Here is a 109,285-nt window from a genome sequence, read left to right on the forward strand (position 1 = left end):
AGGAGCTACATAAGCCGGGCGCCTTCGAGTTCGCGGCTCACGCGTTCGCCGTGGCTCTCCAAGGCTTCGCCGTCGCCATGGCCGCCGTTCCCAGGACCAGGATCGCGGCGATTGCCAAGGCCGACAGGCGGTAGCCGTCCAGCGGGGTAGAGGCCAGACTCCACATGAGGGCGGCGATGACCGGCCCCAGCGAGGTGCCGACCGTCCGGGTCGTCGCCATGAACGCCCCCGCCGTCCCGGCCTGCTCCGGCGGAGCGGAGGCCAGCAGGTGGGCGTTCATCGGGGTGTTGAAGATGCCGAACGCCAAGCCCAGCAGACCGATCCGCACGGCCAGGTCGACCAGGCCCGTGTTCTCCCCGACCAGCAGCAGCGGGACGAGCGCGGCCAGCACCAGCCCCGCGCCGACCATCGAGATCCGGCCCGCCCCGAAACGGTCGGCCAGCACGCCCCCGATCGGCGTCGTCACCGCGACGCCGCCGATGAATGCCAGCAGCGCCAGACTGATCAGCTCGGGCCGCACCTCGTACACGTCGTTCAGCAGGTAAGGGAAACCGAAGTTGAGCAGCCCCGCCACCGCCGACATCAGCGTCAGGCTCACCAGCGCCGCGGCCATGACGGGGCGGCGCAGCAGTGCCACCGTCGGCGCCGACGTCCGCTGCCGCGTCCACAGCCAGCCCAGCGCGACGCTCGTGGCCAAGGCCCCCAATGAGATCCATGGGTCCGTGTCCAGGTATTCGAAGGACATCAGGAACGCGACGATCGCCCCGCCCGAGGTGGCGATGTCGACGGCGAACTCCCGGCCGAAGCGCGGCAGGCCGGTCCCATTGCTGGGCACCGTCGCCGCCAGGGCGAGTGCCGCCACCGCTGCCAGGCCGAAGAAGACCCACAGCAGGCCGCGCCAGCTCGTGGCGGCGATGATGAGGCCGCCCGCCGCGCCGATCCCCATGGCGCCGATGGTCATCAATAGTGTGATCGCCGAAAGGGCCCGGCCCCGTTGGGCCTGGGTCGCGGCGGTGACGACGATCTTCCCGGTCATGCCGAACAGGAGCCCGCCGATCAGGCCCTGCGCGGCCCGGGCGGCGATGAGCAGGCCGAAGGTCGGCGCCAGGGCGGAGGCCGCCGAGAAGATCGCCAGTCCGCCCATGGCGAGGACGGCGACGGCCCGCAGGTCGGCCTTGTCGGCCAGGCGTCCGGCGGCGATGGCGACCGCGCCCATCGGCAGGGCGTAGGCGAGCAGGACCCACGCGGTCGCGGCCTCGGTGACGGCGAAGCCGCTGCGGATCGACGGGAGCGCCACGGCGAGCGTGGACATGCCGCCGGCAACGATGAGCTGGGCGAACCCGAGGGTGAGGATCGCTCCCCATTGGGTCCGTTCGGGTGTTCCGGCCGCTGCGGCCGGTGCGGTTGATTCAGCGGTGGTGGTCATGCCGGGAACGCTATTCACGCACCGACCGGCCGGGCATCTGTAGGGCGACTGGCTGTGTGACCGGCCGTGTGGCCGGTCGGGCGGTCCCTCTGCCGTCCAAGCGGTATGGCCCGGCGTCCGCCCACTCGCGCCCGGCCGCTGAGGGACGGGCCCCGCCTCGAACAGTTTCTATCGCTCGATAGAAATGCAGGTCAGGGGGTATCAGTCGACGGTATTGGTCAAGGCTCAGTCGACTGACAGATGCCGCTCCAGTCACCTCGTCCGTAGCTTCGTCCTCATCACCAGCTACGAGAGGAACCGAAACATCATGGGCGACAAACTGAACCTGGGCGTCATCATCGGCACCACCCGCGAGGGCCGCTGGAGCCCGGTACCCGCCAAGTGGATCGCCGACCTGGCCGCGCAGCACGGCGGCTTCGAGGTCGACCTGATCGACCTGCTCGACGCCGAACTGCCGCAGCACCTGGCCGAACGCGACATGTGGTCGACCGAGGAGGACCCGAGCGAAAGCGTCACCAAGCTCTCCGAGCGCCTCCACCGCGCCGACGCGTTCATCGTCGTCACCGGCGAGTACAACCTGTCGATTCCGGCCTCCCTCAAGCACGCCATCGACTACTACATGAACGAGTGGGCAGCCAAGCCCGTCAGCATGATCACTTACGGCGGCAAGGTCTCCGGCGGCCAGAACGCCGCCCAGCACCTGCGCCAGGTCTTCCCCGAGCTGCGCACCATGACCATCCGGAACTCGATTGCCTTCCCGCGCTTCTTCCAGAAGTTCGACGCACAGGGCAACTTCACCGGATTCGACGAGGTCGAGCCGGAGGCCAAGAAACTGCTCGACGAGCTCCAGTGGTGGGCGAAGGCCCTCGCCGACGCCCGCGCCACCACCGCGCTGCCCAAGCCGTACTAGAGGTGACCGCACCCGTCGAGCGCAAGGAGACAGCGATGGTCTCCTTGCGCTCCAGGGCATCACCTCGCTTCAGCTGGGCTTCAGGTGAGCGGCGTTAGGGTTGGAGGCGTGTTGTACGGACGCGAAACCGAGACCGCCGCCCTCCGATCCCTGCTGGAAGCCGCCCGCGCCTCCACCGGCCGGGCCCTGGTCGTGCGAGGCGAAGCCGGCATCGGCAAGTCGGCACTCTTGACGGCCACGGCCGAGACCGCCGACGCCGATTCTGGCCAGCACTGGACCGTGCTGCGCTGCACCGGGGTCGAATCCGAGCACACCTGGTCCTTCGCCGGTCTTCAGGCGCTACTGCTGCCGCTCACCGGCCACCTGGAATCGATCCCCGAACACCACGCCTGCCTCCTGAGCCGCGTCCTGGGCCTGGCGGCGGCCCCCGACAAGCCGGCCCCGCCGGAGAACTTCCGCTTCATCGTCGGCATGGCCGCCCTCAGCCTGCTCTCCCAGGCCGCCGCCGAACGGCCCGTCCTGTGCGTCGTCGACGACGCCCACTGGCTCGACCCCGATTCCGCCGATGTCCTGCTGTTCGCCGCGAAACGCCTCGGGGCCGAACCGATCGCCATGGTCTTCGGTGTCCGCGAGGGGTATGCGCCCGACTTCCCCACCCCCGGCCTGGAGGACCTCGTCGTCGGTCCCCTGGACGAGGAAGCCGCCACTCGGCTGCTCGCCGAGCGCGCCAGCGCCTTGACCTACGCCTCCCGGGGCCGGATCCTCCAAGCCGCCGAGGGCAATCCGCTCGCGCTGCTCGAGCTCCCGTCGGTCGAGGCCGAGACCCGCCTGGCCGCCGACTGGACCGGCCAGCGTCGCTCGACCACCACCCGCCTCAAGCAGGTCTTCGGCGACCGCATCGACCGGCTCCCCCAAAACACCCGCAACCTGCTGCTGCTCATCGCCGCCGACGAGACCGCCGACACCGCCCTCATCCTCAAGGCCGCCGCCGGGCTCGGGGCCGACCTGTCCGACCTCGCTCCCGCCGAGACAGACGACCTGGTCCGCTACCGGGGCGGGGCCTTCGAGTTCGGCCACCCGCTCATCCGCACCGCCTCCTACCAGGGCGCGCCGAGCTTCCGCCGCGTCGAAGCTCACCAGGCCTTCGCCGCCGCACTCGACCCCGAGGACCACCGGCGGCCCTTCCACCTCGCCGCCGCCACGACCGGCCCCGATGAATCGGTCGTCGCCGCACTCGAAACAGCCGGGACCTGCCTGGCCGACTGCGGCGGTCACTCGGTCGAGTACGCCGTCTTCGAACGAGCCGCCTCCTTCACTCCGGACGGGCCCGACAAAGGCCGCCGACTCCTGCTCGCCGCCCAGGCCGCGCTCTCGGCCGGGAACGCCCCCAAGGCCCACGACCTGGCCGGACAGGTCGCCCGCTATTCCGATGACCGGTTGACCTTGGCATACGCGACCATCGTGTCCGCCTCAGTCGCCTCCTGGGGTGGGGACATGCGCGCGGCCTACCGACTCTGGCTCGACGCCGCCGACCACTTCACCGCCGCCAAGCCTGAGGCCGCCGGGTACCCGCTGTTCCGCGCCGTCGAACTGTCCTGGCACTCAGGCGATTTCGCGCGCGCCGAGACCGCCGCCGAACACGCCGAACGGCTCGGCATCGAGCACGCCTCCTGGGTTCGCGATCTGGCCGCCGCCACCGCCGGGCTCAACCGGTCGTGCGCCGTCACGCCGGCCGACGCGATCGCGGCCCTGCGGCGGCTCATCGACATCCACCAGGGGTTCGGCGATGGCGTCTCGCTGCACGACCGGACGATGGTCGCCTGGTGGCGGGTCCTGATCGGCGACATCGCCGGCGCCGAGCGGGACCTGATCGAGATCGTGCGCACCATCCGATCGGTCGGTGCGGTCGAGTCGCTGCCGCGCGCCCTGACCATCAACGGCACCGCTGAATTCCATAAGGGGCGATGGGCGGACGCGGAGGCGCTGGCCGAGAACGCCCTGGACGTCTCGGTCGAGGTCGGACAGAGGATCGGGCTGGTGAAGACCCGCGTGCACGTGCTCGCGCCGATCGCGGCGCTGCGCGGCGATGAGGTCGGCACCCGTGAGCTGATCGACCAGGCCGTCGCCGCCGCCCCCGCCGATACCAATGTCGCGATCGGGGCCCCGCTGGCGCTGCTCGACCTCACCTTGGGCCGCAATGAGGAAGCACTCGACCGGTACCTGACCGTGCTCGACTCCGAAGCGCCCGGCGACGCCCTCATCGCGGTGCCCGACGCCGTCGAGGCCGCCGTACGGACCGAGTCGACCGGGCGCGTCGCGGACATCTTCGACTGGTTCGCGACCTGGGCCGAGGCGACGGAGCTGCCGCACTGGCGAGCCCTGGTCGAGCGGTGCCGGGGCCTGCTCGCCGCCGACGCCGAGGCCGGGGCCCACTACGAGCGTGCGGCCGACCTGCACCGCGAATCCGGCGACTTCCCGTTCGAGACCGCGCGCACGGACCTCATCCTGGGCGAATGGCTTCGGCGCGCCAGGAGGGTCAACGAGGCCAAGTCCCGTTTGCGCTCGGCCGCATCGACCTTCGAGCGGTTGGGCGCCGCGCCGTGGGCAGAGCGGGTCAAACGGGAGCTTCGCGCCGCCGGAGACGCGGGGCCGGTCGAGGCCGCCCCGGCCCTGGCCGAGAAGCTCACTCCCCAAGAGCTGCAAGTTGTCCGGCTCGCCGCCGCGGGGTTGAGCAACCGCGAGATCGGCGAGCAGCTCTACCTCAGCCCCCGCACCGCCGGATACCACCTGTACAAGGCCTACCCGAAACTCGGCGTCGCCGCTCGGGGAGAACTGGTCAAGCTCGGACTCTGACCGACCGCGCCCGGTCCCGGAAATCGATGTGCGCCAGGGCCTTTGCGCCGGTCGCGGTACGGGGCGAGCGGCCGATACCGGGCGCCGGGTCAGCCCTTGAAGTTAGTGGTATACCAAATTACACTCGCCTGTGACCCACCGGTTCTTCATCGGTTCCGCAGTGAGAGGGAGTGGCCGTGTTCCAGTCTGAGAGTTTCCGCGCGCGTTCGATGGAGCTGCCGAACGAGCCGCTGACCGGGGCGATCGACACCCACGTCCACGCCGGCCCGGTGCTCGGCTCCAACTCCGGCCACGCCGACCCGATCGAGATCGCGCTGGAGGCCCGCGCGATGGGCATGCGCGGCGTCGTCTACTACGACGTGTTCGGCGGCTCCTCCGGCATTTCGTGGCTGGTCAATCGCCACGTCCCCGGCATCGAGACCTTCGGCGCCTACCTCATGAACTCCGGTCACGGCGGTCTCAACCCCCGGGCCGTCCGGACCGCCCTGAACATCGAGGGCGGGTGCCGCATGATCAGCTTCGGCTCGCACTGCACTTATTTCCAGGCCTCCCACGAGTCGACCATGATCGACGGCAAGGCCGTCCCGCTTCACCAGGCCTACCCCAAGTTCGCCGAGCAGGAACTCTCGCGCGCCGTCCGGATCCCGCTCTCAGGCCCCGTCCCCGACGACATCGCCGAGATCATGGAGATGATCGCCGAGCGGCCCGAGGTCTACCTCAATACCGGGCACGTCTCCCACGACGAGGTCTTCCGGGTGGTCGAACTCGCCGAGCGCTTCGGCGTCGCGAAGGTCCTGGTCTCCCACCCCGCCCGCGGACAGCTCAGCGTGGCCGAGCAGAAGCAGCTGGCGGCGAAAGGCGTCTTCATGGAGGGCTGCCTGGTCGACATCTTCGCCACCGGCGCGCCCCTGACGCATTACTACGCGGAGGCGGAGTACATCGACCGCGGCTGGGCCGAGCAGCCGCACACCGTCGCGCCGGTCTCCGACTACATGAACACGCTGCGCGAGATCGGCACCGAGAACGTCGTCCTGGGCACCGACTACGGCGTGCGCGCGCTTCCCTCTGCGGTGCAGGGCATGCGCACCTGGGCGACCCTGTTGCTGGACTTCGAGTTCAGCATCGAGCAGATCCGCCAGATGATCGCCCACAACCCCGCCCGGCTCCTGGGACTCCCGGAACTGGACGACGCCGCGCTTGTCCCGAAGGCCTCCCGCAAACCGCTCTACCCCGAGACCGACTGAGCCGCAACGGGACCTAGGAGCCCTTGACCCAGCAGAGGCAGAAGGGATGGCCCGCCGGATCCGCGTAGACCTGGAAGTCATCGGACCCCTCGCCCCCGGCGGCCTCCTTGAGCACCTTGGCGCCCAACGACATGACCTTCTCGTGAGCGGAGTCGAAGTCGTCCACCCACAGGTCGAGGTGGACCTGCTGGGGCGTCCCGTCGGGCCACTCGGGCGGGCGGTGATCGGGCGCGAGCTGCACCCCGATGCGCGGCCGGCCGTTCACCAACACCATGTGCCAGTCGTCCTCGATGTCGACGGTGCCGTCGAGTACCCCGGCCCAGAAAAGGCTCTCGGCGCCCAGGTCAACGGCGTCGAAGACGACAACCTGATGATTGATCCTCATTACGCCATCGTGGCACAGGTCAGTCCACGCCTCCCCGAAACGCCATGCCGCCGACCACTGCGTCTTCATCGGACTGGTGAAGAATGTTCAATATGACGAGCGAATCATCATCCGACGCGGTGAACGAGCCCACGGCGAACGACCGAACAGCGAGAGCGCACCTGCTGAAGGAGGACGCGGAGTACGACCACGGGCTGAGCGACCGCGAGTTGATCAAGCAGGAGAACCTGATCTACACCGGGCTGATCGGCTTCGGCATCCTCATGGTGCAGCCCTTCCTGACCGAGACCGATATCGGCACCGCCGGCATGGTCTGCATCGTCTCCTTCGCGATCGGCATCCCGCTGCTCACCGGGCTGGTGGTCCTGAACTGGCATGAGTCCTTCCGCAGCAGCACCTCCAAGGCGCGAATCGTGCTCGGCGTCAAGAGCATCGGACAGGGCGCCTCGATCGTCGGGGCGGTGGCGGCCTTCTGGAACATGTCGTGGATCGCCGGAGTCGCCTTCCTCAGCGCGGCGGTGCTCGCCCTGTTCGCGCACTCGGCCGGCTACTTCCACGTGGAGAAGCAGACCGGGAACGCCCCCGAGTCCTGGTCGGGGTCAGCATCCCCGGACAGCTCCGACTAGCGCCCCCGGACCCGGTCGATCCGCCTCAGCCGTCCAGCCACTGCCGCACGGCCGCAACGTGACCCAGCTCGGACTCGACCCGCGCCCGCTCGGACGCAGTCAACTCGATCGCGCCGAGCTCGGCCGACCGCGACGCCGCCTCATCGGGCTCGGCCGGTTCGTCGCGCTGGATGAAGATGAGCGAGTTGCCGGAAGGATCGACGAGGGTGAAGCGGCTGGCCCCGGGCCGGTAGCGGGTGATGCGCGGCCGCCCTTTCGCCAGGATCTTCCCGTAGGCCTCGCGCATGGCCCGGACGAAAGCCGCGTGGTACGGCGCGACCGCGTCGACCATGATCAGGCAGCCGCCCGCGTCCTCCCGGTCGGGGTCGATGCCCCGGGGCGGCTTGCCGAAATGCAGCCCGAAGCCGCTCCATTCCACCGCCAGGTAGAGGTACGGCCTGGTCTGCTCGTAGGTGACCTCGAACTCCAGGGCCCGGTAGAAGTGCAGCGTCTCCTCCACGGAGATGCACGGCAGCAGTGGCACAGTGGACTCGTTCGCTCGGATCGCCGGTTCGGACATGGGCTTCCGTCTCTCGCTGGTGGCGCGCTCGGTGCAACTGACAAGGATGCCCCGTTCAGATGGAATCGGCCCATGGAAAATCCGAGAACTTGAATCAGCCGCGCCGGGCCCAGGCCCTCGCCGCCGCCTGTTTCGCGTCGTTGATCGTCTCCACCTCGATGACTTCGATGCCCTTGTGCCGCTCCGAAGCCGAGCCCTTCGGGATGATCGCCGTCTTGAAGCCCAGACGGGCCGCCTCGGTCAGGCGGCGGTCGGCGTTCACCGTGCGGCGCACCTGCCCGGTCAGGCTCACCTCGCCTATCGCCACCAGGTCCGCGCTCACCGCGATCTCCTGTTCCGCGCTGACCAGGGCGAGCGCCAGGGCCAGGTCGGAGGCGGGTTCTCGGACCTTGATGCCTCCGATCGTCGTCGCGTAGACCTCCCGGTCGAGCAGGCGCATGCCGCCGCGTCGCGTCAGGACCGCCAGCACCATATTGAGCCGGGCCTGGTCCAGCCCCGACACCGTGTGCCGCGGGACCGCCCCGTCCTTCACCGACTTTCCAAGCAGCGCCTGGATTTCCACCGGCACCGCCCGGCGGCCCTCCATCGTCACCGTCACGCAGGTGCCCGGGGTCGGCTCGCTCGGGGCATCGTCCAGGAACAGGCCGGACGGGTCGGCGAGCGAGACGATGCCGTCCTCGGTCATCTCGAAGCAGCCCACCTCATCCGCGGGCCCGAAGCGGTTCTTCACCCCGCGCAACAGCCGCAGCATCGAGTGCCGGTCGCCCTCGAAGTGCACCACCGTGTCGACCAGGTGCTCCAGCGCGCGCGGCCCGGCGATGCCGCCGTCCTTCGTCACGTGGCCGACCAGGATCACGGCCATATTGCGGCTCTTGGCCTCCGCGGTGATCGCGGTGGCGACCGACTTGACCTGCGTGACCCCGCCGGGGACTCCTTCGGCGTCGGCGGCGATGACCGTCTGCACCGAGTCCAGGATCAGGAGGGACGGCTTGACGTCCTCGACGTGGCCGAGCACGGCCGACAGCTCCGTCTCGGCGGCCAGGTACAGCTCCTCGGAGAGGCATCCGGTCCGGTCGGCGCGCCGCCGCACCTGCGCGGCCGATTCCTCACCGGTCGCCACGAGCGCCTTGCCGTAGCCCGCCTCCCCGAAGCGATGCGCCACTTCGAGCAGCAGTGTCGACTTCCCGACGCCGGGCTCGCCCGAGATGAGCGTCACGCCGCCGGGCACGATGCCGCCGCCCATGACCCGGTCGAATTCGCCGATCCCGGTGGGCAGGCTCGCGGCCTGCGCCGCCGAGACCGTCCCGATCTTCATTGCCGGAGTGGCCGGACGGCGCACCGTCACGCCGCCGCCCTTGAATCCGGAACCGGAGGTGACCTGGCGCGGTGGGGCCGCGGACTCCTCCATCGATCCCCATTCGTCGCACTCGGGGCACTGCCCGACCCACTTGGGTACGCGGGCACCGCAGGCGGCGCAGGCATAGGAGATCCGCTGGCTTTTCGGCATGGGCGCAAGCCTACGGGCCGGGACCGACACCAACAGATAAGAAGGGGCCTGCGTCGGCGGGTGTGCCTAGACTGGGCGGCATGGACTCAAGCGGGCCGATCAATGGCTCACCGGCGAACCCGCGGGGCGCCGTGTTCTTCGACCTCGACAAGACGGTCATCGCCAAGGCCAGCACCCTCGCGTTCAGCCGGCCGCTCTACCAGGGCGGCCTGCTGGCGCGCCGCGACCTGTTGAAGGTCGCATACTCCCACTTGCTGTTCCGGCTCGGCGGCTCCTCCGACGAGGCGCAGATGGCGCGCACCCGCGACTACATCGCCCAGTTGTCTCAGGGGTGGTCGGCCGAGCAGGTCAGCGCCATCGTCGAGGAGACCCTGCACGAACTCATCGATCCGTTCGTCTACGCCGAGGCCGCCGCCCTCATCGAGGCGCACCGCGCCGCGGGACGCTCCGTCGTCCTCGTCAGCGCCTCCGGGGAGGAGATGGTCGCCCCCATCGGGCGCATGCTCGGCGTCACCGACGTCATCGCCACCCGCATGGTCATCGGCGAGGACGGCCGCTACACCGGCGAGGTCGAGTTCTATGCGGCCGGACCGGCCAAGGCCGAGGCCATCAAGGACTTCGCCGCCGCACACGGCATCGATCTCGAGGCCTCCTTCGCCTATTCCGACTCGATCACCGACGAGCCGATGCTCCGCACCGTCGGCTACCCCCGCGCCGTCAATCCCGACCGGGGACTGCGGCGCCTCGCCCTCGAAGAGCACTGGCCGCAGTTGACGTTCCGCCGCCCCGTCGCTCTGCGCCAACCCATGTCCGGGCCCACCCAGATCAAATATGCCGCCGCCGGAATCGGCGTTGCGGTCGTGGCGTATGTGGTTTGGCGAGTATGGAGAGAACGACGGTTCAGGACCGATTGAGCAGCGCTTTCCTGAAGTGAGTAGCCTCAGCGAAATGGAACGCAAACAACCGGCCAGACTGGCCGACGTCGCACGAGCCGCCGGTGTCTCGGTGGCCACCGCCTCCCGCGTGCTCAACGGCTCCCCGCACCGGGTGAGCGACCAGCTCTCCGAGCGGGTCCGCGAAGCGGCGCGCCGGTTGCGCTACGCCCCCAACGTGGGCGCCCAGGTCCTCGCCCGCGCCACCTCCCAGACCGTCGCGCTCCTCCTCCACGACGTCACCGACCCCTACTTCGGGCAGATCGCCGGCGGCGTGCTCGCCGAGGCCTCCCGACGCGGCGTCCGCGTCCTCATCGCCGACACCGGCATCGACCCCGACTCCGAGATCCAGCACCTGGACTCCCTGCGCGGCTACCGTCCCCGCGCGGTCATCGTCGCCGGCTCCCGGACCACCGACGAGGCCGCCGAGGAACGCCTCGCCGACCACCTCGCCGATCTCCTCGAACTCGGCGCGAACGTGGTCAGCGTCGGCCAGCCGGGCCTGCCCGGCCGCGTCGTCAGGCCGGGCAACCGCGAGGGCGCGGCGGCGTTGGCGCGCCACCTGGTAGAGCTCGGCCACCACGACTTCGCGCTGGTGTCGGGCCCCGAGCAGCTGCAGGTGGTGCGCGAGCGGCGTGACGGGTTCATCTCGGCGCTCCCGACCGACGCGAACGTGGTCCACGTGGCCTCCGAGTTCACCCGGGACGGCGGCTATCGGGCCGGGCGGATGCTGCTGGACCGCCCCGACCTGCCGACCGCGGTGTTCGTCACCGGCGACGTGCAGGCGACGGGCCTGTGCACGGCGCTGCGCGAGGGCGGCGTGCGGATTCCCGACGAGGTCTCGGTGGCCGGTTTCGACGACATCCCCGTCGTGCGCGACCTGACCCCGTCCCTGACGACCGTCGCGCTGCCCCTGCACGACATGGGCGTCAAGGCACTCGAAGCGGCCCTGGAAGAGGGCGCCGACTACCCCGATGAGCTGTCGATCGAAGCCGAGCTCATCGAGCGCGACTCGACGGCCGCTCCGCGCAAGTGAGATGTCTCCAGACCCAGGCTCACCAGGGCTATCACGCAGTGCTAGGCATTGATCACTTACTCTGAGTGATCTTCGTCTCATTGGAAAATTGGAAAACGCTTAAATATTTGCGAACCTGGATGTAACACCTGGTAGTTTCGGATTCACTGAATTTCTCGAGGTGTGGCGTACGAATTGATCCGGCGTTGACGCTGGATCGACTTGCAGCTACGGCGTAGTCTCGGCATTGGATGCGATAGAAGCTTTGGTGCGGCTTCTTCTCACCCAAGGAACCGAAGCCTTTGCGTGCCGGAATCGTCGTCGTTACCGTACGGCTACACAGCGAGGGCATATTCAGGGTTGGAACTGGATTAATGGCAGCGCGGCCGAATCCAGCCCCGCCTGGAAACAATCCGGAAGGAACACGATCATGGTGCGAGTCACCGTCGAGGCCGAGACTCCCGTCTCGCCGGTCAGCGGCGAAACGCTGAGCAAGGCCGACGCCGAGCGCATCGCAGGTGTCCTCAAAGCACTTGCCGATCCGAATCGGCTGCAATTGATCAGCCTCATTCAGGCCTCTCCTGACCAGGAGGCCTGCGTGGCCGAACTGACCGAACCACTCGGTCTTTCGCAGCCGACCGTCAGCCACCACCTGCGCATCCTGGCCGAGGCCGGGGTCGTCCAGCGCGACAAGCGCGGTGTGTGGGCCTACTTCCGCCTCGTGCCCGACACGATGCGGATCGTGGCCGATCTGCTGACGCCGCCGAAGCGCCGCCGTCGGCGCTAGAGAACAGGTGACCGACGGCCGCCTCCCCGGAGGCGGCCGCCGAATCACACTCAGTCCACTGTAAGTAACTGAAAAACGGGCGCTCGACTCAATTTGCGTCGGGTCATACACTCGTAACATGACCGGCAGGCATCGAAAACCGCGCAGGCTCTCGAAGGAGGGCCGTCGTCTGCTGGGCGGCGCCGCGCTGTTGGCGATCTTCGCGCCGGTCACGGTCTATACGTTGAACGCCGCCATCGCCCACGTCCAGTCCTGCGGGACCGAGACGTCGTTGACGGTGGCGGCGGCTCCCGAGCTGGCCCCGGTGCTCGAGCGCTTTATCGCCGAGGGCGGTGGGGCGCCGTCGCGCGGGTCCGACGTGTGCGCCGACTTCACCGTGACCGCCGTCGACAGCGCCGCGATCGGTGAAGCCGAGGCGGACGTGTGGATTCCCGAGACCGAGCTGTGGCTGGGCCTGCCCGAGGCGGGTCTGGCCGATCAGTGGGAGGTCCTCGAGCCCTCCACCGCCTCGTCCGCCGTGGGGCTCGCGCTGCCCGTCGGCGAGGATCCGAACGCGATCACCCCCGAGGACTCCGATGTCGCCCTGGACGATCCGCGCCAGGACGCGGGAAGCCTGATGTGGATCGTCATGTTCGGAGTCGACCAGGACACCGTCGACGGCGCCGAGGCCGACGGCGCCTACCCGGTCATGTCCGCCCCCGAGGTCGCGATGCACAACACCGAGGAGGGCGACGACCTCCAGGTGCCCAGCGGCGCGGCCCAAGTGGGCCAGTTCGAGTACCCGATGCTGGTGTCCGCCGGTCTGGGCGACGACAAGCGCGAGGCCGCCGCGAATCTGGTGCGCTCCTACGGCAGCCCCGAATACGACGATCTGCTGACGCAGAACGGGTTCGGCATGGCCCTGCCCGAGCCGCCCCGGCGCGGCGACACGGCCGTCGAGACGGCCCTGGCGAGCTGGGACTCTTACGCCTGAATCGGCGCCCACCCATTTAAAGCGACTGAGCCTGGTTGAAGACGTCGTTGATGATCTTCTGGGCGTCGGCGGTGCGTTCGGTGAGGACGTCGGCCGTCGCCGACACGTGCACGACCCTCTCATCGGTCTCGGCGAAGACACTCAGCGAGGCCCGCCAGTACCCGTAGACCTGGGTGCGCTCGGCGAAGCCCGAGTTGCCGCCGAACTCGGCCAGCGGCTGGTACGGCAGCGCCTCGCGCAGCATCGCGCGGTCGGCGTCGGTGCACTTGCCCTGACACGGCTCCCAGCCGACGGTGACCGTCGACTCGCCGTCCGGTCCGGCGCACACCGCCGAGGATTCCATTGCGTCGCAGGTGAAGCCGCCGGGCACTCGGAAGGCCACCGGCCAGCCCTCGTACGCCTGGACCTCGCCTTCCCGGCTATCGGCGAACTTGGCGCCCGACACGGACTCGGAGGCGGCGTTCTCGTTCCATTCGGGCGACTCCTCGTCCTCGGGGGCGTCTTCCGCCACGCCCTCGGGAGCCTGCTCGTTCCCGCCGGCCGCCGCCGTCTCGGAGGTCTCGGACGCCGGGAGCGAGCCGCTCGAGTCGTCGGAGGCCAGACTCGTCCAGATCAGCCAGCCGCCGACGGCGATCGCGATTGCCACGACGACGCTGGTGACGCCGATGAGGATCGGCTTGAGCTGCGAGGGCTTCTTGGGCGCGGCAATGACGACCTGCGGGGACATCGGCGGCGGGGTCGGCGGGGCCGACGCCGGGCCGGTCGGGGAGAGCGGCGGTGCGGACTGCTGCGCCTGGGCGGCGGCGCGCTGCGCGGCCGCGGCAGGGCCCACCGGCAGCGGACCGGTCGCCGGGCCCATCGACAGGAGTCGGTCCAGGATGCGGTCGGCGCCGCGAAGATTCGTATCGCGAAGGACCACGACGTAGGGCTGCTCGGCATCGAGGTCGGCCACCAGGATCGGGGCGTCGTCGGGACCGGCGGTCGCGTAGGCCCAGGCCACCGTGTCGGACAGCAGTCCGCGGCGGGCCGGGTCCTTCGAAGAGGTGGAGCCGAGGGTGAGGATCTGGACCGGATGGCCCGAGTCATCGACGCCCTCGCACAGCTCGTAGGCCCCTTCGACGCGAGCGGTCGCGACATCGCGGTATGGACCGACCGTGCGACTCATCGAGACCCTCCTCCCTATGCGTGCTAGCGCGCACCAACCATTTGCCCACGCACCACTGCCCGGCCGAGCCGGTCGTGCGATGCGTAAGAAGCGCGAATTACCACTAAGTATGGCCCGGCCTTGCACATTCCGCGACACCCGGTGGCGGCCTGAGAGGCAGGGGCGGGGCGGATATGGATCGACCGGAAGAAACGGGCCCCGCCCATCGATCGGCCGATAGAAATCCGGCGGCGGGTTTCGATCGAGCGACAGAAACTTTCCGGCCCTTGCCGATCGGCCGACAGAGACCGGGACGGGCCCGTCGGCCGTCCGACGGATGCGCGCCGCGCTGATTCAGCCGGGCGACCGAGGCGCGGCCCGGACCGCTCCCCTTACTCTCTTCCCATGACATTCCTCAGCGCGACATCGGTGCTGGCGGCCTCCGCCGAGAGCCCCACCGACACCCAGCAGTACAGCGGATTCATCGGTTGGGTCCTCGACCTGATCGACAAGTTCGGCGAGATCGGCGTCGGACTGGCCCTGGCCATCGAGTCGCTGCTCCCGCCGGTCCCCTCCGAGCTGATCCTGCCCGTCGCCGGCTACCTGGCCTACGAGGGGAAGATGAACTTCTGGCTGATCATGCTGTGCGCGGCGGTCGGCTCGATGATCAGCTCCTACGTCTACTACTTCGCCGGCTACTACTTCGGGCGCGAGCGCACCAGGTGGCTGTTCGAGAAGATTCCGCTGCTGGAGACCAAGGACTTCGACCTGGGCGAGCGGGTGTTCTCCCGCTGGGGCGGCGTGGCCGTCTTCGTCGGCCGGTGCGTTCCGCTGGTGCGCAGCGCCATCTCGATCCCGGCCGGGATCGAGAAGATGTCGCTGTGGAAGTTCTCCCTGTACACCCTCACCGGCTCGGTGCTGTGGAACGGGATCTGGGTGGGCCTGGGCTTCGGTTTCGGACCCCGGATCGACCCGATCCTGACCGAGTACAGCGGGCTGCTCAGCAATTTCGTCCTCGGCGTCATTGCGGCGCTGCTGCTGTGGTTCGTCATCGCCCGCGTGATCAAGCGCATCCGCAAGGGCCCGAGCGACGACGCCGGCACCCCGACCGACACCGTCATCCTGCAACGCGTCAAGTAGCGGATCCCTCCGGAAGCGGCCCGGGCCGATCGGTCGAGTGGCCGATCGGCCCCGAGGCCGGGTCGATCGGATGAGCGCAGCTGCCTCTCAACTTCGCGCACTATGCTCGCGACGTGACGATCTACCGCTCCACCTCCGACGGCCCGGTCCCGATCGATCCGGCCTCGGGCGCCGGATCGCCGAGACCCAGAACCCCTTGGCGCAAGGCGCCGTTCAACGCGCTGCGTGGCGGCATGGTCGGTGCCGCCGAGTCGGTGCCCGGCATCTCCGGCGGCACGATCGCCCTGGTCGTCGGCCTCTACGACGACCTCATCGATGCCGCGGGCGAACTGCTGCACGCGGTGCGCACCTTGGTCTCCGGCATCGTGCGGCGCACCGGCACCGCCGCGGGCCTGAGCGCGCTCAAGGGCATCGACTGGCCGCTGCTGGTGCCGGTGGGCGTCGGCATGGTCGTGGTGCTGCTGGCGTCGCTCAACACCATCGCGCCGCTGCTGGAGTCGAATCCGGTGCCGATGCGTGCCTTGTTCTTCGGCATGATCCTGGTGTCGATCGCGGTGCCGCTGCGCATGATGCCGAACCGTTTCGGCGTGCTCGACGGGGTGCTGGTGGCCGTCGCCGCGGTCGCCGCGTTCTTCCTGACCGGACTGCCCCCGTCCGAGATCGCCGACCCGCCGCTGTGGCTGGTGTTCCTCGGCGCGGCCGTCGCCATCAACGCACTGGTGCTGCCGGGCGTGTCGGGTTCGTTCGTCCTGTTGGCGATGGGCCTGTACGTGCCGGTCCAGGCCGCCCTCCACGACCGCAATTTCGCCTTCATCGCAGTCTTCGGTCTCGGCGCGATCGTCGGCCTGAGCTCCTTCGTCAAGCTGCTCCAGTGGCTGCTGCACCACCGCCGACAGGCGACCATGGCGGTCCTGGCCGGCCTCATGATCGGCTCGCTGCGGTCCCTGTGGCCCTGGCAGAGCGAGGAGGGCGCGCTCCAGGCCGCGTCGGGCTCGATCGTCCTCCCGCTGCTGCTCACGCTCGTGGGCGCCGCGCTGGTGCTGTCCGCGATGATCTGGGAATCGAAGCAGCACAAGAACGTCGCCAAGTAGGACATTTGCGACAGTGGGTGCCCGCCGGGCGCCAAGAAGACGATTTTTTCGAATTTCTTCGCGTCCGGGCGTAACCGCACCCGCGCCTCTCCAGTTAGTCAGGGTGGCTGCGTCAGGAACCCGTCGCAGCCGGGAACCGGAAGTGTCACCGGTTCACCAGACAGCGCAAGCGGTTCTCGACCGGCCGACGATCCAGTCGGTGCGGTCGCGGCTGAGAGCCGCAGAGACGGGCATTCAAGTCGCCTCGTCCCGCTCCTGGGCCACTGACAATCAGAGATCTTGAACCGCACGGCGGTTTGTGCTGCGCTGCTTCCCCAGCGCGCACAACTGGAGCCGGGCGGTCCGAAGGAAGGCATCAAGCAGATGGATATGCGCACTGTGCGTACGGCGGGCCTCATCGGAGGCATCGCCACGGGGGCTCTGCTGCTCGCGGGGACGGCCGCTCAGGCCGCCGACTCCGGAGTCGAGGCGGCCGGGTCCGACCTGGTCCAGACGACTCCCGAGGCGCTTGGGGGGCTTCCGGTTCCCGGAGCCGACACCGTTACCGGCGCGGTTCCCGGTCTGGACGCGATCCCGACCGGCGCCGTTCCGGGCCTCGACTCGGTCCTGCCTGACCAGGGCGCTCCGGCGTCCGGCGTCAAGGCCGACAACAAGACCGACGTCAAGACTGACAACAAGACCGACGTCAAGGCCAACAACAAGACAGACGTCAAGGCGGACGTCAAGCCCGACAAGGGTCAGGGCCAGGCGGAAGCGCCTGCTTCGAGCCCGGTCGGCGACCTGCTCGGCGACCTCGGCGGCGGACTCCCGGTCCCGCTCCCGTTCTAAACGGCGCCCCGCCTCTTCGGAGGCGGACCGCGCTGCTCGCCGCAGCGGAGTCCGCTCCGCTCGGTGAGAACCTCCGGCCCCGCCCGGCGAAGTAGTCGAGGGCGTGACCGACGCGGCGAAAGCCGCACTGCCAGAAAACCTCCGGACGCGGGCGGCGCAATGTCGCCGGGCCGCGGCCGACACTACGGATGATGGGAACGCCCGGCGCCAAGGGCCCGGTCCCGGGCGTCCCGTCGACCGACACACATAACTCTCCCGGTTTCAATCGCACCCCGTTCAGGCGAGCCCCCAGCTCGCCATCCCTGAACGCACAAAAGCCATTGGATCCATGGAGCTTCACGGGGGATACGTGATGAAAGAGCAAGATCGATTTCCCTGAAAGGTAAAGATCCTTGAGCAACTCATGGGCACGTAAGACCGCACAGACCGGTTTCGCAGCGGCGGGGGTCGTCCTCGTCGCCGGGGCCGGCACCGCGCAGGCTTGGGGACCGGACGTCACGACGTCCGACCAGGTCGGTGCCGTGTCGGGTAACCAGGTGGTCTCGCCCGTCCAGGCGCCCATCAACATCTGTGGCGTTTCCGCCGCGGTCCTGGGCACCTCGGGTGCGGGCTGCGAGGGCGGCGCCGACGCCGACTTCTCCGGCCCCGGCGGCGACCTGACCACGCAGAACAACACCGGTCTGGGCAACGGCAACCAGGCCTACGCGCCGGTGCAGGTTCCCACCGAGGTCAGCGGCATCGCCGCTGCCGTCGGCGGCGCCTCCGACGCTTGGTCGACCGGTGGCTCGAACGCCACGATCGAGGAGTCGGGCTCGGCGAACGACGTCACCACGCAAGGCAACCTCGGCGCGCTGTCGGGCAACCAGCTGCTCGCCCCGATCCAGGCCCCGATCGACGTGTGCGGCAATGCCGCGGCCGTCGGCGGTGCCTCGGGCGCGGACTGCGAAGGCGGCGCCGACGCCGACTACGACGGTGCCGGCTCGGGCGACCTGACCACGCAGGGCAACACCGGTCTGGGCAACGGCAACCAGCTGTTCACTCCGGTCCAGGCCCCGATCAACGTGTGCGGCAACTCGGTCGCCGTCCTCGGCTCGGCCTACGCCTCGTGCGAGGGCGGCTCGGACGCGAACGCCGGTGACGACCACGGTCACCACCACGGCAGCCACAAGGAGGCCTCGACCACCGAGTCCGCGAACGCCGACGTGAACGAGGAGCAGCTGCCCACCGGTGGCGTTCCCGGCCTCGACGCCGTGACCGGCGCCGCGGGTTCCGCGACCGGCGTTCTCCCCGTGGACAGCCTCCCGGTCGCCGCCGGCCTCGCCGGCGGTCTCCTGGACAGCAACGTCACCTCCGAAGACGTTGCTGGTCAGGCCACCGCGACCGTCGCGGACACCGCCGCCCTGGCCGGGGTCCTCTAGACCAAAACCCGTTTCGATGGATAGCGGCTCGCGCCGCGGCTTCTGCCGCGGCGCGAGCCGTCTGTGTCGCTGAGGATCGAACTATCGTCGTCATCGGACCGACTTGACGCGCTCCTCCAGGGCCTCGTTCATCGAGGTGAAGCCCTTCGCGGTGTCGGCCAGGAGGCCCTTCATGGCGGGGACGAGCAGTCCGGTGAAGCGCTCGCCGTGGACCAGGTCGGTCCCGCCGTCCTCGGCGGGCTTCAGCACGAAGTAGTGCTCGCCGTCGAACAGCCCGCCGGGGCCGAGCTTGCCGAGCCACCGCAGCTGCCTGGCCGGGGAGACCCGCAGGACGATCGGCTTGAACTGGCTCTCCTTGCCGTTCGCCTGTAGGAACGTCGCTTCGAGCCGCTCTCCTTCGGCCGGGGTCCCGCTGAGCGAGATGATGAACGGGTTCCAGTCCCCATAGGACGAAAAGTCGGTGAGGACCGCCCATACCTCATGCGCGGCGCCGGAAAGGTGCGCGGTCGTCTCAATGCGGTGCTCGAACATGCTCATCCCAAACTCCAGAATTGAATATCGCCTTCGGACGTGCCGGTGACGGCGAGAACGGTTCCATCTTCCTTGGTCACACTGTTCAGTCCGGTGATATCGCCGTTGCCGAACAAGATGCTGTCCTCGGGCTCGACGCTTCCGATCAACTGGGCCCCGGCATAGCTTTCGGAAGTGAGCCACAGCAGGCCCGGTTCCCCTTGGTAGGAGATCACCTCGCGGACATAGCGGTTCGAGATGTCGTCGTAGGACGTCGGGGCGTGCCCCGAGGGCTGGCCGACCGAGAGGTCCCAGAGGTGGAGGGTGCCCATGCCGCTGTAGAGCATCCCGTAAGGCACCCCGTCGTCGTATACGACGCCGAACCCCTTCACGGTGTCGGTCTCGGTCCAGTACTCGTCGTCGGGGCCGAGTCCGCTCTCGGAGTCGGCCTCCCCCTCGTAGGTGTGCACGATCCGGCCCTCTCCGTCGATGACGGCGATGGTGGCCCAGTCATCGATAAAGGCGATGTTCGGGCGGCCGTAGCCCTCCGGGAAGGAACCCGATTCCCAGGTCTCCTCGAATTCGATGTCGTAAATCTCGTAGCCGGAGTCGTTCACGGTGACGACTGCGGGTGCGCCGCCGTTGAGACCGACGGACACCCGGTCGATGCCCTCCTCCGACTGCGCCATCGCCGGTTGGCCGTATTCGGTGAAGACCTGGCTCTCGGCATCCCACATCGACACCTCGTAGGACTCATTGACGGCGACGATGGCCGGCACGCCTTCATTGTCGGTGGTCGCCCACAGGCCGCTGACGTTCACGTCGAATGAGAATTCGTCGACCTGCTCCTCGCTCTCCAGCGACCACTGATTGACCATGCCGTCGGAGCCGGCCGAGAACAGCATCGTGCCGGCGTCGGTCTCGATGCTCGCGAAGGCGCCGATCGCGGCGTCGTGCGCGGCAGGGATATCGGAGACCATGTCGCCCGCGATGTAGCCGTCCGAGTCGCCGGTGTCGTCTTCGGTGCCGTCGCCGGGCTCGTTGTCCGGGCCGAAGATGAAGACGAGGACGGCGATGAGCAGGATGTCGACGATGATGACCGTTAGGACGACGCGTCGGCTGATCTTCTTTCGGCGCCCCCGTTCGGCTTCGGTGCGGGGCGGTGTCTCCGGGGGCGGCGGTGCCGGGTCGGCCACCGGGGGGAGGTTCCGCCCGGGGGACGTGGTGGGTGGCCGAGTGGTGGTGGCGGTCGAGGCCGAACCGACCCCCTCGGATCGGGCGGTCTGGAAGGTCGGCTCAGTCTCGTGAGCGGGAACCGGACGCTGTTGCGGGACTTGGGCAGTCGGAGGCGCTTGGACCGGCGGGGCCGGGCGGTACTGCGCGGTCTCGGTCGGCGCCGGGTTCTGCCGCGGCGTCCCGACCGAGGTGGGGGAATAGACCACCGGCGTACCGAGCGGCGACTCGCCGCGGTGCGCGGATTCGGCCGCGGGCACCGGATTCGCCGACCGGCCCAGCTCGAGGGTGGCGCTCGGGGCGGCCGCCGTCCATAGGACGCTGCCCTCGGCCACGACGACCTCGGGCTGGTCGAGCACGGTCGCCGGGACGCCGAGGGCGCGGTGCAGCATCGTCGCGACCAGCGGCATCCGGCTGGCGCCGCCGACCAGGAACAGGCCCGCGCTCTGGGCGAGATCCAGTCCGGCCGAACGGATCACGCCCTGCGTGACCTGGATCGTGCGTTCCAGGTGCGGCTCGGCGATCTTCTCCAGCTCGGTGCGGGTCAGGTGCGCCTCGACGTCGAGGATCGGGATCGCGATGTCGGCCTGCTGGTGGCGGGACAGGCGTTCCTTGGCGCTGCGGATCTCGTCCTGGAACTCGCGGAAGTGGCGGCGCTCGGTGATGGTCATGGGGCCCACGAGGCGGCTCCAGCCCTCGTGGGCGCCGTAGGTCTCGCCGAGGTGGTTGATGAGGGCGGCATCGATGTCGAGACCGCCCAGATCATTGCGGCCGTCGAGGGCGACCGTGTCGAAACCGCTCGGGCTGCGGCGTACCACGCTCGCGTCGAACGTGCCCGCGCCCAGGTCGTATACCACAATGGAGGAACCGATGGACATGCGGTGCTTGAGGATCTCGGCGTAGTAGGTGGCGGCGGCGACCGGCTCGGGGACCAGGCGGACCTGGCCGAGCCCGGCGATGTCCGAGGCGTCGATGATCGCCTGGCGCCTAGCCGGCCCCCAATCGGCGGGGACGGTGACGGTGACCTCGCCCGGCGGCCCGACGACCCGGCGGCATTCGACCGCGACCGCCCGCAGCACGGCGCCGACCAGGTTGACGACCGGGAACTCGGTCTCCCCCAACAGGATCGATCTGCGGTCGAGGTGGCGCTTGGGGTTGGGCTCGTAGCGCTCGGGGTGGCGGCGGCCCGCGTGCACGGCATCGCTCCCGACGAGCAGCCCGCCGCCGGAGTCGACGCAGACGGCGGACGGCATGAGCGGGGAACCGTCGAAGAGCAGGGGCCGGACGCTCCCGTCGGCGCGGCGGACCACCGCAATGGTGTGCGAGGTCCCGAAGTCGATACCGAGGGCGCTCCCGTTGGCACTGTCGATGGCACTGTCGAGGGGACGGTTCATGGAGGAAAGCGTAACGAACGTCCGATGACCGAACACCCGTGAGCACCGTGTGCACGTGGCTCGAATACGGATTGGATTTGTTGGGTCATACGTCGTAAGGTCTTGGAGGACTGTCACCGACCGATCGGATGCCGATGAGCTCACCCGTGTACCTCGACCCGTCCCGGCCCGTGGCCGAGCGAGTAGAGGCCATCCTCGCCCTCATGACCGACGAGCAGAAGCTCGCCTGCCTCAACGGCATCCCCGAGACCACCCTGGCCGACGGCTACACCCTCCCGGCCCACTCCAACAGGTTCGCCGAGGTCCTCCACGGTTCCGGCCACTTTCCCAACGCCACCCTCTTCCCGCAGGCCATCGGCCTCGGCGCCACCTGGGACACCGACCTGCTCGAGCGCATCGGCGAGGTCGTCTCCACCGAGATGCGCCAGCGCGACCCCGAGGCCCTGGCCGGTTTCGGCCCCGTCGCCGACATTCGCTCCAACCCCCTCGCCGGCCGCTTCGAGGAGGGCTTCGGCGAGGACCCGCTCCACGTCAGCGCGCTCGTCACCGCCTACGCCTGGGGCCTGCGCGGCCGCGACCCCGAGTACGTCCGCGTCCTGCCGCAGATGAAGCACTACCTCGCCTACAACCACGAGCTGCGCCGCAACTCCACCTCCGCGTCGATGGGCGTCCGCGCGCTCCACGAGTTCCAGGCCGTCCCCTACCGCAAGCCGGTCGAGGCCGGCGCCGTGCTCGGCGCGATGACGTCCTACAACCTCGTCAACGGCGTCCCCTCCATCATCTCGCCGCTGCTGGATCTGCTCCGGAATGAATGGGCCCCAGGCGGATTCATGTTCCTGCCCGACGGCTTCGACGGGGTCAACCTCAACACCACCAAGGGCGCCGTCTGGGACACGTGGGAGTCCCCCGAGGGCGGCGACGTCCCCTATCCCAAGGCGCTGGCCGCCGAGGAGGGGCGCGAGGTCGACAAGGACGAGATCCTCGTCTACGCCTGCGGTCTCATGCTCAAGGCCGGCCAGACCCACTTCCACGACGGCTCCGAGCTGCCGTTCGTCTCCGCCGCCGCCGAAGCGGTCCGCCGCGGCCTGTTCGGCCTGACGATGGCGGACGCCGAGCAGTCCACCCGCGACTGGCTCACTTTCCTCGTCGGCACCGGTCGGCTCGACGGAGACGCGTGCCCTTACAACCGGATCGAGCTCACCGAGCGGGCGCACGAGCTTCCCGAGTCGCGCGAACTGGCCCTCCAGGCCGCCCGCGAACAGTTGGTCCTGCTCAAGAACGAGGACCTGCTCCCGCTGGACGCCGGGACTCCCAGCGCCGCCGCGAAGGTCGCCGTCCTCGGCCCGCTCTCCGACCTCAACCTCCGCGACTACTACAGCCCGCTGGTCGAGGACCGGATCACCCCGCTCCAGGCGATCCGCGAGCGTCTCGGCGACGCGAACGTCGTCCACCACAATGGAAATGATCTCGTCGCCTGGTCGGTCGACCACGACGGCGATGACAGGTTCGTCAAGGTCGGCGAAAAAGCCGCCCTGGTGGCCCGCGCGAAGACCGTCGGCGACACCGAGACCTTCGAGGTCTGGGACTGGGCCCACGACCAGTACATGTTCCGCAACGTCGCCTCGGGCGAGTACGTCAGCGCGAACCTCCTCGCCGAACACGACGGCCCGGCGTCCTTCCTCAACCAGGCCGGCGCCACCGGCGAAGGCGGCCCGGTTCTGGTCGCCAAGGACACCGAGATGGAAGACGCCAACGCCTGGTTCACCTTCCAGAACTTCCACTACCACCCGGTCGACTCCGCCGCGGCGCGTACGACCGAGCGCCAGGTCGAGCTGTTCGGCATGAACCACACCAACACCCCGCCCGACGGCCCCTTCCACGTCCGCCTCGCCGAGGACGGCTCCCTCCCGCTCTCCAAGGGCGAGGTGGACACCGTCCTCAGCGAGACCCTCGTCTCCGACGGCCCGGCTGCCGCCGCTTCGATTGCGGCCGAAGCGGACTACGCCGTCGTCATGGTCGGCAACCACCCGCTCATCAACGCCCGCGAATGCTACGACCGCCCCGGCCTGGACCTCGCCGCGCGCCAGCGCGACCTGGTGCGCGAGGTCGCCGCCGCCAAGCCCGGCAAGACGGTCGTCGTGGTCGTCTCCTCGTACCCGCTCGCGATCGGCGACATCGCCTCGGACGCGAATGTCGGCGCGATCGTCTACACCTCGCACGCCGGTCAGGCGGCCGGGACCGCGCTGGCCGAGGCCCTGTTCGGGGACTACTCCCCGGCCGGGCGGCTCACCTCGACCTGGCTGGCGGACCTCGATTCGCTTCCCAAGCCCGGACCGGAGACCGAGGAGTACCGGGTCAACGAGGTCGACATGCTGGAGTACGACGTCATTTCGGCAGGGCTCACCTACCGCTACTCCGACACCACGTCGGTCTATGGCTTCGGCCACGGGCTCAGCTACACCACCATCGAGTACAGCGGTCTCGAAGCGCCCGCCTCGGTCCGCGCGGACGAGCCGTTCACCTTGGCATTCAACGTCCACAACGACGGCGAGCGCACCTCGGACGAGGTCGTCCTGGTCTACTCCCACCACAATGGCTCCACTTACGGCAGGGACGTGCCGCGGCCGCAGCTCGCTGCGTTCACCCGCGTCAAGGACCTCGTCCCCGGCGAGACCCGCCGGGTTGAGATCACTGTGGACCCGGCCGACCTGTTCGTGTGGGACGTGGTGAGCGGTAAGCGGGTCGTCGAGTCGGGCGACTACGTGTTCTTCGTGGGTCCCGAGCGCGGCGCCACGGCGGCCGAGATCGCCATCGAGGGCGAGACCATTGGCTCGCTCGATCTGTCCGCGACCCAGAACGTCTGGGAGAAGGCGACCATCGCCCAGGGCGTGACCTATTGGGAGGTCTCCAAACTCAATACCCTTGCGAGGCAGGGCGGCTACCACTCGGTGGCGTCGCGCCGTGCGGGCGACCACGTCGGCTTCACGAAGGTCGAGCTCGACGGGGCGACGGCGATCGAGTTGCGCACGGCCACCACGTCGGCGGCCTGGGCCAACCTGGCGGATCCGGTGATCGAGGTCCGTGCGGGTGGGGCCGACGGCCGACTGCTCGCCGAGGTCACGGTCCCGATCACGGGCGACCTCCAGAAGTTCGTGGACGTCGAGGCCCCGCTGGTGGGCGCGGAAGGCGTCGAGAACGTCTATCTGCGCTTCCGCGCCGGCGGCATCTATGTGGACACGATCCGCTTGCGCCGCTGATCGTCTGAGAGTCCGCGAGGGCGTCTGACCCCGATCGATCGGGGTCAGACGCCCTCCTTCTCTCGGTCATGATCCTCGATGGCGCCGAGGCGGGTCGCCACTTCGAGAGCCAGGTTGAGTTCATCGCCGAATACGTTCGGCAGGTCCGCGTCGAGCTCTTTGAGGTGTCGCAACGCCTCGGCGGCCGCAACGCGGGCCGCGACCTCGTCTCCGGCGGCGGCCAGGCGTGGCGCGTGTTCGCGCAGTGCCTTGGCCAGGTACTCCAGATGCACAGACCGATTGAGCTCGGTCAGGTCCCTGAGCATCGCGATCGCCTCCACGCCGAACCGGGCCGCTTCGGAGTCCTGTCCAGCGTCGTCCAGCCGCTTGGCATGGTCGATCAGGCACTGCGCCAGTTCGTCTTCGTACCAGTCGTCATCGGCTGCGGCCGACCACAGCAGCTCCACGGCCCTGGTCGAGAGCGGAAGGTATTCGGCGGCGTCCTCGCCGAACTCGGCGGACCAGCGGGCCACGTGGCGAAGACACCAGCCCAGGTCGACGCGACGTTCGGCAAGGTCGCAGAGCGCGAGGCGGCTCTCCCACATGGGAACGGCTCTCCGGGCCAACTCCAAGGCCTCGTCGAGACGGGCCAGTTTCCCGAGCTCGAACGAGTGGGCGTCGAGGCTGAGCGCCAGGCCGTAGCGATCGTCGGGGGTGGCGAGCTTCTCCGCAAGGCGCAGCGACTCATCGGTGATCCGGAGGCATTCGGCGCGCCTGCCGACCAGCGGCAGGATCCAGGCCAGATCGCAGAGGACTTCCCGCAGGAGCTCGCGCCATTTCTTGGGATCGCGTTCGGCCGCCGACCGGGCGAGCACCACGGCACGCTCAATGGCCTCGGCTGCCTCCAGCCGTTTGCCGGCCGTTTGCAGTTTGGAGCCGCCCTTGGAGAGTGCCTCGGCGAGCTTCGCCTCCAGATGGGCGGCCACTTCGGGGCTGTCGAGTTCGTTGCGCATCTCGAGCAGACGTTCGCAATCGGCGACGGCTTCGGCGCCTCTGGAGAGAAAGAAGAGTTGCTCGATGCCCATTGTCAGTGCGCCAACCCGGTCGGTTTGGGCGTCGACCTCCTGGTTGGCGACGCGCTCCTCATGGAGCGTTGCGGCGCGGTGCGACAGTTCCAGGGCCTCCTCGTACCGTTCGAGTTGGCTCAGATACGCGATTTGATCGGTCATCGACTTCGCCTGCACGCCCAGGTGCATTTCGCGGTCCTCGGCGCACAGTTCCTCGCCGAGCGCGGTGGCCCTGAGCGAGGCTTCCAGCGCGGCCTCGTAGTTTTCCAGGCCCCAATGGCGGCGGGCCAGGTTGGCCAGTGCCTTCGTCAGCTCCTGACGGTGCATCCCCGGTTCTGCCGCGTCCATTTCCTCATCAATCTGGACGCAGCGCCGGGTGACCTCGTAGGCCTCCTGGTGCTGCCCGCAGCTGGTCAGGTAGTTGCCCAGATTGAGTAGGCACCCCGCGAGATTTCGACGGAAATTCGCGGGGCCGAATTCGACCATCTCCTCAGCGAGTCCGGTGGCGCGCAGCGACACCTCGAGCGCTTCCTCGTGCAGCCCGGCGTCGGCCAGCGCCCTCGCTTGCGAGTCGAGGGTGAGTTGGACGGTCTTCAGGTGGAGGGAGCGGTCGGAGATCAGTAGTTGCTCGGCGAGTTCGGTGGCGCGGCGACTGTGCTCGAGCGCTTCGTCGTTCTTGCCGGCGGCGGCGAGCGCGTCGGCCAGATTCTGATGCGCTGACGCCAGGTCATCCAAACACCCGTGGACTGAGCGTTCATGGTGCTCGGTCCACAGTTCCAGAGCTCGGCGTGCGTCTGCCACGCTCTGGTCGAATTGCATGATGCGCTTGCGGAATGAGGCGAGATTGCCGTATGTCTCGGCCAGGGTGGAGCGAATGCCCTCGGGGTCCTCGGGGTCCTCGGCTCCTTCGGCGTACAGCCGCTCGTATTCGGCGGCGACGGACTCGGCGGTCGCCACGCCTTGGCGGATGCGGCCGCTATTGAGCTGGTTGGCGGCGAGGTTCCCGCGTACCCGTGCGGCATCTATGGCGTTGTCGGCCCGCTCGTAGATCGCCACGGCTCTGCGCCGGCTTTCGATGGCCGAGTCGAAGTCACGCAGATCGCCTTGGACACTGCCGAGGAGGTCGAGCGCCCGGGCCAACTTCGGGTTCGGGCGGTCCGGTTCTGCGCCGGCACGCTCCTCCTCCAGCGCGACCGCCCGCCGCACGTTCGCTTCGGCCGCTTGGTAGTCGTACAGCCGAATGAACGACCCTGCCAGGTTGTAATGGACGTCGGAAATTTCCGCGGCGTACGGGTCGGACTCCTCGCCCAGGGCCGCTTCCCGCAGCGGCTCATAGAGATTGAGCGACCGCTTATACTCGGCCAGGGCTTCGGAGGCCCGGTTGAGGTCGCGCAGGAACAGGCCGCGATTGTTCAGTGCGTTCGCGAGGTCGTCGTCGTTGGTGTGTCCGGCTGCGGAGAGTTCCTCGCGCAGCATGATTTCCATGTCGCAGTATCTGAGCCCGTCTCGGGGATTCTCGATCCAGTCAAAGTCCGCTGTGGCGTCGCTGAGCGCCTTGGCCGATTGCAGTCCGAGCGCGGAGGACACAGTGGCCGTGCGCAGGGCCGCGAGCGCCCTTCGCCTGACGCATTGTGCGGCTTCGGATTTGCGCCCGACCGCTTCGAGGCACTCCTGTACCAGCCGCAGCGCATTCTGCTCGCCTTGGAGCGGGATTTCGGCCGGCGGGAGCGCCGCCCAGGCCCGCACTGCCCGCTCGGCCCAGTCGACGGCTTCGTCGGTTCGGCCGACTTCCTTCATCCAACTGGCGACCTGGTGGATGGTGCTGGCCGGAAGGGTGCTGTTGCGTTGGTGCACGGCGGCCAGCTGGTGCGCGATTTCAACTTCACGCTCGCATTCGGCGACCGCTTCGGTGTGGAACCCGTGCTTCTCGAGGCCGATCCGGTACTGCTTCACCCGGTGCACCGAGGAGCGGAACACACGGTTGACATTGCGTGCTTCGTCCTGGGCGTCCTCCAGGCCGATGTTCACCGCGCGTTGCAGCACCGGGAGCGCGGCCAGCTCGTTTCCGTTGCGCGCGGCGGTGAGCACGCGGGCGTATTGATCGAGGGCGGCGGCGTGCTTGTAGGCGTCGTAGTGGATCCCGCCGGGCCGTTCGTGGAGGTTCAGCCGCAGCTGCGACTGGTAGAGCGCGGCGTCGTGCTCCCCCGTCCCGAGCAGGAGATCGGCGTGCGTCCGGTAGGCCTCATCGAGGCAGTCGAGTCGATCCTTCGGAGTCCAGCTCCGCGAGCGGCGCTCGTCCACCCGCATCGCCTGCTCCGAGTGCGCGATTCCGGCGGCGGGACCGGAGGCCCACTCCGCGGAATTGGCGGCCCTCCGGAAGGCGCTGGAGAGACGGGGGATCCACAGGTCCGCGTCGTCGGCGGCCATGCGCTCGGCAAGGGCCGCTTCGCGTTCCGCGGTCCGGGTCGCCTCCTCATCCCGCCCGAAGTTGGTCTGAAGGTAGTACAGCTCCTCCAGCGAATCGGCTTGGCCCGACGGGTCGCCTTCGGCTACGGCCCCCGTGGCCGATGCCGCGAGGATCGCGGCCGCCAGGTCGACCATGCCGGTCGGCCAGTCCACGTCCTCGTCGTAGGCCTCGTCCTCGTCGGTCTGGGGCCATTGCAGCGCCCGGGCGGCGCGGGCGACGTCCAGATCGTCTTTGCGAAGGTCGACGAGTGCGGCCAGTTCCCCCGCGACGGTGTCGTCCTGCCTGGACTCGACGGCCCACAACGCATCGGAGACCAACAGGTCGAGCTCGGAGGACAACTGCTCGAGGAGCAGGGGATCGACAGGGTGGGGAGCATCGGGGACTTCGGGGGGCGCCATGGCGCCCAATCATATGGGCGACGGTCCAGTCGGCCGCGTCTCCGCGATCCTAGGCGGCCGCCGTTGGCAGGCGTGCCGTGTCGATGACCTCGTCGAGGATCTCCCGGGTACGGATCAGGACCGCGAGGGCGTCTGATCCCAATCGATCGGGATCAGACCCCCTCCGTCTCGCGGTCGGGATTCTCGATGGCGTCCAGGCGGATCGCCGTTTCGAGGGACAGGTCGAGGTCATCGCCGAAGGCGTCTTGCAGTCCGGCGTGGAGCTCCCGTAGGTGTCGCAACGATTCGGCGGCCGCATCGCGGGCCGCGGCCTCGTGCCCGGCGGCGGCCAGGCGCGGCGCGTGTTCGCGCAGCGCCTTGGCCAGGTATTCCAGATGCAAGGGCCGATTGGTCTCGGTCAGGTCCCTGAGCATCGCGATCGACTCCGCACCGAACCGGGTCGCCTCGGAATCCTGTCCGGCATCGTCCAGGCGCTTGGCATGGTCGATCAGGCACTCTGCCAGTTGGCCTCTGTACCAGTCGTCGTCATCGGCGGCCGACCGCAGCAGTTCCACGGCTCTGGTCGACTGCGGGAGATACTCGGGCGCGGCGTTGTCACGCTCGGCGGACCAGCGGGCGACGTGGCGAAGGCACCAGCCCAGGTCGAAGCGCCGCGTGGCCGAGTCTTGGAGCGCGAGGCGGTTCTCCCACATGGGAACGGCCCTCCGGGACAACTCCAGGGCCTCTTCGAGACGGGCGGCCTCCCCGAGCTCGAAGGCGTACGAGTCGAGGCTGGACGCCAATCCGAAGTGATTGTCCGGGGTGTGGATCTCCTCCGCCAGGCGTAGCGACTCCTCGGAGATCTGGAGGCATTCGGCGCGTCTGCCGACCTGCCACAGAATCCAGGACAGATCGGAGAGGGTTCCCCGAAGCTGCTCCCGCCAATGCTCCGGATCGCGCTCGGCCGCCGACCGGGCGAGCGCCACGGCACGTTCGATGGCCTCGGCCGCCTCCAGCCGTTGGCCGTCCTCTTGCAGCTTGTAGCCGCGCTTGCAGAGTGCCCGGGAGAGCAGGCCCTCCGGATAGGCGATCAGTTCGGGCCTGCCGAGTTCGCCCCGTTCCTTGAGCAGACGCTCGCAATCGGGGACGGCCTCATCGCCCCTGGCGAGGTTGAAGAGCTGCTCGATGCGTCGCGCCAGCGCATCACCCTGGTCGCCCAGGGCGCCGACCTCCTGGTTCGCGACGCGCTCCTCCTGGAGCGCCACGGCGCGGTGCGACAGCTCCAGGGCCTCCTCGTACCGTTCGAGCTGGTCCAAGTACGTGACTTGCGCGGTTGTCGACTTCGCCAGCACGTCCAGGTGCATTTCGCGGTCCTCGGCGCACAGCTCCTCGGCGAGCGCGGTGGCCCTGAGCGAGGTCTCCAACGCGGCCTCGTAGCCCTCCACGTACCAATGACGGCGGGCCAGATTGGACAGTGACGTCGCCAGGTCCCGGCGGTGCAGACCCGGTTCCGCCGCTTCCATTTCCTCGCGAATCCGGACGCAGCGTCGGGTGACCTCGAAAGCCTCCCGGTGCTGCTCGCATTCGGCCAGGAAGTTCCCGAGATTGTTCAGGCAGATCTCGAGATTGTCGCGGAAGGTCGCGGGGTGGAGTGCGGTCAATTCCTCGGCGAGGCTGGTGGCGCGGCGTGACACCGCGAGTGCTTCCTCGGGCAGTCCGGCGTCGGCCAGCGCCCTCGCGTGCGAGTCGAGGGCGAGTTGGGCGTTCTCCAGGTGGAGGGAGCGGTCGGAGGCCAGCAGTTGCTCGCCGAGTTCGACGCAGCGCCGAGTGTGGTCGAGTGCTTCGGTCTTCTTGCCCGCTGCGGCGAGCGCGTCGGACAGTTTCCGGTGCGCCGACGCCACCTTGTCCAGGCATCCGTGGGCGGAGTGCTCGTGCTCCTCGGTCCACAGTTCCAGGGCTCGGCGCGCGTCCTGCACCCCCTGCTCGAACTGGTTGAGATGCCTGCGGAACGGGGCGAGATTGCCGTACGTCCTCGCCAGCGAGGAGCGGATCCCATCGGGGTCTTCGGCATAGAGGCGCTCGTATTCGGCGGCGACCGATGCGGCGGTCGCCACGCCTTGCCGGAGCCGGCCGCCATTGAGCTGGACGGCGGCGAGGTTCCCGCGTACCTTCGCGGCATCCACGGTCTTGCCGGCCTGCTCGTAGATCGCGATGGACCTGCGCCGGCTCTCGATGGCCGCGTCGAAGTCGTGCAGGTCGTCTTGGGCTGCGCCGAGGAGGTCGAGCGCCCGGGCCAGCTTCGGGTTCGGGTCGTCCGGGGCGGCGGCGGCCCGCTCCTCCTCCAGCGCCACCGTCCGCCGCGTGTGCGCTTCGGCCGCCTGGGGGTCGTAGAGCTTGATGAGCGCATGTCCCAGGTTGTAATGGACGTCGGACAGGTTCGCGGTGTGCGGGACGGGCTCGTCGCCTGAAGTCGCTTCCCGCAGCGACTCGTAGAGATCGATCGCCCGCTCGAAGTCGGCCGGGGACTCGGAGGTGCGGTCGAGGTCGTTCAGGAACAGGCCGCGGTTGTTCAGCGCGTTCGCGAGGCCGTCGTCATCGGGGTGACCTGCTGCGGAGAGTTCCTCGCGCAGCAGGATTTCCATGTCGCAGTACTTGAGCGCGTCCCGCTGGTTCTCGAGCCGGTCGAGGTCCACTGTGGCAGTGCAGAGCGCCTTGGCCGATTGCAGTCCGAGTTCGGAGGACGCGGTGGCGGTGCGCAGTGCCGCCAGCGCCCTCCGCTTGACGCAGTGGGCGGCTTCCGATTTCCGCCCGACCGCGTCGAGGCACTGCTGCACCAGCCGGAGCGCGTTCTGTTCGCCCTTGAGCGGCGACTCGGCCGGCGGGAGACTCGCCCAGGCCTGCACGGCCCGCTCGGCCCATGCGACGGCGTCGTCGTATCGGCCGATATCCCGCATCCAGCTGGCGATCTTGTGGATGGTGCTGGCCGGAAGGGTGCTGTTGCGTTGGTGCACGGCGGACAACCGGTGCGCGATTTCGACTTCGCGCTCGCATTCGGCGACCGCTTCCACGTGGTATCCGTGCTTCTCGAGGCTGGTCCGGTACTTCTTCACTCGGCGCATCGAGCTGCGGAACACATGGTTGACATTGCGTTCCTTGTCGTTGGCGGCCTTCAAACCGATGTCCACCGCGCGTTGCTGCACCGGGAGCGCGGCCCGTTCGTTTCCGCCGCGCGCGTCGGTGAGTACGCGGGCGTACTGGTCGAGCGCGGCGGCGTGCGTCAAGGCGTTGTAGTGGACCCCGCCGGGCCATTCGTAGAGGTTCAGCCGCAGCTGTGACTGATAGAGCGCGGCGTCGAAATCCTCCGCGCGGGCCAGGAGATCGGTGTGTCGTCGGTAGGCCTCATCGAGGCAGCCGAGTCGCTGTTTCGGTGCCCACTCCCGCGAGCGGTGCTCGTCCACCCGCATCGCCTGTTCGGAGTGCGCGATCGCGGCGGCGGGCTCGGATGACGACTCCGTGGACTTGGCGGCCCTCCAGAAGGCATCGGAGAGACGGGGGATCCACACGCCCGAGTCCTCGGCGGCCATGCGCCCCGCAAGGGCTGCTTCGCGTTCCGCGATGCAGGTCGCAGCTTCATGCCGACCGAAGTTGGCCTGTAGGAAGTACAGCCGCTCCAGGGAATCGGCCTGACCCAGTGGGTCGCCTTCGGCGCCGGCCGCAGCGGCCGACGCCGTGAAGACCGCGGCCGCCAGGTCGACCATGCCGGTCGGCCAGTTGGCCTCCTCCTCGTCGAAGGAATCGTACTCGTCAGGGTGAGGCCACAGCAGTGCCCGAGCGGCACGGGCCACGTCCAGATCGTCTTTATGGAGGTCGAGAAGTGCGGCAAGTTCCCCCGCGACGGTGTCGTCCTGCCGGGATGTGAAGGCCCACACCGCATCGGCAATCAATAGGTCGAGTTCGGACGCCAGCTGCTCGGGGCCTACTGGTTCGGCAGGGCGAGGAGCATCCGGGATTTCGGGGGGTGCCATGGCGCCCAATCATATGGGCGACCGTCCAGTCGGTTGTGTCGCAGCGACCCTACGCATCTGCCGTTGGGAGGCGGGCCGGGGTTGGGCCGCATGCGGTTTAGGGTGAGCCGATGGCGCCCTCTACCTCGCTCCGCATCGCGATCGCCCAAGTATCGATCAGCGACGATCCCTGCCAGAACGGCCCGACGGCCCGACGGTCCGGCGGCTGATGCGCCGGGCCGGCGAGGCCGGGGCACGCCTCATTCAGTTCCCCGAAGGCTGCCTATCGGGGTACGCCACCGACCAGGTCCGCCATGACCGGCTGGACTGGGCCGCGGTCGACGAAGAACACCGCCAGGTGGCCGCGCTCGCTGCCGAGCTCGGACTGTGGGTCGTCCTCGGAAGCGCCCACCGGCTGAACGCGCCGCACCGCCCGCACAACAGCCTGTACGTCATCGCCGACGACGGTAAGCTGGTCGGTCGCTACGACAAGCGGTACTGCTCCAACAACGAAACCCTCAACTACTACACCCCCGGGTTCGAACCGACCGTCTTCGAAGTCGACGGCTTCACCTTCGGCTGCGCCATCTGCGTCGAGATCAACTTCCCCGACCTGTTCGCCGAGTACGAGCGGCTGGGCGTGGACTGCCTGCTGCTGTCGGCCTACCCGGTCGATGCCATCTTCGAGATCAAGGCCCGCGCGCACGCGGCGATCAACAACTACTGGCTCGCCATGTCCACCCCGATGCAGACCTCGCATCTGCTGAGCTCCGAACTGATCGGACCGGAAGGGACGGTGCTGGCCCGAGCAGACGATCAGACTGAGTTGATCATCGGCGAGCTCGACCGGGAAGCACCCGAGTTCGACATCGCCCTCAACAAGGCCCGCCCTTGGCGGGCGATTGCCAGGGAAGGCGAGATCTATCGCAGCCGCCGGGTAGCAGACCCGCGGAGCACCGACCGGACGAGCTTCTGAGGCTCGACATCAATGCCATTGCGGCGCATGGGGCCGGGCATGAATGCCCGGCACCCCGTTTCACGCTGTTCGTCTACGTGGGAAAGACCTCGGCGGCTGAGCCCGATGCGACGAACTTCGCGATCCAAGCGTCGAGCTGCTCGCGGTCGGTGCAGGCTTCGATGCGCTGACGCTGTTCGGCGGTGATGCCGCTTTGGGTGCCTTCGAGTAGGGCCACCAGGAGACTGCGGGCATGGAGTACTGCACCCTCTTCCCGACCTTCCTCGAGTCCAGCCTCTCGACCTTCTGAACGCAGGCGGTCACTGTATTCGGAGTGGTACGGGCGTGTCTTGGTGCGCATGAGGTCCTCCAGCAGTTGGGCGGGCTCGTCTTCCAGGATCGTGAGCATCATGATGTAGTCGGCCGCTCGCCCTGGTTCGATGGTACCGAGGCGACGGTCGAGTGTCGAGACGAACAGTTCGGCCTTGCGTCCTCTCGGGGATTTGCCGATGATGGCGGCCACCACCGCCGAGGCCGCCGTGGGCAGCAGCGAAGTGTTGACCAGTTCCGGGAAGTTCGATGGCCCGAGCGTTCTCATCGAGATGGTGTTCTCCGGGCCGAGGTAGATGCCTTCCGAGTATTGGTGGGCCACCGAGTCCGTGGGACAGATGAGCACCAGTTCCACCGGAAGCCGGTGGTCTTCGAAGGCGCGGGCCATATAGCCCGGCAGCCGGTAGTATTTCTCATTCTTGAACTCGTTTTGGACTTCGACGATGATGATTCGGTCTTCCTGGCGGGGGAACGACAGCTTGACTACGACATCGGCCCGCCGCTCAGTTCTTCCGGGGGAGCCGACCGAGGTAGTTCGTGTCTCGGCTGCTGTGCACACCTCGACTCGCCGGTCCATGTCGACGAGGTCCATCAACCAAGCCGCAGTGAGCGGCTCGTCCTGGATGGCCTGGACGATGAGTTCGTGTGGATCTCCTGGCATCGGGGGGATTCCCTTCGTTTCACGGTTCCCCTGTGAAACGAGTGGGTGACACCCGAAGACGTGCGCTTGTCGTAAAACCGACAGTTTGAGCGATCGGGTCGGCCATGGTTTTCGCTGGCGCCCAGTTCGTCTGCGGCGATCTCGGCGGCGCAGCCCGCGCTCCTCTTCTCTACGCGCTGGGGTCTCGCAGCCCCACCGAGTCGTGGTCCCAGAAGTCCTGCGAGTAGACGAGCGTTCCATTCATCCAATCCTGGTACGCCGCCAGTGGGTACACCTGGAACGCGGCATCGGGGATGCGCAGCGACGGCTTGCGAAATCCGAGTTCGCCGCCCGCTTTGAAGCCGACCTTCGAGTAGAACCCGGGGTGGCCTTCGAGGAACACCAGCGGCGCACCGCGCGAGTCCAGGATCTCCAGTCCTCGGCGGACGAGCGCCGATCCGATGCCCTGGCCGTGGCGCTCGGGCAGCACCCCGATGGGACTGAGCACCGGCACCTTTACAAGTTCGCGCGGTGCGTCGAGCAGGCTGGTTGTGAACATGACGTGACCGACGATCTGTCCGTCGCCAACAGCGACAAGCGAAAGCGCGTCGCTTGTCTCCCGCAACGCGTCGTTCAAGTCCGCGACCCTCGGTCCGCTGTCCCCGAACGCCAACTCATGCACTCTCCGGACGGCCTCGTGATCGCCCGCAGCCTCTGCACGTATCTCCATGCTGCGACCCTAATGACGGGACTGGGCCCGAGCAAGCGGGTTTCTGCCCCATAGGCTTGCCGGGTGAACGATCACTCCCCGGCTCAGTCCAGTGTCGAGCTGCAGCCCCGTGCAGCCGAGCCGCGGGTCAGCGCCCGCGCCGTCGTCGTGGACAAGGAGGGCCGGGTCCTTCTCGTCCGGCACAGCGACAATGGGCGAGCGTTCCATGTGCTGCCCGGCGGACGCGTCGAGCCCGGCGAGACGGCAGCCGAGGCGGCCCGCCGCGAGGTGCGCGAAGAGACCGGAATGCAGGTCGACATCGGTGAGCTGCTTTGGGTCCGCGAGTACCTACCGGAAAGGCATCCCGGGCACCCGCACCACCGCACCCAACTGCAGCAGCTCCAGTTGTACTTCAAAGCACAAACGACTTCCGGTGCCGTGTCCCCGCCGATGGCGCCGGACCGCACGCAAGCCGCGGTCGTCTGGCATCCTCTGGCCTCGGTCGGCGAACTGGTCCTGCTGCCGCTCGGGCTGGCGCCACCACTCATCGCATTGGGCGCCGAACCGAACGCAAACGGTGCCGTGTACCTCGGCGACCTGCCCTAGACCCGACGCTCATCCGGTTGCTCGAGTTCTACGGCCTGGCCCTGGTGGACGGGGCCGGGTTGCAGTACTTCGGCATAGAAGCCGAAGCGGGCGGCCTTGCCGTAATCCCCGATTTCGGTCCGGTAATGGTGGGCGAGGGTGGCGGACAATTGCTTGTCGAGGGGCGCTCCGCCGCCGGGGATGCTGGGAACGATGCAGCGGGGCGTCGGAACCTGGACGCTGAGTACGGTCTCGCCCCACGTGATCCGAGTGCCCGGCGCCGGGTCCGAGTCGAGTTCGAGCAGCAGGTTGGGCCGGAAGCGACTCGGTGGGACCGACGCGCGGTCGAGCCGTTCGGCGAGGCGCGAGAGTTCACCTGTGGTGACTATGTGGACGGCGCCGAAGTCATGGAACCGGGCACCGGCTTCGGTTCGGGAGGCGGCGAAGCCGGTGGTCAGTTCTTCGCCGGGCGCCGTATTGGCCATCCACGAGGGGACCAGCCCGGATTGCGCGGGCATGAGGCGCCGAAGTTTGGCATCGGCCGGGACTTCGTTGATGAGCCGCACCGGCCGACCGAGATGGGAGCTGAGCGCCTTATCGGCAGCGGGACTGCCGACGATCGCCGACAGGTCGCCAATGCTGATGTGGACGCCGTCTTCGTCAGTGCGTGTGTCGACATCGAGCATCCCGCCCCACATACGAGGCTGCTTGGCACTGCCCACGAGTGCGGGGTCGCTGGCGGGTCCATTGTCCACACAGGCCCATGCTCGATCCCCGATGAGACCATTGGGACTGACCTCTGCCACGTCGAGTGCCTCGCCCCGGGCGCTCTTGACCGGGTACCGCCAAACTCCTGCAACGCTTGCCATGCAACTCAGTGGAACACGGCTTTAGCGGGAGAGGCGAAGACCGGATGGGGATGTGACGCGCGCATCTAGACACTTTTGCACGCGAATGGGTGTCGTGCTTGGCTCCGGTAGATCGGCTGTGCCAAACTCGCAATACGTGCTAGGAGCACGTTCTCGCACAAGTGAATATCAAGCGGCGGCCCGCCGCGCCATCGCTAAATGTTTGGCGGGCCGCCTCCCTACACCAGAGAGGCGAGCCTCCCATGGCATACATCAGCGTACGCCAAAACCACCTCAACTCCCTAGACGGAAACACCTCGGGAGTCGCATGGCAGGCGGTGGTCCCGGCGTGGACCATGCCGCCGCAGGACAAGGCGGCATTCCGCGCCAAGCTCGGCGCGCACCGATCCCGGCCCAACCCGAAACCTCACCCGCACGTGTCCGCCCCGGACCCGCAGCGTTCGTACGCGTGGCGAGTCGCGTTCGAACCCGACCCCGAACCGCGCCTGCCGCACCTGAAGTTCGACAAGGCGGTCCGTGTTCACGCGGCCGCAGCGGCGGCGCCCGAGCGCCCGACACTGATCCCGCTTCCGCCCCGCTGGTGCGGGCCGCTCCCGCGACGGGCCTTCACCACACCACCGGCCGCAACCACGAACTCGACTTCGGCTGTGGCCGAACCCGAACGGCGACTGCGCAAACGGGTCGCGATTCTGTTCGGCTTGGCCTACCTGTTGCTCATGGCACTGACCACCGGCCTCGCCCTCCACGGCTACTACCTCAACGCCCCCACCAGAAACGACGACGACGAAGCGGACGACGACGCCGAGACGCCGCCGAAGGGGAACCTGCGAGGCAGCGGCAACTTCCTCAGCGGCCCAGGCGATGAGTTCACCCCCCGCCTGGCTCAAAGACTTCCTACCCCAACCTCCCGACCCTGACCCGGACGACAGTGACGGCGAGCCCGAACCGAACTCATCTGTGCCGAAGCCATCCGGCTCTGGCACAACACCTTCCGCCACTGTGAAGGCTGAGGAGGCCGGGTTCACCTCGTCAGGATGAGGAAGCGTCCGGGCTTGGGGGACAGCGTGATAGACGTCGAATTCGTCCACCCCTAGTCGACGGGGAGTCGGTACACCGACACGTGGTACGGGGAGTCGGCGGTGAACTCGCCGCCCTGCCAGTCGGCGTGGCGGGATTCGAGTTCGAAGCCGGCGAGCCGGGCCATGAGGTCCAGTTCGGACGGCCAGATGTACCGGTGCGGGGTGCGATCGAGGCGGGACCGGCGGCTCTCGTTGAAGGTGAAGTGGTGGGAGACCACGTGCTGGTTGAGGGTGTCGTAGGTGTCGAGCAGGATGTACCCGTCATCTACGACACCGACCGTCGCCTTGCGGCCCGGAGGGAGCGCGCGCAGTTCGGGCACCCACAGCTCGATCACGAACCGCCCGCCCGAGACGAGGTGCCGGGCCGCGTTCTGGAAGCACTCGACCTGCTGGTCCTGGGTGAGCAGATTCGAGATGGTGTTGAACACCAGATAGGCCAGGTGGAACTCACCGGGGGCCCGGACGGTGGTCATGTCGCCCTCGAACACCGGGAGCGCCGAATCGTCTACTTTGGCGCGGAGCTGCGCAATCATGTCGGGGGACAGCTCGATACCGGTCACCGGCACGCCGCGCTCGGCGAGCGGCACGCCCACACGGCCGGTGCCGACCGCGAATTCGAGGGCGCGGCCGCCTTCGGCGAGCTCGGCGAGCCGGTCGATGGTCGGGTCGAGGACCTCCGGCGCGAACATGCCCTCGCCGGGGGTGTCGTAGCTGCGGGCCGTTTCGGCGTCCCAGATGTCGTTCGATTCCATCGCCTCAGGATTCCTTAGGCCCGCAGCCATGTCGAGCGGTTTGCGTGGCCGCAGGTTCGTTCCCCGTCCCGCACCGACACGTCGCTACGATGGGAAGCGAGGGGCCGACCCGTAGGAGCGCACATGGAATCAGCCGAACTCGTGGCGATCGCCATGCTTCTGCGGCAGCGCAACGACATCGACGCCCGCATTACCGATATCGTCGGCCGTCCCCTGGTGCACGGGCACCTCTCCGACTGGATCGCCGCGCAGATCTTCGACATCGAACTCGAACCCGGGGCCAATCGGGCCGTGGACGGCTGGTTCCGCAGCGGCCCCCTCGCCGGGCGGACCGTCAATGTCAAGCACTACACCCGCAATGAGGGCCTGCTCGACATGACCGACTCCGAGGAACTCGACTACTACCTGGTCATGTCCGGGTCGCGCAACGGCACTACCAGGGCGCACCGGCCCTGGGGCATCGACCGGGTCCACCTCTTCGACGCCCCGGAGCTGATCGATGCCCTGCACACGTACATGCGCCGGATCGGCGTCGCCACCAGCGTCCGCGCCGAGTTCTGGCGGGCCGCGGAGATCTATCCGAACCGCGTGAACCGGACCTTGCTGCTCAGCCCCGACCAGGTCGCGGCCCTCGAGGGCTTCAGATCCGATCCGCCGCCCGGCCAATGAAACCGCGGCCCCGATAGCCGCTCGGCTCAGTCGCCGATGCTCAGCCAGTAGCCGTCGAGGTCCGTCAGGCTCGGCGGGGTCTCCAGCAGCGGCGCGAGCCGTCGCGCCATCAGATGGATGTCGTCGCGGCGGTCGTCCTGCGCGTAGAACGCGGTGCCCGCCAGTCCCGACGTGATCATGTAGAAGCGCAGCCGGTCTCGGTGGTCGGCCGTGTCATCGAGGGCCGCGACGGCGGATCGTGCCTGCGGCGCCATCTGCGGCCAGGCGCCGCCCCAGAACAGCTGGTACGCCACGTCCCAGAGCGGGTCGCCGATCATCGCGTATTCGAGGTCGAGGACGCCGACCGTGCCGTCCTCGCCGAGGACGAGATTGTCGGCGCTGTAATCGCCGTGGACGAGCGCCCGGATCGGCGGCAGGGGCGCGGATTCGGCGTGCACCACGTCCGAAAGGGTCTCCAGGACTTTACGATCCTCAGTGGACTCAATGTTCCCCCAAGCCTTGAGGACGCCCCTGAGCAGCCACTCGGCCCACGCGTCGTGGAATCCGTTTCCGGTGTCGGGGTCGATGCCGCCGTCGCCGGTCGTGGCGGAGAGGTCCACGGCATGGAGCTGTTCGAGCGTGTCGGCCTGTCTTGCTTCGGCTCCACCGGTTTTCGGGCGTGCGGGGTCGGAAATGGAGCTTGAGTCAGTTCACAAGAAGATCGCTACAAGCGACGCGATGACGCCCCCCAGGACGCAGAACGTCGGCACGGAGAAGATCCCCGTTATGAGCAGGACCTTCTGTGCGCGGCTGAACTGCGCCCAGATGACGGTCTTCCACCCCCACCAGGACACGCGCAGACGGCTCTCCCAGATGGAAGGCTTCCCGGTCCGGGTGAAGATCAGGTTCGGCACCGGATGTAGTTGCAGGCCATGATGAATCGGGTGCCGAGGGTCGCGCAGGAGCGCCTGATCCCGCTCGCTGAGGTGGTGCGATCCCGGCGGCAATGGCGGCGGATGCGGCGTATAGGTCATGCGAATGCCTGGACGATCAGGATGAATCCTGTCAACATGAGGAACAGCAGGACGGGCACCCACACGACCGCGATCAGGAGCCAGGCCTGCCGCCGGTAGAACCTTCTGGCCTCTTCGGGATGCACTACCACGCCGTAGAGCTTCGCGACCTCTTCCAACGGAACGTCGTTCCGATCCATCTCAATGCTCCGTTCGGGCGTCACACTGCGAATGTCAACGTACGCAATGGTCGCAACCCGATTCCCGGCCGGTACCGGGCTTCTCCTGCGGCACCGCGGATTCGACTGCGCCGGAGTTCCATCGCGTTCTCGTGGACGAACTCGCATGAGCCCTGGAGTCGCAAGCATGTGCGCGGCCCGATCCAGGCGCTTGACTGGGTCCATGAGCGAAAATCACGGAAAGACGATCCTCGTCATCGGCGCCACCGGCAAGGTCGGGAGGCGCCTCACTGAACAGCTTCGGGCTGCCGGGCACGACGTGCGCGGGGTCTCCCGCCGCACGGCGATCCCATTCGACTGGCACGACGCCTCGACCTGGGGCGCGGCACTGGAAGGCGTCTCCGCCGCCTACATCATTCCGCCGGATGAGCCGATCCCGGCGCGGGAATTCGTCACGGCCGCAGCGAATGCGGGAGTGCAGCGCCTGGTCTCGCAGTCGGGCCGCCGCATCCACGTGCTCGTGGAGGCGGCCGGAGCCGGCCCCGACGATGTCGCCATGTACGCGATGCAGGAGGCCCTGAAGCACTCCGGCGTCGAGTGGACGGTGTTGCAGGCCAACAACTTCAACCAGAACTTCAGCGAAGGGGACAACCTTCCGGCGCTGCTCGCCGGGGAACTGGCGCTGCCGCTGCGGGGCACGACCGAACCGTTCATCGACGTCGAAGACATTGCGGCGGTGGCGGTCGCGGTCCTGACCGAGGACGGCCACAGCGGCCAGATCTACGAACTGTCCGGGCCCGAATCCATCTCCTTCGAGGACGCGGTCCAGATCATCGCGAAGGCCGCCGGGAAGGAGATCACCTTCCGGGCCGAGGACCCCGAGGACTACGTCGAGGCGCTGAAGGCGGCGGGCGTGCCCGAGCCGCTGATCGAGTTCCTGGACGTGATGTACGGAGTCATGCGCGAAGGCAAGATCGCCGACGTCGCGGACGGCGTCCAAGCGGTCCTCGGCCGCGAACCGGTCGCCTTTGCAGATTGGGCGGCTCGCGCCGCGAAGGAGGGTTCCTGGGTGTCATAACAGCGAGTTCAGCGGTGTCACAGGCGGACCGGTCTCACCGGTCCGCCTAGACCGCGTTGTGCCTCCATACGCCCTGCGCGACCTGGCCGGTCGCGACGACCACCTCGACGCCCGCCGGCCCGGCAGGGTTTCCCCGCAATCCGGTTTTTTGCGCCTAGTTGTTAATCTGCCTTTGACCACCTCACCATGCATTCCACCCGACCTGGACGTTGGACCCAAATGGCGGAGAACGATCAGACCTGGACCGACCCCGACGGATTTGTCACGCTCCGACGCATCGGCGACGAGGTGACCATCAGCGTCTCCACCAGTGGATTCGCCAGGCCGTCCCACGAGCTCGCCCGGCTCGTCCGCGAGCTCGGCACCGAACTCCCCGAGCCGGACGCCGAAACTAACCAGGCGATGAACGACGGCATCGCCGCCCTCGGAGCGATACAACAAGCCGCCTCCACGGGCGGCTACGACGCGGTCGCCGCGATGATGCGCCAGCGCCTCGGCGTCGAAACCCCCGGTCCCGTCCCCGTCCTCGACTCCGACCCCGCGATCGACGGCGGCCTCGGGGTCTGGCTCGGCGGGTTCGGGAACGCGATGACCGAGGCGGCCGCCGCCCGGCAGGACCCGGAGCGCGAGCCGCTGTTCGCCGAGTCCCGCACCTCCGAAGGGGACGTCGGCGTCACCACCAGCAGCCGGGAGATCATTGCCGGAGTCCATATCGGACCGAATGCGCGCTATCTCGGAGTGGAAGGTCTGGGCCGGGCCCTGACCGAGCAGCTGGCGGCCGCGCGGGCCGAGCTGGCCAAGGCCGCGCTCGAACAGGCCCGCAAGAACCGGCCCGAGGAGGTCTCCGGCGTGCTGGACGGCGCCGAAGCCGGCACGCAGCGCGAAGCGGACCGGACCAACCAGATGATCGACGAGTACCAGCAGGCGGTCGCATCCGCCAAACGAAAGATGGGACTGCAGTGAGCAGGGTTTTCGACCTCGATTTCGTTCAGGGGATCGCCGACAATATCGACAGCAAGGTCGTGCCGATCCTGGAAGAGGCCAACGATGAGAGCGTCCTTCCGGCGCTGAACGGCCTCGATCGCGCCCTCTACACGGCCGTCACCCTGCCGCTGGCGCTGTCCTACTCGCTCGCCACCGCGACAGTTACCGAGTCGATGGCCGGTGCCGCCGAAGGCTTCCGCGAAATGTGCGAGGCCCTGGACGCCTGCATCGCCGACATGGAGGAGATCGACGGCGTCGTCGCCTCCGCGTTCGGCGGCGGGGCGGGGGCGGGCATGGGCCCGGGAGGCGGGGCAGCGCGCCGGGGTGGAGCCGGAGCGGCGCGCGGCGGCGCGGCGGGCGGGGCCGCACCCGACATGGGGGACCTGTTCGCGACCGGTGACATGTTCTACCAGGCCGGCAGCGCGGCCTCGCCGGTCTACAACGCGATCATCAAGACCTGCGGGACGGTGATCGTCGCCCCGGCCATCGCGTTCGGACCGGCGGTCGGGATCATCGCGTCCTCCATCTATATGAACCAGTGCAATCCCGGCGACATGATCAAGACCGGCGGATCGTGGTTCAAACTGGCCGGGGTCAACTGGGCCGCGGCCGACGCGCCGATGGCCGAGGTCGAGACCATTACCGACGACAACTGGTCGGGCGCGGACGCCGAGGCGTTCAAGCAGAAGGCCGCCGAGTTCTCCTACCAGCTCAAGGAGCTGGCCATCAATGCGGTGACGCTCGCGATGGAGCTGCTGCTGATGGCCGGAATCCTCACCATGTACTGGGGATTCCTGCTGACCTGCACCATCACCATGCTCTCCTTCTTCATCCAGCTGTGCGCGGTGGGCTGGACCGGGGTCGGTGCCGCCGCGGTCGTGACCGCCGCGAACGCGTCCGCCGCCATCATGAACCTCAATGTCAAGGCCATAGAATCCCAGATCACGATGATCGCGGGCATATGCGCGGGGATCGCGGCGGCGTTCAGCGTCGTCACCATAAGTCTGCAGAAGAGTCACGGCAACGACGTCGGAGTGGGTGACATCCTGGGCGGCTTTGCCGGCAATGCGCTGGAAGGCCTGGCCACGTTCGGGGTGCGTGCCCTCCTCATGACCCCCATGGGCAGGCACTCCATGACCGCGCTCCAGGGAGTCGGCGGTTCGGCGGTCTCGCTCGGCAGCGGCTGGGTGCTGGCGGGCCACCTGGGGCAGGCGGCCTCCACCTGGATTCCCACCTACCAGGGGGACGGCGACTGGAAGTGGGGCGCCGAGGGCGGCGGCGGTGTCGGGGGCGGCGTGCCGGACGGCCTGGCGAACTGGTGGCAGGACGACCCGTCCGAGACGTGGTCCAATCCCGACGAGGTCAAATGGTCGTGACCGCATGGGCTTTATCGCCTGGCAGGCCGACCCGAACTTCAAGGCCCGGCCAGGCTGGGAACTGCGCGAGAACCCGGCCGCTTTCACCGAAGCGGCCGGATGCGGCTACCTCGACCTGCGCCTCGGGCACGGACGCGTAGGCAATGTGCCGCAGTCGGGCGACCTGCTCGAGAACGCCCGGCGCCGAGAGGCGGCCGTCCAGGCGGGGAACGCCTTTCCCGAAGCCCGATACGAGGCGAGCCTCGTCCCGGAGGCGCTGGTCGACGGCCGATCGGTGGCGAGCGGGTGGGGCCGGATCACGGTGCCGCTGTCGCCCGGTCGGCACCTGGTCGAGGTGCAGAGCCGGCATTCGCGGGCCTGGCGGGCGGTGGACATCGAGGCGGGCCGGACCGCCGCGTTCGACTACGTCGGCATGAAGGGCAACGCGCACCGGTCCTTCGCCGAGGACGGGCCGCCGTTCAACATGCGACACCTGACCGGGTACACGATCGGGCCGCGCGGGCGGCTGAACTACTGGCAGTACCTGCCTTCCAACGCCAAGGAGCATCCGTGGGCGTGGATGGTGATGGTGGGCCTGTTCATCGGTGCGATGATCCCCGTGATCCTGCTCGCCGGAGCCGGGATCGACATCCGCTACGGGTGGGGTCCCGCGATCATCCTGACGGGTTGGGTGGTCATCCCTGCCATCACCGTTTCTTGGTGGGGGGTGAGCGTGCTGTGGAAGTTCTTGCGTTACAACCGCTGTCCGCCCGCGCCGCCACTGGATACCCGGCCCCTCAGCGGGCCGGACCGACTGGCGCCGCTGGTGCTCGACGAGGAGGGCGCGGTGCCCGCCCCGGCGGCGGGTGCGGCCGCTCTGGTGATCGATGCGCGATTCCTCAAGGCCGACATCGGATCCGAGGATCTGGCGCGGCAGTTGGAGCCCGGGCAGCGCCAGTTCACTCCCCGGCAGGAACGGGTGCTGAACCAGATCGGGGAGGTAACTCCTGTCACGCATCGGCCCGTGGTGCCGCCGCCGCAGATTTGGATCGACGGGGTCGAAGTGGCCGCCTCGTGGACCCGTATGTGGTTCGAGCTGGCTCCCGGCGAGCACCACGTCAAGGTGCAGACCCCGGGCTCGCCGCTGCCGGTTCCGGGCGGGGAGGCCCCGCCGCAGACGTTGGAAGCGCCGCTATCGATCGCCCATGGACAGACCGAGCTCGCGGAGCTCCAGGTGAACGTCTGGGCCGTGCCCGACCCGACGGAGCCGATCCTGCACCGCTGGGCCTGCGGCATCGACTACTTCGGCCCGGAACGGCGACGTCCGAAGCCCGCGCGGCCCCGGCAGCGCATTCGCTGGAGCGAGCTGTTCTCCAGACTCCCTTATAAACAGCAGGATCGCGAGGAGCGCGAGCACGCGGCCTACCAGGACGAACGCGGCCGCCCGCGCTGAGTCGCCTCGCCCGATACACCCCGAACCGAGGAGGCATTCGCCTTGCAGCAGAACCTTGTCGAGCTGGCCGCCCTGCTCTCGATGTCGCCCGTCGACGCGCCCGCCATCGACTGGACCGAAGTCACCCGGGAACTCGGGTCGGAGCTTCCCGCCGACTATCGCGCCCTCATCGACATGTTCGGTCCGGGCCTCATCCGCGGCTCCGACATCATCATCTACGGCCCGGGCTGCCCCAATGTCTACTACGACCTGGTGCCGGAGAGCAAGCAGCGGATCGAGGACCTCGAAGGCCTGTGGAGCGACGTTCCGCCCGAGGACAGGCCTCCGCACCTCTTCGTTCCCGGTACGCACCTGGTCAACTGGGCCACCTCCGGGTGCGGCGAATACTTCTACTGGATCGCCGACGCGACGAAGCCGCCCGAGACGTGGACCGTGTCCCTGGAGCAGGGACGCGACGGCGCCTGGGAGCACTTCGACCTCGGCTGCGTGGACTTCCTGCTCGCGGCCTTCACCGGCCGGATCGACACGTTCTACCTCCGGAGCCTCCCCGAACGCACGTACACCTACGAGCCGTTGAAGGAGCTTCCCGGTCCCTGAGGAGTCACCGGCTTCCGTTCGGCCCCAACCGCTCCCGGGCAAGTGCGGCCTGAAGGTCAGTCGTGGTGTTCGGTCGCCACCAGCTTGTCGCCCGCGGTGTGGAAGACCCAGAACGAGCCCTTCTCCAGGGCCGGATCGTCCGGGGCCTGCGCGCCGAAACGGTGGCAGAAGTGATTGATGAGCTCGTCCATCGTCTCGCCGTGGCCGCAGATGACGGCCGGCTCGCCCACCGCGATGAGCTGGTCGACCCGGTCGGTCGCCAGGCGCGGTTTCTCTGTGCCCGAAGTGAACTCGGGCAGTCCGGTGAGCGCGATGCCCTCGGCGGCGCAATACGGCAGCAGCGTCTCCAGGCAGCGGGCGCTGGTGGCGCTGTAGGCGGTGCCGGTCGGGTAGCTCGCGAGCAATACCTCGAGCAGCGCGGCGCGTTCGCGTCCCCGCTGATTCAAGGGGCGCAGCACATCCTGGTCGAACCAGTCCGCTTTGGACATTGCGATGCCGTGACGGATGAACACGAACGGCACCGTCTCGCGGGCCCCGTTCGCGATGAAGTCGGCCAGGACCGGCTGGTCCCGCTCGTGCGTGAGCCGCTCGGCGGCCTGGTCCAGCGGCACCCATTCGAGCCCGTCGACCTCGCGCGGATCGACCGCCGCGTCGACCGCCTCGGCCGCCGCCGTCGCGCACCAGTAGTCGACCCGCTTGAGCCGGCCTTCCTTGTCGTAGAGGGAGGGCGCGAGCGGACGCCCGAGGACCGGTTGAATGCCGGTCTCCTCGAACACCTCGCGCTGTGCGGCCGCCAGGATGTGCTCGTTCTTCTTCAACTTGCCCTTGGGAAACGACCAGTCGCCGTACTTCGGGCGGTGAATGAGGGCGAGCTCGGGCCCGGCCGGGCCCGGCCGCCACAGCACGGCGCCGGCGGCGAAGATCTCGGGTTCGTTCAACGGTGCTCCTGCATCAGTTCTTCCTGGAGGTCGATGCCGCCGCGCGGGCGGGACCACAGGCCGAGCGGGCTGAGCCGCCACGTCCGTGTGTCGGCGTCCATGCCCCGGTCGAGCAGTGACGTGAGCTGCGCGCGATGGGCATCGCCGGTCACCCGCACCAGCACTTCGACGCGGCGGTCCAGGTTGCGATGCATCAGGTCCGCCGAGCCCAACCATACTTCCGGGTCTCCGCCGTTCTCGAACACGTACACCCGAGAGTGTTCGAGGAAGCGGCCGAGCGCGCTGCGGACCCGGATGTTCTCGGACAAGCCGGGCACGCCCGGGCGCAGGGCGCAGATGCCGCGGATGAACAGGTCGACCTGCACACCGGCCCGGCTGGCGCGGTAGAGCGCGTCGATCATCTTCTCGTCGGTCAGGGAATTGCACTTGAAGCGGACGCGGGCAGGCAGGCCGGCCTGGTGGTTCTCGATCTCGCGCTCGATCCGGTCGATCAGGCCCGGACGCAGGGAGTGGGGGGCGACCAGGAGGCGCTGGTAGTCCTCGGAGCGGGAGTAGCCGGTGAGGTGGTTGAACACGGCGTTGACGTCCTCGCCGACGGCCTGGTCGGTCGTCAGCAGGCCGAAGTCCTCGTAGAGGCGGGCCGTCGCCGGGTGGTAGTTGCCGGTGCCGATGTGGCTGTAGCGCAACAGGCTTCCATCGTTCTCCTGGCGGACGACCAGCGCCAGCTTGCAGTGGGTCTTGAGGCCGACGATCCCGTACATGACGTGACAGCCGGCCTGCTCCAGCTTCTGCGCCCAGTCGATGTTCGCCTGCTCGTCGAAGCGCGCCTTGATCTCGACCACGACGACGACCTGCTTGCCCGCGTCGGCCGCCTTGATGAGGGCGTCCACGATCGGGGACTTGCCGCTGGTGCGGTACAGGGTCTGCTTGATGGCCAGGACCTGGGGATCGACGGCGGCCTCCTCTATGAGGCGCTCGACCGAGGCGGTGAAGGAGTCGTAGGGGTGGTGGACCAGCAGGTCCTGGTCGCGCATGACGGCGAACAGGTCGGCATCGGGCGGCAGTACCGCCTCGGAGGGGCGAAAGCGCGGGTAGGTCATCTCGGAGCGGTCGAGATCGGCGATGGCGTCGAGCCCGGACAGGTCGAGGGGACCGGGGAGGCGGTAGACGATCTCCTCGTCCACGCCCAGCTCGGCGGTGAGCCGGTCGAGGACGCGCGGATCGATCGTGTCCTCCACTTCGAGGCGCACGACCGGCCCGAAGCGGCGGCGCAGCAGCTCGCGCTCCAGGGTCTGGAGCAGGTTCTCGGTGATGTCCTCGTCGATCTCCAGGTCCTGGTTGCGGGTGACGCGGAACGTGTGGTGCGCGAGGACGTCCATGCCGGGGAAGAGCTGGTCGAGGTGGGCGGCGATGACGTCTTCGAGGGGGACGAAGCGGCCGGGCGCGACGGCCATGAAGCGCGAGAGCAGCGCCGGGACCTTGACGCGGGCGAAGCGGGTGACGCCGAGGCGGGGATCGCGGACCTGGACGGCGAGGTTGAGGGACTGGCCGGAGATGTAGGGGAAGGGGTGCGCGGGGTCGACGACGAGCGGGGTGAGGACCGGGTAGATGCGGGCGGAGAAGAGCTCCCGCATGAGCTGGCGCTCGCCGGTCTCCAGCTCGTCCCAGCGCAGGATCTCGATGTGCTCCTTGGCGAGCAGCGGGGCGATCTCGTCGCGGAAGTACTCGGCGTGCTGGAGGCTGAACTGGTGGGCGAGGCCGGCGATGTGCTTGAGAACGCTCTGCGGCGGACGCCCCGACGAGGTCCGGACCGGCAGGCCGGTCGCGATGCGGCGCATGAGTCCGGCGACGCGGACCATGAAGAACTCGTCCAGGTTCGTCGAGAAGATGGACAGAAAGCGAACCCGCTCCAGCAGCGGCAACTCGGGCGACTGCGCGAGCCGGAGCACGCGCGCGTTGAACCGCAGCCAGCTCTCCTCGCGGTCGAGGAACCGGTCGGGTGGCAAATCATCACCAACGAGGGGAACAGACTCACTATTCGTCATACATCACAATGTTAACGAAGAACATGAACGATCGGTGAACGAGCTTTGAAATCCCCCTGCGTTCACAGAATCACACGCCGAATAGACATTGGATCACCTGTCATAAGCTCGCGATCTCCGAGCGAGAGAAGGAGGCCGGATGGGGTTCTGCCAGATCGAAGGCTGTGAACCGCAATGGATGACAGGGCTCACCGAAATCCGGCGGACCCACGGGCCGATGCTGCGGTCGCTGGTCGGCCACACCTTGCGTGCCGTGTGGCTGCTCGAGGGGCCGCCGGGTGAGTGGTGGGCGGATACGCCGGTCGTGCTCGATTTCGACGGCGTCCGTCTCGAGGTCTGCCACCAGAAGTTCGATGAGCTCTCGCTGGCCTGCGGCACGATCGATCTGGACCGCTCCGTCCCGTGGTTCGAGGCCGATGGAGGCCGCCTTCCGCTTCGCTGGAGGACCGACCTGGAACCGGTCGCCGCGGGGTTTGCCGGTGAGCGCCTGACCGCGGTGGAACTGGTCGAATGGACCGGCGCCGACCTGGCGGCGGGCATGATCAGCCCGCGCTTCACCTTCAAGACGGGCCACCTGAAAATCTACAATGTCCTCGACGAGAACGCCTTCGCCACCGGCCCGCTCCTGCCATACGAGCGATCCCATCGCCTCCAATGACCAACACGAGATCACATCACGGATCTAGTTAGGACGCAACCGCATCCCGAACCGGGCCGCCCCGGCCCCGCCCGTGCCCGGGGCCGGCGGGATGATTCTCGGATGACTTCCCCTCAGTTCAAGGTCAACTACCCCGAACCGGGTGCGACCCAGGGCGATTCGATGCCCGCCGGGTACCGGCATCTGCATCGCGAGACGGAACTGGCGGCACCGCTCGCGCGGGCCGCCGAAGTGTTGATGACCTGGGGCCTGCACGAGCAGTGCGGGCTGCGGCCCGAACCCTCCGCGCCCAGGGTCGCGGCCGGAGTCGAGGTTCGGTTGCGGTTCGCCGGGCTGCGGATTCCCTGCCAGGTCGTGTGGGTCGAGGAGACGGCCGAGCGCGTCGGCTTCGGCTACGGCTCCCTGCCCGGCCACCCCGATCAGGGCGAGGCCGCGTTTCTGCTCGAAGCGCTGGGGGAGGAGACGACCCGTTTCACGATCCGGTCGTTCTCCAAACCGGGCACCTGGCTGAGTCGGCTCGGCGCACCGGTCGCCCGCCATTTCCAGACCCGCGCCACCGACCAGTTCGTGACGCGGATGCGGGACGCCGTGTCCGCATAGGTCTGATTGGAAAGGGCACAGAAAAACCCGCTGGCGAACCAGCGGGTTTTGTTTGCGGTCCCGACGGGATTTGAACCCGCGACCTCCACCTTGACAGGGTGGCGAGCACTCCTAGCTGCTCTACGGGACCTTGAGATCGGCCGGAGCCGTTCAAGGTCGTAAGACCTCATTTAGTTATACCAGGCGGTTCCGGGTGACCGAACTCGCGCCTAGTTGTACCCCCAACGGGATTCGAACCCGTGTTACCGCCTTGAAAGGGCGGCGTCCTAGGCCTCTAGACGATGGGGGCGCTTTGTGAGCCTGACACTTGGCGCGCTGCGCCGCATCTCAGTTTCACTGGGCTTACCACCGCGGAATTCCGCTTGGGCTCGACAAGCATACGTGACCTACGGGGGCCCGTCCACGCCGGGGCGTTGTTGAGACCGTCGTCTCAAATCGGGGCGGATTCTCGATCGCTCCGGATGGCGCCGAATGCGCATCGCCGGAAACGTTTGCGGTGCTTGCTAGGTTGGGGGCATGGAGTTCGCCTACCTGGGACCGCGCGGCACCTTCACCGAGGCCGCGCTCCGCCGACTGCCCGCCGCCAAGGGCGCCACGACCACCCCGATGTCCTCGGTCGCCGAGGTCCTCGATGCGGTCCGCCGGGGCGAGGTCGATGCCGGGTTCGTTCCGCTGGAGAACTCCCAGGAGGGCACCGTCACCGTCACCGTCGATGAGCTCGTCGGCGGTGAACCATTGGTGATCGCCGGGGAGGCCGTCCTCCCCGTCACCATGGTGCTCGCCTCCGAGAAGACGGCGGACGGGATCACCACCGTCGCCTCCCATCCGCACGCGCTCGCCCAGGTGCGCGGCTACCTGCGGCGCGAGCTGCCGAACGCCACGGCCGTCAATGCGCTCTCCACCGCCGAGGCCGCCCAGCGCGTGCTCGTCGGCGAGTTCGACGCCTGCATCTGCGCCCCGTTCACCGCCGAGGCCGCGGGGCTTCCCGTGCAGGCCTTCAACATCGGCGACAACCCCAATGCCGAGACCCGCTTCGTCCACGTCGTGCGGCCCTGCCCGCCGCCCGAGCCCAGCGGCAATGACATCACCTCCCTGGCCGTCTATATCGACCACGACCAGGTCGGGGCGCTGCTCGCGGTGCTCACCGAGTTCGCCGTCCGCGGGATCAACCTCACCCGCATCGAGTCCCGACCCACCGGCGAGGCCCTGGGCCGCTACGCGTTCTTCCTCGACTGCACCGGCCACCTCGCCGACGCCCGCATGGGGGAGGCGCTCATGGGCCTGCGCCGCATCTGCGCCGACGTCCGCTACCTCGGCTCCTACCGCCGCGACCGCTCCGACGATCCCGTCCCGGCCCCGAAGGGGCTGTCCGACACCGATTTCACCGCCGCCGCCGATTGGCTGCGGCACCTGCGCGACGGCGGTCGTCCTTAGGAGGTCCGCCTCCGGGAGGAGCGGGCCGGTGCGGATTCGTTCTCATCGGGGACGACGACCGTGGCGACCGGGCCATACGCTTGGCGCATGGCTTCCCTGCTTGATGAACTGCTGCTGCTGGCGTACGACGACACGACCGGCAAGTGCCGGACCTCGTACCTCAACCTCGGGTTGGGCGGAGCGATCGTGCTGGAGCTGACGCTCGCGCAGCGGATCGACGTGGTCGACAAGAAGGTCGTCGTCATCGACGCCACCCCGACCGGGGACGCCCTGCTGGACGAGCGCCTGGCCGCGATCGCCAACGACAAACCGCGCGCGCCGAGGACCGTGGTGGAGCGCGCCGGCAAGGGGGTGCGGCAGCGGGTGCTGGACGACCTGGTCGCGCGCGGCGTGCTCCGCCACGAGCAGTCGATGGTGCTGGGGCTGTTCCCCTCGCACCGCTACCTCCCGGCCGATGCCGGTATCGAGGCCGACGTCCGCTTCCGTTTGAGCAATGCGGTCACGGTAGGCGAGGCGGGAAACGCGCGCACCGCCGCGATCGCGTCGCTGGTGTACGCGCTGCAGCTCACCAAGGTCGCCTTCCCGGGACGCGACCAGCGCGCGACCCGCAAGGCGCTCAAGCGGATCACCGAGGGCTCGTGGGCGAGCGACGCCACCCGCAAGGCGGTCGAGGCCGCGCAGGCGGCGGTCATGGCCGCGATGGTCGCGGCCACCTCCGCGGCGGCGGGCTCCTCCGGGGGAAGCTAGCGCAACGCAGACGGGGACGGAGAAGTTCACCCGGTGAGCTTCCAGGTTCCCGCCCGGCCACGGGAGCGACCCGAGGCGTCGAAGTCCACCGGGTGAACCAACCGGCCGCGACCACGTGCTTCCCTCGGATCTTGGCACCACCGGCCCGCGGCGTGGTTAGCTTGGGGCATGTCTGAAATTCATGCTTCGAATTCGGACCCGGCCATACCCGGGCCGCCGGTGCCGCCCGCTCCCCCGTCGCCGCCCGAGCCTCCGTCGTTCCTCGACCGGCCCGAATCGCGGTCGTTCGAGAAGGACCCCCGGAGGGTCAAGATCACCGACCCGGAGCGGATGAAAGCGCTGGCCCACCCGGCGCGCATGGCGGTCTTCGACTTTCTCGGCAAGCGGCGCGTCGAGGGCTTCGACGGCGCCACGGCGACCGAGATCGCGGAAGTCGCCGACATGACCCCGAGCGCCATGAGCTACCACCTCCGCACCCTCGCGAAGGCCGGCTTCATCGAGGAGGCGCCCAGCCGGGGCGACGCGCGGGAACGCCTGTGGCGCTTGGCCATTCACTCGTTTTCCATCCAGGCCGAGACCGGTGCCCCCGAGAGCCACAAGGTGGTCGAGCGGGAGATGGTGCGGGCCTTCAGCGCACAGCAGGAGCGCGATTTCCAGCGGTGGCTGGCCACGCGGGACGAGACCGATCCCGAGATCCACGAATCCGCGGTGTCAACGCAGGGACGGCTGCGGCTGAGCCCGGCCGAGGCGCAGGAGTTCCAGGATCGGTTCCTGGAGCTGGAGGAGGAGTACGCGGAGCTGACCCGGAAGCGGATCGAGGCGGGCGCCGGCGAGGACGACGGCACCTACGTTTACAACGCCCTCTTCCGTCTCTTCCCGCACCTGTAGCGGACTGCGAAGCCAAGAAATTCTGAAAAACCTCTTTCGTATTCAGATGTGAAAGAGTAATTTCGAAATATGTCTTTCACATCATTCCTCGACGGCACCCGGTGGTCCGACATCCACACCACCGCGGTCTGCGCCTTCCTCGCAGGCACCGCCATGTTCACCGCCGACTTCGCCCTCCTGCTCAGGCTTCAGACCGCCGGCCACGGCGGCATCGCCGTCGCCTCCCTGATCATCTGCGCCACCCTCCCCCTGGTCGTCCTCGCCCCGATCACCGGGCGCCTCGCCGACCGCTTCGACAGCCGCACCCTCATGGTCCTCAGCGGCGTCCTCCAGGCCGGGGCCATCGCCGCCATGGCCTTCACCGACGACCTGTTCGCGCTCCTCGGCCTGGTCGTCCTCAACGCCTGCGGCACCGCGCTGCTCCAACCGACCGTCGGAGCGCTCACCCCGCTCATGGCGACCGAGGCCGACCTGCCGCGCGCCGTCGCCTTCGTCTCCAGCGGAAACCTGCTCGGCATGGCCGCCGGGCCCGCCGCCGCCGGCTTCATCATCGGCGCCCACGGCGTCGGCGCCGCGCTGGCCATCTCGGCCGGGTGCGCCGCGCTGCGGGCCCTGCTGTGCTGCGACATCCGCACCAGACGCGGCGGGACCCGTCGCGAGAGAGTGGACAGGCACCGGTCGCCCACGGCCGCATGGCGACTGCGCGACGACCGGATGCTGCTCACGATGGTCCTCGGACTGAGCTCCGTCCTCGCGGCGCTCTGCGCGGTCAATGTCCTCAGCGTCTTCCTGGTCCGCGAGGTCTATGACGCGTCCGAGAGCACCTTCGGCCTCGTCCGTGCATGCTGGACGGTAGGCATGGCCGGCGGGGCCTGGATCGCCGCCGCCGTCATCGCCCGCCTGAAGCGCGACTCCCAACTGGCGGGGATGCAGATGATCTGCCTGGCCGGGATCGGCGTGGTCGCCTTCATGCAGGGCATCCCGCTGTTCACGGTGTTCCTGCTGGTGCCGCTCAACCTGTTCGGCGGCCTGTTCAACGCGGGGGAGAACGCGGCCCTGGCGAACGCGGAGGCGCGCCGCGTCCCCGAAGCCCTTCGGGGACAGGCGAACGCCGGTGTGAGCGCCCCGTTGAACGCGGCGCAGCTCATCGGGTTCTTCCTGGGCGGCGCGATGTCGACGGTCCTGGACGTGCAGCTCTCGTTCGTGCTCGTCGGCCTCATCTCGATCGCGATCGCGGCCGCCTGCGTCCCCGCCATTCGCCGGGCCGCCCGCGCCGAGCCCCGGGACGGTGTCCCGGCCGATGCGCAGCCGGAACTCGCGCCGGTCGCCTGAGATCGGGTGTTGTCCAGCACGGAAACGGCGCCCCGATCACCCCCCGGCTCAGGTCGGGTAGGCGCGGATCTCCGAGGCCTTCACGGCCGCCCACACCTGCTGTCCCGGCTCCAGCCGCAGCTGCGCCACCGCGGCCGGAGTCACGTCGGCGGCGGCGCGGAGCGGGCCCTCGAGCTGGACGCGCAGATTGTCGCCGTGGCGGTGGATGCCCGATACCGTTGCCCGCCAAGTGTTCCGAGGGCTGCCGTCGGGACGCTTCAGGAACAGCGCGACCGCGCTGGGGGCGAAGGCCGCGAATGCCGGGCCGTCGAGCGGATCGGCGACGGTCAACGTCAAGTCGCCGTCGAGCGCGACCCGGTGCCCTTCGGCGCGGCCTCGGTAGAGATTGAGACCGACCAGCCGGGCGACGTAGTCGGTGCGGGGCCGGGCGGTGATCGACTCGGCGTCGCCCTCCTGAACGGCCCGTCCGTCCTCGATGACGACGAGGCGGTCCGCGAGCATCAGAGCGTCCACCGGATCATGAGTGACCACAATGGCCGCTCCAGTGTGGCCGGTGAGGTGCCGGTGGAGTTCGGCGCGGGTGTCGAGCCGGGTGCGGGCGTCGAGGGCCGCGAGCGGTTCGTCCAGCAGCAGCAGCGCCGGATTGGTGGCGAGGGCCCTGGCGAGGGCCACCCGCTGGGCCTGACCGCCCGAGAGCTGCTTCGGGCGCCGGTCCCCCATGTCCCCCAGGCCGACCCGGTCGAGCCACCCGGCGGCGCGGGCGCGGGCGGCGGCGCGCCTCAGGCCCTGCCGACGGGGGCCGAAGGCCACATTGTCGAGCGCGTTCAGGTGGGGGAACAGCAGATAGTCCTGGAAGACGACGCCGATGCGGCGGCGCTCGGGCGGGACCCACTGGGCCCGGCCCGGCTCGCCTCCGCGTCGGCTCGCGACCCGGTCGAGCTCGCGTCCGTCAAGGGCCACAAAGCCATCCGAGAGCGATTCGAGCCCGGCGAGGGCACGCAGCGCGGTGGACTTGCCGGCGCCATTGGGCCCCAGGAGGGCGACGGTCTCGCCCGCGGCCACGCGCAGACGCAGATCGAGGCGGAACTCGCCGCGTTCGACCACCAGGTGGGTATCGAGTCCGGGCGGGGTCCCCGAATCCGTTTCCCGCACCTCGCTCCCGGGTCGGCGGTCCGGCTCAGACTGCTGCCCGGCGTTCACGGCGCGGCCGTCCAGCGCTCGCGCAGGGAGGCCAGGACGACCACCGAGACGGTCAACAGGATCAGGCTCAGCACGATCGCCGCCTCCAGGTCGCTTTGCAGCGCAAGGTAGACCGCCAGCGGCATGGTCTGGGTGCGGCCGGGGAAGTTGCCCGCGAAGGTGATCGTGGCACCGAACTCCCCGAGCGCCCGGGCCCAGCACAGGACCGCGCCGGCGGCGACGCCGGGAGCGATCATCGGCAGCGTCACCCGCCAGAACACGGTCCAGCGGTCCGCGCCGAGGGTCGCCGCGGCCTCCTCGTAGCCCTCGTTCGCGCCGCGCAGCGCCCCCTCGACCGAGACGATGAGGAACGGCATCGACACGAACGTCATGGCGAGAACGACCGCGGCGCTGGTGAACGGGATGGTGATCCCGAAGGTCTCATCGAGCCATGACCCGACGATCCCATTGCGGCCGAACACGAGCAGCAGCGCGACGCCGCCGACCACGGGCGGGAGCACCAGCGGGACGGTGATGAGCGCGCGGACGACGCGGCGTCCGGGGAAGTCGCTGCGCGCCAGCAGCCAGGCGATCGGGACGCCCAGGACCAGACTCAGCGCGGTCGCGGCCGTCGCGGTCACCAGGGACAGACGCAGCGCCGCGAGTACTTCGGGCTCGGCCAGGCGCGCGGGCATGTCGGTCCAGGGCGCGCGGATCAGCAGGCCCACCAAGGGAAGCGTGAGGAATGCCAGACCGATCAGGGCGGGCAGCAGCAGGGCGGCCGGGACGCGACGGCGCGCCCTGGCCCGGGGCCGAGTACGGATCCCGACTGTGCTCATGGCGATCTAGGGCTGCTCGAAGCCGGCGCCCGAGAGGACCGACTGTGCGGCGTCGGAGTGCACGTATTCGGTGAACTCGCGGGCGAGGTCGGCGTTGGGGGCGTTCGTAAGAGCGGCGATCGGATAGGCGTTGACGGCCTTGCTCGCCTCGTCGAACTCGATGCCGTCGACCTCGTCCGCCGCGGCGAGGGTGTCGGTGCGGTAGACCAGCGCGGCGTCGACCTCGCCGAGGGTGAGCTTGGCGAGCGTGGCCCTGACATCGGCCTCGTAGGTGGCCGGGGTGACCTGACCTCCGGCGGCGTCGATGACGGCCTGAGCGGTGGTGCCGCAAGGAACCTCCGGGGCGCACGCGGCGACCTTGAGGCCCTGGAGGTCACCGAGTCCGGTCACGCCGCCCGGATTGCCCTCGGGGACGGCGATGACGAGTTGGTTGAGCGCGAAGGTCTCGGCGTTCTCGGCGCTGCCGGACTCGACCACGGTGTCCATATTGGCCTCGTCGGCGGAGGCGAACACGTCGGCGGGCGCGCCTTGGTTGATCTGGGAGGCGAGCGTGGAGCTGCCGGCGAAGTTGAACTCGACGGTGACGCCCTCGTGCTCGGTCTCGAAATCCGCGCCGATTTCCTCGAAGGACTCGGTGAGGGAGGCGGCGGCGAAGACGCTGAGCGTGGTCTGGGAGGCCCCGTCGTCCGCATCGGCACCGGCGGTGCAGGCGCTCAAGGCGAGTGCGGCGCAGCCGAGAGCGGCGAGGGAGGTGCGGGCGGTGGCGGTGCGCATGAGGGCTCTCCGGTTCAGGTCCGGTCGGGGCGTTCGACGACGACGGCCGTGGACTTGACGACGGCGGTGGCGAGCGAGCCGACCTCGAGGCCGAGCTCGTCCACGGCCTCGGCGCTCATCAGCGAGACCACCCGGAACGGGCCCACCTGGAGATCGACCTGCGCCATCACCTTGTCCCTGACGATGGCGGTAACGATGCCGCGCAAGCGGTTCCGGGCCGAGGAGGAGCCGGAGCCCGCGTCGGGCTCGGCGGCGCGGGAGCGGGCGAAGGCGGCCAGGTCGGCGCCGTCGATGAGGCGCTGGCCGTGGTCGTCGCGCGCGGCGGTGAGGCGGCCGGCATCGATCCAGCGCCGCAGCGTGTCGGCACTGACCCCGAGCAACTCGGCGGCCTCGCCGATGCGGAACATGGTCACACCATCGATCGTAGTCTCGCAGATGCGACTCTGTAAACGAATATCGCTTGGATTTACAAGACCGTTGCCCCGCTCGATTCGCGAATGCGGCGGGATCCATCGGCCGCCGGACGATGTCGTACCTCGGCGCCATAGTTGATAGTGGGGGACCCCAGGGGTCCGATTTGAAGGCTGATGCCTCGGATGTCCGCCCTATCCCCAGCCGAGTTCGTGGAGGCGGTGCTCCTCGATGCCGAAGTGATGGGCGATCTCGTGGACCACCGTCACCGCGACCTCCTTCACGACCTCCTCGGTCGAAGCGCACATGCGCAGGGTCGGCCCCCGGTAGATCGTGATGGTGTCCGGCAGGACCCCGCCGTACTCCCAGCCCCGGTCCGTCAGGGCCGTCCCCTCGTAGAGGCCCAGCAGCTCCTTCTCGGGACCGTCCGGTTCGTCCTCGACCAGGATCACCACGTTGTCCAGCATCGCCAGCAGCTGCTGGGGTACCGCGTCCAGCGCGTCCCCCACCGCCGCCTCGAAGTCCGCATGCTCCATCTCTACCGCCACAGTCCCACGATATGGCTTTGAGAAGCCGATGTGCAGGCCGGTAACCTGGTGGGCGTGATTGATCTGCGAGCACTGCGAGAAGACCCGGACGCCTATCGCGCCAGCCAGCGCAAACGCGGCGCCTCCCCGGACTCCGTCGACGCCCTGCTGTCCGCCGACGCCGACCACCGCAGCGCCCTCCAGTCCTTCGAGACCCTCCGCGCCGAGCAGAAGGGTCTGGGTAAGCAGATCGCGAAGGCGAGCCCCGACGAGAAGCAGGGACTGCTGGCGCGCACCAAGACCCTCGCCGAGGAGGTCAAGACCGCCGAGTCGCGCGTGACCGCCACGGCCGCCGCGTTCGAGGCGGCCGGGCGCGCCCTGCCGAACCTGGTCGCGGGCGAGGCCCCGGCCGGCGGCGAGGACGACTTCATCGTGCTGCGCGAGGTCGGCGAGACCACCGTCCCCGAGAACGTCCGCGACCACCTCGAGATCGGCACGGCCCTGGGCCTGATCGACACCGAGCGCGGCGCGAAGACCTCGGGCGCGCGCTTCTACTACCTCACCGGCGACGGGGCGATGCTCCAGCTGGCGATGCTGAACCTGGCGATCCAGCAGGCCGTGGCGACCGGATTCACGCCGATGATCCCGCCGGTCCTGGTGCGCCCGGATGCGATGGAGGGCACCGGTTTCCTCGGCGAGCACTCCGACGAGATCTACTACCTCGAACGCGACGAGCTGTACCTGGTCGGCACCTCCGAGGTCCCGCTGGCCTCGTACCACTCGGGCGAGAACCTGGGTGATCTTTCGGAGCCGCGGCGCTATGCGGCCTGGTCGTCGTGCTTCCGGCGCGAGGCCGGCTCGTACGGCAAGGACACGAAGGGGATCCTGCGGGTCCACCAGTTCGACAAGATCGAGATGTTCTCGTTCTGCCGCCCCGAGGACGCCGAGGCCGAGCACCGCAAGCTTCTGTCCTATGAGGAGCAGATGCTGAAGAAGATGGAGCTGCCCTACCGGGTCATCGACGTCGCCGCCGGCGACCTGGGGACCTCGGCCGCCCGCAAGTTCGACACCGAGGCGTGGGTGCCCAGCCAGGGCCGCTACCGCGAGCTGACCTCGACCTCGAACTGCACGACGTTCCAGGCCCGGCGCCTGAACATCAAGTACCGCGACGAGCAGGGCCGGAACGCGGTCGCCGCGACCCTCAACGGCACGCTCGCGACCACGCGTTGGCTGGTGTCGATCCTGGAGAACCACCAGCAGCCGGACGGCTCGGTGGCGGTCCCGAAGGCCCTCCAGCCCTTCCTGGGCAAGGAAGTCATCGAACCTAAGTAGGGCACCGAAGTAGGACGTAGCGAAGCGGCCCGCCGACCGGAAGGTCGGCGGGCCGTGCGTTTTCGGGCGTTTCCGGTTCTTTTGGCGACCCGACCAACCTGTGGGCCCCCGGCTTCAAAAACCGTGACATGGGGCTGCGACAGAAACCCTCAGTGCCGAGAAACCCTCTGGTTCTCAGGATGTGAGGTTTTCTTCGCACCAGTTCTTGAGGACCAGTGCGTGGTTGATCCGCGGGTCCTTCGCCGCGTACAGCAGCGTCACCGGTCCGGCGGCGGCCGCGGTCAGGATCGGTTCGGTCCGTTCGGGGTGTCCGTCGAGCTCGGAGCGGTAGCGCTGCGCGAACTCCTCGAACCGTTCGGGCCGGTGCCCGAACCAGATCCGCAGGTTGGGCGACGGCGCCGCGTCCGGTAGCCATTCGGCTCCGGCCACGTCCTCCTTGCTGACGCCCCGGGGCCACAGCCGGTCGACCATGAACACCGCCCCGGCCGGGGGCGCTTCCTGGCGGTAGTCGTAGACGCGTTCGATCGTGAAGTCAGCCATATGGGCACCGTATGCCCCGACGGCCCGGTTCGGCCCATTTTCACGGGCTTTCACGTCGACGTGAGTTCAGCCTCCCGGGCCCCCGCCGTTCACCTTCGCGAGGCTACGGTTGGAGCGTGTCTGATATCTCCCCGTCACAGCCCCGGACCACTCCGCCCAAACTGGTCGCCGTCGACTTCGACGGCACCGTGGCCGACTACCACTACGAGCAGGCGACCCGGCCCAGCGCCGCGGTGGTCGAGGCGATCCGTGCGGTCCGCGACGCGGGGGTCCCGGTCGCCGTCGTCACCGGCCGCCCGATCTGGGGCGCGCTCTACGGGGCCCGCGCGCTGGAGCTGTCCGACGGCTTCGTCTCCGCCTCCCACGGCGCCGGCGAGTACGACCTGATCGCGCAGGAGATCTCCCACCAGGAGACCGTCGACCCGCGCCCCGCCATCGAGGCCTTCCTCGCCGACGGCGTCGACGTCGAGTTCGCGGTGGAATGGGACCTGGACGGCTGGCGCCACACCAAGGGCTTCAAGCGCGACTTCCACGCCGAGTGGGCCGGCGTCATCGGCATCGACGAAATCCTCGAACGACCCGCCCCCAGGCTGGTCGCCCGGGTCGACTCCGACAATCCTTACGGCGCAGGGAAACGCTGCCCGAACGCGATGCGCCTCGCTGAGGCCGCCGCCCTGAACCCGGCCGAATACCATGTCGAGGTCGGCTACAACGGCTGGATCGACGTCGGTCCCCCGGGAGTGAACAAAGCGACCGGAGTCGCCCGCATCGCGGACTACTACGGCGTATCATCGGCCGACACCGTCGTCTTCGGCGACGCTCACAACGACCTGACCATGTTCGCCTGGGCCGGACACGCCGTGGCGATGGGACAGGCCGAACCCGAAGTGCGCGCCGCCGCAGACGAAGTCGCCCCCTCCATTTGGGAGGACGGCGTCGCGAAGGTCCTGGCGCGCTGGTTCTCCTGAGCCTTTGAGGAACAGATTCTCTGAGGCACAGCCCGACCCGGCAAGCCATTCGCAGTGGCGGAACGAACGAGAAACCAAGGAGGAAGCATGATCGGACTTTCCAAGGCTCCCCGGCTCGTCGCCACGGATCTCGATGGCACCCTCGTGCGCTCGGACGAGTCAGTCTCGCCGCGCAGCATGTCCGCGCTCAAGCGGCTCGCCGCCTCGGGAGTCATCCTGGTCGGCGCCACCGGCCGCGGCCCCCGACTACTTGAACTGTGCCGCAACGACATCCCCTCGGCCGACTTCCTCGTCCTCGGCCAAGGCGCCTTCGTCTACGAGTGCCGCTACGACGACTCCATCGTGGAGATGGCGAACCGCTCCGTGGACGGCGAGATCCTCCACGACACGCTCAAACTGATCGAGGCCGAGGTGGGGCCGCTGCGGGCCCTGGCAGAGCCCGCCGACAACCTGCGCCACATCGCCGGCGATCCCTGGCCCGACTGGCCCTGGCCCTCCGTCGTCCCCCAGGCCGCCCCGCGCGAGGTCGCCTTCACCGGACCGATGGTCAAGGGCTTCTTCAAGTCCGATGCCATCGACGGGCCCGAGCTGTTGCAGATCGCCATGGAGCTGGTCGACCTCGATTCGGTCGTCCTCACCGAATCAGGCGTCGGGATGCTCGAAGTCTGCCCCGTCGGCGTGGACAAGGCGAACGGCATCCAGGTCGTGCTCGACAAGTTCGACATCGGCTGGGAGGACGTGCTCGTCTTCGGCGACGCCACCAACGACCTGTCGATGATCCACCGCGCCGGACACGCCGTCGCGATGGCCAACGCCCACCCGTGGGTCAAGTCCGCCGCCGACGAGACCACCGTCGACGGCAATGACGACGACGGCCTGGCCCAGTACATCGAGGAAGTGCTCGAACTGCTCTCCTGACGGCTCCAGTCGGAGCTGAGTCGTAAATCCGACAATACCGCCCGGACCTCGACGTCTTCGGTGGTCGACGCCCCATCGGCCTCTCAGCCTGCGGATACGCAGGCGGCATCGGAACCTTGTGCACTGAATCCGTCTCAGGGTTCCGCTACCTTGAAATAGCCGATTCGGACGGCCCCGCGACGTGGCCCGACTCGGATGCGCATGCCCCCGAGAGCGTTGGAGCCCCGATGAACGACGACAGTCTCCAGTCTGGAATCCCATTGCCCGCAACGCGGACGCCGATCAGCAGAGTGGTTCGGGAAGTGATCGAGGAGGTCGCCCCCGACGAGACTCCGATCGTCGACCGAATGGAGGGATCGAGCAACTCCCGGGCGGTGCGGCGATTGGAGCGCAGCGCAAAGCGGTCCGAGCCGTTGGCGTTCGGGGTCGAGGATCTGATTCCGCTGGTGGCACCGGTGGTGTGGATCGTGCTCACGAAGTTCCTGGAGACGATCGGGGAGAACACCGCGCAGTCGCTATGGGACCGACTGCTGCGATGGCTGAGACTCAGACGCCTTGAGACTGTCCCGCCGCTGACCGCCGAGGAAATCGAGAGCGCGTGCGGCGCCGTCCGGGAGGCGCTGCTGGGCAAGGGCTTTGAGGCGGACAATGCCGACAGGATCACCGGCGCACTGAAGGAGAGCCTGCGGCGGCACTCCGGGCCCGATGAACTTGGCAGCGGCCCGAACCCGGATTAGCACGAGATGACCGCCACCCCTTCGCGCTCGCGACTGGACGAGCGGACCCTGGTCGCCGGAACCACCGTGCGATTCGTGCAGTTGATCGTGCTCATCCTCGCCGCAAGTGTCGGCATGGCCTCGACCATGGTCCAGGACGCGGACAGCCCCGACAGCCTCGGCTGCTTCCTGGCGGCCGGGGGGAACCCGGAGAACTTCTCATCCGCGTCCGCTTCGCAGGCATTGCTGCCGCAATTTGAGTCCTACACAGCATGCGAGGAAGGCGGGTCGCTGCAACTGCCGTGGTGGCTCGGCGCCGTGTGGCCGGCCGTCACCGTGATCGCGGCGCTGGCGCTGTTCTTTCTCATTCCAAAATGGATAACCTGGCGGCGGCACCTGAGACCGCTGGCGGAGTTCGAGGACGCGGACGCCGTCCGGAAGGAGTTGGACGAACTCGCGGGGCTCGAAAAGCTTCCCGAGATCATGGTCGATCCCGATCCGTTGCGGAAGAACCCCCTGGTCTTCGGCCGCAACGGCCGACCGGTGGTCCTGGTGCCCGAACTCCTGCTGCGCCGGCGCCGGACGGACCGAACTCCCAGCGAGATGCACCGGGCGGTCGACCCGCAGGCATTCAAGGCGGTGATGCTCCACGAGTTCGCCCATATCCGGAACCGGGACACCACCATCACCTACATCACGGTGGCGCTCTGGTGGGCGTTCGCGGCCACCGTCCTCGTCCCCTTCGCCGCTTGGAGATTGTACGGACTCCGCTTCATCGGCGATTCGGTGTCCGCTCAGACGGATGCGATGCTGCTGGCGCGCGACATGTCGTTCGCGATCGTGCTGTCGTGCGTGATCTACCTGGTGCGCGTGGAGGTGCTGCGCAACCGCGAGCACTATGCCGATCTGGCCGCCCGCCGCTCCGGCGCGGACCTGACCCTCCTCGGCCGCGACGGTGCGCGGCCCCAAGGCGATCGCCGTCGGGTACGTGCCGCCCTGCGGCGACTCTGGGACACTCACCCGCGCCCGCGGGAACGCTGGGAGGTGCTCGGCGACAACCGGAAGCTGTTCGCGATCCGACCGCTTCCCATCCTGCTCACCGGCATTGCCGCGATTCTGATCGGCGACCAGGTCCAAGCCGCCCTGGCCCCGGTGCCGTGGCCGCAGAACCTCAAGGAGGCGTTGGTCGCCCTAGTCCAAGCCGGACTGATCACCGGCGTGGTCGGCATCGCCCTGTGGCGCCAGGTCGTATACGCGGCCGCGACGAAGTCCGTGCAGCCGTCGGGGATCTCGGCGGGCCTGTGGTTGGGCGGCGGCATGGTCATCGCGGAACTGCTGCGCGAGCGCATCTACGATTTTCACTGGCTGCCGTCTCACCCGGAGGCGTTGGGGCTGCTCGTGGCCGCCGCGGTCGTCGGCTGCTGGTGGATCGCGCGGTGCGCGGCCATGTGGATCTCGGTCTGGCGAGCCGGGTCCATCACCGCGCCGGCGTTGCTGGTCCTGATCGGCGGGGCGCTCGCACTGGCCGCCTGGATCGAGTGGTGGCAGTCCATCGGAGCCGGTTACGCGAACGGCGGCCTGTTCAACTCCCAGCGGGCCTTCGAGTACGTACTGCAGGGCCTGGGCATCGAGGCGGGGCGATCTTCGGCGGTGCTCAGCGTGTACGCGGCACTCATCATCCCGTTCATCTCCCTGCAACTCTCGCCATTGACATGGGCAGCGGTGGTCGCGCTGCTGGTCATTCCCCTGCTGGCATGGCTCTCCAAGCCGAACTCACCCGATCCGCTGTGGATCGAGCGCAAGAGCGACGTCGTTGTGAACGCTCCTCTCCCGCGGTTGCGGAGCATGCTCAGCGCCGCGATGATCGGAGGAGCGGCCTGCACGGCGGTGATCATCGCGGCCTCCGTGTCCATGCACCGACAATCCGGTTCCCAGGAAACCAATGCGACGATCCTGATCTACATTGCGTGGTCGGCCGCGGCGCTCATCGCGGGCGCGGCGGTGTCGGCGGTCCTCGTGACGGCGCGGACCGGCAGGCACCGCTTCCCCTTGGCGCTCGTCGCGGCCTTGCTCGCCCTGCCGGTCGGAGTGGCGGGCATCCTCGGGTCGGCGGCAGCGGACGGCTGCGTCACATCGACGAGCGTCTTCGTCAGCGACTGCGGATCGATGCCGCTCAATGCCATTTGGGTTCCCCTGTCTTGGCTGTTCCCGAGCGTGGCGGTGGCGGCTGCGGCGGCCGCGACAGTCGTCGTGGCGGTCGGCTCGGTCATGACACGGGCCGAACCGGTGCCGACGGCCCGACCCTCCGCCACGCGCGGCAGGTGGCTATTGGCTCGACGCCTATCCGTTTCGACCTTGTGCATCGTGGTGGTCGGAATCGCCGTGACCGCCGAAACACTCAGTGGTTCGGAGTATTCGACATCGGACCCGGAAGTCCCCACTTCCGGGATCTTCCGTACCGAGGAGATACCTGCGACGCCACGGGTGAAAGCCCTCCAGCTGCTCGCCTGGGATCAGTACGGCGGAAGCGACCTGCTGGACAGGTTCCTCACCTCGTTCGAAGGGATAGGCGAGGTCGTGACCGCGGGCTTGGACGCGGAACCGCTCGAAAACGGGCGGGTGGTGGTTGACGAGGACCGTTTGCGCCCGCTGTGCGAGGAGATAGCCCAGCTTGGGGCCGACGCCCGCGACTACTTCGACATCCCGGACGAGTCCGTCCAGGAGGCCTGGGCACCGGCACTCGACCGGGTCGAGACCGCCGGTTCGATCTGCGTGACGGCGATCGACACCGGCAACAGCGCGTTGGGCGACAGGGCGCTGGCCGAACTTGCCGAGGCCGCCGAACTCATTTCAGCAGCGTTGGTCGAATTCGAGGAACGACTACAGGAAGGAACGAGCGGATGAATCCCCCGAAGCCCCCTGAACCGCCGCTGCCCGACATGCGGGCCGGTATCCGTGCCTTCGTCATTCGCCGCAGCCTGTCCTTCCGGGACGCGGACGGCGCCACCGTGCTCGCCCTGCTGTGCGCCGGCGCCTGCGCTCCGGTCTTGGCAGACCGGCCGTGGCAGGAAGCGGTCAGCGAGATCAGGACCGTCGGCGGATATGCCTTGGGGAAGATCGCGGAGGGAGCCTTCTGGCAGTTCCGGAACCAGCACGGAGACGACGCCGATCCCTCTGCGGCCCAAATAGAACCGATCTTCGCCGAAGAGTTCGCAGCGGCCTTGGGCGGCGACGGGGGAGAACGTGTCGCGGACGCCGCTGTCGATCTGCTGTTGAAGCTCGGCGGGCTGGGGGCCGCGCTCGACGCCGCCGTATCGAGAGGCAACGGCGCCACGGCGACGGCGATCATCGATCGGCTCATCCTGCTCGGCTCGGATTTCGGGGCGGCGCGGCGCCTGATCAGCCAGACGATGCTGTTCGAGAGTATGGGATTCGAAGCGGCGGTCGGGCCGGGGCCTTCGAGCGGGGAACCACCCGCTACAGCGACCGATGCAGACGGCCCGACGCCGGATTCCGGTGGAAGCGCCCAAGATTCGGAATCCGACGGGGAAGGGCCCGAACCGGAACGAGACGAACCGTCCTCCTCCGGCGAGGAGTCCGACACCGATGCCGCGACCTCGGATCCCAAGGCGCCGACGGCCCCCGGACGGCTGCGGCGCTGGATCCGCAGGCGCGGCGTCGTGCTCGGCGTATTCATCGGCCTCGCCGCGTGCCTGCTGCTGACCTCGGCTCTGACTATCGCCGGTCAATTGAGATACAACGACTACCGCGATGCGACCATGTCTGAGCGTCTGATCGAGGCCAGCAACGACGTGTCCCTGACCGATGGCCCGCTGGCACAGCTGCTCGCCGCGGCCGCGTGGCGCATCGATCCGACCGACGCTGCCTGGGCCGCCATGTCCCGGGCCGTCAACCGGCTGGCGACCGGCCTGTTCTCCGCGGGGGACCAGGCCTCCCCGACGACCATCGCCTACAACCCGGACGGGACCTCGCTCGCCACCGCTGGGTCCGACGGCTCGGTCGCCTTGTGGGACACCGAGACCTGGGAATCCGTGCTCCTGGATGTCCGAATGGATTGGGGGGTGGAATCGCTGGAGTTCAGCCCGGACGGTCTGCTGCTGGCGGTCGGCGGTTACGACGAAGCGGTGATGTTGTGGGACCTGCGAACCGGTGAGTCCATCGAGCTTCCATTTCCGGACGATGCCTCCTATCTGGCCTTCGATCCCCTCGGGACGAAACTCGCCGCCGCCGGGTACTTCGGTCCGGCGACGGTCTGGGACACCGGGACCTTCGAGGAGGTCAGCACCTTCGATGCCGTCCGCACCACCACCGGGATCAAGTTCGATCCGGACGGTGAGAACGTGATCATGTCCTCCTCTGACGATGGGCGCCTGCTGGAGTTCGACGCCGAGACCGGGGCGGGACCCGAGGTCATCGACCTGGACCCGGAGTTGGTCGAGGTCACAGGCGTCTACACCTTCGATATCGCCGGCAATGAGCCGCACAATTTCCTGATCTGCGACTTGGATTGCCTCGTCTGGGGCGAATCGGGCGGCCAGGAGTTGGAACCGGTCACCTCGTTCAATTCCATCTATGAACCGGTGGCATTCACCGCGAAGGGCAACCAGGTAGTCGGCACGTTCTTGGATGGAGGCCTCGGCGTCTGGAACGCCGCCTCCGGCGCGACAGTCGGCATTCTGCCCTACACCGGTTCCATCCACGACCTCGCGGTGAGCCCGGACGGCCGCACGGTGGTAGCCGCCGTCGCGGACGGGGTGCAGCGCTGGGACCTGACCCGGCTCGGCGAGCGCACCGAGACCCGGCTGACACAGAGCATGAACAGCATCTGGGTCAACGGCGACTGGGAAACCGCAGTGGGAGTGGGAGAGTCCGGCTCCGATCTTTGGGAATTCCAATATGGAGGCGATCCCATCGAGAGCTACCCCGAACACGTGGGGATGTCGACCGCGATGACCCCGGACGGGAAGGTCGTCGCCACAGCTCTCGAATCCACCGAGGCGACCGTCGAACTCTGGGATACGGAATCAGGAGAGTCGATCCGCACCCTGACCGGGGAGGGCGGGCTGGTCTCGCAGGTGGTGTTCAGCGAGGACGGTGCAATGTTGGCCGGCGTCATGGAGGTTCCCGCCGAGGGGGAGGCAGAAGCCGGCCAGGAACTCGTCTTCTGGGATTGGGAGCAGGGCGAGGTCAGGACCAGGATCAGTTTCGATGCGGGGCAATCGGTGTCATTCTTCCGCTTCAATTCCGAGGGGACCGAGATCCTGACGCTGGCAGGAGATGGGCGGGCCCAGCTGTGGGACACCGGGGACGGCAGTCTCCTCGGCGAGCTGGCCCCCAGCGGCTCCCAACCGTATGACTTGCAATTCAGCCCGGACGGCAGCCTGATCGCCGCCGCCACGAGCGACGGCATCGCCTTCTGGGACCGTGCGGAACCGGAGAGCGATCCGGCGATCTTCGACACCGGATTCTCCTCCTCCTCGATCGCATTCGATGCGGACCGGCCGTACGTGGCGGTGGTCGAGGACTATCCCGTGCGGTACGAGGACGACCGCCCTCCCCGGATCACGATCTTGGACTACGAGATCGGCGCCGGGCTGGCGGCGCTGCCGATCGGCTCCTTCTTTGGTGGATTCGGCGTATCGCCGGACGGGAACACGGTCGCGCTCGTGGAGTCGGACCTGGTCACCAAGTTCGACATCTCCTATCTCCGGGGAGACATTCACGCGCTGGCGTGCGAGCAGGCCGGGCGGGAGCTGACGGAAGGCGAGTGGGAGACCTACCTCCCCGAGCTCGAATACGGATCGATCGACCCCTGCGGTTAGCGAACCCGTTGCGCGAGAGGCGGTTGTGGCCCTGGGGCCGAGACCGCAGCGGGAAGCCTCGGGCTTGCGCACTCGCCGATATACGTATAAGGTAAATATACGTAGATGGGCGCCGCGGCGCCGAACACCACATCACCGAGGAGACTCCGATGACCGATACCGATATCCCCCACGGCATCCCGCTCGACCGCGAGACCCCCTTCGACCCGCCCGCCGCCGTCATGGCCCTCCACCGCGGGGCCGAGATGCGCCGCATGACCTACTACCCGAGCGGCCACCTGGGCTGGCTCGTCACCAGCCACCGCCTGGCCCGCAAGGTCCTGGCCGACACCCGTTTCAGCTCGCGGATGGGCGGCCCGGCCCAGGCGCCGGTCCCCATGGCGGGCCTGGAGGCCTACGCAGACTTCGAGGGCGACTTCCCGGTGACGCCGGGCATGTTCATCGAGATGGACCCGCCGGACCACACCCGCCTGCGCCGCAAGCTCACCGGCGTCTTCACCGTCAGGCGCATGAAGCAGCTCGAACCGCGCATCGAGCAGTTCGTGGAGGAACGACTCGACGCGCTCGCCGCAGGACCCAATCCCGTCGATCTGGTCCGGGAGTTCGCCCTGCCGGTGCCCTCGCTCATGATCTGCGAGCTGCTCGGCGTGCCGTACGACCAGCGCGACCGCTTCGAGGCGGACACGGCCACGATCTTCACCATGGACGGGGGCGCCGAGGCGAAGGAGGCCGCGTTCGGGCGGCTCTACGCCTTCATTACGGAACTGTCCGTGGCCAAACGGGCGGAACCGGCCGACGACCTGCTCAGCGATCTGGCCGCCGACACCGAGCTGGACGACGCGGAGGTCGCCGGGATGGCGATGCTGCTGCTGATCGCCGGGCACGAGACGACCGCGAAGATGATCGCCCTGGGAACCATGGCGCTCTTGGAGAACCGCGACCAATGGGACCTGCTGCGGGAGCGGCCCGAGCTCATGGCCGGGGGCGTGGAGGAGCTGCTGCGGTACCTCACGATCATCCACACCGGCATCATCCGCCAGGTCAAGACCGATTTCGAGTTCGAGGGGCACCAGATCAAGGCCGGCGAGTGCGTCACGGTGTCCGTGCAGACGGCCAACCGCGACGAGGCGCACTTCATCGAGCCCGACCAGCTCGACGTGACCGGGGACGCCAAGGGACACTTGACCTTCGGACACGGGGTGCACCAGTGTCTGGGCCAGCAGCTGGCGCGCATCGAGATGCGGATCGCGTTCTCGCGGCTCATCGCGCGCTTCCCGGACCTGCGCCTTGCAGTCCCCGCCGACGAGGTCCCGCTGCGCACCGACCAGAACTTCTACGGGGTCGGCGAGCTGCCAGTGACGTGGTAGAACCGGAGACGACCGAATCCATAAGGGAGGAATGATGAGGCTCATCGCCGATCGGGAGGTGTGCATCGGCGCGGGCATGTGCGCGCTGACCGCCCCGGATGTCTTCGACCAGGACGAGAGAGAGGGCCGCGTGGTGCTGCTGACCGAAGTGCCGGGGCCCGAGTCGATCGAGGCGGCCGAAGAGGCCGTTCAGCTGTGTCCCTCGGGGGCGCTGAGCGTGGAACGGGACTAGCGCCGCTCGAAACGGACGAACTACTGGGCGGTCGGGAGTTCCCGACCGCCCGGCGGTTCCGGTGTCGAGGCGTCAGCCCGCATTGCGGCCGTGGACCACCAGGGCCCAGGCCAGCGCGATGAGAGAGCCGAGCGCGGCCACGCCGCGGACCGTGTTCCAGGCGATCCACTTGGATTCGACGGCGGCGCGCAGCGAGGCGGGGTCGGTGATCCGGCTCGGGTCGCCCGCGGCCATCAGTTGGTCGTTGAGCGGGACGTTCACGGCGATGGTGCCGATGAACATCACCAGTGCCAGGACCAGGCCGACAATGATCCACGGCAGTGCCTGGCGCGGGCCCGAGATCCAGTACAGGACCACCGCGATGCCAGTGAAGCCGACGGCGCCCAGGAATGCGGTCATGAACCAGCCGTTGAGGATCACCTTGTTGATGTGCTGCATCGCCGCGATCCACGGCCGGTCGTCGAGGATCTTCAGGCCGGGCATGACGGCGTAGGAGAAGGCGGTGAACAGCCCGGCCATGAGGCCGACGCTGATGGTCGCGGCGAGGAGCGCGAGGAGTTGCAGGAGTTTCATAGGGGTCGGTTCCTTCCCGTGTGGGTCGGGCCAGCCTGAAGAAGGCCGCCCTGTGTGGACGTTAGCGTGCGTTCCCAGGGTCAGGTCAGGGACAGGAACTTCTCCACGTATCCGACCGCCTCCCGGTCCAGCGCGGCGTAGTGGGATTCGCGCTCGGCTCCGGCCAGCGCCTCGCCCTTGGTGAAGTTGCCGTGCTCGTCGACGCGCTGCGGTTCGCCCTCGGTGTCGTACAGCAGCTCGACGGCGGCCTCGGCGATCCCGGTGTAGTAGGAGATGCCGTCGCGCAGGTTCATCTCCAGGGTCTGCTTCATGAGCGGCGCGGTGGTGTCGTCCTTTTCGGCGCCGGCCAGGCCCAGCCACAGCATGCGCTTCCCGGCGAGTTTGGGTTTGCTTCGCCCGTAGGCGAATCCGTAGTTCCACACCCGGTCGATCCAGCCTTTGAGGATGGCGGGGACGCTCATCCAGTAGACGGGGAAGACGGGGATGATGACGTCGGCTTCGATGATGCGGCGCATGTGCGCCTCGGTCTGGTCGGAGTAGACCTTGTCGCGGTCGCCCCAGTCGGGTTGGTCGGCGGCGGTCATGCGCGGGTCGTAGTCCTCGGCGCGCAGGTCGAGCCGGTCGACGCGGTATCCGGCCGATTCGAGCCGGGTCGCGGTCCGGGCCGCGATGTGGGCGGTGAGCGAGTCGGCCCGGTGGTGGGCGATGACGACGAGTGCGGTGGGGCGGGCGTTCATGGTGTTCTCCTTGCGGTTTCGGTATGTCCAGTACAGCGCCGAAACCGTGGACGGTCTATGGGCGAGGGTCTTGATTCCATGCGTGATCGTCTACGCTTGTGGTATGGACCCGTTGAGTTCCCTCTTGAGCGGCATTCGCGCCGAAGGCTCCGAACTGTGCAATGAGGAGATGGAGCCGCCCTGGCTCATCCGCTGCGACGATGCCGCGCCGCTGACCATGCTCACGGTGGTGCACGGCGGCGTCAAGATCCTGTTCGGTGACGGCGGGGAGGCCGACATCGCCGGCAAACAGACCGCGATCTTCCCCGACCGCGGTCCGATCCGCTTCGTGGACAACGCCCCCGGGCCGACCCTGGCGTATTTCGGTTCCTACCGGACCACCGGTCGGCGCCACGAGGCGCTGCTGCGAGTCCTGCCGAACCTGGTCGTCATCGACGAGAACGAGGAGGTCTGCACCCTGCTCCAGTCCGCGACCCGCGATGCGGCCTCGCGGATACCGGGGACGCAGGCCCTGGTGGACCGGCTCTTCGACTGGGGCCTGGTGTGCACGCTGCGCACCTGGTTCGACCGCGAGGGCGCCTCCGCCCCCGGCTGGTACCGCGGCTTCACCGACCCGGTGGTCGGCCCGGCGCTCGAGGCGATCCACGGCCGGCCCGCCGAGCCGTGGACGGTGAACGCGCTGGCCGCCGAGGCCGGGGTGTCGAGGGCATTGATCGCCAAGCGCTTCAACGAGGTCATGGGCGAACCGCCGCTGTCCTATTTGACCAATTGGCGGATGGAGATGGCGGAGGAGTTGCTGGCCGATCCCGAACGCACTGTGGCGCAGGTGGCCCGCTCGGTCGGCTACGCCGACGCGTTCGGCTTCAGCAATGCGTTCAAGCGCCGCAAGGGCATGAGCCCCACCGAGTTCCGCAGGGATGAGACGACCGAGGCACTTGTCGGATAAGCGACAAACGACACGCGAATCGCTTGCGCTGAAACGGGAGACGTTGTTCCTACGCTGAAGGTATGGCGAAGACTCCCCATGAAGCGCTGCACCGCATCTTCCGCGAAGACCCGGGCCTGTTCACCCGCACGTTGCGACGAGTACTCGACACCGACTTCCCGGTGATCGAGGAGGTCAGCGTGCTCGATACCGACCTGACGACGACCGAGGCGATCGAGCGGCGTGTCGACACCATCCTCCTGGCCGAGACCGCGGCGGGAAGCCGCCTGCTGGTCATCGAGCCGCAGACCGAGGCGAAGGAGGTGAAGGTCCGCGGCTGGGCCTACTACCTCAGCTTCCTGGAGAACAAGTACGAGATTCCGGCCACGCTGCTGGTCCTGACGCCGAAGGAGGGCACCGCCCGGTGGGCGCGGGGACCGCTGACGCTCGGCCCGCCTGAACGGCCGTCCATGCGAGTCTTCCCGTATGTGTGCGGGCCGGACAACATGCCGTTCGTCACCGACCCCGAACAAGCAGCCGAGGACGTGGTGTTCACCGTCCTCGCGCTCATTTCGCATCGACTCGATCCCGACGTCGAAAAGGCGATGCGGCCGCTCGCCGACGCGCTTGACTCCCTTGAACCCGAGACCGCGACCTACTGGTACGAGTTCACCGAAGGTGGTCTCGGCAAAGGTTGTGTGCAAGACACCTGGAGGAAGATAATGAAGACCATGAAGTACGGATACGTCTCAGAAGCCCGGCGCGAGGGCCGAGAAGAGGGCCGAGAAGAGGGTCGTGAAGAAGGCCGTGTCGAGGGAGTGGCCGAAGCGGTCCTGGCATTCCTCGACGATCGAGGGGTTCCGATCGGCCGTGCCGATCGGGATCGGATCATGAACTGCACCGACCGGGAACTGCTGAGGCGATGGCTGTTGCGCGCGCCGACCGCGAGCAACGCCGCCGACCTCTTCAGTGAATAGCCGAGACCATCCACCAGTGGGCTCCCTGCCCTGACGGGTCGAATGATCGCGATGCGACAGCGGCACGTCCGGTATTGCCGCGGCATTGCCGTTTCCGTTTACACCCGCGCAACGCGCCGTTCGGTGTGATGGCCGGGTCGGGTCCCGCCCGGCCGCACCGAAAGGACGAATACGACGACTTCTACGAGATCGAAGTAGACGACGTCCGGCTGATCGACTGGCTCGAGGATCTGGCCGCCGGCGAACCGGTCGACGACGTCCACTGCGATCAATGCGCCTGACCAGGCCCGGCTCCGTGGCCCGGGCCGCCGTCTCGCGCCGAAGCGGGACTGGAGCCGAGCCGGAAACGCCCTATGGACGAGAGGACAGCATCCACCAGTGGGCGCCCAGGCCCCCCGGATCGGTGAGGCGGGTCGCCGCCGTCGCCTTCGCCAAGGCCATCGCGTAACCGGTCGGGTCCCGGTAGGCCTGGCTCAGCGGCGGCCGCTCCGTCTTCAGTCCCAAGGCCCGCAAGGCCTTCCGCTGCGTCTGAAGTTGGTCGCAGCCGAGCGCGTCCACCGCGACATGCGCGGTGATATCGCAGTTGCCATCCGGAACCGGCCGGACCGGCCGGCCGTCGCGGAACGCCGCCAGCGTCCCGGCCGGGGGCCGGGTCTCCCCGGTGTGCCCGTAGTCGATCGCCAGCGCCGAACCGGCCGTCACGGCGTCATTCAGCCTGCGCCACATGGCCTCCCGGGGCGCACCCAGCTCGGCGCGCCGTCCCGGCTCGCGCAGCGGCCACCATTCGGCGAGCCACTTCGCGTCCGCGTCGTCGATCTCCTCGCCCAAGCGCGTCTCGCCGAGCTCGTCGGCCTCCTCGTAGCGGACCCGGCCCTCCGGATCGACCACCGCCACGTCGCACGGCACATTGTCGAGCAGTTCGCACGCGACCAAGAGCCCCCGCACGCCGCTGGGGATCTCCGCCCGCCACTCGATCCGCTCCGGAAGGCCCGCCGGGCGCGGCCGCAGCTCGACCGCGACCAGGCGCGCCCGCTCGTCCAATAGGCCCGCCAGATGCGTCAGCAGCTCGCCGTCGCCCGCGCCGACGTCGACCACGTCGAAGATTTCGGGACTGCCCAGCGCCTCATCGACCTCCCCGGCCAACCGCGCGATCGCATCGGCGAACGTCGAGGTCTGCGCACTGGTCGAAAAGTGATGGGCGGGGACTTCGCGGCGATAGAAGCCGCCGGGCCCGTAAAGGGACCGCGTCATCGCACGCCTCCAGCGCTCGAACCCGGGCATGTCACCGACCCTAGACCTTGAGTGAGACTTGCCACTTGGAGCCTCCCGGGCTGGCGTTGGCAGACTGGCGAAGCACAATTAACCCGTAAGCAATGACCGGTACCTCCCACAGGACTGGATCAAACAGATGGAACAGCAGTACCGCGCCGCCTCTCCCAGGCCCGCCTCCCGACTCGCCGTCGGCGTGGTCTCGGCCGGACGTGTCGGCTCCGTCGTCGGAGCGGCCCTCGAACGCGCGGGCCACCGCGTCGTCGCCGCCAGCGCCGTATCCGACGCCTCCCTCGAACGCGCCGCCCGCCACCTGCCCGCGGCCGAGATCCTGTCTCCCCACCAGGTCGCCGCGGCGGCCGATCTCCTCCTCATCGCCGTCCCCGACGACGCCATCGCGCCCCTGGTCGCCTCCCTGCCCGTCCGGCCCGGACAGATTTGGGCCCACACCTCCGGTGCCCTCGGCGCCGCCGCGCTGGCCCCCGCCCGGGACGCCGGCGCCCTCACCATCGCGCTCGCCCCCGTCATGACCTTCACCGGACGCGCCGAAGACCTCGAACGGCTCGCCGGGATCTCCTGGGCCATCACGGGCGAGGCCGAGTCCCGCTATGTCGGCGAGGCCCTCGTCCTCGAAATGGGCGGCGAGCCCGAGCACATCGACGAGGCCGACCGCGCCCGCTACCACGCCGCACTCGTCTACGCCGCCAACCATTTGATGACCCTCGTCAATGACGCGGCCGACCAGCTGCGCGCCATCGGCGTGAACGAACCCCAGCGGCTGCTGGCCCCGCTCGTGTCCGCCTCGCTCGACAATGCGCTGCGCCACGGCGACGCCGGACTCACCGGCCCGGTCTCGCGCGGCGACGCCGGCACCGTCGCGGCCCACCTCGGCGCCCTCGCGGGCACCGGCATCGAGGACACCTACCGCGCTCTGGCCCGCCGCACCGCCGAACGCGCCCTCGATTCGGGCCGCCTCAAGCCCGCGGACGCCGAAGGACTGCTCGACGTTCTCTCCGAGCGCAGAAGCGCCCACCCCGAGGAGGAGACCCCGTGACAACCGTTGTCCACACCAAAGCGGATCTCGCGAAGGCCCGCGCCGCCCTGTCCGGCACGGTCGCCGTCGTACCCACGATGGGCGCCCTGCACGACGGCCACCGCGCGAACCTGGGGCGCGCCAAGGCGGCCGCCGACGCCGTCATCGTCACGGTCTTCGTCAACCCGCTCCAGTTCCGGCCGCACGAGGACCTCGACAAGTACCCGCGCACCCTCGACGCCGACGTGCGGATGTGCGAGGCCGAAGGCGTCGACGTCGTCTTCGCGCCCAGCGTGAACGAGATGTACCCCGACGGACGCGAAGGCCTCACCTCGGTGCACGCCGGCCCCGACGGCGAGATCCTCGAAGGCGCCTCCCGGCCCGGGTTCTTCACCGGCGTGCTCACCGTCGTCTCCAAGCTGTTCCACCTGACGAAGCCGGACTTCGCCTGCTTCGGCGAGAAGGACTTCCAGCAGCTCGCGATGGTCCGCCGGATGGTCCGCGATCTCGACATGGGCATCGAGGTCCTGGCCGTCGAGACCGACCGCGAGGACGACGGGCTGGCCCGGTCCAGCCGCAACATCTACCTGTCCGAGGCCGAGCGGGCCGCCGCGCTGGCGATTCCGCACGCCATTCGCGCGGCGCAGGCCTCGCCCGATCCGCTGGCCGCCGCCGAGCGGATTCTCGGTGCCGAGCCGGGCCTGGACGTCGATTACATCGCCGTCCGCGGGAATGACCTCGGCGAAGCCCCCGAGTCGGGTCCCGCCCGTCTCCTCATCGCCGCCAAGGCGGGCACCACCCGCCTGATCGACAACGCCCCCGTCGTCATAGAGCCCCGGAAGATCGGAGATCCCGATGCTTAGGACCATGTTCAAGTCCAAGATCCACCGCGCCACCGTCACCCAGGCCGACCTGCACTATGTCGGCTCGGTCACGGTCGACGCGGACCTGTTGGACGCCGCCGACATCCTCGACGGCGAGCTCGTAGCGATCGTGGACATCACGAACGGCGCGCGGCTGGAGACGTACACGATCGCCGGCGAGCGCGGCAGCGGCGTGATCGGGATCAATGGCGCCGCGGCCCACCTGGTCAATCCCGGCGACCTGGTCATCCTCATCACTTACGCGCAGATGGAGGACGACGAGGCGCACAAGTTCGTGCCGCGCGTCGTTCATGTGGACGAGCGCAATTCGATCATCGAGGTCAACGCGGACAAGGCCCACCCGGCTCCCGGGACGGCCGGCAACGCGGTGGCATCGCCACTAGCCGAGCGGTAAGTTTCTTGACCATGACCGAAGAAAAGCAGACCGAGACCGCGGACGAGGCGAAGCAGGACGCCAAGAGCGACAAGCCCGAGCCGACCGACGACCTCAAGACGACCCATCACACCCTTGGGGACCTGTCATATTCCGCGACGACGGGGCGGATCGTCCTGCGCGAGGAAGTGACCGAGGAAGAGAAGTACAACGGCCGCAAGCCGAAGGCCGAAGTATCGATCACCTACTACACGCTCAATGGCACCGACGTCACGCAGCGGCCGGTGACGTTCGCGTTCAACGGCGGCCCCGGATCGTCCTCGATCTGGCTCCACCTGGGCCTGCTCGGTCCCCGCCGGGCCGACTCGGGCGACGTCGGCGAGCTCACCCCGCCTCCCTACGGGCTGCTCGACAACGAGGAGTCGCTGCTGCGCCACACCGACCTGGTGTTCATCGACCCGGTCTCGACCGGCTACTCCCGGGCCGTCGAGGGCGAGAAGGCGAAGGACTACCACGGCTTCACCGGCGACATCGAGTCCGTCGGCGAGATCATCCGGCTGTGGACGACCCGCAATAACCGCTGGCTGTCGCCGAAGTTCCTCATCGGCGAGTCCTACGGCGGCACCCGCGGCGCCGGCCTGGCCGAGCACCTCCAGACCCGTTACGGCCTGTTCCTCAACGGCGTCATGTTCCTCGCCCCGGCGTTCAACATGGAGACGCTCTACCACTCCAAGCGCTCGGACCTGCCGAACGCGCTGTTCCTGCCGACGTACGCGGCCACCGCCCACTACCACGGGCTCCACGACGGACGCAGCCTCGAAGAGGTCGTGACCGAGGCCCGCGAGTACGCCGACGAGTACCGCGCGGTGCTCGCCAAGGGCCAGAACCTCACCGCCGAGGAGCGGGCCGCGGCCGTCGCCAAGGTCGCCTCGCTCGCCGGGGTCAGCGAGGCCTACGTCGACAACGCCAACCTGCGCCTGGAGCACACCCGCTACTACGCGGAGCTCCAGCGCCACAAGAAGCTCGTGACCGGCCGACTCGACACCCGCTTCACCGGCCCGGCCGACAACTACACGCACGAGCGGATGCCGTTCGACCCGTTCCTGTCGGCGATCGACGGCCCGTACACGGCGGCGCTCCAGTACTACCTGCGCACCGAGCTCGAATACGACAACGACTCGGTCTACGAGACCCTGTCGCGCACGGTCCACCCGTGGTCCTACAAGGAGTTCGAGGGCGAAGCGGTCGACGTCATCGACAAGCTCGCCAACGCGATGCGCGTCAACCCCGAGCTCAAGGTGCACGTGGCCATGGGCCGCTACGACGGCGGCGTCCCGATCGAGGCGATCGAGTACACCCTCGACCACCTGGAGATCCCGCTCGAAGCGCGTGAGCGCATCGAGACTCGCGAGTACCCGACGGGCCACATGATGTACGTCCACGGTCCCTCGCGTGTCCAGCAGTCCGCCGACTTGGCCGACTTCATCGCCAGGGCGTCGAACCGGTGACACCGCCGGTCACGCCGCTGCCCCAGCTGCCGCGCCTGCCGCGGCGGCTGCGGGCCGACGCCCCGTCCTGGACCGAGACCACCGACGTGTGCGTCATCGGCTCCGGGGTCGCGGGCCTCACCTGCGCCCTCAACCTCCGCGATGCCGGATTCCACGTCACCGTGGTCACCAAGGTGCACATCGACGACGGCTCCACGAGGTGGGCGCAGGGCGGCGTGGCCGCGGTGCTCGACCCGCACGACAGTCCTGCCGCGCACGCCAGGGACACCCAGATCGCGGGCGTCGGCCTGTGCGACCCGGCGGCGGTCGAAGTGACCGTCACCGAGGGCCCCGACCGCATCGCGGACCTCATCCACACCGGCGCCAGGTTCGACCGGTACGCCGACGGCTCGCTCCAGCTCACCCGCGAGGGCGGGCACCGGGCCAGGCGGATCGTCCACGCGGGCGGCGACGCGACCGGAGCCGAGATCCAGCGCGCCCTCCACCAGGCGGTCCTGCGCGACCCGTGGATCCGCATCATCGAGAACGCGATGGTCCTCGACCTGCTCACCGATGCCTCAGGGCACGCGGCCGGCGTCAGTCTCCACATCCTCGGCGAGGGCGTCGAGCATGGCGTCGGCGGTGTCGAGGCCCGCGCGGTGGTGCTCGCCACCGGCGGCATGGGCCAGATCTTCCAGTCGACCACCAACCCTTCAGTGTCCATTGGCGACGGTGTGGCCCTCGCAATGAGGGCCGGGGCCACCGTCACCGATCTCGAGTTCGTCCAGTTCCACCCGACGACTCTCTACGTCGGAAAGGACCACGGCCTCCTCCCCGACGGTACCGAGGGGGACCGACAACCCTTGGTGACTGAAGCGATACGCGGCGAGGGAGCCCACCTTCTCGATCATTCCGGCGAGCGCTTCATGGTCGGCCTCCACGAGCTCGCTGAGCTGGCGCCCCGCGACGTCGTCGCCAAGGCCGCCACCGCCCGCATGCGGGCCGAGGGCCAGCCCCACGTATGGCTCGACGCCCGCCACCTGGGGCGCACCATGCTCGAAGAGCGGTTCCCGACCGTCACCGGCTCCTGCCGCGCCCTCGGGATCGACCCCGTCACCGACCTCATCCCCGTAGCGCCCGCCGCGCACTACGCCTCCGGCGGCGTCCGCACCGACCTGCACGGCCGCACCACCGTTCCCGGCCTGTACGCCGCCGGCGAGGCCGCCTGCACCGGTCTCCACGGCGCCAACCGGCTCGCGTCGAACTCCCTGCTCGAAGCGCTCGTCTTCACCCGCCGCATCGCCGACGACCTTGCCGAGCGCAAGCCCAGCCCCGGCACTCCCGAAGCGCCCGAAGGCGAAGGCTGGGTCTGCTCGACCACCTCGCGCGCCCCGCTTCAGCAGGCCATGTCCGCCGGCGCCGGCGTCCTGCGCTCCGCGGCCAGTCTCGAAGCCACCGCCGAAGCGCTGACGGCGTTGGGGGACAATGTGTCCGGACGTCCGCGCCCGGCCACATGGGAGGCCACGAACCTGCTGACCGTCGCGACCGCCGTCACCGCCGCCGCCTACAGCCGCCGTGAGACCCGCGGCAGCCACTGGAGAGAGGACCACCCCGGGGCCTCCGACGACTGGCTCGGCCATCTCCACCTGTCCATCAGCCCCGACGGGGCACTTGAGACCACCTGGGAGTCCGTATGAGCGCCGCCAGATTCGACAAGTCCGGACTGGACGAACGCCTGATCGCCTGCGGCCTCGACCCCGAGGACGTGTACGTCGACATCCAGGACTACCTGGACGAGGACCTCTCCCACGCCCGACGCGACCTCACGTCGGAATCGATCTTCGACCCCAACCACTCCTCGATCGTGGCCGTCACCGCCCGCTCCGACGGACTGCTGGCCGGCCTGCCCGTCGCCCACGCCGTCTTCCACGCGATGCCAGGCCCGACCGAGTTCACCTATCTCGCAAAGGAAGGCGCCCGCATCCGCGCCGGCCAGGTGCTCGCCCGCGTCTCAGGCCGCACCCGCGACCTGTTGGCCGCCGAGCGGACCGCGCTGAACCTGCTGTGCCGCATGTGCGGGGTCGCCACCCACACCCGCCGCTTCGCCGACGTCCTGGCCGACTGGCCCACCACGGTGCTCGACACCCGCAAGACCACGCCGGGGATGCGCGCGCTGGAGAAGTACGCGGTGCGCACCGGCGGCGGCGGCAATAAGCGGATGGGCCTGTACGACGTCGCCATGATCAAGGACAACCACAAGGAGGCGGCCGGGTCGATCACCGAGGCCTTCCGCGCCGTGCGGTCGGCCGAGCCGGAGATCGACATCCAGGTCGAGGTGGAAACGCTGGACGAGGCGGTCGAGGCCGTGGCCGTCGGCGCGACCTTCCTGCTGTGCGACAACATGAGCCCCAAGGAACTCGGGGAGGTCGTCGACGCGGTCGGGGACCGCGCCGAACTGGAGGCCACCGGCCGGATCACGCTCGACACCGCGGTCGAATACGCCGCCTCCGGGGTCGACTTCATCTCGGTCGGCGCCCTCACCCACTCCTCGCCCATTCTGGACATCGGACTCGACTTCGAGGAGTGACCGTGCTGCTGTGCGCAGACATCGGCAATACCAACACCGTGCTCGCGGTCTTCGAGGGTGAGAGCCTCAAGCACTCGTGGCGCATTCGCACCGACCCGCACGCGACCGCCGACGAACTGGGCTTGACGTTCCGGGCGCTCCTCGACGGCGACGGCGTGAACCTGACCGGGATCGCGTTGTCCTCCACGGTCCCGCAACAGGGCGCCGAGGTCGCCAAGATGGCCCAGCGGTACTACCCGCACGCGCGATTGGTGGTGCTCGGCCCGGGAGTGCGGACCGGGGTCCGGCTGATGATCGACAACCCGCGCGAGGCAGGCCCGGACCGGATCGCGAACACCTACGCGGCGTTCAACCTCTACGGTGGCCCGTGCATCACAGTGGACTTCGGAACGTCGACGAACATCGACGTGATCTCGGAGACCGGCGACTTCCTGGGAGGCGCGTTCGCCCCGGGAATCGAGATCTCGATCGACGCCCTGGCCTCCCGCGCGGCCAACCTCCTCAAGATCCCACTGGTCAAGCCGCGCAGCGTGATCGGCAAGAACACCGTCGAGTGCCTCCAGTCGGGCATGGTCTACGGCACGGCCGCCCAAGTCGACGGCCTGGTCCGCCGCATCATGGCGGAGCTGGGCCAGGAGACGACAGCGGTGGTCGCCACCGGCGGCCTCGCCCCGGTCGTGATCGAACAGTGCGAAACGATCACCCACTACGAGCCGAACCTGACCTTGCACGGCCTACGAATGATCTTCGACCGCAACGTCTGACCCGCTGTCTCCTGGACCTCGTTCAGGCGAGCCAGTTGCTTCATCGGTGGGCTTCTGCTCCCCTGCAACCCGATCGATGCGCCCGGATTGCGCCGAGAAGATCTGGCGCGCTGTTGATAACTTGTCGCAGAGGTCCTCTACCCCCTTGGGAGGCAGTCCATGCTGGTTTTTGTGGAGAGCGCGCAGTTGCGCAGCGCGGCCCAGAAGATGAAGCAGTACTCCTCGGACGCGAAGAATCTGCCGGACAAGATGGTGCGGGACGCAAGAGAGGCGGATCGCTCCAACCGGGGGTTCAAGTGCGCGGACGGTGCCGAGGAACTCGCCGAGAGCTTCGAGACCCTATTGAGCCACTTCTCCAACTACCTGGGGGATGTGAGCACGCTCGTCGGCGACATCGCCGATAACTGGGACATGGCCGACGAGGAATGCGCGAACGACTTCAAGACCTGGGCATGGGAGCTACGCCGCTTCAGGGTGCCGACCATTCCTGCTTGGCGGTCGGTGGGGAACTGATCGGATGCCGACGTTTCAGCAGGCGATCGACGCCGATCCGTCGCAATTCCTGACGCTCGGCGAGTCGGTGGTACAGGCCGTGGGGGAACTGACCGAGACAGGAGTCAAGTTCGCCGAGTCCGTTGCCGGCCTTGCCACCTCGTGGCAGGGCAACGACTACCAGGGTCTCGTGGGGCACGCAGGGGAGGTCGGGTCGGTAGTGGCCCGCAGTGATGCGGCGCTGTTGACGGCAGCGGCGGGCCTTGAGTCGATGGGCACGATCTTGGCGGCGACGCAGATGGCGTTGAAGACCACCAAGCAAGTGGCCGAGGGGATCGGCTACATGGTCCTGCCGACGCCGATGGTGATCCTCGGCCCCGGCCAGTGGTCGCTGGTCTCATCAGCTGGTCCGGAAGCTCCTGCGATCCTGGCCGCGTACCAGGCCGGAGCGGCGGTGTTCACCGATGCTCTCGGCTCGATGTACACCACCCTGATCGACCAGGACACCGTCGCCTACGGGATGCTCCGTGCCGCCATCTCCCAGATCCCCAAGTAACGGAAGGACCCCTCGATGTCTCCTCCGAGCGAAGGCCCGTTCCCTGAAGTCGGCAATAGCCGCCGAAACTCCTCGAGTGGATCTGGATTCTCTGCAAGCGGAAGGAAACTCCAGCTGTCTGTTGAGGACGATTGACGGATGGGACAGGAAGAGCTGATGGACACTTCGAAATTGATCAGGGTGCCTGACGACGAATTGGATATGGATGGCAGTCAGCACTTCTGGTACGAGGGCCAACGGTTCACGGGCATCGGATTCGAAGAGAACCCCGACGGCGGCCGGGATGAGATCAGCTACCACGATGGCTACCAGCACGGCCCTGCCCGAACGATGAGCGCTGAAGGTACCGTCCTGGAAGAGGACTGGTACTGCAACTCAATACGTAACGGCATATCGAGAATATTCCGCGCTGACGGATCGATAAGCAGAGCAACCGCGTATGACGGTGGGACCATCGTTTGGGGAGTCGTGTTCGACGAGGATGGTGAGACCGTCACGAAGACAACCGTGGTCGACCTCGATGAATCCAAACGAGGAAGAATCGACAAGGACCGAGAGATCTACGCTTTGCCACGCATCCCGCCACCCTCGGATGCACCCCACCTCAATCGCCATACGGCGTGACCGACTGAGAAGTCGTTTCAGCCGAGACCGGCCGCAACACCCGAGCCACTGGCGGATCGAACTAGCCTGCGGTCGGCGGTGAGAGGATCACTCGATGGCGATGATCAAGAGCAGTGGCGCCGAACCGATCCACTACGTGCGGTTCGAGTCGGTGCACCGGAATCAGCGGGGGTACTTCACCGGAGTGTTCGGTCTGGTCAACACTCTCGCCAAGCAGGGGAGACTGACCGACGAGCAGGAGTCGTTCCGCCGCAGCAACAACGACTGGTACAACGAGGCGTACCTCAGCCCGTCGACGGTGGACCCGACGGTCTACGACCACGAGGTGAACCCCGGGGCCGCGGCCTGGTTCAAACCCTCGGCAACGCATCTCATCGAGCGGGTGCCCGGCTACCTGGAGATCTTGACCGCCCACGGTGTCGAGTTCCGAACCGTCCGTTCTGCCGCTCCCGGTCGAGTGATCTATGAGGACGAAGTACAGGTCGTGGTCGTGCCGCGTGGACGGGAGAGCGAGATGGAGAACGTCCGGTATTACTTCAAGGTGAGTGAGGTATACACCCGGTCGAACCCTGGGGCCGTCATGCGGCGTTATGAGGTCAACGGGATCACCTACGACGAGGTCTACCGCTTCAACGGTCAAGGTTGGTCCCCGACCGAATTCTTCCAGTTGTATCGGCTGGGGCACAACGATGATGACTACATTGAAGTGCCCCAGGAAGAGGCCGAGGAGGCGATCGAGGCCAAGCTCCGCCGGGGTACCGGCCGCAAGGCTGTTTCCTAGCGAGGGATCGCCGCGGCCGCGGTCATGTTCGGGCTTGTGCGTGGGAACACCGTCCCGGCCTTAGCCTGGGGCGATGAACACTCCGAGACTCACGCTCAACTCGATCACGATCACCGCTCCGGACCCGCGGGCCTTGGCCGAGTTCTACGGGCTGCTGCTGGGTCGGCCGGTGAACCGCTCCGAAGGGCCTGGACCGGGCGAACCGCCGCAAGGTGGATTCGCACAGGTCCACGCCTCTGAAGGTGACGGGCCGACCCTGAACTTCGAGTATGAACGCCACTGGCAGTGCCCCGTATGGCCCGCCGTACCGGGCCGGACGCACGCGACCCAGCATCTCGACATCTGGGTCGAGGACTTGGACGCCGCCGTTGAACACGCGATCAGCGTGGGCGCGACCCTGGCAGAGGAGCAACCACAGGAGACCGTCCGGGTCCTCTTCGACCCGTCCGGCCACCCGTTCTGCCTGTTCCTCTAGCTGAAAAATCAAACTAGACGCTCTTGCATGCGAACGCGTGTCGCACTTTCGTGCTCACGAATTCCTGTGTCGGCCTGGATGGACGTGCGAGGAGCATGTCCTTGAGCCACAACTGAAGGGGCCGTGACTTGCTCTATCGGTCGTCTGTGCAGGTGAGCGAGGAACGGTCATCGCAGACGGATCCAGGATCTCAGAGTGGATGATCGGCTCCACCAAGATCAATCTTCAGTGGTCTATCTCGGTAACCCGAGCCCGGAGCGATGCTGGCATCATGAGAGGCAGTCATTCTCGCGATCGGAGTGCCTTTGCCGCAATTCACCATCGCCGTCGACGGCAAGCCCGGTGACGCAAGCGACCTGTATCAAGTCCTCACCTCGACCCGACTGCCCCTTGGGGTTGCGCTCGAACCGGTCTCCGAACGTGATGGCACCCTCAGCACGGCCGACACCATCATCGCCGCAGTCTCGACGCTCGCCGCTCTGGGAAGCCTGACCCTCCAGATCTGTCAATGGAAGGCAGTGGCCAAGGTAGTGGTCCATCTCGAATGCCCCGACGGCACCCGCGTCATCCTCGAAAACCCTGAGCCTGAGACGATCCGGCACATCTGGGAACTGAGCCAACGGCAAAGGTGACAGGAGAACGAGGAGCATAGCCCGCCCATGGCCCCACTCGCCACACCCGACCCTCACCGGTCGCGAGCGGTCCTGATCGGAGTCTCGGAGTACGCCGCCTCCGGCCTCCACGATTACCCCGCCATGGCCGCGGGTGCGCGCGAACTGGCGCGCCTGCTCCAGAGTGAGGACGTCTGGGGTCTTCCAAAGGAGCACTGCCGCACCTTGATCGGTGCCGAGGCGACGCAGGCGAACATCAGCCGTGAGCTCGCCGCGGCGTCCGAAGCGGCCGAGGACGCGCTACTGGTCTACTTCGGTGGGCACGGCGAACTCGACCGCCACGGTCCCCGCACCCGGCTGCTCCTGGCCGCCAGCGACGACCAGTTCCCCAACCTGCTCAACTGGCGGGATTTCGACTGGCTTCGCGGCCATCTGCGCCACGGCGCCCACCCGGCTAAGCACCGGATCCTGTTCCTGGACACCTGCCACAGCGGTGAGGCCATGAACCAGGGAGTGCTCGGAGGAGACGGCGGTGAGACTTGGGACGAGGAGGACCGCACCGACCTGTCGACGCTCTTCACCGCCTGTGAAAAATTCGAGAAGGCCGAGGTGCCCGCCGACCCTGGGCAGGGACGGTACTCGAAGTTCGTCGCAGCGCTGCTCGACATGCTGGGCAACGGCATCGACGGACTCCAAGGCACGCTCACCCCCGAGGACCTGTACGACGGGATGAAGTCCCGCATCGGTGGCGCACAGACGCCCCGGCTGCTTTGCGCGGACGGGGCCGGCCAGTCGCCGCTGTTCAAGAACCGGCGGGGAAGTGGGCCGGCTCACGAATCGGCCGGACCGTCCGGGAGATCCACGATGCCGCTCCCGCAGGGCGACATGATCGGCAGGGACTCCGAAGTCGGAAATCTGGTGAGGGGCGCACGCCAGGCGGCGGGCGGCGAGGATCCGTTCATAGCGGTGGTGCATGGCAGAGGCGGATCGGGCAAGTCGGCGATTGTGCTGCGCGCGGCCACCGAACTCCGGGTGGACTTCTCCGAATGGCGGATCTACCTCAACTTGCACACTTGGACGCCAGGGCAGCCGAAACGCAGTCCGGAGCAGCTGTTGGAGGACCTGCTGGTCGAGGTCGGGCACACCAGGATCGAGCCCGACCTGGCCGGCCGCGTCAGCCGTTGGCGCCGCTGGCTCGCGGACCATCAAGCGCTAATCGTATTGGACGACGTCGCCGACACCGACCAGGTAGAACTGGCCCTGCCCCCGGCCGGTTCCCGATGCGCGCTGCTCATCACCAGCCGTAATGCCTTGGGCGGCATCAGCGCCGACCGGTCTGTCGAGGCCGTCCCTCTCAACGAGGCCGATGGGATCGCGCTGCTTCGCCGCGGTACGGACGAACCGCTCGACGAGAGCATCCTGGTCCGGTTGGGCGGTCTCGTCGGCTGGAGTCCGAAGGCGGTCGACGGCCTGTCGCGCCAGTTGGCCCATGTCCGCCCCGACCTGCTAGTCCAGAGCATTGAACGCTCGGGCAGCCCCGTGCTGGAGGCGGTCTACCGCGACGCACTCGCGCAGCTCGGCTCGAACGCGCTGCACCGCACCGCCATCGCCTGTGGGGTCCATCCTGGTCCCGACTTCGACGCTGGATCGATAGCGGCCATCACTGATTCGGACGAAGCCTTGATCGCCGATGAGCTGCATCGGCTGATCCAAGCGCTGCCGCACTACCGCTTCCGACTGCACGACGAGGATGCCGCACTCGCCTCTGTTCTCGCCGCCGATTCGTACGGCGATGACCTGCGAGGAGTACGGGCACGGTTCTTCGTGTGGATGGCGGGACGAGTCCATGCCGCAGTGAGGGAGATCTGGGGCGAGGACGCGACGGAGGCGTTTGCCAAGGAGACACCTGGTCTCGAATTCACAGGCCCTGGTGAGGCCGTCAAGTGGCTGAACGATGCGAGCGAAGAGATGATCTCGGGGACTCTCGCGGCCATCTCCGCCGCTCATCCCGTCGCGGCAACACTCGCCGCCGAGTCCGGAAGATGCCTCGTGCTTCTGAATCGACTCGACGATGCGGAGACCGTGGCCACCCGCTTGAACGACTTGCCGAATGCTCGCGGGGCGCTTACATCGAGTCTCAGTCTCGGAAGGGTCGCCTTCTCTAGAGAGCAATGGACCACCGCATCGAAGTGCTTTCAGGATGCACTTCGGCTATCCCGCACCGCCGGTGACCATATTGCCCAAGCAGATGCCCTCCTGAGACTGGGTGATGTCGCGCGGATGCTAGAGCAGCGGAGTGATGTCAGGCGGCACTACAATGCGGCGCTGGACCTGGCCCGCGCCACCGGTGACCGCATTGCTCAGACCGCCGCCCTCCTGAGACTAGGTGAGATCGCGCGGATGCGGGAACAGTGGGGCGCTGCCGAGGGGCACTACAACGCGGCGCTGGACCTGGCCCGCACCACCGGAGCCTGTTTTGCCCAAGCCGACGCCCTTCTGGGTTTGGGGCTGGCCGGTTGGGCGAACCCGCGTCGGCGATACGAGGATGCACGGATGCAGTTTCTGGAAGCCCGTGACTTGTACCGTGACTTGGGATTGAGCCGATTTGTAGAATTTTGTCAATCGTTCATAGCCAAATGCTGACGCGCAATGTCTGAAGCGTTTGGTAGGGGCCGGGTACGGCGGCTGGTTGCGCTCGTGACCTTGGGGACGCGTGAGCCTCGTCCGTGCATGCCGCCGCACCCGGTTCGGGAAGGTCAGGACCTCCTTTCCTGGTTCCGACTCGGCGGCTCGGTGCGGCGCGGGGTGAAGCGGCGCAGCCATTGCGGGCCGCGTCCGACGGGGCGGAACTCGCGGATCACGTTGTGGTCGAGGCAGTTCCAGTAGCACGCGACGGCGAGCTGGACAATGCGGTCGGCGCGGTGGTTCTCTGCCGCCCAGCCGGGCCTGTCGGACAGGACCGCGTAGCGCGTTTGGATCTGGTTCAGCCCTCGCATTGACGGTAGACGCGTGACTCAGGTGGGTTGGACGGTGCCGCTTCGCGGTGGTCGGCGGTGGCGGCCCAGATGCGGACGGCTTCGGCGACGATCGCATCCCGATGAACCTCTGCCCATGCACCGCACAGGGGCTCGCACACGCGGAGCTCGGGTGTGGTGGTGGCGAGTCCTATGACCGAGCCGAGCGCGACGGGTCGGATCGGGTCGGGCGCGGCGACTCGATCCATATTGGATGACGATGGGACGACCCCGGCGCCGGAACCAGAATCGGCGGCGAGCTTGCGGCGGTGTCCCGGTTCGGGGCCCGGACCGGAACCGAGCGCCGGGCCAGCGCCGTGCGCGGGGCCCGGCCCCGGGCCGAGCGGAGGCCCATCTCCTGGTTCGGCATTGAATGGGTTGCCGCAGAAGGTGATCCGCAGCCGGGTCTGGTGCGCCAGGCCTTCGAAGCGGAGGGGGCGGCCGTCGATGAAGGCGGTGCCGAGGTAACCGGTGTAGTCCATCAGGCCGCCGCCTTCCCGGCGGTGGAAGCGGTGAAGGCCCAGCCGGGGCCGACGTCGAAGGCTCGTTCCCAAGCGGCCATATAGGGCGCCCTTGCCGATGCCGACGAGGATCGTGGGTCGCGGCGGAAGTCGCGGCGTGGGGACGGGTTCGGACGTGGCCCGTCCGCAGTCGGCCGTGGCCTTCGGGTCGGTTCGGGGTGGTCGGCGCGGTAGCGGCGGGCTCCGGCCAGGGCTTGTGTGATGGTCCCGGTTCCGATGTACCGCACGGGAGTTGACTGTGGGACTGGCCCCGCCGATGCGATTGTGCCGCGTTGAACGGGGATTGGGACGGGCCTTGGTGCAGCGGTGCGGCCGTCGACCGGCGGTTCTTCCTCGCGGAGCGGGCGTGGTGCGGCAATCAGGCCGAGGCAGGCGACCCACCAGGCCCAGGCGATCAAGTGCGCTAGGCGTTGACGGAACGAGGGCGGATCGGTTTCGTGGTGGGCGGCGGCCAGGTCGGCGGACTTCGTCATGAACCGCTTGAAGGCCTGCTCGCGGAGCGGCGAGAACCGGGGGGCCTCGCCGTCCTCGGACCCCGCCTGCCGGTCGGCATCGGGCCAGAACCGGTTGCGGTCCTTCGGAGTCGGAGTCGGAGTCGGAGTCTGCGGAGGCGGCGGGGTCCCAGCTCCGGCGGATTCGCGGCGGCGGTTGGCGCGCTGGCCGCCATCAGGAGTTCGCGCGTCGTCGTGGTCGCGCTCGGCGTGGAGCGCCTGGACCTCGGCCTCGCTCCAGCGCCGCACCGACAGCGCCACCACCTCCGAATACTCCGGAACGGGCATGTCGGATTCGCTGGGCGGCAATGGATCGGGCAGCTCGTTCCGGCGGTGTCGGCCGGTGCGCCGGTCCGGACGCCAGCCGGAGGAGCCGAACGGACCCGGGTCGTCGGGGTCGTACGGACGATCGGTGTCGATGATCCAGGTGTCACTGAGGCGGTGCCGCAGGTACATCGGCTCGTAGCGCGGGCTGACCGGATCGCCGTCCCACGCGGCGGTATCGCAGCAGTCGGGCGAGTGCTGGTAGCGGTAGGCGCCGGACGTGTCGGGATCGGGTGCACCGTCTTCGAGGAACAGGCGGCGGCCCGCCCAGTCGAAGAAGCCGTCCCCCTGGACGTATTCGAGCGGGTCGCCCGGGCGGACCGGACGGGCGTCGAACCCGACCAGGAAGCGGAGTCCGGAACTGCCGGAGTCGTCGGGCCGCTCGGGCTGCCTCGATCGAGTGGAGTCGGTGGACGAACCGGCCACAGGGACGTTTCGGCTTGGCGTGGGCGCCGGGTATTGGCGTACGCTGAGAGAAGCCATGGGAGGTTACCTTCCATTGCTGTGAAGGTGGGCCGCCAATCTGTTTGGCGATAGAAGGGGCGGCCCACCGGACCATATGCAGTTGTGGCTTTTGGAATCGCGCACTGCGCGTCTTCGAACTATGACACAGGCGCGCAAGTTGATCCAGTTACGACACGCGCCGCTTTCACTTCTCGCACTTACGTGTCTAGAAGATTTTCCTTACGACGTTCGAAGACGAATCGGGCCGGGAGCTTTGCTCCCGGCCCGATCTGCTTGCACCGCAATATATATGACCAGAAAGGCCCTGACAATGACTCAGTGGACGGCGCAGCCGATTGTGACTTTGTCGACTAAGTGACTATCAGCCCAGGGCCGACTCGTAGTCGTCCTTGCTGGCCTCGCCGGTTTCCGACTTCTCGGAGTCCTTGGGCTCCTTCGACTCCTCGGACTGCTCCGATTCGGAGGTCTGGGTTTCGGCCTCCGCGTCCGCCTCGGCCTCCTCCTGCTGCTGGAGCTCGTCGAGCTGTTCGTGGATCTCGACCCTCTCGGCGTCGGTCTCCGCCTCCTCGAGGTCTTGGCGCAGCAGCGTCTCCTCGTCCAGGTTCTGCTGCTCCCAGGCCTCCTTGCCCTCTTCGACGGTGTAGTCCTCGATGGCCTGGTCCATGCCCGGGGTCATGTACTCGACGAGGTCTTCGGGGATATTGGCGCCCACCGGCTTCGGGTTGCCGTTCTCGTCGAGCGGCGGCTTCCAGTCGGGGTCGTTCGAGGGGAACTTGTCCTTGAGGTGCTCGGGGGCGTGCTTCGCCAGCTCCGGCGGGATCGACTCGGGGTCGTTCTCGGCGATCTCCTCCCACTTCTCCGGTGGGATAGCCTCGGCCATCGCCTTCCACTCCTCCTCGGGAATGGTCGCGACCAGGTAGGGGTCCAGCACCTTCGAGCCGTCGGGCATCTCGGTCACCGCGGTCTCGGAGTCGTCGACCTCTTCCTCGGGCTTCTCCTCTTCCTTCGGCTCCTCCTCGGGCTGGCCGCCGCCCCCGCCGCCGCTGGGGCTGCCGCCTCCACCGCTGGAACCGCCGCCGCCGGTCGAGCCGCCACCACCCCCGCCGCTGTCGTCCTTGCCCTTCTTGTCGCTTCCGCTGTCGTCCTTCGCGCCCGCATTGCGGATGTTCTCGGCCGACTGGGTCCAGACGCTCTCGAGGTCGCTGAACCCGGTCTCGAGCTCCGACAGGTCCTGCAGGGCCGAGTCGACGTCTGATTCCATCTGCCCGAGCCGTTCCTCGACCTCGCCGTAAGCGGTGGTGGCCCGGTCGTTGATCTCGTTGATGGCGATCGGGATCCCCGGAGGGAAGGGGACGGCGAACTGGAGGGCCGCCGCCATGATCCACGTGCATTCCTCGACGGTGCTGGTGATCTTCTCGATGACTTCGGCGCGGCCCTCGGCGACGATCTGCGCGATGCCGTCGATCGTGCCGGACGCGCTGGTGGCGAGCTCACCCGCCTTGAGCAGGGACGTGGCGAAGGCGCTCGCGATTTCGCGGAACGTGTCGCCGGCATCGCCCTCCCAGGCGTCATTGGAGCTGGTGGAGCCGCTCTCCAAGGACTCGCCGATGGTGGTCAGGTCCGTGCCGATCTTCTTCCAGTCCTCGATCAGCTGCTTGATCGCGTCCGCGTCGCACTTGAGCAGGTCGATCGGCGACTGAAGCTCCTTGATGGAGTCGAGGAAGCCGATGATCTGGCCGGGAACCCAGAGGAACGCGTCGATGGCCATGCTGATCAGGTCGCCGACGGCGTCGATCGCGCCCTCCGCGAGCCACGTGAGCCCCTCGTTGATGCCGTTGACGACGTCAGCTGCACCGTGGAGCAGGGCTCCGTTGACGCTCGCCGGGATGCTCGCGACGACCCCCGCGGCATCGATTCCGGCATTCGCGATGTCGCCGACCGTGTCGAGTCCGACCGCGTCGAACCCGGCGTTCGCCACATCGCCGGCCGTATCGGCGACATCGCGGATGCCATCACCGACGCTGTCGGCAACGTCTCCAAGAAAATCCATAATGGTCAGAGCTCCCCGGTCAGCGCGGTCAGGTCGTCGGCCGCCGCCTTGTCGGACGACTCATAGGAGTCGCTGGTGTCTTCGAGGGCCTTGGCCAGCGCCTCGGCGAAGTCCGATGCCGCCAGGAGGGCCTTCTCGGCGGTCTCGTCGAACCCTTTCAGGGATGGCGGAATGAGATTGGCCAGGTACTCGCTGAACGCGTTCTCCGAACTCAGAGTCGAGCTCACGGCCGCCTGCGCGACGTCCTGCAGGGGGTCGGCGACGTCGCCGCGGGTGGCGGTGGCGACCTTCCTGACCCCCTCGGGCTCGACGGAGACCTTCTTGCCGGCCTTGAAACTTTTGGTAGTCATCGCTGACCTTCTTCGCCTTTGGCTTCCGAGGCCGCGGTGAACGCCTTCACCGCGGCCGAGTCGGCGCCCATGGTCTCGGTCATGACCTCTCTGGTCTGCTCGGCGGCCTCCTGTCGGGCCCGCTCATACGTCTCCTGGGCGACCTGTGTCATCCACTCGGGAGAGGCCTGCCGTATCGCCCGTCCGAATCGGATGTCGAGGAGCTGGCCCGAGGCGCCGACCGTCATGCTGACCTCGCCGTTGTCGCTGACGACGGTCGCTTGGATCGCGGAGACCTTGCTCGCGGATTCGGCGGCTCGCTCCTGCACCGTGCTCATGCGCTGCTGGAAGCCCTCCATGAAACCGTGGATATCGGTCAACGCCGAGGGTCGGTTGCCGGATCCGTTCGGGCTGTCTTGCAAGGGGGATTGGGCGCTCATGTTGCCTTCCTCAGGCTTCAACCGGGTGGTGAGAGGACCTAACAATTCTGACATAGTCGTGCCACCGCTACAGTTCATGCTGTAGTCGGATGAATCGCGGTCGCCGAGTGGGCATCCGGGACGGGTGATGCGCTGGTCACCCGACCCGGACGAGATAGTCCCTAATGGATTTCAGTGCTTCAGCTTGTCGATGAGATCGAGGATCTTGTTGGCGAGGTCGGCGAACACCGTGAGGTCCTTGGTGAGGTCGACGATGGCCTGCGCCGTGCGGCGCAGCATGCTGGGGCGGTTGTGCTTCGAGAGGCCTTCCTCCAGTTCGTCGATGACCTCCTCGACTTCGGCTCGCTTCTCGCCCAGGTCCGCGGCATGGGCTTCGAGCAGCTCGCGCATCTGCTCGACGAGGTGGCCCAGCTGTTCGAGCGACCGGTCCCCGCCGTCGGCGCCGTAGAACCGGACGCTGTTGTTCTCGCCGATGGCGCCGATGTAACCCGTGGCCTGGTCGCCCATCGCCGCGACCTTGCCCTCGCCGTGGTTGTGGTAGCCGCCGGAGATGGTCATCTTGTCCTCATCGCTCATTTCGAGTCTCCCGTGCCGATCGTGACCTGGTTGCTGCTGCCGACTGCGCCGATGTTCCCCGAAGCGCCCGCGCCCACGGCGGCGACAGGACCGTTGATCACGGTGCTGTTGTTGATGATGCTGGTGGACTTCGCTTCGAACTCGGCGACGTCGACCTTGTCGGAGAGGAAGTCCCGCACCAACCTCATGAGCTGGCGCTCGAGTACCTTCCCGAACTTGACCGCGTCCCGTTCCTGGAAGTAGTGCTGCACATCCGAGTCAGTGCCCAGATACCGGACGCTGACTCGCGCACCGTAGTCCGTGGAGGCCGACTGCGGGTCCTGGAGATCCGTCCGCAGCCTCGACGCGCCGATCGCGTTTCCGATCTCACGGAACAAGATTGCGGGTGCCTGTCCGACTTCGCCCGGTAGCCGTCCGATCCCGCGCAGCACGTCCATGACGACGGCGTTCGGTCCCATCTCGCTCTTGTTGCCGAAGACGTGGTATTCGTTCCGGGTGGGGGGCAGCACCAGATGGCTGAACTCCAAGTACAGGGTCTGGCCCTGCAGCGCGGCGTGGGCGAACACCGTGGTGACCAGTTCGCCGTCCCAGGCCCGCACCTGGCACTTGATGTAGTTGCGGATGATGGTGTTGGGGTCGTTGCAGCTGTCGGCCCAGGAGTATCCGGGGAGGTGCTGCGTCGAATTGACCGGGCCGTTCGCGTCGACGCCGGCGATCCAGGCCTCGTTGGTGACGCTCAAACCCTGAATGTGCTTGGTGTGACCGGCATCCTGGCCGAGCGCGCTGAGCCCTTCACCGATGTGCTGAGTCAGCTCGGCGGCGGTGAAACCGGGCCAGGGGCCGGGGTCCGTCCGGCCGTCGACCGGCGTCAGGGTCAATGCCAGGCTCCAGGTTCGCCGCAGATCCCCCGCGTAGTTGAACGGGTAGTAGCCGGAATAGCAGGTGACGTCGCCGGCCTCGGCATTCTGGATATGGGCCAGCCGTGCGTCGGCCCTGATCGAGTCCGGTCCCACCATCTGAGTCCTCAGGCGGAGGATCCAGGAACGCCGTATGGCGGCGAACGTTCCTACGACGCCCGCGAACAGCAGCGCCCACGGCAAGGCCCGTCCGAAACTTGCGTCACCGCTGCCCGATGTGGAGGTTGAACCACTCGATGACGAGCCGAGTCCGTCGCCGGAGAGCAAGGACGTCAGGAGGGCCATCACGGATCCGGCGAATAGGACAAAGACAAACACGCACAGAACGAGCAGCAGCAGTATGCCGCCGGTCATCCGGCGGAGGCTGATCGACGAGCCGTCCTTGATCCAGGTGGCGGCGTTTCTGACGGTGCGCAGCAGCACCTTGAACAGCTGCCATCCCAGGAGCAGGCCGATCAGTACGAACACCGCCGGCCAGGAGACCGCCAGCGCGAGGAGGAAGAGCCCCACGATGGTGATCGCCTGGAACAGGTCGAGGTACATCGCCCGTTTGCAGTGATACAGCACGGAAGCCGAGTCCACGCCGACCGACGGCGCGACGGCGTGCTCGGGCTGGTTGTAGACGTGTTTGAGGGCGGCGCGGCGAAAGTCCCGATCCAGGTAGGCCGCCACCCATAGATGCCGGGTGGCCTGGCTGGGGGCCGGCGGAAGCTGGTGGTTCTGCGTCGGCGCCGCTGTCGCCGTCGCGGGTGGAGTCGCGGGCGGAGTCGGCGGCGGCGACTGGTTCTCGAACTGGGGTTGCTGCTGCGTCATGTCATCTCCTTGAGAGAGGTATTGCGGGTGGTGACCGGGCGGGGCCTACATCTGGACGCGGCCGTGGTCGCCGATGATGCCGATCTTGGAGTTGCCGTTGTCCCCTATGACGCCGGTGACGTGGGGGAGCTGCCTGGCCGGTTCCGAATCGGCCGGCCGGGCTTCGGATCGAGCCGGACCCTCCGACTCGGCGGCCTCCGGCGGGTAGGGACCGGCCAGTCCGAATTTCAGGAGGTCGCCGGAGAGGGTGGGCACGTGCAGGTGGGCGTCGGTGTGAAAGCCCTTGTCGGCCATCTCGATGCGGACCTTCACGAACTCCGACTCCCGCAGCCAGAGCGGGTTGGAGCGCACCGTGAAGGTCACCGCTTCGGGAGACAGCGCGACCGACAGGAAGGTCACGGCGGCATCGGAGTGCGCCAGCGCCGTCCTCGCGGGCGCGGAATCGGCGAGGCGGCAGGCGGTGATGATCGGTTCGTTCGGGGCGATGTCGATGCGCGGGTCGTCGATGTTCGACACCGGTCCGATCGCCAACCCCATTCGCATTCGGACATTGAGCCCGCTGCGCTGGTGGAGTTCGCGCAGGCCGCTCTGCAACGCGGCGGGAATGCGGTCGACGATCGCCCCCAGGTGCTCCTCGTGGAAGCCCGTCACGATGCCGTCGCCGGCGTTCTGCTCGAAGACGCGCCGGTGCCAGGCTTCGGCCAGGCCGCTGCGGGTGAACGCCTCGGCGGTCGCGTCGCGGAAGGCGACGGCCACCCGATTGCGTTCGGGATCGGTGAGGCTGCTGAACCGGCGGACGTCGAGCGCCATCGCCACCAGGTTTCGCGATTCGGGGCTTGATCGCCAATGGATGGTTGGCTTGCTCATGCGCACTCCTAGTGGGGATTGCCGTCGTACTGGGGCGTCGGACTGATTCCCATCCTCTGGGCCCGGGCCGTGGGCTGCTGTCCAGACTTGAACAAACTAGAAAGTGTTTGATGTCACAATCAGGTTGCGCTGGCTCGTCGAGCCACGGCCGTGAGGTCGGTGAGGGTGAGCGGCGCCGGCTGGGTTCGGACCAGTCCTTTGGTTCGCCAGAGCTTGAGCAGCTGTGCGACCGAACTGCGGGACACTCCGAGGGCGGACGCGATCTGATCCTGCGTCAACGGCACCGTGGGAACATCGCCGTCCGGGGCCGCCTCCACGGTCTCCAGGAACAGCTGGGCCATGCGCTTCTCGGTACCGAGATTGGCGGTGCGCCACATCCTGGCGGTGTTCTCGCGGGCCTTGCCGAGCATGTAGTGCTGCAAGGCGTTCCCCAGTCCGGCGCTCTCGATGTACTGCCCGAAGGCTCGTGCGTTCAGTACGGCCACCGCGCCGTGCTCGAGGGCCCACACCGAGGCCACGTGCTCGGAGCCGTCGCCGTGGGCGTACTCGCCGAGGAGGTCGCCGGGACCTCGCACGGCGATGAGCGTTTCGGTTCCGTCCTGATCGGTGTAGACGACGCGCACCCGGCCCCGGCGAACGGCGTACACCGTTCGGCTGCGAACGCCCTGCTCGATCAGCCGCCTTCCGGAGACGATCTCCCGATGCGTGCCGCGTTCCAGCAGCCGACTCCATTGCGGCGCTGTGGCCAGTGCTTGAAACCCGCGGGCGACGGGGAGGAGCGGGGGCCGGGACATCAACCATTGATATACGCGGCCGACCCGGTTGTCTGTCGCAATTCCGACAGTGAAGGAGTGAATCCCGCCATCCCACTCGGCTTTCCCAGGGGATCGACGGGTTCGATCAAGCGGCTGGTCCGGGTACCGGTCCATTCGCAATGTGGACGCTCTTCGCCCCGCCGCGCATGCGCATCCGCCGTGCCAGCGCCATGGCGTGCTTGACGTCTGAGGCCAGGAACAACACCGTCGGACCCGACCCCGAGACGTGCGCGGCCAGCGCGCCCTCCTCAAGCCCCCCGTGCATGAGCGACGCCAGCTGCGGGCGCAGGCTCACCGCCGCGGCCTCCATGTCGTTGACCAGCAGCCGCGACAGTTCGTCGGCGCCGATGCCGGACTCGAAGGCCCGCACGATCTGGTCGACGTCCGCGGAGAACCGGCCGATGCCGTCCTCGCGCAGCCGGTCGACCTCCTTGAAGCACTCCGGAGTGGAAATCTGCGTATCGGTGGTCGCCACGACCCAGTGCCACGAACCGCCCACCTCGACGCGGGTCAGCTCCTCGCCTCGGCCCGCGCCCACGGCAGTGCCGCCCTTGAGACAGAAGGGGACGTCGGAGCCCAGGCCGGCGGCGAGGCGGTGCATCTCGGCGTCGCCGATCTCGATCTCCCACAGTCTCGAGCAGGCCACGAGCGTCGCGGCCGCGTCGGCCGAGCCGCCCGCCAGGCCCCCCGCGACCGGGATGCGCTTGTTGAGGTGGATGCGCACGTCGGGGTCCACGCTGCCGTAGATCGCGATGAGCTTGGCGGCCTTGACCGCTAGGTTCTCGTCGCCTCTGGGGAGGATGTCGGCGCCCTCGCCCGAGATCGTCAGTTCGATGCCCGGCTCCTCGCGCCGCTCCACGGTGACCGTGTCGTACAGCGAGATGGACTGGTAGACCGTGGAGAGGGCGTGGAATCCGTCCGCACGGGCGTCCCCGACTCCCAGGTGCGGGTTGATCTTGGCGGGGACGTCGACGGAAACCGCCGCGCTGGGCGCGGCGGGCGCGGTCTGTCCGGTCACAGTGTCTCCTTGGCGTCGGCGAGAGCGATGAACTCCGTTATGTCCAACGATTCACCCCGCCGTGTGGGTTCGACTCCGGCGCGACGGAGAATTTCGTCGGCGGCCTCGCCCGATCCGGCCCAGGACTTGAGGGACTGGCGGAGCATCTTGCGGCGCTGCCCGAACGCGGCGTCGACGGCGCCGAAGACCTCTTTCCGGTTGGCCTCGGGGCTCTCGTGCCGTTCGAAGGCGACGAGTCCACTGGCGACGTTGGGCACCGGCCAGAACACGTTGGGCGACACCGATCCGGCGCGCCGGGCCTTGGCGTACCAGGCCATCTTGACGCTGGGCGCGCCGTAGATCTTGGTGCCGGGTCCGGCGGTGAGCCGGTCGCCGACCTCGGCCTGGACCATTACCAGTCCCTTGTCGAGGGTCGGAAAGGTCTCCAGGGCGTGCAGGACGACGGGCACGGCGACGTTGTACGGCAGGTTTGCGACGAGCGCGGTCGGCGGCTCGGGGAGCTGATCGGCCCGGATGCGCGCGGCGTCGGTCTCGATGACGTGGAGCCGTTCGTGCTCCTCGGGCGCGCGGTGCGCGACGGTCGTCGGCAGCGCCAGGGCCAGCTTCGGGTCGATTTCGACGGCGATGACGCGGCGGGCGATCTCGATGAGCGCCAACGTGAGCGAGCCGAGCCCGGGGCCGACCTCCATCACCACGTCGTCCTCGTCCAGGCCCGCGGTGGCGGCGATGCGGCGCACCGTGTTGGCGTCGATGACGAAGTTCTGGCCCCACTTCTTCGTCGGCTGGATGCCCAGGCCGCGCGAGAGGGAGCGGATGTCGCTGGAGCTCAGCAGGCGCGCCATGTCAGGCCTGCCCGCCGGCGAGGAGGGGTTCGAGCACGATGCCGGGGTAGTCGTTCGCGATCGTGGCGATGCGGTACTTGTTCGGCAGGGCCACCAGGTGGGCGCCGTCGCGCGGCCGCCGGAAGACCTCGACGCCGGGCGCCGTGAGGAGCCGCTTGGCGCCCTCGGCGTCGGTGACGCGGGCGAGCTTGTACGGCAGGTGGTCGATGGTGGCCGGGACGTCGAACTCGGCGGACAGGCGGGCGATCGTCACCTCGAACTGGAGCGGTCCGACCGCCGCCAGCACCGGGGTCGCCTCGCCGCGCCGGTCGGAGTAGAGGACCTGGACGACGCCCTCGGCGTCGAGCTGGGCGATGCCGCGGCGGAACCGCTTGGCCTTCGAGGTGTCGTGCATCTGGAGGGCGCCGAAATGCTCGGGCGCGAACGCCGGCAGGGGCGGGAACTCGACGGCGCGGCCCTCGTAGATCGTGTCGCCGACCGACAGGCCGGAGGCGTTGACCAGGCCGACGATGTCGCCGGGCCAGGCCTCCTCGACGGTGTCGCGGGAGGCCCCGAACATCGTCTGCGCGTACTTGGTGGACATGGTGCGCTTGCCCTGCGCCTGCGTGACCTGCATGCCGCGTTCGAACCGGCCCGAGCAGACGCGGATGAACGCCAGCTGGTCGCGGTGGGAGGCGTTCATGTTCGCCTGGGACTTGAACACGAACCCCGAGAAGCCCGATTCGAGCTCGCGGGGCGAGCCGGCGGTGTCCTCGCGCGCGAACGGGGACGGCGCGATGTCGATGAGCAGGTCGAGCAGCTGCCCGACGCCGAAGTGGACGAGGGCCGCGCCGAACAGCGTCGGCGTGGTGTGCCCGGCCTCGAAGGTCTTGGGGTCGAAGTCGGCGTCGACCTCGCCGAGCAGCTCCGATTCCTCGACCGCGCGGGAGTAGTCCTCGCCGAAGCGCTCGGCGGCCTCGTCGGCCGTGAGGACCTCGGTGTGCGCCAGGTGCTGGCCGCCGGGGGCGCGCTCGTAGCGGACCATGCCGCCGGCCTGCGTCCCGTCGATGGCCATGCGCTCGATGACGCCGTGGAACTCGCCGCCGACGCCGACCGGCCACGTCACCGGCGTCGGCTTGATCCCGATGCGCTCCTCGATCTCCTCGAGGATGTCCAGGGCGTCCTTGGCGGGGCGGTCCCACTTGTTGATGAAGGTGATGACGGGGATGCGGCGGGCCCGGCAGACCTCGAAGAGCTTGAGCGTCTGGGGTTCGAGGCCCTTGGCGGCGTCGAGCAGCATGACGGCGGCGTCGACCGCGGTGAGGACGCGGTAGGTGTCCTCGGAGAAGTCGGCGTGGCCGGGAGTGTCGAGGAGGTTGACGACGCAGTCGCGGTACTCGAACTGGAGGGCCGCCGAGGTGATCGAGATGCCGCGGTCCTGCTCCATGGACATCCAGTCGGAGACGACGCCCTTGCGGTCGCCCTTGCCGTGCACGGCGCCGGCCGAGGCGATGGCCTGGCCGTGGAGGGCGAGCGCCTCGGTGATCGTCGACTTGCCGGCGTCGGGGTGGGAGATGACGGCGAACGTGCGACGGCGCGCGGCCTGGGCCGCGATTTGGCTGGACATGGATTCCTCAAGACGTGAAAGAACAGGCGGTTTCGGAGCAGAGCAGGCCCGACCCTCAACAGTAACGGTGAACCTCGCCATCTCCACGCTGAGCAGGGCCGCTTTTTGTCAGACCCGCGGGTGATGATGGCGAGGGACGGGTCCCCTCTTGGGTGGGTGGGGTAGAGCCGGCGGTGCGCTCACCCCGCCAGTTGGGCCTTCACGATCCCCGCCACGACCTTGCCGTCGGCGCGTCCGGTGACCTTCGGGCCGATCGCCTTCATGACCTTGCCCATGTCCCGGGGCCCTTCGAAGCCGCCCTCGGCGATCGCGGTGCGCACGATCTCGCTGACCTCGGCCTCACTGAGTTCCTCGGGCAGGTAGCGCTTGATGATCGCTTCCTCGGCCAGCTCGGCCTCGGCCGACTCCACGCGCCCGCCCTCGCGGAACGCATCGGCGGCCTCGCGGCGCTGCTTCGCCTGCTTGATGAGGACCTTCACTACCTCGGTGTCATCCAGCTCCCGCGGGGTCTTGCCCGCGACCTCCTCATTGCGGATAGCCGTGATGACCATGCGAAGCGTGCCCAGCGTCACCTTGTCCCGGGACTTGAGGGCAGATCTCATATCGGTTTCCAACTGGGTCTTTAGCTCACTCATATTTCGACAATCTACCGTTGGGGGTATGAAGATCAGCCGTGGACTTGCCGCAGCAGCCGGGATCGGGATCGGCGCGGGCGCGCTGGCGCTCGCGTACGCCTCACTGTATGAGCGTGTCCAGTACACGCTCCGGCACTTCGCGGTGCCGGCGTTGCCGGCGGGGGCCGAACCGATCCGGGTCCTGCACATCTCCGACCTCCACATGACGCCAGGCCAGGTGCGCAAGGCCCACTGGGTCGCCTCGCTGTCCGCGCTCGACCCGGACCTGGTGCTCCTGACAGGGGACAACCTCGCCCACCCGGACGCGGTGGACCTGGTCTCCAAGACGCTCCGGCCGCTGTTCAAGGCGCCCGGCGCGTTCGTGTTCGGCTCGAACGACTACTACGCGCCGGTGCTCAAGAACCCGCTCCAGTACTTCAACCCGAACCACGAGCACAGGTACGGCGCGCCCCTGCCGACCGAGGAGCTGCGCAAGGTCCTCGAGGACGGCGGGTGGTCCGACCTGAACAACGCGGCCGCCGACCGGATCGTGGCGGGCCTGAACGTCCACTTTGCCGGCGTCGACGATCCGCACTTCGACCTGGACGACTACGACCTGGTGTCCGGCCCGGTCCCGGCCGACGCCGACCTGTCGATCGGTCTGACGCACTCGCCCGAGCCGCGCGTGCTCGACGACTTCGTCCGCGACGGCTACGACTTCGTCGCCGCCGGCCACACCCACGGCGGCCAGGTCTGCGTGCCCGGCTACGGCGCCCTGGTCACCAACTGCGGCATCGACCGCGAGCGGGTCAAAGGCCTCCACGAGTGGGCCACCGGAGCCGACGACGGCATGTGGATCCACGTCTCGGCGGGCCTGGGGACTTCCCCTTACGCGCCGGTGCGCTTCGCGTGCGCGCCGGAGGCGAGCCTGCTGACGTTCATCCCCGCCGAGCTCTGAGCGAGCGGAAAACCGGATGCGCCGCGCCGCCCGCGCGACGTAGTGTGACGGGGCCCGGGGCGCCCGGACCCCGTTCGGGGTGCGGCACTGGCCTCGGGTAACATTTCCACTCGTGCGAACACCTGGTGTGTTCGCGACAAACGAATATCGGGTTGTGGCGCAGCTTGGTAGCGCACCTCGTTCGGGACGAGGGGGTCGCAGGTTCAAATCCTGTCAACCCGACAGACGAAAATACAGGTCAGGGCCGGTCTCCCATCTTCGGGATTCCGGCCCTGACTGTGTTTACAGCAGCGATTTACAGCAACGCTAGTCCTCGGACTCAAAGCTCTCGCTCAGCTTCCGAAGCGCTTCCCTGGTGGCCTTATCGGACGCCTGGGCGTAGATCTCCATCGTGATGTTGAAGTCCGAGTGCCGCATGATCGCCATGATCACCCGAGGATGGACATCCAGATCCACGAGCAACGAGCTACAGGTCCGCCGGGCGTCGTGCACCGAGATCCGGGGGAGACCCGCCAACTCCAAGTGGTTCACGAAGTACCGATGGAAATTGCGCGGCTCGATCGCCGTTCCGAACCTGGTGGTGAAGACCAGATCCGAATCCTGCCAAACCTCGGCCTTCGCCTTGTCCCGCAGTTGCCGCTCTCGACGTTCCCGCAATGCCTTGATGCAGAGGTCCGGCATCGGTAGCGCGTTCTCCGACTCCTCCGTCTTGGCTTTCTTCTTGTGGATCAGTTCGCCCATGACGCGCTGGAGTTGCCACGACGGCTCAAGCACGCCTTCATCCAAGTCAAGACTGTCCCAGGCCAAACCGAGGATCTCGCCCTTGCGCAAGCCCATAGCGAGCACCAGCAGATAAGCCGCATAATGCGGATCAGCGCGGACATGCTCCAGGAACCGCCGCGCCTCATCCGTGGTCCACGCCTTCTTTCGACGCTTGCGCCCGCTGGGCAGTCGCACTTGCATGGCTCGGTTGACCGACACCAGCTCATCCGTGACCGCCTGCGACAACGCCGACCGCAACACCGTACGAGCGTCACTGACTACCCTGGCCGACAACACCTTTCGGCAGCATTCACCCTTGGCGCAGCACTTGTGTGGCGTCCGCTGCCCATCAATGCCTTGGTGGCAGCACTGACACACCGTTGCGAGGTGGAACGATCTTTCAGACCTTCTCCGACAGCTTTGATAGGGTGTGGTCGAGTTCCAGAAACGTCTGGACGGACCAAATCGGGAAGGTCAAGCAGTGAGCCGTATTGACCACATCAATAACCCGGAAGCACCGGAGCCGAACAGCGTCGTTCCATCGACCACTGCTTTCGTGCTCGACGAGCAGAACCATGTACTTCTCATCCGGCGCACCGATAACGGAGACTGGGCACTTCCAGGTGGGGCTCACGACTACGGAGAGTTCATTGCGGAAACCGCGGTTCGGGAGACCAAGGAAGAATCCGGAATCGACATCGAGATCACCGGAATCGTTGATATATATACCGATCCCAATCATTTGATCGAGTACAGCGACGGCGAAGTCAGACAGCAGTTCTCGATCTGCTTCAGAGGCAAGCAAGTCGGAGGAGTACCAGCCGTAAGCGCTGAATCGTCCGATGTGGACTGGTTCGATCGAGCTGACCTCGCGGGCCTACCTATCAATCCGTCCATGCGATTGCGGATTGAACACGGCTATGACCGAGGAGAAGCGCCCTACGTCGGTTAGGCGGCCAGCCGCTGCTCGGTCTGTCGCACCGCGTCGAGGATCAACGGTCGTGCGCGCCGGATGAACCGCGTGACCACGTGATCCGGACCGTATCGTTCAAGGATCTCAGCGAGCCGGACCTCAACCTCGAGGTCGTTGCCGTCGGGCCCGGTTGTCATGTCGCAGAACCAGAGCGCCTGGGTCACGGCTGAATCTTCGTTCACGAACTCCGACTCAAGTTCCTTGCGGAGGCCGCGCTCATCAGCCTCGATCGTGGCGCACGAGTGATGGGCAACCAACGCAACCACCCGTTCATCCCAACCCTCCGTTCGGAGCCAACGAGCGCCATCAAGTGGGTGGAAGCCAGTCTTGACGAGAGCTGGTGAGTATCCCACGTCGTGAAGGATCGCAGCCATCGCAAGAATGTCAGTGCTCTCTTCGGGGAAGAGTTGGGTTCCCACCTCAAGAGCCTTCCTGCCGACCGCCTGGACATGCCTCCACCGTCGCGGAAGAGCTCTCGCGAGCAGTCGTTCGGCGGTGTCAAAAGCGGTTTGGTAGGTGTTCATTGGGTCGACCTTAGCACCAGGCATGACCGCCCAACCTGCTCGGCTGGACTATTCGGAGGTTAGAAGTGGGCCATAAATATTCAGATACTCATATCCAAACTTCGCGGCCAGAATCATTTCTGCGGCTTCGTCCCGAGATACTTTGAGATGCTGATGCCCAACCTTGTTCCTGCAAGATTGAAGGCTCCTGAGCCCAATCTCGACTTTTTCTGGCATCTGAGGTGCGCCAACAAGTTTAAGGAGAGATGGGATCAGGAAGCGAAGCTGATGCCCGTATGTTGCGCCATTCGTAAGGAAACTTGCAACGTCACGTTTGCTACCAAAGCGGCCGTAATGTTCAGACAAGATGCGGTTGATTTTCAGTTCGACTGCGATTTGAGCTGGGATTATTGATCCTCTAAAGTCTCCGATCGTAAATGCTTTCGCTGCGCTGAAAAATGGCTCTTCCTCTGGCTCCGATGGTGGAGGCATCCAGATTACTAGAATATTCAGTTGATTTATGTTTGGGTCGTTGGAGTCGAATCCTTGCAATTCTTTGAGCTCAACGGGGTGAATAGATAGGTGGTGGGCAACGTGATTAAGGTGCAAGCGCTGGGTGCGTAGGGCGGGCCAAAGATTCGGCCCTGTTGCGGACAGCCCAACCGGGGTAAGGACTACATCAAGAATTGTTGCACCTTCAGGTACACCATGATCTTCGAAAAGGACTTGTAGATCCGTATTTGGATGCATTTGTTTGGAAATGATCAATTGTCTTCCAATGCCCAAGGCTAGGATGCCGGGAATCAGCGGATTCTCGTTGCGCACCCAGCGAAGGAGGAGGCCCCAAAGATCAACTTTGTAAGCGCAATTCACGCAACCCCAGTCGCGACTCTCGAAGTAGCCGACGAAGTCTTGACGCGAAGGAACTAGTTGCGCGATGCCACATTCAGGGCAAATCAAGCCTTTGATGCTGGAGGTCATCTAGGGATAATAAACCCGGGTGCTTTAGAGCTTGTCTCAGTTGGTGAGTTTCTTGTAGCAGGTGATGGCTGCGGCGAGGGCGAGAAATGCGGCGAAGAGGTGTCCATGGCGTTCGTATCGCAGGATCAGGCGGCGGTAGCCGCCGAGCCAGGCGATGGTGCGTTCTACGACCCAGCGGTGGCGGCCGAGTCGGGTCGAGGATTCGATGCCGCGCCGCGCGATGCGGTCGCCGATGCGTCGTTCGCGCAGGGTCCGGTGGCAGTCGGGGATGTCGTAGGCCTTGTCGGCGTGGAGTTTCGCGGGTTTGCGGCGCCGGGGCCCGCGTTGGGACCGGATCTTCGGAATGCCCTGGACGAGCGGCTCCAAGGCCTGGGAGTCGTGGAGGTTCGCGGCCGAGACAGCCAGAACAAGGGGCAGGCCGTTCCGGTCGGTGAGGACGTGGATCTTGCTGCCCGCCTTGCCGCGATCGACCGGGTTTGGGCCGGTCAGTGATCCCCCCTTTTAGCGCGCAGACTCGCCCCGTCCACGATCGCCCTGGACCAGTCGATGTCGCCGGCGGAGCCGAGCCGATCAAGCATCGCTCGGTGGAGCTTCGCCCACAGACCAGCCTCGGACCACTCGGCGAAGCGCCGGTGCGCGGTCTGATACGAGACACCGAACGTCGGTGGCAGGTGCCGCCAGGCGCAACCGCTGGTCAGCACGAACACCATCGCTGCGAACACCTGCCGGTTGTCGGACCGAGCGATGCCACCGCCCTGCGCTCGTTTCGGTGCAACCGGGATCAGCGACTCGGTGATGTCCCACAGCCCATCTGGCACCAGACATCTTGCGAATTCATTCACACATGATGCCTACCAGTTCCGATGCAGCTCAAGCTGGACGGTCCCCGGGACCGGTCCTCGCGCGTAGGCATGATCCTCGGTCGACGACGAGTAGTGTGCTTCATTCGGACGGATGGGTCCAGTCATGGTGCCTGGCCCTGCCAGCCCATGTGGCAGGAGGCAACTGGTATGGGACTGATTCCTGCCGGTCTCTCGCCGCTGTCCCGCCTTGATCCCTGCCGATTCTGGCGAAAGAATCGAGGTCGGCCAGACCTGAAGGGTGCGCAGAGCAATCATGATTGACAGGGAAAGACGAACGGCGGTCGACGCGTTCGCCCCGGCTGTCGGCGTCGAGCGGGCCGGTTGAATCGATGAGCGAGGCGCCACTGTTCAGCGAGCAACACCCCGCTCCCGCCGCCCGTCGGCGACTGTCCGCCAAGGCCACTTGGACCTTCTTCATCGCGGCCGCCTTGGTCGTCGTCGCCGTTGCCGTGGTTCTCGTCTGGTCGCAGATCCGGGACGCCGAGACGACGCACGTCATCGATGACGAGGCCGGTTTGAGTTACAGTATCCCGCAGGACTGGGTGCAGCTCAGCGAGGCGGAGATGACGGTAGACAGTGGCTACGCGATGTACTCGTCGATAGCAGAAGCACCCGGAAACGCATGGGTGCGGTTCAGGGTTGCCGGAGCGGATTCTCATGAGGACGCGCTGTCGTTCACCAAGGCGCTGGTGGCCGACTTCACCGGAGGCGATCTGGATTCTCCTTCGATCGTGGAGGAGGACAGCGTCATCGACGGGCACGCCGCCACCACGTTTTCCGACTCGGACGACGAGGGGCTCGTCTGGATGTCGATGCTCATCGAGTTCGATGACCGATGGGTCGAGGTGTGGGGAGCGGCCGACAGCGATGACCCGCACTTCGTCGAGCAGTTGGAGTCGATCTTCGAATCGATCAGGATCTCATGACGGCGAGCCGGAACCCGGCCGCGGCCATAGCCGGCCCGGAACGCTCAAAACCCGCCAACTGAGACACGGTCTTACTGTGCGAAAGCTCTGGGTGTCCGGGTCAGGAGTTCGTGTGAGAACTTTCTATACATCTTCAAGGCGGCCTTGCGGCCGCGCCTCGTGGCAGGCCTGCGGTCCGGTCCTCGCTTCGCTGCGGGCGGTCCTCGGCCGGCCACGGGCCCAAGCGGGCGCCTTGAGGATGAGATGAAAGTTCCGGCCGGAACCCTTGGCCGGGGACCCCTGCGGGCGCGCGGCCAGGCCGGATTGAGGGCGATCCCTGCGGGCCCGCCCTGTCGCTTGGGCGAGCGTATCGCGCGCCCGCCCCCGGCCAATGAACCCGACCTCCAGGGTTCTATCGAGTGGTGAGGACAGCGGCGACCAAAGCAAGGTAGTAGAGTGCCTCCATGGCGATAGAAAAACGTGAACAAGTCTTTATCAGCTCTACGTTACAGGATCTCAAAGAAGAGCGACAAGCTGTCATCCAAGCGCTACTCGATGTCGATTGCATTCCGGCAGGCATGGAGATGTTTCCCGCCTCTGATGCTGACACCTTCGATCTAATTAAAGAGGTGATCGATCTTTGCGATTACTACGTTGTAGTAATTGGAGATCGTTATGGAAGCGTTCATGACAAAGAGCAAATTTCCTATACCGAAATGGAATTTGACTACGCCGTTAGCCAAGGCATCCCGGTGATGGGGTTTCTGCATGGAGATCCTGGGAGTATTCCTTCCGGTAAGGTGGATATGGATCCCGAGCTTCGAGTGAAGCTCGAATCTTTCCGCGCAAAGATTCAGACCAGAATCATTCGCTACTGGTTGAATCCTGGTGACCTTACTGGCAAGGTCATTCAGGCGATTGTGAAGGCCCGGAAGTCGCACCCTGCTGTGGGCTGGATTCGGGGTAGTGAGGCAATGACCCCGGAGATTAAGTCCGAACTTGCTGAGCTGCGAGCGAAGGTAGCTGAGCTTACGGCGGATTTGAAGACTGAGCAACGTGAACACCAAGGCACCGTCGAGCGATCTGAGTTGGTGCAGGGCGAGGACAAGTCGCATGTCATGTGTTCGATCGAATTCCATTGGGAGTCGCAGCTTGAAGAAGCGGCTAATGCATACGTTCGAAAGGCGAGAGGCTCTTGGGAGTTTGACACCACTTGGAACGAACTATTCAAACGCCTTGCGCCAGCCTTGATGGATGAGGCGACAGAGGTCGATATGCGTGGAAAATTGTCCACCTTCTGTCTGCGAGAGGCAAACAGGCGCAGAACCGAAATTCGGGATGATGTCGACGAAGAGCCTGTGGGTAGAGTCTATGAAGCCAAGATTGCATCGCAGAGCTTTGACGATATAAAGGTACAGTTTGATGCCTTGGGCTTGATTGAAAACGGTTCGAAAAAACGACTCGCGAGCGATACCAATGTTTATTGGAAGCTGACTAGCGAGGGAAGGCATCAATTGACGCAATTGCGGGCAATCCGGAAGAACTTGCCGACCGATGAAGGCTCAGACCTGAAGCCAGGCTGAATGGTTGTCGTGCTGTCGTCTAAACGTGTGCCGTCCCGGCTATGTGGAGGCTGCTGCTGTGGGCCCTGCGGCGAACCAGCCCGCAATACAGCAGCAAAGTGCAGCAACCGCCGTGCGCGAGGATGTCTCGGGTTGGCTCTGACCAGCCGCGATGCACCTTGGTTGGCCCCCAACGGCCCCCGTGCCGATAGTTCGGGACGAGGGGGTCGCAGGTTCAAGTCCTGTCAGCCCGACGTGTGATGTCTCAGGACATCGGAAACAGGTCGA

At 67.6% G+C, this 109,285-nt stretch carries 100 protein-coding genes, 3 tRNA genes and 2 pseudogenes; 58 read left to right on the forward strand and 47 right to left on the reverse strand.

Annotated elements, in window-relative coordinates:
- Positions 1–37 precede the first annotated feature (37 nt).
- Entirely contained in the window at positions 38–1,426 is a 1,389-nt protein-coding gene (locus FAB82_RS08975; protein WP_136534207.1) for an MFS transporter, read from the reverse strand.
- A gap of 307 nt (positions 1,427–1,733) precedes the next feature.
- On the opposite strand from FAB82_RS08975, the gene FAB82_RS08980 reads away from it, so the two are divergent.
- From FAB82_RS08980 to FAB82_RS08990, 3 genes are all read left to right on the forward strand, one after another.
- Complete coding sequence (locus FAB82_RS08980; protein WP_136534208.1) at positions 1,734–2,336, forward strand: NADPH-dependent FMN reductase; 603 nt, start codon at positions 1,734–1,736, stop codon at positions 2,334–2,336.
- 108 nt (positions 2,337–2,444) lie between these two features.
- The gene (locus tag FAB82_RS08985; protein ID WP_168801505.1) at positions 2,445–5,189 is read left to right on the forward strand and encodes a helix-turn-helix transcriptional regulator; all 2,745 of its coding nucleotides are present in this window, start codon (positions 2,445–2,447) and stop codon (positions 5,187–5,189) included.
- A gap of 176 nt (positions 5,190–5,365) precedes the next feature.
- A complete protein-coding gene (locus tag FAB82_RS08990; protein WP_136534210.1) occupies positions 5,366–6,433 on the forward strand; it encodes a DUF6282 family protein in 1,068 nt (355 codons plus the stop codon).
- Between the two features lie 13 nt (positions 6,434–6,446).
- On the opposite strand, the gene FAB82_RS08995 is transcribed toward FAB82_RS08990, so the two are convergent.
- Entirely contained in the window at positions 6,447–6,818 is a 372-nt protein-coding gene (locus FAB82_RS08995) for a VOC family protein (protein WP_136534211.1), read from the reverse strand.
- Positions 6,819–6,910: 92 nt separating this feature from the next.
- Here FAB82_RS08995 and FAB82_RS09000 point away from each other — a divergent pair, with 92 nt between their 5' ends.
- Positions 6,911–7,444: a hypothetical protein gene (locus FAB82_RS09000; protein ID WP_136534212.1), complete on the forward strand. Its 534-nt coding sequence runs from the start codon at positions 6,911–6,913 to the stop codon at positions 7,442–7,444.
- A 124-nt stretch (positions 7,445–7,568) separates the two neighbouring features.
- Here the strand turns inward: FAB82_RS09000 and FAB82_RS09005 are convergent.
- Together FAB82_RS09005 and radA are read right to left on the reverse strand one after the other, a co-directional pair.
- A pseudogene (locus tag FAB82_RS09005) lies at positions 7,569–8,003 on the reverse strand (VOC family protein); the annotation flags it as partial.
- 94 nt (positions 8,004–8,097) lie between these two features.
- The gene (radA, locus tag FAB82_RS09010; protein WP_136534214.1) at positions 8,098–9,510 is read right to left on the reverse strand and encodes a DNA repair protein RadA; all 1,413 of its coding nucleotides are present in this window, start codon (positions 9,508–9,510) and stop codon (positions 8,098–8,100) included.
- 80 nt (positions 9,511–9,590) lie between these two features.
- On the opposite strand from radA, the gene FAB82_RS09015 reads away from it, so the two are divergent.
- From FAB82_RS09015 to FAB82_RS09030, 4 genes are all read left to right on the forward strand, one after another.
- On the forward strand, positions 9,591–10,424 hold the full coding sequence (locus tag FAB82_RS09015; RefSeq protein ID WP_136534215.1) for an HAD family hydrolase: 834 nt from the start codon (positions 9,591–9,593) through the stop codon (positions 10,422–10,424).
- 34 nt (positions 10,425–10,458) lie between these two features.
- Complete coding sequence (locus FAB82_RS09020) at positions 10,459–11,478, forward strand: LacI family DNA-binding transcriptional regulator (RefSeq protein ID WP_136534216.1); 1,020 nt, start codon at positions 10,459–10,461, stop codon at positions 11,476–11,478.
- A 409-nt stretch (positions 11,479–11,887) separates the two neighbouring features.
- A complete protein-coding gene (locus FAB82_RS09025; protein ID WP_136534217.1) occupies positions 11,888–12,244 on the forward strand; it encodes an ArsR/SmtB family transcription factor in 357 nt (118 codons plus the stop codon).
- 118 nt (positions 12,245–12,362) lie between these two features.
- Positions 12,363–13,217, forward strand: coding sequence for a hypothetical protein (locus FAB82_RS09030; RefSeq protein WP_136534218.1), 855 nt, complete (start codon positions 12,363–12,365; stop codon positions 13,215–13,217).
- Positions 13,218–13,233: 16 nt separating this feature from the next.
- Here the strand turns inward: FAB82_RS09030 and FAB82_RS09035 are convergent, their stop codons facing one another.
- A complete protein-coding gene (locus FAB82_RS09035; RefSeq protein WP_136534219.1) occupies positions 13,234–14,382 on the reverse strand; it encodes a flagellar basal body-associated FliL family protein in 1,149 nt (382 codons plus the stop codon).
- Positions 14,383–14,766: 384 nt separating this feature from the next.
- Here FAB82_RS09035 and FAB82_RS09040 point away from each other — a divergent pair, with 384 nt between their 5' ends.
- The 4 genes from FAB82_RS09040 (at position 14,767) to FAB82_RS09055 (ending at position 18,838) form a co-directional block, all read left to right on the forward strand.
- Positions 14,767–15,501, forward strand: coding sequence for a DedA family protein (locus FAB82_RS09040; RefSeq protein WP_136534220.1), 735 nt, complete (start codon positions 14,767–14,769; stop codon positions 15,499–15,501).
- A 113-nt stretch (positions 15,502–15,614) separates the two neighbouring features.
- Positions 15,615–16,592: a DUF368 domain-containing protein gene (locus FAB82_RS09045; RefSeq protein ID WP_211116477.1), complete on the forward strand. Its 978-nt coding sequence runs from the start codon at positions 15,615–15,617 to the stop codon at positions 16,590–16,592.
- Between the two features lie 369 nt (positions 16,593–16,961).
- Entirely contained in the window at positions 16,962–17,420 is a 459-nt protein-coding gene (locus tag FAB82_RS09050; RefSeq protein ID WP_136534221.1) for a hypothetical protein, read from the forward strand.
- A 392-nt stretch (positions 17,421–17,812) separates the two neighbouring features.
- Positions 17,813–18,838 carry a chaplin family protein gene (locus tag FAB82_RS09055; protein WP_136534222.1) on the forward strand — a complete coding sequence of 342 codons (1,026 nt, stop codon included), beginning with the start codon at positions 17,813–17,815 and terminating at the stop codon, positions 18,836–18,838.
- Positions 18,839–18,928: 90 nt separating this feature from the next.
- Here the strand turns inward: FAB82_RS09055 and FAB82_RS09060 are convergent, their stop codons facing one another.
- Positions 18,929–19,375, reverse strand: a complete 447-nt coding sequence (locus FAB82_RS09060; RefSeq protein ID WP_211116478.1) for an SRPBCC domain-containing protein — start codon at positions 19,373–19,375, stop codon at positions 18,929–18,931.
- Positions 19,372–21,975: an Hsp70 family protein gene (locus FAB82_RS09065; protein ID WP_136534223.1), complete on the reverse strand. Its 2,604-nt coding sequence runs from the start codon at positions 21,973–21,975 to the stop codon at positions 19,372–19,374. The genes FAB82_RS09060 and FAB82_RS09065 overlap by 4 nt, the downstream gene beginning before the upstream one ends.
- Before the next feature lie 134 nt (positions 21,976–22,109).
- Between FAB82_RS09065 and FAB82_RS09070 the strand changes: the two genes are divergently transcribed.
- A complete protein-coding gene (locus FAB82_RS09070) occupies positions 22,110–25,232 on the forward strand; it encodes a glycoside hydrolase family 3 protein (RefSeq protein WP_168801506.1) in 3,123 nt (1,040 codons plus the stop codon).
- Between the two features lie 44 nt (positions 25,233–25,276).
- Here the strand turns inward: FAB82_RS09070 and FAB82_RS09075 are convergent, their stop codons facing one another.
- Positions 25,277–29,143, reverse strand: a complete 3,867-nt coding sequence (locus FAB82_RS09075; RefSeq protein WP_136534225.1) for a tetratricopeptide repeat protein — start codon at positions 29,141–29,143, stop codon at positions 25,277–25,279.
- A 152-nt stretch (positions 29,144–29,295) separates the two neighbouring features.
- Positions 29,296–33,147 (reverse strand): tetratricopeptide repeat protein, encoded by a 3,852-nt coding sequence (locus FAB82_RS09080; protein WP_136534226.1) that lies wholly within the window; start codon positions 33,145–33,147, stop codon positions 29,296–29,298.
- A 208-nt stretch (positions 33,148–33,355) separates the two neighbouring features.
- On the opposite strand from FAB82_RS09080, the gene FAB82_RS09085 reads away from it, so the two are divergent.
- Positions 33,356–34,102: a carbon-nitrogen hydrolase family protein gene (locus FAB82_RS09085; protein ID WP_136534227.1), complete on the forward strand. Its 747-nt coding sequence runs from the start codon at positions 33,356–33,358 to the stop codon at positions 34,100–34,102.
- A 73-nt stretch (positions 34,103–34,175) separates the two neighbouring features.
- Here the strand turns inward: FAB82_RS09085 and FAB82_RS09090 are convergent, their stop codons facing one another.
- Both FAB82_RS09090 and FAB82_RS09095 read right to left on the reverse strand, forming a co-directional pair.
- Positions 34,176–35,072 (reverse strand): RpnC/YadD family protein, encoded by an 897-nt coding sequence (locus FAB82_RS09090; protein WP_136534228.1) that lies wholly within the window; start codon positions 35,070–35,072, stop codon positions 34,176–34,178.
- Between the two features lie 169 nt (positions 35,073–35,241).
- The gene (locus FAB82_RS09095) at positions 35,242–35,781 is read right to left on the reverse strand and encodes a GNAT family N-acetyltransferase (protein WP_136534229.1); all 540 of its coding nucleotides are present in this window, start codon (positions 35,779–35,781) and stop codon (positions 35,242–35,244) included.
- Positions 35,782–35,844: 63 nt separating this feature from the next.
- Between FAB82_RS09095 and FAB82_RS09100 the strand changes: the two genes are divergently transcribed.
- Complete coding sequence (locus FAB82_RS09100; RefSeq protein ID WP_136534230.1) at positions 35,845–36,366, forward strand: NUDIX domain-containing protein; 522 nt, start codon at positions 35,845–35,847, stop codon at positions 36,364–36,366.
- On the opposite strand, the gene FAB82_RS09105 is transcribed toward FAB82_RS09100, so the two are convergent.
- Complete coding sequence (locus FAB82_RS09105) at positions 36,363–37,214, reverse strand: MOSC domain-containing protein (RefSeq protein WP_136534231.1); 852 nt, start codon at positions 37,212–37,214, stop codon at positions 36,363–36,365. The genes FAB82_RS09100 and FAB82_RS09105 overlap by 4 nt on opposite strands.
- A 242-nt stretch (positions 37,215–37,456) precedes the next feature.
- Here FAB82_RS09105 and FAB82_RS09110 point away from each other — a divergent pair, with 242 nt between their 5' ends.
- Positions 37,457–38,131 carry a hypothetical protein gene (locus tag FAB82_RS09110; RefSeq protein ID WP_136534232.1) on the forward strand — a complete coding sequence of 225 codons (675 nt, stop codon included), beginning with the start codon at positions 37,457–37,459 and terminating at the stop codon, positions 38,129–38,131.
- 173 nt (positions 38,132–38,304) lie between these two features.
- Here the strand turns inward: FAB82_RS09110 and FAB82_RS09115 are convergent, their stop codons facing one another.
- A complete protein-coding gene (locus FAB82_RS09115) occupies positions 38,305–39,045 on the reverse strand; it encodes a class I SAM-dependent DNA methyltransferase (protein WP_136534233.1) in 741 nt (246 codons plus the stop codon).
- Between the two features lie 123 nt (positions 39,046–39,168).
- On the opposite strand from FAB82_RS09115, the gene FAB82_RS09120 reads away from it, so the two are divergent.
- The gene (locus FAB82_RS09120; RefSeq protein WP_136534234.1) at positions 39,169–39,714 is read left to right on the forward strand and encodes a hypothetical protein; all 546 of its coding nucleotides are present in this window, start codon (positions 39,169–39,171) and stop codon (positions 39,712–39,714) included.
- Between the two features lie 26 nt (positions 39,715–39,740).
- Here FAB82_RS09120 and FAB82_RS09125 read toward each other — a convergent pair whose 3' ends face one another.
- From FAB82_RS09125 to FAB82_RS09135, 3 genes are read right to left on the reverse strand one after another with little or no spacing between them, the layout of a single operon-like run.
- Complete coding sequence (locus tag FAB82_RS09125; RefSeq protein ID WP_136534235.1) at positions 39,741–40,388, reverse strand: phosphotransferase family protein; 648 nt, start codon at positions 40,386–40,388, stop codon at positions 39,741–39,743.
- 15 nt (positions 40,389–40,403) lie between these two features.
- A complete protein-coding gene (locus FAB82_RS09130) occupies positions 40,404–40,727 on the reverse strand; it encodes a hypothetical protein (RefSeq protein ID WP_136534236.1) in 324 nt (107 codons plus the stop codon).
- A complete protein-coding gene (locus tag FAB82_RS09135; RefSeq protein WP_136534237.1) occupies positions 40,724–40,906 on the reverse strand; it encodes a hypothetical protein in 183 nt (60 codons plus the stop codon). Before FAB82_RS09135 ends, FAB82_RS09130 begins: the two co-directional genes overlap by 4 nt.
- A gap of 202 nt (positions 40,907–41,108) precedes the next feature.
- On the opposite strand from FAB82_RS09135, the gene FAB82_RS09140 reads away from it, so the two are divergent.
- The 5 genes from FAB82_RS09140 (at position 41,109) to FAB82_RS09160 (ending at position 46,352) form a co-directional block, all read left to right on the forward strand.
- Positions 41,109–41,963 (forward strand): NmrA family NAD(P)-binding protein, encoded by an 855-nt coding sequence (locus FAB82_RS09140; protein WP_136534238.1) that lies wholly within the window; start codon positions 41,109–41,111, stop codon positions 41,961–41,963.
- A 219-nt stretch (positions 41,964–42,182) separates the two neighbouring features.
- A complete protein-coding gene (locus FAB82_RS09145) occupies positions 42,183–42,926 on the forward strand; it encodes a hypothetical protein (RefSeq protein ID WP_136534239.1) in 744 nt (247 codons plus the stop codon).
- The gene (locus FAB82_RS09150) at positions 42,923–44,323 is read left to right on the forward strand and encodes a hypothetical protein (protein ID WP_136534240.1); all 1,401 of its coding nucleotides are present in this window, start codon (positions 42,923–42,925) and stop codon (positions 44,321–44,323) included. The genes FAB82_RS09145 and FAB82_RS09150 overlap by 4 nt, the downstream gene beginning before the upstream one ends.
- Positions 44,324–44,327: 4 nt before the next feature.
- The gene (locus FAB82_RS09155) at positions 44,328–45,755 is read left to right on the forward strand and encodes a hypothetical protein (protein WP_136534241.1); all 1,428 of its coding nucleotides are present in this window, start codon (positions 44,328–44,330) and stop codon (positions 45,753–45,755) included.
- A gap of 42 nt (positions 45,756–45,797) precedes the next feature.
- Positions 45,798–46,352, forward strand: a complete 555-nt coding sequence (locus tag FAB82_RS09160; protein WP_136534242.1) for a hypothetical protein — start codon at positions 45,798–45,800, stop codon at positions 46,350–46,352.
- Between the two features lie 56 nt (positions 46,353–46,408).
- On the opposite strand, the gene FAB82_RS09165 is transcribed toward FAB82_RS09160, so the two are convergent.
- Positions 46,409–47,290, reverse strand: a complete 882-nt coding sequence (locus FAB82_RS09165; RefSeq protein WP_136534243.1) for an NUDIX hydrolase — start codon at positions 47,288–47,290, stop codon at positions 46,409–46,411.
- A complete protein-coding gene (locus FAB82_RS09170) occupies positions 47,287–49,335 on the reverse strand; it encodes an RNA degradosome polyphosphate kinase (RefSeq protein WP_136534244.1) in 2,049 nt (682 codons plus the stop codon). The genes FAB82_RS09165 and FAB82_RS09170 overlap by 4 nt, the downstream gene beginning before the upstream one ends.
- Before the next feature lie 139 nt (positions 49,336–49,474).
- On the opposite strand from FAB82_RS09170, the gene FAB82_RS09175 reads away from it, so the two are divergent.
- Together FAB82_RS09175 and FAB82_RS09180 are read left to right on the forward strand one after the other, a co-directional pair.
- Positions 49,475–49,993 carry a hypothetical protein gene (locus tag FAB82_RS09175; protein WP_136534245.1) on the forward strand — a complete coding sequence of 173 codons (519 nt, stop codon included), beginning with the start codon at positions 49,475–49,477 and terminating at the stop codon, positions 49,991–49,993.
- 102 nt (positions 49,994–50,095) lie between these two features.
- Complete coding sequence (locus FAB82_RS09180) at positions 50,096–50,593, forward strand: DUF1990 domain-containing protein (RefSeq protein WP_136534246.1); 498 nt, start codon at positions 50,096–50,098, stop codon at positions 50,591–50,593.
- Between the two features lie 55 nt (positions 50,594–50,648).
- On the opposite strand, the gene FAB82_RS09185 is transcribed toward FAB82_RS09180, so the two are convergent.
- Together FAB82_RS09185 and FAB82_RS09190 are read right to left on the reverse strand one after the other, a co-directional pair.
- A tRNA-Asp gene (locus FAB82_RS09185) sits at positions 50,649–50,723 on the reverse strand.
- A gap of 86 nt (positions 50,724–50,809) precedes the next feature.
- A tRNA-Glu gene (locus FAB82_RS09190) sits at positions 50,810–50,882 on the reverse strand.
- 227 nt (positions 50,883–51,109) lie between these two features.
- Between FAB82_RS09190 and pheA the strand changes: the two genes are divergently transcribed.
- The 4 genes from pheA (at position 51,110) to FAB82_RS09210 (ending at position 54,994) form a co-directional block, all read left to right on the forward strand.
- A complete protein-coding gene (gene pheA, locus FAB82_RS09195) occupies positions 51,110–52,027 on the forward strand; it encodes a prephenate dehydratase (RefSeq protein ID WP_136534247.1) in 918 nt (305 codons plus the stop codon).
- 87 nt (positions 52,028–52,114) lie between these two features.
- Positions 52,115–52,774 carry a GOLPH3/VPS74 family protein gene (locus tag FAB82_RS09200; protein ID WP_136534248.1) on the forward strand — a complete coding sequence of 220 codons (660 nt, stop codon included), beginning with the start codon at positions 52,115–52,117 and terminating at the stop codon, positions 52,772–52,774.
- A 168-nt stretch (positions 52,775–52,942) separates the two neighbouring features.
- A complete protein-coding gene (locus FAB82_RS09205; RefSeq protein WP_136534249.1) occupies positions 52,943–53,662 on the forward strand; it encodes an ArsR/SmtB family transcription factor in 720 nt (239 codons plus the stop codon).
- A 69-nt stretch (positions 53,663–53,731) separates the two neighbouring features.
- On the forward strand, positions 53,732–54,994 hold the full coding sequence (locus FAB82_RS09210; RefSeq protein ID WP_136534250.1) for an MFS transporter: 1,263 nt from the start codon (positions 53,732–53,734) through the stop codon (positions 54,992–54,994).
- A 48-nt stretch (positions 54,995–55,042) separates the two neighbouring features.
- On the opposite strand, the gene FAB82_RS09215 is transcribed toward FAB82_RS09210, so the two are convergent.
- The 5 genes from FAB82_RS09215 to FAB82_RS09235 all read right to left on the reverse strand — a co-directional run bounded on the left by FAB82_RS09215 (position 55,043) and on the right by FAB82_RS09235 (position 58,733).
- Positions 55,043–56,146: an ABC transporter ATP-binding protein gene (locus FAB82_RS09215; RefSeq protein ID WP_136534251.1), complete on the reverse strand. Its 1,104-nt coding sequence runs from the start codon at positions 56,144–56,146 to the stop codon at positions 55,043–55,045.
- A gap of 44 nt (positions 56,147–56,190) precedes the next feature.
- On the reverse strand, positions 56,191–57,012 hold the full coding sequence (locus tag FAB82_RS09220; RefSeq protein ID WP_136534252.1) for an ABC transporter permease: 822 nt from the start codon (positions 57,010–57,012) through the stop codon (positions 56,191–56,193).
- Between the two features lie 6 nt (positions 57,013–57,018).
- Positions 57,019–57,786: a molybdate ABC transporter substrate-binding protein gene (modA, locus tag FAB82_RS09225; protein WP_136534253.1), complete on the reverse strand. Its 768-nt coding sequence runs from the start codon at positions 57,784–57,786 to the stop codon at positions 57,019–57,021.
- A gap of 14 nt (positions 57,787–57,800) precedes the next feature.
- Complete coding sequence (locus FAB82_RS09230) at positions 57,801–58,199, reverse strand: TOBE domain-containing protein (protein WP_136534254.1); 399 nt, start codon at positions 58,197–58,199, stop codon at positions 57,801–57,803.
- A gap of 192 nt (positions 58,200–58,391) precedes the next feature.
- Complete coding sequence (locus tag FAB82_RS09235) at positions 58,392–58,733, reverse strand: metallopeptidase family protein (protein WP_136534306.1); 342 nt, start codon at positions 58,731–58,733, stop codon at positions 58,392–58,394.
- A 66-nt stretch (positions 58,734–58,799) separates the two neighbouring features.
- Here FAB82_RS09235 and serS point away from each other — a divergent pair, with 66 nt between their 5' ends.
- Positions 58,800–60,056, forward strand: a complete 1,257-nt coding sequence (gene serS, locus FAB82_RS09240; protein WP_136534255.1) for a serine--tRNA ligase — start codon at positions 58,800–58,802, stop codon at positions 60,054–60,056.
- A 174-nt stretch (positions 60,057–60,230) separates the two neighbouring features.
- On the opposite strand, the gene FAB82_RS09245 is transcribed toward serS, so the two are convergent.
- Positions 60,231–60,596 (reverse strand): DUF488 domain-containing protein, encoded by a 366-nt coding sequence (locus tag FAB82_RS09245; RefSeq protein ID WP_136534256.1) that lies wholly within the window; start codon positions 60,594–60,596, stop codon positions 60,231–60,233.
- 116 nt (positions 60,597–60,712) lie between these two features.
- On the opposite strand from FAB82_RS09245, the gene FAB82_RS09250 reads away from it, so the two are divergent.
- The 7 genes from FAB82_RS09250 to FAB82_RS09280 all read left to right on the forward strand — a co-directional run bounded on the left by FAB82_RS09250 (position 60,713) and on the right by FAB82_RS09280 (position 70,640).
- On the forward strand, positions 60,713–61,564 hold the full coding sequence (locus FAB82_RS09250; protein WP_168801508.1) for an HAD family hydrolase: 852 nt from the start codon (positions 60,713–60,715) through the stop codon (positions 61,562–61,564).
- Positions 61,565–61,651: 87 nt separating this feature from the next.
- Positions 61,652–62,482, forward strand: a complete 831-nt coding sequence (locus FAB82_RS09255) for an HAD-IIB family hydrolase (RefSeq protein WP_136534258.1) — start codon at positions 61,652–61,654, stop codon at positions 62,480–62,482.
- A 227-nt stretch (positions 62,483–62,709) separates the two neighbouring features.
- The gene (locus FAB82_RS09260) at positions 62,710–63,219 is read left to right on the forward strand and encodes a hypothetical protein (RefSeq protein WP_136534259.1); all 510 of its coding nucleotides are present in this window, start codon (positions 62,710–62,712) and stop codon (positions 63,217–63,219) included.
- A 6-nt stretch (positions 63,220–63,225) separates the two neighbouring features.
- The gene (locus FAB82_RS09265; RefSeq protein ID WP_136534260.1) at positions 63,226–66,102 is read left to right on the forward strand and encodes a M48 family metalloprotease; all 2,877 of its coding nucleotides are present in this window, start codon (positions 63,226–63,228) and stop codon (positions 66,100–66,102) included.
- Complete coding sequence (locus FAB82_RS09270) at positions 66,099–69,041, forward strand: WD40 repeat domain-containing protein (protein ID WP_136534261.1); 2,943 nt, start codon at positions 66,099–66,101, stop codon at positions 69,039–69,041. The genes FAB82_RS09265 and FAB82_RS09270 overlap by 4 nt, the downstream gene beginning before the upstream one ends.
- A gap of 149 nt (positions 69,042–69,190) precedes the next feature.
- On the forward strand, positions 69,191–70,408 hold the full coding sequence (locus FAB82_RS09275) for a cytochrome P450 (RefSeq protein WP_136534262.1): 1,218 nt from the start codon (positions 69,191–69,193) through the stop codon (positions 70,406–70,408).
- Positions 70,409–70,442: 34 nt separating this feature from the next.
- Positions 70,443–70,640: a ferredoxin gene (locus tag FAB82_RS09280; RefSeq protein ID WP_136534307.1), complete on the forward strand. Its 198-nt coding sequence runs from the start codon at positions 70,443–70,445 to the stop codon at positions 70,638–70,640.
- Positions 70,641–70,712: 72 nt separating this feature from the next.
- On the opposite strand, the gene FAB82_RS09285 is transcribed toward FAB82_RS09280, so the two are convergent.
- Both FAB82_RS09285 and FAB82_RS09290 read right to left on the reverse strand, forming a co-directional pair.
- Positions 70,713–71,213, reverse strand: a complete 501-nt coding sequence (locus FAB82_RS09285) for an anthrone oxygenase family protein (RefSeq protein WP_136534263.1) — start codon at positions 71,211–71,213, stop codon at positions 70,713–70,715.
- 80 nt (positions 71,214–71,293) lie between these two features.
- A complete protein-coding gene (locus FAB82_RS09290; RefSeq protein ID WP_136534264.1) occupies positions 71,294–71,950 on the reverse strand; it encodes an NAD(P)H oxidoreductase in 657 nt (218 codons plus the stop codon).
- Between the two features lie 103 nt (positions 71,951–72,053).
- Here FAB82_RS09290 and FAB82_RS09295 point away from each other — a divergent pair, with 103 nt between their 5' ends.
- From FAB82_RS09295 to FAB82_RS26995, 3 genes are all read left to right on the forward strand, one after another.
- Positions 72,054–72,896: an AraC family transcriptional regulator gene (locus FAB82_RS09295; RefSeq protein ID WP_136534265.1), complete on the forward strand. Its 843-nt coding sequence runs from the start codon at positions 72,054–72,056 to the stop codon at positions 72,894–72,896.
- 62 nt (positions 72,897–72,958) lie between these two features.
- Positions 72,959–73,852 (forward strand): hypothetical protein, encoded by an 894-nt coding sequence (locus FAB82_RS09300; RefSeq protein WP_136534266.1) that lies wholly within the window; start codon positions 72,959–72,961, stop codon positions 73,850–73,852.
- Positions 73,853–73,980: 128 nt separating this feature from the next.
- A complete protein-coding gene (locus tag FAB82_RS26995; RefSeq protein WP_168801509.1) occupies positions 73,981–74,133 on the forward strand; it encodes a hypothetical protein in 153 nt (50 codons plus the stop codon).
- Between the two features lie 70 nt (positions 74,134–74,203).
- Here the strand turns inward: FAB82_RS26995 and FAB82_RS09305 are convergent, their stop codons facing one another.
- The gene (locus FAB82_RS09305) at positions 74,204–75,103 is read right to left on the reverse strand and encodes an SAM-dependent methyltransferase (RefSeq protein ID WP_246039542.1); all 900 of its coding nucleotides are present in this window, start codon (positions 75,101–75,103) and stop codon (positions 74,204–74,206) included.
- A 157-nt stretch (positions 75,104–75,260) separates the two neighbouring features.
- On the opposite strand from FAB82_RS09305, the gene FAB82_RS09310 reads away from it, so the two are divergent.
- From FAB82_RS09310 to FAB82_RS09375, 14 genes and pseudogenes are all read left to right on the forward strand, one after another.
- Complete coding sequence (locus FAB82_RS09310) at positions 75,261–76,175, forward strand: Rossmann-like and DUF2520 domain-containing protein (RefSeq protein WP_136534268.1); 915 nt, start codon at positions 75,261–75,263, stop codon at positions 76,173–76,175.
- Positions 76,172–77,017 (forward strand): pantoate--beta-alanine ligase, encoded by an 846-nt coding sequence (gene panC, locus FAB82_RS09315; RefSeq protein ID WP_136534269.1) that lies wholly within the window; start codon positions 76,172–76,174, stop codon positions 77,015–77,017. The genes FAB82_RS09310 and panC overlap by 4 nt, the downstream gene beginning before the upstream one ends.
- Positions 77,010–77,432 carry an aspartate 1-decarboxylase gene (panD, locus tag FAB82_RS09320; RefSeq protein WP_136534270.1) on the forward strand — a complete coding sequence of 141 codons (423 nt, stop codon included), beginning with the start codon at positions 77,010–77,012 and terminating at the stop codon, positions 77,430–77,432. Before panC ends, panD begins: the two co-directional genes overlap by 8 nt.
- An 11-nt stretch (positions 77,433–77,443) precedes the next feature.
- On the forward strand, positions 77,444–78,919 hold the full coding sequence (locus tag FAB82_RS09325; RefSeq protein WP_136534271.1) for a S10 family peptidase: 1,476 nt from the start codon (positions 77,444–77,446) through the stop codon (positions 78,917–78,919).
- Positions 78,916–80,595 (forward strand): L-aspartate oxidase, encoded by a 1,680-nt coding sequence (locus tag FAB82_RS09330; RefSeq protein ID WP_136534272.1) that lies wholly within the window; start codon positions 78,916–78,918, stop codon positions 80,593–80,595. Before FAB82_RS09325 ends, FAB82_RS09330 begins: the two co-directional genes overlap by 4 nt.
- On the forward strand, positions 80,592–81,485 hold the full coding sequence (gene nadC, locus FAB82_RS09335; RefSeq protein ID WP_136534273.1) for a carboxylating nicotinate-nucleotide diphosphorylase: 894 nt from the start codon (positions 80,592–80,594) through the stop codon (positions 81,483–81,485). The genes FAB82_RS09330 and nadC overlap by 4 nt, the downstream gene beginning before the upstream one ends.
- Positions 81,486–81,487: 2 nt before the next feature.
- A complete protein-coding gene (locus tag FAB82_RS09340) occupies positions 81,488–82,249 on the forward strand; it encodes a type III pantothenate kinase (RefSeq protein WP_136534274.1) in 762 nt (253 codons plus the stop codon).
- Between the two features lie 159 nt (positions 82,250–82,408).
- On the forward strand, positions 82,409–82,762 hold the full coding sequence (locus tag FAB82_RS09345) for a hypothetical protein (RefSeq protein WP_136534275.1): 354 nt from the start codon (positions 82,409–82,411) through the stop codon (positions 82,760–82,762).
- A gap of 4 nt (positions 82,763–82,766) precedes the next feature.
- Entirely contained in the window at positions 82,767–83,297 is a 531-nt protein-coding gene (locus FAB82_RS09350) for a hypothetical protein (protein WP_136534276.1), read from the forward strand.
- A 138-nt stretch (positions 83,298–83,435) separates the two neighbouring features.
- Positions 83,436–83,921 carry a toxin-antitoxin system YwqK family antitoxin gene (locus FAB82_RS09355; RefSeq protein WP_136534277.1) on the forward strand — a complete coding sequence of 162 codons (486 nt, stop codon included), beginning with the start codon at positions 83,436–83,438 and terminating at the stop codon, positions 83,919–83,921.
- Positions 83,922–84,015: 94 nt separating this feature from the next.
- Positions 84,016–84,432 (forward strand): annotated as a pseudogene (locus tag FAB82_RS28565) (hypothetical protein); the annotation flags it as partial.
- A gap of 343 nt (positions 84,433–84,775) precedes the next feature.
- Positions 84,776–85,177, forward strand: a complete 402-nt coding sequence (locus FAB82_RS09365; protein WP_136534278.1) for a VOC family protein — start codon at positions 84,776–84,778, stop codon at positions 85,175–85,177.
- Between the two features lie 305 nt (positions 85,178–85,482).
- Positions 85,483–85,809, forward strand: coding sequence for a hypothetical protein (locus tag FAB82_RS09370; protein WP_136534279.1), 327 nt, complete (start codon positions 85,483–85,485; stop codon positions 85,807–85,809).
- A gap of 204 nt (positions 85,810–86,013) precedes the next feature.
- Complete coding sequence (locus tag FAB82_RS09375) at positions 86,014–88,431, forward strand: tetratricopeptide repeat protein (protein WP_425461579.1); 2,418 nt, start codon at positions 86,014–86,016, stop codon at positions 88,429–88,431.
- A 113-nt stretch (positions 88,432–88,544) separates the two neighbouring features.
- Here the strand turns inward: FAB82_RS09375 and FAB82_RS09380 are convergent, their stop codons facing one another.
- From FAB82_RS09380 to FAB82_RS09445, 14 genes are all read right to left on the reverse strand, one after another.
- A complete protein-coding gene (locus tag FAB82_RS09380) occupies positions 88,545–88,784 on the reverse strand; it encodes a hypothetical protein (protein ID WP_136534281.1) in 240 nt (79 codons plus the stop codon).
- The gene (locus FAB82_RS09385) at positions 88,772–89,284 is read right to left on the reverse strand and encodes a hypothetical protein (protein ID WP_136534282.1); all 513 of its coding nucleotides are present in this window, start codon (positions 89,282–89,284) and stop codon (positions 88,772–88,774) included. The genes FAB82_RS09380 and FAB82_RS09385 overlap by 13 nt, the downstream gene beginning before the upstream one ends.
- A complete protein-coding gene (locus FAB82_RS09390; RefSeq protein ID WP_136534283.1) occupies positions 89,284–90,621 on the reverse strand; it encodes a hypothetical protein in 1,338 nt (445 codons plus the stop codon). Before FAB82_RS09390 ends, FAB82_RS09385 begins: the two co-directional genes overlap by 1 nt.
- A 343-nt stretch (positions 90,622–90,964) precedes the next feature.
- A complete protein-coding gene (locus FAB82_RS09395) occupies positions 90,965–92,653 on the reverse strand; it encodes a WXG100 family type VII secretion target (RefSeq protein WP_136534284.1) in 1,689 nt (562 codons plus the stop codon).
- Between the two features lie 5 nt (positions 92,654–92,658).
- Positions 92,659–93,003 carry a type VII secretion target gene (locus tag FAB82_RS09400; RefSeq protein ID WP_136534285.1) on the reverse strand — a complete coding sequence of 115 codons (345 nt, stop codon included), beginning with the start codon at positions 93,001–93,003 and terminating at the stop codon, positions 92,659–92,661.
- Positions 93,000–93,422, reverse strand: coding sequence for a YbaB/EbfC family nucleoid-associated protein (locus tag FAB82_RS09405; RefSeq protein WP_168801510.1), 423 nt, complete (start codon positions 93,420–93,422; stop codon positions 93,000–93,002). The genes FAB82_RS09400 and FAB82_RS09405 overlap by 4 nt, the downstream gene beginning before the upstream one ends.
- A 171-nt stretch (positions 93,423–93,593) precedes the next feature.
- The gene (locus tag FAB82_RS09410; RefSeq protein ID WP_136534287.1) at positions 93,594–93,998 is read right to left on the reverse strand and encodes a glutamate--cysteine ligase family protein; all 405 of its coding nucleotides are present in this window, start codon (positions 93,996–93,998) and stop codon (positions 93,594–93,596) included.
- Positions 93,995–95,728 (reverse strand): hypothetical protein, encoded by a 1,734-nt coding sequence (locus FAB82_RS09415; protein ID WP_136534288.1) that lies wholly within the window; start codon positions 95,726–95,728, stop codon positions 93,995–93,997. The genes FAB82_RS09410 and FAB82_RS09415 overlap by 4 nt, the downstream gene beginning before the upstream one ends.
- Before the next feature lie 45 nt (positions 95,729–95,773).
- Positions 95,774–96,595, reverse strand: a complete 822-nt coding sequence (locus tag FAB82_RS09420) for a hypothetical protein (protein WP_136534289.1) — start codon at positions 96,593–96,595, stop codon at positions 95,774–95,776.
- Positions 96,596–96,714: 119 nt separating this feature from the next.
- Positions 96,715–97,389 (reverse strand): Crp/Fnr family transcriptional regulator, encoded by a 675-nt coding sequence (locus tag FAB82_RS09425; RefSeq protein ID WP_168801511.1) that lies wholly within the window; start codon positions 97,387–97,389, stop codon positions 96,715–96,717.
- Positions 97,390–97,495: 106 nt separating this feature from the next.
- Positions 97,496–98,428: a 4-(cytidine 5'-diphospho)-2-C-methyl-D-erythritol kinase gene (locus tag FAB82_RS09430; protein ID WP_136534291.1), complete on the reverse strand. Its 933-nt coding sequence runs from the start codon at positions 98,426–98,428 to the stop codon at positions 97,496–97,498.
- Entirely contained in the window at positions 98,425–99,270 is an 846-nt protein-coding gene (gene rsmA / locus FAB82_RS09435; protein WP_136534292.1) for a 16S rRNA (adenine(1518)-N(6)/adenine(1519)-N(6))-dimethyltransferase RsmA, read from the reverse strand. Before rsmA ends, FAB82_RS09430 begins: the two co-directional genes overlap by 4 nt.
- Before the next feature lies 1 nt (position 99,271).
- Entirely contained in the window at positions 99,272–100,876 is a 1,605-nt protein-coding gene (locus tag FAB82_RS09440) for a peptide chain release factor 3 (protein ID WP_136534293.1), read from the reverse strand.
- Positions 100,877–101,055: 179 nt separating this feature from the next.
- A complete protein-coding gene (locus FAB82_RS09445) occupies positions 101,056–101,511 on the reverse strand; it encodes a GatB/YqeY domain-containing protein (protein ID WP_136534294.1) in 456 nt (151 codons plus the stop codon).
- Between the two features lie 25 nt (positions 101,512–101,536).
- Here FAB82_RS09445 and FAB82_RS09450 point away from each other — a divergent pair, with 25 nt between their 5' ends.
- Both FAB82_RS09450 and FAB82_RS09455 read left to right on the forward strand, forming a co-directional pair.
- Positions 101,537–102,448 (forward strand): metallophosphoesterase, encoded by a 912-nt coding sequence (locus FAB82_RS09450; protein ID WP_136534295.1) that lies wholly within the window; start codon positions 101,537–101,539, stop codon positions 102,446–102,448.
- 148 nt (positions 102,449–102,596) lie between these two features.
- Positions 102,597–102,670, forward strand: a tRNA-Pro gene (locus tag FAB82_RS09455).
- Between the two features lie 84 nt (positions 102,671–102,754).
- Here the strand turns inward: FAB82_RS09455 and FAB82_RS09460 are convergent.
- Positions 102,755–103,471, reverse strand: a complete 717-nt coding sequence (locus tag FAB82_RS09460) for a tyrosine-type recombinase/integrase (RefSeq protein ID WP_136534296.1) — start codon at positions 103,469–103,471, stop codon at positions 102,755–102,757.
- 220 nt (positions 103,472–103,691) lie between these two features.
- Between FAB82_RS09460 and FAB82_RS09465 the strand changes: the two genes are divergently transcribed.
- Entirely contained in the window at positions 103,692–104,162 is a 471-nt protein-coding gene (locus FAB82_RS09465; RefSeq protein ID WP_136534297.1) for an NUDIX domain-containing protein, read from the forward strand.
- Here FAB82_RS09465 and FAB82_RS09470 read toward each other — a convergent pair.
- The 3 genes from FAB82_RS09470 to FAB82_RS09480 form a co-directional block, all read right to left on the reverse strand.
- Positions 104,159–104,707, reverse strand: coding sequence for an HD domain-containing protein (locus FAB82_RS09470; RefSeq protein ID WP_136534298.1), 549 nt, complete (start codon positions 104,705–104,707; stop codon positions 104,159–104,161). The two genes, FAB82_RS09465 and FAB82_RS09470, sit on opposite strands and share 4 nt — an antisense overlap.
- Before the next feature lie 48 nt (positions 104,708–104,755).
- Positions 104,756–105,667, reverse strand: a complete 912-nt coding sequence (locus FAB82_RS09475; RefSeq protein ID WP_136534299.1) for a hypothetical protein — start codon at positions 105,665–105,667, stop codon at positions 104,756–104,758.
- A 36-nt stretch (positions 105,668–105,703) separates the two neighbouring features.
- Positions 105,704–106,509, reverse strand: a protein-coding gene (locus FAB82_RS09480) for an IS5 family transposase (RefSeq protein ID WP_136534300.1) whose coding sequence is annotated in 2 segments (ribosomal slippage) — positions 105,704–106,170 and positions 106,170–106,509 — 807 coding nt in all. Because the reading frame shifts where the segments join, the coding sequence is not laid out codon by codon here.
- Positions 106,510–106,859: 350 nt separating this feature from the next.
- Here FAB82_RS09480 and FAB82_RS09485 point away from each other — a divergent pair.
- Positions 106,860–107,456, forward strand: coding sequence for a hypothetical protein (locus tag FAB82_RS09485; RefSeq protein ID WP_136534301.1), 597 nt, complete (start codon positions 106,860–106,862; stop codon positions 107,454–107,456).
- A 443-nt stretch (positions 107,457–107,899) separates the two neighbouring features.
- Entirely contained in the window at positions 107,900–109,018 is a 1,119-nt protein-coding gene (locus FAB82_RS09490) for a DUF4062 domain-containing protein (RefSeq protein WP_136534302.1), read from the forward strand.
- Positions 109,019–109,285: the final 267 nt, after the last annotated feature.

This window comes from Glycomyces buryatensis (assembly GCF_004912275.1).
Taxonomy (GTDB): Bacteria; Actinomycetota; Actinomycetes; order Mycobacteriales; family Micromonosporaceae; genus Glycomyces; species Glycomyces buryatensis.

Bases quoted from the DNA above. Each gene is read 5' to 3' on its own strand.
- FAB82_RS08975 (WP_136534207.1), bottom strand. From the start codon at position 1,426: ATGACCACCACCGCTGAATCAACCGCACCGGCCGCAGCGGCCGGAACA.
- FAB82_RS08980 (WP_136534208.1), top strand. From the start codon at position 1,734: ATGGGCGACAAACTGAACCTGGGCGTCATCATCGGCACCACCCGCGAG.
- FAB82_RS08995 (WP_136534211.1), bottom strand. From the start codon at position 6,818: ATGAGGATCAATCATCAGGTTGTCGTCTTCGACGCCGTTGACCTGGGC.
- FAB82_RS09000 (WP_136534212.1), top strand. From the start codon at position 6,911: ATGACGAGCGAATCATCATCCGACGCGGTGAACGAGCCCACGGCGAAC.
- radA (WP_136534214.1), bottom strand. From the start codon at position 9,510: ATGCCGAAAAGCCAGCGGATCTCCTATGCCTGCGCCGCCTGCGGTGCC.
- FAB82_RS09015 (WP_136534215.1), top strand. From the start codon at position 9,591: ATGGACTCAAGCGGGCCGATCAATGGCTCACCGGCGAACCCGCGGGGC.
- FAB82_RS09020 (WP_136534216.1), top strand. From the start codon at position 10,459: ATGGAACGCAAACAACCGGCCAGACTGGCCGACGTCGCACGAGCCGCC.
- FAB82_RS09025 (WP_136534217.1), top strand. From the start codon at position 11,888: ATGGTGCGAGTCACCGTCGAGGCCGAGACTCCCGTCTCGCCGGTCAGC.
- FAB82_RS09030 (WP_136534218.1), top strand. From the start codon at position 12,363: ATGACCGGCAGGCATCGAAAACCGCGCAGGCTCTCGAAGGAGGGCCGT.
- FAB82_RS09035 (WP_136534219.1), bottom strand. From the start codon at position 14,382: ATGAGTCGCACGGTCGGTCCATACCGCGATGTCGCGACCGCTCGCGTC.
- FAB82_RS09040 (WP_136534220.1), top strand. From the start codon at position 14,767: ATGACATTCCTCAGCGCGACATCGGTGCTGGCGGCCTCCGCCGAGAGC.
- FAB82_RS09050 (WP_136534221.1), top strand. From the start codon at position 16,962: ATGCGCACTGTGCGTACGGCGGGCCTCATCGGAGGCATCGCCACGGGG.
- FAB82_RS09060 (WP_211116478.1), bottom strand. From the start codon at position 19,375: ATGAGCATGTTCGAGCACCGCATTGAGACGACCGCGCACCTTTCCGGC.
- FAB82_RS09065 (WP_136534223.1), bottom strand. From the start codon at position 21,975: ATGAACCGTCCCCTCGACAGTGCCATCGACAGTGCCAACGGGAGCGCC.
- FAB82_RS09070 (WP_168801506.1), top strand. From the start codon at position 22,110: ATGAGCTCACCCGTGTACCTCGACCCGTCCCGGCCCGTGGCCGAGCGA.
- FAB82_RS09075 (WP_136534225.1), bottom strand. From the start codon at position 29,143: ATGGCGCCCCCCGAAGTCCCCGATGCTCCCCACCCTGTCGATCCCCTG.
- FAB82_RS09080 (WP_136534226.1), bottom strand. From the start codon at position 33,147: ATGGCACCCCCCGAAATCCCGGATGCTCCTCGCCCTGCCGAACCAGTA.
- FAB82_RS09085 (WP_136534227.1), top strand. From the start codon at position 33,356: ATGCGCCGGGCCGGCGAGGCCGGGGCACGCCTCATTCAGTTCCCCGAA.
- FAB82_RS09090 (WP_136534228.1), bottom strand. From the start codon at position 35,072: ATGCCAGGAGATCCACACGAACTCATCGTCCAGGCCATCCAGGACGAG.
- FAB82_RS09095 (WP_136534229.1), bottom strand. From the start codon at position 35,781: ATGGAGATACGTGCAGAGGCTGCGGGCGATCACGAGGCCGTCCGGAGA.
- FAB82_RS09105 (WP_136534231.1), bottom strand. From the start codon at position 37,214: ATGGCAAGCGTTGCAGGAGTTTGGCGGTACCCGGTCAAGAGCGCCCGG.
- FAB82_RS09110 (WP_136534232.1), top strand. From the start codon at position 37,457: ATGGCATACATCAGCGTACGCCAAAACCACCTCAACTCCCTAGACGGA.
- FAB82_RS09115 (WP_136534233.1), bottom strand. From the start codon at position 39,045: ATGGAATCGAACGACATCTGGGACGCCGAAACGGCCCGCAGCTACGAC.
- FAB82_RS09120 (WP_136534234.1), top strand. From the start codon at position 39,169: ATGGAATCAGCCGAACTCGTGGCGATCGCCATGCTTCTGCGGCAGCGC.
- FAB82_RS09130 (WP_136534236.1), bottom strand. From the start codon at position 40,727: ATGACCTATACGCCGCATCCGCCGCCATTGCCGCCGGGATCGCACCAC.
- FAB82_RS09135 (WP_136534237.1), bottom strand. From the start codon at position 40,906: ATGGATCGGAACGACGTTCCGTTGGAAGAGGTCGCGAAGCTCTACGGC.
- FAB82_RS09140 (WP_136534238.1), top strand. From the start codon at position 41,109: ATGAGCGAAAATCACGGAAAGACGATCCTCGTCATCGGCGCCACCGGC.
- FAB82_RS09145 (WP_136534239.1), top strand. From the start codon at position 42,183: ATGGCGGAGAACGATCAGACCTGGACCGACCCCGACGGATTTGTCACG.
- FAB82_RS09155 (WP_136534241.1), top strand. From the start codon at position 44,328: ATGGGCTTTATCGCCTGGCAGGCCGACCCGAACTTCAAGGCCCGGCCA.
- FAB82_RS09170 (WP_136534244.1), bottom strand. From the start codon at position 49,335: ATGACGAATAGTGAGTCTGTTCCCCTCGTTGGTGATGATTTGCCACCC.
- FAB82_RS09175 (WP_136534245.1), top strand. From the start codon at position 49,475: ATGGGGTTCTGCCAGATCGAAGGCTGTGAACCGCAATGGATGACAGGG.
- FAB82_RS09180 (WP_136534246.1), top strand. From the start codon at position 50,096: ATGACTTCCCCTCAGTTCAAGGTCAACTACCCCGAACCGGGTGCGACC.
- pheA (WP_136534247.1), top strand. From the start codon at position 51,110: ATGGAGTTCGCCTACCTGGGACCGCGCGGCACCTTCACCGAGGCCGCG.
- FAB82_RS09200 (WP_136534248.1), top strand. From the start codon at position 52,115: ATGGCTTCCCTGCTTGATGAACTGCTGCTGCTGGCGTACGACGACACG.
- FAB82_RS09205 (WP_136534249.1), top strand. From the start codon at position 52,943: ATGTCTGAAATTCATGCTTCGAATTCGGACCCGGCCATACCCGGGCCG.
- FAB82_RS09210 (WP_136534250.1), top strand. From the start codon at position 53,732: ATGTCTTTCACATCATTCCTCGACGGCACCCGGTGGTCCGACATCCAC.
- FAB82_RS09220 (WP_136534252.1), bottom strand. From the start codon at position 57,012: ATGAGCACAGTCGGGATCCGTACTCGGCCCCGGGCCAGGGCGCGCCGT.
- modA (WP_136534253.1), bottom strand. From the start codon at position 57,786: ATGCGCACCGCCACCGCCCGCACCTCCCTCGCCGCTCTCGGCTGCGCC.
- FAB82_RS09235 (WP_136534306.1), bottom strand. From the start codon at position 58,733: ATGGAGCATGCGGACTTCGAGGCGGCGGTGGGGGACGCGCTGGACGCG.
- FAB82_RS09245 (WP_136534256.1), bottom strand. From the start codon at position 60,596: ATGGCTGACTTCACGATCGAACGCGTCTACGACTACCGCCAGGAAGCG.
- FAB82_RS09255 (WP_136534258.1), top strand. From the start codon at position 61,652: ATGATCGGACTTTCCAAGGCTCCCCGGCTCGTCGCCACGGATCTCGAT.
- FAB82_RS09260 (WP_136534259.1), top strand. From the start codon at position 62,710: ATGAACGACGACAGTCTCCAGTCTGGAATCCCATTGCCCGCAACGCGG.
- FAB82_RS09265 (WP_136534260.1), top strand. From the start codon at position 63,226: ATGACCGCCACCCCTTCGCGCTCGCGACTGGACGAGCGGACCCTGGTC.
- FAB82_RS09270 (WP_136534261.1), top strand. From the start codon at position 66,099: ATGAATCCCCCGAAGCCCCCTGAACCGCCGCTGCCCGACATGCGGGCC.
- FAB82_RS09275 (WP_136534262.1), top strand. From the start codon at position 69,191: ATGACCGATACCGATATCCCCCACGGCATCCCGCTCGACCGCGAGACC.
- FAB82_RS09280 (WP_136534307.1), top strand. From the start codon at position 70,443: ATGAGGCTCATCGCCGATCGGGAGGTGTGCATCGGCGCGGGCATGTGC.
- FAB82_RS09285 (WP_136534263.1), bottom strand. From the start codon at position 71,213: ATGAAACTCCTGCAACTCCTCGCGCTCCTCGCCGCGACCATCAGCGTC.
- FAB82_RS09290 (WP_136534264.1), bottom strand. From the start codon at position 71,950: ATGAACGCCCGCCCCACCGCACTCGTCGTCATCGCCCACCACCGGGCC.
- FAB82_RS09295 (WP_136534265.1), top strand. From the start codon at position 72,054: ATGGACCCGTTGAGTTCCCTCTTGAGCGGCATTCGCGCCGAAGGCTCC.
- FAB82_RS09300 (WP_136534266.1), top strand. From the start codon at position 72,959: ATGGCGAAGACTCCCCATGAAGCGCTGCACCGCATCTTCCGCGAAGAC.
- FAB82_RS26995 (WP_168801509.1), top strand. From the start codon at position 73,981: ATGGCCGGGTCGGGTCCCGCCCGGCCGCACCGAAAGGACGAATACGAC.
- FAB82_RS09305 (WP_246039542.1), bottom strand. From the start codon at position 75,103: ATGACGCGGTCCCTTTACGGGCCCGGCGGCTTCTATCGCCGCGAAGTC.
- FAB82_RS09310 (WP_136534268.1), top strand. From the start codon at position 75,261: ATGGAACAGCAGTACCGCGCCGCCTCTCCCAGGCCCGCCTCCCGACTC.
- panD (WP_136534270.1), top strand. From the start codon at position 77,010: ATGCTTAGGACCATGTTCAAGTCCAAGATCCACCGCGCCACCGTCACC.
- FAB82_RS09325 (WP_136534271.1), top strand. From the start codon at position 77,444: ATGACCGAAGAAAAGCAGACCGAGACCGCGGACGAGGCGAAGCAGGAC.
- nadC (WP_136534273.1), top strand. From the start codon at position 80,592: ATGAGCGCCGCCAGATTCGACAAGTCCGGACTGGACGAACGCCTGATC.
- FAB82_RS09345 (WP_136534275.1), top strand. From the start codon at position 82,409: ATGCTGGTTTTTGTGGAGAGCGCGCAGTTGCGCAGCGCGGCCCAGAAG.
- FAB82_RS09350 (WP_136534276.1), top strand. From the start codon at position 82,767: ATGCCGACGTTTCAGCAGGCGATCGACGCCGATCCGTCGCAATTCCTG.
- FAB82_RS09355 (WP_136534277.1), top strand. From the start codon at position 83,436: ATGGGACAGGAAGAGCTGATGGACACTTCGAAATTGATCAGGGTGCCT.
- FAB82_RS09365 (WP_136534278.1), top strand. From the start codon at position 84,776: ATGAACACTCCGAGACTCACGCTCAACTCGATCACGATCACCGCTCCG.
- FAB82_RS09380 (WP_136534281.1), bottom strand. From the start codon at position 88,784: ATGCGAGGGCTGAACCAGATCCAAACGCGCTACGCGGTCCTGTCCGAC.
- FAB82_RS09385 (WP_136534282.1), bottom strand. From the start codon at position 89,284: ATGGACTACACCGGTTACCTCGGCACCGCCTTCATCGACGGCCGCCCC.
- FAB82_RS09390 (WP_136534283.1), bottom strand. From the start codon at position 90,621: ATGGCTTCTCTCAGCGTACGCCAATACCCGGCGCCCACGCCAAGCCGA.
- FAB82_RS09395 (WP_136534284.1), bottom strand. From the start codon at position 92,653: ATGGATTTTCTTGGAGACGTTGCCGACAGCGTCGGTGATGGCATCCGC.
- FAB82_RS09400 (WP_136534285.1), bottom strand. From the start codon at position 93,003: ATGACTACCAAAAGTTTCAAGGCCGGCAAGAAGGTCTCCGTCGAGCCC.
- FAB82_RS09405 (WP_168801510.1), bottom strand. From the start codon at position 93,422: ATGAGCGCCCAATCCCCCTTGCAAGACAGCCCGAACGGATCCGGCAAC.
- FAB82_RS09410 (WP_136534287.1), bottom strand. From the start codon at position 93,998: ATGAGCGATGAGGACAAGATGACCATCTCCGGCGGCTACCACAACCAC.
- FAB82_RS09415 (WP_136534288.1), bottom strand. From the start codon at position 95,728: ATGACGCAGCAGCAACCCCAGTTCGAGAACCAGTCGCCGCCGCCGACT.
- FAB82_RS09420 (WP_136534289.1), bottom strand. From the start codon at position 96,595: ATGAGCAAGCCAACCATCCATTGGCGATCAAGCCCCGAATCGCGAAAC.
- FAB82_RS09425 (WP_168801511.1), bottom strand. From the start codon at position 97,389: ATGTCCCGGCCCCCGCTCCTCCCCGTCGCCCGCGGGTTTCAAGCACTG.
- rsmA (WP_136534292.1), bottom strand. From the start codon at position 99,270: ATGGCGCGCCTGCTGAGCTCCAGCGACATCCGCTCCCTCTCGCGCGGC.
- FAB82_RS09440 (WP_136534293.1), bottom strand. From the start codon at position 100,876: ATGTCCAGCCAAATCGCGGCCCAGGCCGCGCGCCGTCGCACGTTCGCC.
- FAB82_RS09445 (WP_136534294.1), bottom strand. From the start codon at position 101,511: ATGAGTGAGCTAAAGACCCAGTTGGAAACCGATATGAGATCTGCCCTC.
- FAB82_RS09450 (WP_136534295.1), top strand. From the start codon at position 101,537: ATGAAGATCAGCCGTGGACTTGCCGCAGCAGCCGGGATCGGGATCGGC.
- FAB82_RS09470 (WP_136534298.1), bottom strand. From the start codon at position 104,707: ATGAACACCTACCAAACCGCTTTTGACACCGCCGAACGACTGCTCGCG.
- FAB82_RS09475 (WP_136534299.1), bottom strand. From the start codon at position 105,667: ATGACCTCCAGCATCAAAGGCTTGATTTGCCCTGAATGTGGCATCGCG.
- FAB82_RS09485 (WP_136534301.1), top strand. From the start codon at position 106,860: ATGAGCGAGGCGCCACTGTTCAGCGAGCAACACCCCGCTCCCGCCGCC.
- FAB82_RS09490 (WP_136534302.1), top strand. From the start codon at position 107,900: ATGGCGATAGAAAAACGTGAACAAGTCTTTATCAGCTCTACGTTACAG.